This window comes from Flavobacterium agrisoli, assembly GCF_016522065.1.
In the GTDB taxonomy this organism is placed as follows: Bacteria; Bacteroidota; Bacteroidia; order Flavobacteriales; family Flavobacteriaceae; genus Flavobacterium; species Flavobacterium agrisoli.
On record NZ_JAEHFV010000003.1, the window covers coordinates 230,687 to 346,029 of the forward strand.

The window sequence follows — 115,343 nt, forward strand, 5'->3', positions numbered from 1 at the left end:
AAATCACGTTGAAATTATATATCAAAAAACAAGTTGTTATACTTGTAAGGATTCCAAATATAAGAAAAAATAATATGCATGCATAGTATTTTTACGTTTTTTTATGTTTTTTGAAAGAACCGTATTAAAGGTAAAAAAATGTAAAAAAAAACTCCTCTGATTAGAGGAGTTTAACTGTTATTTAACCGTATATTTTGGCATACAGGTCTTTATAGATTTCTTTAACGACTTTTCGTTTTAATTTCAGAGTAGGTGTAAGTTGCCCACCTTCGATAGACCAAACATCTGGTGTAAGTTCAAAACGTTTGATTTGCTCCCAATGTCCGAATTTTTGATTTAAAGAATCGATTTCTTCTTTAAAGCGTTTTTTTACCTCGGGATTTTCTATGATTTCTTCGTTACTTTTACCTAAACTGATTTTATGAATTTTAGCCCACTCTTTTACAAAATCAAAATTAGGTTGTATAAATGCAGCAGGCATTTTTTCTCCTTCGCCAATCACCATAATTTGCTCAATAAAACGCGATTGTTTCATCAGGTTTTCGATGCTTTGTGGTGCTATGTACTTTCCGCCCGATGTTTTGAACATTTCTTTTTTACGATCGGTAATTTTTAAGAAACCTTCGCTGTCAATTTCGCCGATATCTCCGGTGTGGAAATAGCCATCTTGTAAAGCCTCTGCTGTTTTTTCAGGTTCTTTGTAATACCCCATCATTACGTTGGGACCTTTGCATAAAATTTCGCCATCTTCGGCAATTTTCACCTCTAAATTAGGAATCAATTTTCCAACAGTTCCAATTTTAAAACCATGATTACGCAAATCGTTTACTGCAATTACAGGCGATGTTTCGGTTAATCCATATCCTTCAACAACCGGAATATTAGCTGCTGCAAAAATGCGTGTTAATCGGTTTTGCAAAGCGGCACTCCCCGAAACAATTAACTCCAAACGGTTGCCTAAAGCTTCTTGCCATTTACTAAATATGAGTTTTCGAGCTATTTTCAATTGCATTTCATACCAAAATCCATTGGCTCCGTAAGGTTCGTAACGCAAACCTAAGTCGATAGCCCAAAAGAAAAGTTTTTTCTTAATTCCGGTTAATTCGGTTCCTTTTGCGTAAATTTTATCGTAAACTTTTTCAAGAAGTCTTGGTACCGCAGTCATTACCGTTGGTTTAACTTCTTGTAAGTTTTCACTAATTTTATCGGTCGATTCTCCAAAATAGATAGAAACACCATAATATTGGTAAATGTACACCACCATTCGCTCAAAAATATGGCAAATAGGTAAAAAGCTTAAAGCCACGCTTTTGCCTTCTTCAAACGGAATGCGGCAAGCGCTATTCAATACATTCGATACAATATTTTCATGCGATAACATTACGCCTTTTGGTCTTCCTGTAGTTCCCGAAGTATAAATTAAAGTTGCTAAATCGCTTGCTTGAATGCTGTTTTTTAGGTTTTCAACTTCTTGTTGGTTACTTTCATCGGCGCCCAATTCGAGTAATTCCGACCAATTTTTACAAGAAGCAAGGTCATTAAACGAATAGATTTCTTTCAATGTAGGCACATTCGCCTTAATTTCATTTACTTTGGCTAGCACTTCTTCATCCGAAACAAAACAGTAAACACTTTCGCTATGATTTAATACATATTGGTAGTCTTCGGCCGATATAGTAGGGTAAATTGGAACGTTTTGCGCTCCAATTTGTAATATCCCAATATCCATAATATGCCATTCGGTACGGTTGTTTGAGGTAATTAAGGCAATTTTATCGTCTTTTTTAACTCCCATTCGCAATAAAGCGCGCGAAATAGAATTGGCTTTTGCAATATATTCGTCTATAGAAGTTTTTTCCCAAACACCATTTTGTTTGGTTACTAAAGCATCAGATTTGTTATATTTTTCTTTTTGATAGTAAGGTAAATCAAAAAGTCTAGTAATGGTAACCATGATTAAATAGTATTAAGTTCGTTGCAAATTAATTAAAATTACCGATAATTGTTATTTTTCTATAATTAAATAAGAAAAATTTAAGTTAATAGGCTTTAAAATTTTAAGTTGCTATTTTAGCTTGTCTTGACCATTGCTATTATTCGCATTTAATTCCTCTTCTGTGAAGGATTTTATGCGTTCTCCAAGAATAAACATTTTTAATTTATTAAAGTGAATAGAGAATTGCACTTCATTCCAGTTTTCTTCATTATCGTTTTTGTACCAAAGTGAATAAACAGCACTATTAAAACCTTCTTTAAATTTTGGTATTCCGATTTGCGAACATTCAAAACCCCAAGTCATATTACTTTTGGGCTTTTCATGTAATTGAAATATACCGCTTCCGTTTGGGTTTAATTGTACAATAGGTTCCGATTTACCTTCAAAAAGATAGGTTCCCGTTACCGGATAATTGATGATGGTTGTGATATAATGGGTGCGGTTGTTGGCTGTGATTTCGGTAACTTTAATTTGAGCAAACGAAAAAGAGGTAAAGGCTACGAAAAAATAGCACAAGAGTAATTTTGTTTTCATGTGTGTAGGTTAAGTGGTATTTAAAATGTTTTGAAACCGTTTTGAATTGGGCAATAAAAAGGTTTTCGGTGGCAAATCTACTAAAATAGGGAAGAAAAAAAATGTAATTAAAGTTTGGTTTTTAAGTTTTTTGAAAAACTTTGATTAAGAGTGTTTTGTAAAAAAAATACCCGAACTAGGTCGGGTATTAATTGTTTTATATAGAAAATATTATAAATTCTCAATCCATTTTCGGGCATTTACAAAAGCTTCCATCCAAGGAGTAACCTCGTCGTTTCTGTCTGTTGGGTAGTTGGCCCAGTTCCATTGAAAAATAGAACGTTCAATATGCGGCATCATGACCAAATGGCGTCCTGTGTTGTCGCACATCATGGCCGTATTGTAAGCTGAACCGTTTGGATTTGCAGGATAACCTTCGTAACCATATTTTGCTACAATATTATAATGCTCTTCGGACATTGGGAGGTTAAATTTACCTTCTCCATGCGAAACCCAAACACCTAGAGTGCTTCCTTCTAAAGTCGATAACATCACCGATTTGTTTTCTTGGATTGTTACCGAAGTAAAAATACTTTCGTGTTTGTGACTGTTATTGTGAAGCATTTTTCCATGCACTTCGTGTTCTGGATTTATTAATTCTAACTCCATTAACAATTGGCAACCGTTGCAAATTCCGACAGATAATGTATCTTTTCGATCAAAGAAATTTTTCAAAGCAGTATTGGCTTTTTCGTTGTATTTGAATGCACCCGCCCAACCTTTAGCCGAACCTAATACATCCGAATTAGAAAAACCACCCACGGCTCCGATAAACTGAATGTCTTCTAAGGTTTCGCGGCCCGAAATTAAATCGGTCATGTGTACATCTTTTACATCAAAACCAGCTAAATACATGGCGTTGGCCATTTCACGTTCTGAATTACTTCCTTTTTCGCGAATGATAGCGGCTTTTGGTCTAGGCGTTCCTTCGTTTACAACTGGTTTTTTTCCATTGAAATGACTTGGGAAATCGTAGTGTAACGGTTGGTTTTTATAATTGTCAAAACGTTCTTTAGCTGTTCCGTTTTTAGATTGTTTTTCATCTAATAAATAAGAAGTTTCAAACCAAATATCGCGGTACGCTTTGATGTCTAAAGTCGAAAATCCAAGGTCTAAAGTTTCAGTAGTTGTCGCTTTCCCTAATTTGAAAAATTCGATATTGTTTGCATTTAATTTACTTTCTAAAACGGTATCTTCTTTCGCTTGGAAAACCAATCCGATGTTTTCGGCAAACAAAACTTTAACTAGGTCTTTTTCGGTTAGAACAGATAAATCAATTTTTGCTCCTAAATTAACATCGGCAAAACACAATTCTAATAAAGTTGTTATTAATCCACCACTACCAATATCGTGTCCTGCTACAATTTGGCCTTCGTTAATTAAATCCTGAATGGTATTAAATGCATTTTTAAAGAAAACGGCATCTTTAATCGTAGAAGTTTCCGTTCCGATTGTATTTAAAACTTGTGCAAATGAGGAACCTCCTAATTTGAAATCATCTTGCGATAAATTCAGGTAATAAATAGATCCTGCATTTTTTTGAAGAACTGGTTCCACGACTTTTTTAATATCGGTGCAATTTCCAGCTGCCGAAATAATAACCGTTCCTGGTGCAATTACCTCGTCATTTGGATATTTTTGTTTCATGGAAAGTGAATCTTTCCCAGTTGGAATGTTAATTCCCAATTCAATTGCAAATTCTGAACAACCTTCAACTGCAGCGTACAAACGAGCATCTTCGCCTTCATTTTTACAAGCCCACATCCAGTTGGCGGATAAGGATATTCCTTTGATTCCGTCTTTAATCGGAGCCCAAACAATATTGGATAAGGATTCTGCAATGGCATTTCGGCTTCCTGCAACAGGGTCAATTAAAGCGGCAATTGGTGCATGTCCGATAGAAGTGGCAATTCCTTCTTTTCCATTAAAATCCAAAGCCATTACACCTACATTGTTTAAAGGCAATTGTAATGGACCAGCACATTGTTGTTTGGCCACACGACCACCCACACAACGGTCGACTTTATTTGTTAACCAATCTTTAGAGGCAACCGCTTCCAAACGTAAAACCGCTTGCAAATAGGTTTCAAAATGTTCAAAGTTATAATGGAGGGTTGTATATTTTCTATCAATTGTTTGATCGGTCATGATGGTTTTTGGCGAGCTACCGAAGAAATCTTCCAACGCATAATCCATTGGTTTTTTTCCTGTAGTTTTCGATTCAAACGTAAAACGATGGTCGCCCGTAACATCACCAACTTCATACATTGGAGCGCGCTCTCTTTCGGCAATTTTATGCAAAATATCGAGGTCTTTTTGCCCAATAACCAATCCCATTCTTTCTTGTGATTCGTTACCGATAATCTCTTTAGCCGAAAGCGTTGGATCTCCAACAGGTAATTTGTCTAAATCGATTAAACCACCTGTTTCTTCAACTAATTCCGAAAGACAGTTCAAGTGTCCGCCAGCTCCGTGATCGTGAATAGAAACAATTGGATTATGATCGCTTTCTACCAAACCGCGAATGGCATTGGCAGCACGTTTTTGCATTTCGGGATTCGAACGTTGAATAGCATTTAATTCGATTCCAGAACCAAAAGCACCGGTATCTGCGGAAGAAACAGCAGCACCACCCATTCCGATTCTATAATTTTCACCACCAAGGATAACAATTTTATCACCTTCTTGTGGTTTGTTTTTAATCGATTGGTCTAACTTCCCGTATCCAATTCCACCCGCTTGCATGATTACTTTATCGTAACCCAATTTACGGTTGTTTTCTTCGTGTTCAAAAGTTAAAACCGAACCAGTAATTAAGGGTTGTCCAAATTTATTTCCAAAATCCGAAGCTCCGTTAGAGGCTTTTATTAAAATATCCATTGGGGTTTGGTACAACCATTTGCGCTCTGCCATGGCATTTTCCCAATTTCTATCGTTAGTTAAACGCGAATAAGAGGTCATGTAAACCGCAGTTCCAGCTAATGGCAAAGACCCTTGGCCACCTGCTAAACGATCTCGAATTTCACCTCCAGATCCAGTTGCAGCACCATTAAAAGGTTCTACTGTGGTCGGGAAGTTATGTGTTTCTGCTTTTAAAGAAATTACCGAATCAAACTCTTTTACTTCATAAAAATCGGGTTTGTCTGCCGATTTTGGCGCAAATTGAGCTACTGTAGGTCCTTTTACAAAAGCAACGTTATCTTTATATGCCGAAACAATATCGTTCGGATTTTCTTGTGATGTTTTTTTGATTAATTTGAAAAGAGACGTTTCTTTTTCTACACCGTCAATAACAAAGGTTCCGTTGAAAATTTTATGACGACAGTGTTCTGAGTTGGCTTGCGAGAAGGCAAAAATTTCCGAATCGGTTAATTTTCGACCTAATTTAGTAGATAAATTGTTTAGGTAATCTACTTCTTCTGAGCTCAAAGCCAAACCTTCTTCTTTGTTGTAAGCTGCAATATCTTCAATTTCTAAAATATCTTCTGGTTCAATATGGATGGTGAAAATATCTTGTGTTAAAGCAGGGTATTTTTGCGATAACATAGGATCAAACTCGGTAAAATCCTCCGGCACATAATAAAATTCTTCAATTCGGATAATTCCATTAATACCCATGTTTTGCGTAATTTCAACCGCATTGGTACTCCATGGTGTAATCATGGTGGCTCGGGGACCAACAAAAAAATCCGTCAACACGGATTTCTCTATTTTATGTGCGTCGGCAAAAAGCCAGTTCAGTTTTGAAATATCTTGAGCCGAAATTTCGTTCTGCGTTTGTACTGCAAAAACAGTTTTGCTTTGGTTTTCAAAGAAATGAATCATCGTTGTGAAGTTTGTTGTATTTCGAATGCAAATTTAGGTTATTTTTTCAATCCCGCAAAGTGCATAAATGGCAATCTTTAACGAGTTTCAATAAAACAAGAAAAGGTTTTTTATAAAAAAAATGGATGTCATTTCTGAGTCAATTCGACTATTTTGATACTCTTTCAAAAACAAATTCGGGTTTGCTAAAATCAAACGGTACCGATTCATCAAAATAGGTAATTTGAAAAAGTGTATAAGTAAGTCCTTTTCCTAAAAGTAATTGGTTGTTTTTTTCTAAAAAGATAACGGGTTTTCGTTTCTTTTGCCCGCCTCCATAAGGAAAATATTCAAAATTACCTCTTAGCGTATCTTTTTTAATAATTCCAGAAACAGCACCCGAATCGATAAACGCTTGGCCGTTATAGTGAATTTCATATTGTCCGTAAAATTGGTTTTCAACGCGACTAATTGTTAAATATGCGGTGTCTTGTTGGTGAATGGCACGGTAATATTCGGTGTTGTTTTCAGTATGTTGCGCGCAACTTATAAGCAAACACAATCCCAAGGCGAAAAGCAGTTTCTGCATTTTTCAGTAAATTAAATTATTTTTTTTCGGGAAAATCTTGATTTTGATACGCACCTAAATCTGGTGGAGTAGTTCTATTATTTCCCAAAATATCAATTGGAATAAGATAGTTTGTGTTTCCTTTGGCTACAGCGCTCGAAGTTTTATCAATCGTAAGTTGGTTGTTTGCACTGTTGTAAAATTTTGGATTTTCGTTCAAAATAACGTTTTCAAAATGTTCCGAATCTGCCGCAATGTCTTTGTTGTTGGATTTGATTAAAACACTATCGAATTTGTAATTGAAAACAGTTTTTTCTTGTTTTATTAAGGTTAATTCGTTGCTGTAAGTTCCGTAAACAATGCAATTGTAAAAATTAGCATGATTTAAAGCGAGGTTAGTAGAAGGATTTTGAAAGTCAGTATTACTAAGTAAAACACTCGTTTGCGAAGCATTGTTCCAATTGTTATTGAAGGTGCAATGGGTAAAAGTATAGCTGCCACCATAACAGGCTAAATTGGCTTTTCCTGAATTGTTAATTACGATATTTTCAGCTTTGATATTGGAGTTAGATGCGAGTATGCCGTAATTGACGCAATTGTAAATTTGGGTATTTTGAATGGCATTTACATTTTGAGGTTGGTTTTCAATTTGCAAACCTTCTGTAGCGTTTTTTAAAGTTAAATGGTTTATATGGTGTGTTTTACTTTCAGTAGTAAGCCATATTTTGCCCCATTGCCCGGCAAGATCCGAATAATCGGGTTGCAAACGATCCCCTTGAAAAACAACTTCGTTTTCTAACGCCTTTGTACTCGAAATGGTACCGTTTATGTTTAGAGCAGCATTTTTGCCTACAATCAACCCCGAATTCGAATGAAAGTGAACTCGTGTTCCCGCTTGAAATTCGACTGTCTTATTTTCTGGAACTGCCGCATAACCATAAATAACATACGGTTTTTGGTTGTTGAAAATCAATTCGTTCCCGTTTTGTGCATCGTTTTCGTCTAAATAAAAACCTTCGATTTCTTGACCTTCCACTGTGATTTTTTCTTTAGAGCCATCACTGTTTTTTTGCGGATACAAAAACACAGCATCTTTTACCAATGTGACCAATTCGACTGTTTGTTGGTTTTCGCCCGAATCGAATACAATTTTATCGGTATATAAAAAATCATCTGTATTTGTATCCGTAACATCGGCTGTCACTTCAATAAAAATGTACAAACTGTCTTTTGCCAATAAGGTAATATTGTTAAAAAGTTTGCCGTTTGTACCGGTATTTCCGTCCACAGACATGCGGTATTTTGAATTCAATCCGTTTTCAAATTGAATATTTGGTATCGAAATATCTTTTTTACTTTGATTGTAGACTTTCAATTGGTAGGTGCTGGAGCTGATGTTCTTAAAAACAGTGTCCAAATAAACCGTGTCTTTAGAAAAAATCAAGTCGCCTGAACTCGCTACGGTTTCAAAATCGGTGCGGCAAGCACTCAATACGGTTAAAAAAGCAAGGATCAGCAAAGTATATAGGTGGCGCATTGAATAAGAATTTTTGTAAAAATAGGAAAAAACATTTCTTTTTGTCGAGTCCTGTTTTTGTTTTAAAAACTTTTACAAAAAGGGTTTCCATTTTATACAATTTGAAATTGTTTCCGACAGTATTATTTTCAAAAACTCTAGTTAAATTCTTGGTTCTCTTGCAATCTTTTATTAATTTTAGATGATTAGCAATTAAAAATGTAAAAATATCATTTATGAAGAACTTGAATTATGGAATCATAGGAAATTGTAGAAGTGCAGCATTAATTTCGGATACAGGCAACATTGAGTGGTGTTGTTTACCAGAGTTTGATTCTTCTTCGATATTTGCAAAATTGTTGGATGAAAAAATAGGCGGAAGTTTTGATATTATTTGTGACGAATCATATACCATTACTCAAAAATATTTAGAAAACACCAGCATATTGGTAACTACTTTCAGCAACGGAGTAGATGCTTTCGAAATCAATGATTTTATGCCGCGTTACTTTAAAGAAAACGGGCATTATATGATTCCGCCCGAAATAATTCGTTATTTCAAAAAAATTAGTGGGATTCCTAAATTTAAAATAAAATACGACCCACAATTGGAATATGCTTCGGGTACAACGCTTGATTTTGTGAAAGACGATCACATCATCAGTTTAAGTGATTCGGATAAATTCGATTCGCTTTTTCTGTATAGCAGTTTTAATCTGGATGCCATTAAACATAGCGAAACTATCGAATTGACTTCAGATGGTTATGTTTTATTGGCTTACAACGAAAAAATTTTAATTCCGACATTGGCTAAAATCAATTTAGAGTTTGAACGGACCAAATCGTATTGGTTGGGTTGGGCCGATAAAAATACCGAATACAAAAAATTTAATAAAGAGATTTTACGAAGTGCAATTACCTTAAAATTATTGAGTTACCAAAAAACCGGTGCTGTTTTGGCTGCCGCTACCACTTCGTTGCCCGAAACTATTGGAGAGGTTCGAAATTGGGATTACCGTTTTTGTTGGATTCGAGATGCGTCTATGGTGGTAAAAGTAATTACCGAATTAGGTCATAAAAAAATGGCTCGAAATTATTTGCAATTTATCGTTGACTTGGTGCCCGATAAAGACGAAAAACTTCAAATCATGTACGGTATTAATAAGGAAAAAAGATTAACCGAAGAAACCTTGGATCATTTAAGCGGGTACATGGGCAGTAAGCCAGTCCGAATAGGAAATGCAGCCTATTCGCAAAGACAAAATGATATTTATGGTATTTTAATGGATGTAATTCACCAACAATTGGATAAATTCTCTAACGATATTGAAAATGGTGAAGAACTTTGGAACATTACAAAAGGGATTGTTTGGGTGGTATCCAACCACTGGCAAGAACCTGATAAAGGAATTTGGGAATTTAGAACCGAAGACAGGCATTTTACTTTTTCTAAAATACTGTGTTGGACGGCTATTGATCGTGCCATAAAAGTGGCGAAAATTTTAGGTAAAAAGAATAATGTTGCCAAATGGGAACCGCTGGCACAGACGATAAAAGAAGATATTATTAACAACGCTTGGAACGAAAACGTGCAGGCTTTTACCCAATCGTATGGATCTAACGATTTGGATGCTTCGGTGCTTTTGATGGAGAGTTATGGCTTTATTGAGGCGCTTGATCCAAAATTTGTAGCAACGGTTAAAGCAATTGAACGCGATTTGAGCAACGATGGACTTTTGTATCGTTATAAAAATCAAGATGATTTTGGTTTGCCGTCTTCTTCATTTACTATTTGTACTTTTTGGTTTATCAATAGTTTGTATAAAATTGGTGAAACCAAAAAAGCCGAAAAACTCTTTAAAAAATTACTTTCGTACAGCAACCATTTAGGTTTATTTAGCGAAGATATTGATTTTGAAACCAAACGTTTGTTGGGTAATTTCCCACAAGCTTATTCGCATTTGGCCTTAATTGAAACCGCCATTAATTTATCAAATATTACCGAGGAAGAAGCAGTTATCGGAGCCATGAAAAATTAATTTAATACACAAGCAAATAGAGTCTACTGACTTTATTTGCTTGTAATAGTATTTAATAAATCCAAAACGGTTATTTGATCTTCGATATAATATTTAGCGACTGTTTTTACATTTCCAACTTTAATGCTGTAAGCGCTTTCCGGAAGTTCTTCAAACATAAATTCATCGGTCCAGTCGTCGCCAATAGCTAAAATAAAATCGTAATTGGCTTTGGTAATGATAGAAGCTGCGGCTCGACCTTTGTTAATGTTACTGTTTTTAACTTCTAAAACTTTGTTGCCATCTAAAACCGAAAGGTTGTTGTTAAAAAGCAATCCATTAAGTACATGTTTTAGTTCCATGGTTCGCAAAGCGGCCATTTCGGCATCTGCTTTTCGATAATGCCAGGCTAAAGAAAATTCTTTTTCTTCAATTAAGGCACCGGGCGTACTATCGGTAAAAGCTTCCATAACGGGGCGGATATTTTCCTTCCAATCCGATTTTAAGCGATCTAGAGCCTCCCATTCTGAATTGTTTTTTCGAAGCCAAGCACCATGATCGGTTACCAATGTATAATTTTTTGGTCCAAACCATTTTTCGAAAGTATTTCGATCGCGGCCGCTAATAATCGCAATTTCGGTATTTGGATCTTCATTAATGGTGTCTAGTAATGAATAGATTTCGTTAGTAGGAATAGCTTCTTCGGGATTCTTTTTAAATCCAGCGAGTGTGCCATCGTAATCTAAAAGTAAAAGTCGACGAGAGGACTTTTGGTAATGCGAGGCTATTTCCTGAATTTTATCAGACGATAATTTGGTTGCCGCTTGTGGTGGTTTATTGTTTTTGGCTGCTTCAAGCGATTTTAAAAATTCTGTAGCCCAACGTTCTACATCATAACGCGAAATTCTTTTTTGAAGGGCATCCAAACGTCTTTTTTGCTCTTCTTTTGGCATTTCAAGCGCTGCTTTGATGTTATCGGCTGTTTGGTCAAAATTATTCGGATTTACAATTAAAGCTTCGTGCATTTCTTTAGCCGCGCCAGCCATTTCACTCAAAATAAGAACTCCTGTATCTTTTGTTCGGGTGGCAATATATTCTTTGGCTACTAAATTCATACCATCTCTTATAGGCGTAACCATAGCAATGTCTGACGAAACATACAAATCAATCAATTCGTTAAAGGGCAAGGAACGGTAAAAATACCAAACGGGAGTCCAGCTTACGGTAGATAAATCGCCGTTAATTCGCCCGACTAATTCATCTGTTTCACGTTTTAAAAGTTGGTATTGCTCTACATTTTCTCTCGAAGGAACGGCCAACATAACCAGCCTTACTTTTCCTTTGAACTCAGGATATTTGTTTAAAAAATATTCAAAAGACTTAATTCGGTTCGGAATACCTTTTGTGTAATCCATTCGGTCAATACACAAAATCAATTTGCTTTCTTCGTTAGATTGGTTGTGTAAATCGATGTTTTTCATCAATTCACTTTTAGTATGTTCCGGATTAGTATCATGCTCCAAAGCCGCATTGTGATAGCGGTTGTAATCAATCCCCATTGGGAATGAATCGACTTTTATTATTCGGTTGTTATATGAAATTTGATTAAAATTGACTTCCACTTCTTTAATTCGCGAAGTCGAACTTAAAAAATGGCGCACATAATCATACGTATGAAATCCGATTAAGTCGGCACCTAACATTCCTTGAAGCAATTCGTATCGCCAGGGACAAGTTCGGAATAATTCGTATGAAGGGTAGGGTATATGCAGAAAAAAACCGATGGTAAGGGTTGGATTTTTTTTCCTTAAAAGTTCGGGCAACAGTAGCAATTGATAATCGTGAACCCAAATAGTATCGCCATCGTTGGCGTGTTGCAAAATTACCTCCGAAAATTTTTGGTTAACGGCTACGTAGGATTCCCAATGCTCTCGCTCAAATTCTGTATAAGCCTGAAAATAATGAAATAAAGGCCAAAGCGCCTTGTTGCTAAAACCATAATAATAATTGTCTATATCGTATTCTGTTAGCGGAACTTGAACGCATTTTTCTTGAGCTATAGCTTGGTCTACTTCGTTTTTTTGTTCCGAATTCATAGTGTCTTCAGCCAAGCCCGACCAACCAATCCAAATGCCATTTCCTTCTGAATGAACCGATTTCATTCCGGTTGCCAATCCGCCGGAACTAGATTTTACATGTAATTTGTTATCGATATATTTTAAATCTACGGGCAATCGGTTGGAAACGATGATAGTTTTGTGCATTGTTTTTTTCTTTTAATTTAATGAAAATTCTACGTCGTGAATGGAGTCTAAAATTGTGTTATAACAATCTTGAAAATAGACTTAACGGGTTGTATCACGAGGTTTTTAAAAGTAGTATAAGATAGTAAAAAAATCCTTATGCTTTTCTTTTAGGATTTTATAAAATTGTCATCTTTAAAAAATGCGAATAGTTTTTGAATTAATTAAGAATTGGGATGAACCTATTTTTAACCTGTTATTTTAAATGAAATAATAAAAAAATAGGCTGTACAAAATGCACAGCCTAAAAAAGTTATTTTAGAATTCTATTTTTTTAGAAGAATCGAGAATGGGTTTATAGTTTCGCATTACACTTTTTTAGTAAATTGAGCAATACGCTTTTTGTCGCCTACAATCCAGAGAATGTCGTTTTTTTCTAAAATTAAGTCTGATTCGGGATTTAGCAAACGTTTTCCGTTTCGCTCTAATCCTACCACTAAACCGTTTGTTTTGGAACGTAATTGGCTGATGCTTCGGCCTACAAATTCGACTTCATCCAACTCTAATTGTCGCAAAACAATTTCAGTTTCTTGTTTTTTTGGAGGGACTTCAATTTCATTTTTATCCAAGTAATTTTTAAATTCTTGCACTTGTTTATCGGTTCCAATAATACAAATTTCATCACCTGGAAAAACACGTTCGTTTTTGCTCGGAATCTGAATAGTAATATCTCCTCTTTTAATAAAGGCAATATTAATTCCTATTTGCTCTCTTATTTTTAATTCTTCTAACGTTTTTCCAGCCAAGTTGGATTCTTTTGCAATTTCAAAAGTTGACATGTGGCCATCCCAAGGGGTTAGATTAGCATAACGACGGTCAATTTTTGTGGTTTCTCTGTCGTTAAAATTCTTAAGAAAATGATGTTCAATACGATGATACAATTCGTTTAGTTTTTTTGGAAAAACCTGATACGCCACAATTGCCAATAATAAAGCCACAAAGGCCACTACGGGTGAAAAGAAAATATTTAAAAGAAAGCCGATGTAGAAAAGTGCTAATCCAATTCGGAACAAAAACATCATTGTAATTGGGCCTCGGTATTTGCGTTCTTGCCATAACAATTCGACTTCATTTTTGGCTACTCGTTGTAAAGAAAGTGCCCATAAAAATGGCGAAATAATAACAATAGTTATAATTGCAGCAATAGTGTTGGCAAAACGAATATTGGACACCAACGGAATGATATATTTAGAACTCAATAAAATAATGGCCATAATGATAATGGTGTGTAAAACAATCTGGATGAGGTAATTTCGAATTACAATTTGCCAAGTACTAACCGATTTTATGGCTTGACTATTGGTGCTATAACGACTTATATTTTTAACCCAGCGTCGCGGTAGTTTTTTTTCTAAATATTCCGAAAAAGGTTCGGCCGCTTTGACCATAAAGGGTGTAGTAAAAGTAGTTATGGCAGATACTGCTACCACAATCGGATATAAAAAGGAACTGGTAACATTCAATGTCATTCCTAAAGTCGCTATGATGAAAGAGAATTCACCAATTTGCGATAAACTCATTCCGGTTTGAACCGATTGTTTTAAAGGTTGTCCAGAAATTAAAGCACCGATAGTAGAGCTAAAAGATTGACCAACAATGGTTACAAAAGTTAAAATAAGCACCGGAAGCCAATGTGTTGCCAACATTTTAGGATCAATTAACATTCCTACCGATACAAAAAAGATAGCGCCAAATAAATCTTTAACTGGTTTTACCAAATGTTCAATGTGTTCTGCTTGAGTAGTTTCGGCAATGATAGAACCCATTATAAAAGCGCCCAATGCAGGCGAAAAGCCAACGTTTGCAGCCAAAGTAACCATAGTTAAACAAAGCGCTAACGAAATAATCAAGAGCATTTCATCGGTGAGTAAATGTTTTGTTTTTTTAAGCAGCGTAGGAATAAAAAAGATGCCACCAACAAACCAAACCGTAAGGAAAAAGATGAGTTTTAAAACCGAAAATAAAAGTTCGCCCCCCGAGAATTGTTGACTTACCGCGACTGTCGATAACAATACCATTAACAAGATGGCCACGATGTCCTGCACAATTAAGGAACCAATTACAATTCCGGCAAATTTTTGGGCTTTAACACCCAATTCATCAAATGTTTTCAGAATAATTGTGGTAGAGGATATGGATAAAATTACCCCTAAAAAAATACTATCCATAGACGACCAATCCATCCATTGTCCGACCAAATATCCAATTAAAATCATCGTGATAATTTGGGTAATGGCAGTAATCGAAGCTGTTCCGCCGACTTTCATTAATTTCTTGAAACTAAATTCGAGTCCTAAACTAAAAAGTAAAATGATGACACCTATTTCGGCCCAAACTTCTACACTTTTAATGTCAGAAACCGAAGGGAAAAAATCAAAATGATTTCCGGCTAAAAATCCGGCAATCAAATATCCTAAAACCAAGGGCTGTTTCATTATCTTAAAGATTAAAACGGCAATCCCTGCGGTCATTAAAATTAAACCTAAGTCGGTAATTAAAGGTTTTAAATGGTGTGTGGCTTCAGCCGCTGCGTATAATGTAATCATAAATATAGGGGTTGTAGGTAAAAAAAAAAGCTACCCGTTAAAGATAGCTTTTTTTCTGAAATATTTTTTAGACAAAACTAAATTCCCAAGTAATTACTAGGTGTTATTTGCAACAATTCGGCTTTAATTTCTTCAGAAACATCTAGTGTATTGATGAAATTGTGAATAGCATTTTTGTTAATAGCTTCATTTGTACGGGTTAATCCTTTTAAAGCTTCATACGGATTTGGGTAAGCTTCTCTTCTTAAGATAGTTTGAATTGCTTCGGCGACTACGGCCCAGTTTTTCTCTAAATCTTCTTCAAATTTAGCTTCGTTCAAAAGCAATTTATTTAAACCTTTTAAAGTAGCTTCAAAAGCAATAATAGTATGCCCCATCGGAACACCTACATTTCGTAAAACCGTACTGTCGGTTAAGTCACGTTGCAATCTTGAAATAGGCAATTTAGCTGATAAATGTTCGAAAATAGCATTCGCGATTCCTAAATTTCCTTCCGAATTTTCAAAATCAATTGGATTTACTTTATGTGGCATAGCCGATGAACCGATTTCTCCTGCTTTAATTTTTTGCTTGAAATAATCCATAGAAACATACGTCCAAATATCACGATCTAAATCAATAATGATGGTATTAATTCGTTTTAAAGCATCAAAAAAGGCAGCAAAATGGTCGTAATGCTCAATTTGAGTGGTTGGGAACGAATGGTGTAATCCCAACGTATTTTCAACAAAAGTAGTTCCAAATTGTTTCCAATCGATAGTTGGATACGCTACATGATGCGCATTATAATTTCCGGTAGCACCACCAAATTTGGCCGCAAACGGAATATTAAATAACAAACGCATTTGTTCTTCTAACCGCTCTACAAAAACCAAAATTTCTTTCCCTAAACGAGTAGGAGAGGCCGGTTGCCCGTGCGTGCGAGCCAACATCGGAATATTTTTCCATTCAACAGCTAATTCTTTTAATTTAGAAATCAAAGCAATTAACGAAGGCATATAAACTTGCTCAAAAGCTTCTTTAGTAGAAAGCGGAATCGAGGTGTTGTTGATGTCTTGAGAAGTTAGCCCAAAATGAATGAATTCACGGTGCGCCTCTAAACCCAATTGTTCAAAAGCTTTTTTTACAAAATACTCAACGGCTTTTACATCGTGGTTGGTTACTTTTTCGGTTTCTTTTATCCAAAGCGCATCTTCCGTCGAAAAATTTCTATAAATATCGCGTAAACTCTCAAAAACAGTCGGATTTACGTTTTGTAATTGTGGTAAAGGAACTTCGCATAAAGCAATGAAATATTCAATTTCAACTAATACTCGGTATTTAATTAGGGCTTCTTCTGAGAAAAAAGGAGCTAACGATTGCGTTTTGCTTCTGTATCTTCCGTCAATTGGCGATATAGCGTTTAATTCGTTTAAAGTTGTCATTGTTGCGTAGTTAATTAGAAAGTTGCAAATGTAAACTATTGTAGAAACTTATAAAAATTAGTACATCATAATTATAAAAAATTGCAAAACTTGTCTCATATTTACTTTTGGATGCGTTGTAGCCGAATTGCAAAAGGTTATTCAGATTAAAAAAATTACCTTATTACCCATTCATAAGTATTTCGAGTAGTTTTTCTTTAAATATAACCATTCCAGTTGAGGCTTTATCGGAAATAACAGTTAATGGATTTCGTAAATTAGGAATAGCAATGGGCTTTGGATCAATATAAAATACAGGCGTTTTGGGTTGTGTATATGAAATAAGTCCCGCAGCAGGGTACACTTGCAAGGAGGTGCCAATTACGGCAAAATAATCAGCTTTTTCGGTGAGGCTTATGGCTTCATCTAATGCCGGAACGGCCTCGCCAAACCAAACTATATGCGGACGCAATTGATGTCCTTTTGTACATAAATCACCTAAAAATAAATCCTCTTTCCAGTTTTGAATGTCATTCTCAAATCTTGTGCTTCGAACTTTTAACAACTCACCGTGTAAATGCAATACTTTTGAGCTTCCGGCTCGTTCGTGTAAATCGTCCACATTTTGTGTAATGATGTTTACATCAAAATCATTTTCCAAATCGGCTAAAATTTGATGACCCAAATTGGGGCTAACATCTTTCAATTGTGCTCTTCTTTTGTTGTAAAAATCAAGTACTAGTTCAGGATTTTTCCGAAAACCTTGGGGAGTAGCTACTTCCATAACGTCATGGCCTTCCCATAATCCGTCACTATCTCTAAAGGTTTTGATGCCACTTTCGGCACTAATTCCAGCCCCAGTTAAAACAACTAATTTCTTTTTCATCGAAATACACTATTAAATTTAATTTGAATTAATTTGCAATTAAATGTATTAAAAAGCCTTCAAAAGTGAGTCATTTCTTTTTTTCTTAATTTTGCCCGAAATTTTAGCATAATGATTGACTTGCACTACCTCCAATTTTTAGAAAATATTTTAACCGAAAATAGAAAAGAACGTTTTTTAGAAGTTTTACAAAACCGAACTAAACATTTTACCGTAGCGGTTGAAGATGTATTTCAATTGCACAATACCAGTGCCGTGATGCGCAGTTGCGAGGTTTTCGGCGTACAAGAATTGAATGTTATTGAACAGCGTTTTGGCAAAAGAATTGATAAGCAAATTGCAATGGGTGCTCAAAAATGGGTCGACATTATCCGGCATGATACGGTTTCGGGTTGTATTGCTACTTTACGTGAAAAAGGCTATCAAATTATTGCCACAACCCCACATGAAAAAGATTGTACGGTCGAAAAATTTGATATTTCTAAACCGAGCGCTTTGTTTTTTGGAACAGAAAAGGAAGGTTTGTCAGAAGAAGTGATGCAGCAAGCCGATGGATTTTTAAAAATTCCGATGGTGGGTTTTACTGAGAGTTTAAATATTTCGGTATCGGCTGCTATCATCATTCAGGATTTGACCAATAGATTGCGTCGTTCGGATATTAATTGGCAATTAACTGCCGATGAAATTTTGGAAAAACGATTGGATTGGGCACACAATTCCATTCGAGATATTAAACGGATAGAAGCGCGTTATTATCAAGAAAATCCAAAATAAATTAAATATTACATAATGACCTGCAACTGAAACATGGCTTGCCAACTCCCTACAATATCAGGTCGAACGGCATTGTAGAAAATTTGAGCAGCACCACAATAAAATAATTTTGATTGCCCAATTTTGAATGTTTTTCCTGCGCCACCACCAAGAGGCAATAGCATTTTTTGATCTTTTTCGGCTAGCCAATTATTCACAATCGTGGCATTGCTTTCTAAAAACCACCCTTTCGGTAAATTGTAATAACTCATATACTGTAAACTAAATGAATTAACTTTATTAGCCCCTTCACCTCCTAAAGACCAATAATTTTGTGCCACAAAACCTATTGAAAAAATATCACCTGCTCGATTAAACAAAACAGAAGGTCCCAAGCTTACCCGATTACTCCCTAAAATAGCATTTGTTCGAGTAGGTAATTGTATAGCCGGACCAGCTCCCCAACTTATTTTTCCTTTTTTCTCTATAGAAGAAAAATAACCATTAAATAAAATATTTCCTAAACCGCCAGAACAATCAGAATTGCTCGATTGAAGTGTTATAGGATGAACTGGAACCTGCCCCACATTATTGGTAATGGGCACCGATTGAAAAGGAATAATGGTATACGTAATTAATTTCAAATTTTTAGCAAGCCGAAACGGCCATACGGGTTGAATTGAAAATGATTGGGCGGTTCCGTCGGCCACAGGTAATAGGACTTCCTGTAAAAAAACACTTCGTAGTCCTGATACAGGATCTTGACGCTTTTTAGCCATTTCCTCGACCGTAAGACCTTCATTACTGTTTGTTTGGGCTATTATTACATCGGTTACAAAACAAAAACAAGTTATTATAAGAAATGTTACTTTTTTCATATTTACTAATTTAAAAATACGCTGACAAGTTTAATTGGCAGCGTATTGTTTTTGTGTTCAAAATTTTACATCAATTATTGAATAATTAACTTTCCATTGTTTTCTTTTAAATAAGTATCAATTGACTCTTTGCTTTCTGGAACATAAGCACGGAGTAAAGCAGTAAATGGAGCTGGAGTATCCAAATTATTTTGCTTACCAGGACTATTAAAATAAATAGTATAGGTACCATCAGCATTTGGTTTAGCCGTTGTATTCGAGATAGCAGCTTCATCTTTACCTAACCATCCATCTGCGGTATAAGTGGTAATAGACCAAAAACCACCTCTTTTCAAATCAATTTTTGGAGGCATAAAAGTAATGCTGGAAGGAACTGCTTTTCCATTTTCTACTTTCGAATGGTTTACCAAATCCAAGTAACGAGCATCTTCAAGAGGCAAACCACCCCAACCATAAGCCGTGGCATACAAATGACCTTGAGGATCCGTATCAAAAGGTGTTCCCATTATATTTGAAGTATTTTTTAAAAGGCTTTTTGATAAATCATCCAATAATGCCAAACGGATTGCTTCTGTTTGTTTTAAAGGAATAACAATATCCGGTGTTTTATAGGGATTGCTCGATTTTGCATTAATAGTTGACAATCGTTGTTTTTCTTGTAATTCTTTTAAACCAGCTTCGTCATTGGTTTTTTTACGAATTCTCATATTCAGATACACATGCGTACCGTAGGTTAAATGCGCTGGTGTAACAGTAAAGGTTTCACCTGGATATAATGTTTTTACGGTATAATTTTGCATGTCCAAAATTTGAATCACATGATAAAAATCGCCTTTTGGAACCGAAATAGTAGCCCCTTGACTGGCATCTACCACCGCACTAGAATACACCACATCTAGGTTTTCTCGAATAACCTGTTGTGTTTTTACATTACTGAGATCTGGTTTATGTGACCACTGGTTGACAGGAGCTGTTTTTAAACTTCTTAAAAAGTTAAAATCTCCTTCCGATACTTTATAAACATATTCGGCAGTATTAAAATCGGCTGGTGTATGCTGACCATTTTTTAAATGAGAGGGCGGTAAAGTATCATTTGCTGGTTTATCACTTGTAGTTTCAGTAGCAACGGTATCTGTTTTTTTCTGTTCACAACTCATAAAAGTAAGTGCTGCTAAACTCATTGCACAAAATTTTTTGTTTGCTAATTTCATAATCTTCCTTTGTTAAATTAATTCGTTTTTTTAATTAACGGCGGAGTCCAAGTGCCTTTGTAAATGGCTTCTTTAGGACCATAAGCTCTAATGTATAATGAGAATACACCACTTTTTGGAGAAGGCAGCCAGTTGTTTTTTAATTTTCCTTTTGGGGCATCTGGCTGTACATAAATAGTTAAACTGCCATCGGTATTATAAACCAAATCTTTGTTTTTGGTTCCTAATGAAAAACGATTAATCTCGTTCGGATAAAAGAAATGCTGTTCGTTATAAAGGGTTAACGACCAGAATCCGTTTACGGGTGGTGTTTCTCCTTTTTTGAAGGTTACTTCATAACTTTTTCCTCCAGTAAGTCGTCCTGTGCTGGAATCAAAATCGTTTCCGAAATACATAGTTTCGAAAGGAATGTTAGAGAACATATTTCCTTTGGCAGTTGCGGTGCGTTGGAAATAACCGTAACCGAATTCGGCAGCATTTTTTTGAGTGCGCCATCCGTTACCAGCCTCTACACCATTGTTTCTAAATTCGAACATCGGGTTGATGATTTCTTTTTCGGTTTCTACCGCAACATCTACTAAGGCTTTTTGCAATTCTGGATTGTCTTTTGTAGCATCCAAAATTTGTTTGATCCAAGCATACATGGCTTCTTCTCCCGGAAGTGCAGGAACTTCTTCCATTACAACAGGTAATTGTTCAAAGAATTTTTCTGGAACCACCCAAGCCGTTTCTCCTTTGCTTCCTGCATTTGGATCTGGAATGGTTTTGGCTTCTGTCCAGTTTATCGTTTGCATTTTACCTGTGAAATCGGTAGCAGGATATTGTACGATTTGATTGATTAGCTTTTGAATGTCTTTTTTATCTTGTGGGGTATCGTCCATAAACACACGAGGGAAAATAGCCCCAATATTGGTTGGCGATTTGTAAACAGCTTCCACACCAGCCGGTTTTTCACCTTTCCAATCGGGTCCTACAAACATATAAAAACCAGGTTTGGTATTGTACATGCTTCCTACCGTTGCAAAAGAATTAGAACGTTGGTCAACAATTTGATACACCCAAAAACGATTACCGAAATCTGGAATTTGAATAATAACTGCTGGGTCTTTTTTGAAGTTCAAGAAACCAAGTCCATACACCACATCTTGGTTCGGACTGGTAATAAAACGCTGTTCTGGTGCAAGGTAATCGTGCAACATGGTATTTTGATTACTTGGGGCAACAGGTAAAACGCCTCCCATATAACCACGGTAAGGAGCCATTCCTCCAATTTGTGCTTCACGATTGTGCATATTGACCAATGGCCATCCCCATATATAAGCCATTTTACCGACCGCTTGTACATATTCTTTAGACAGCGGCGCACCTGGAATTGGCGCTTGTACTTCTGAAGATTTTGTAGGTTGTAAAACTTGTCCTCCTTTTTGGGCATAACTGCCATAAGAGGCTGCCAGAATAGAGGCTGCTATTATTGATTTTCTCATTTTTATTGTATTTTTTTTGGAGATAATAATAGTTTTAAAAATCAGAAAGCTGTTTGTTACCACAGCTTTCTAATTTTTAGTTTATTGTTTAGGAGTAAAACTACCTGGTTCTTGCCTTGTAGGGAAATCTTTAAATGTAGCCATGAATTTTCCAACCACATTTTTCAGTGGTTCAAAAGCATACATACGTCTTACTACCCAATCGTCATAATATGAAGAATTGGTCATAGCTAATTCAAAAGGATCGGCATATAAATCAACTAATAGAGGAGCTTTATGCGCTGTTTGATTTTCTATCCAAGCGCCAAGTCCTTCGTGTTCTTGTGTAGAAAAATGAAATTTCCAACGTCCAATTCGAACAGCTCCCAAACTACCATCATCCACAAAAGCAAAAAATTCGTTTCTAGGACCTTTCTGTTCTTTACCAGTTAGGTAGGGTAAGAAGTTGTAACCATCAATGTGAACTTTAAAACCTTGGTAACCGTTTAATAATTTTCCTTTAACATCACTTTCTCCAGCTGCAGCTACTAAAGTCGGTAAACAATCTTCTAACGAAATAATTTCATTCGATACAGTTCCTGCCTCAATTTTACCAGGCCATCTAATAGTAAACGGAATTCGAACTCCTCCTTCCCAAGTAGTGGCTTTTTCTCCTCTAAAGGGACTAGTACCTCCATCTGGCCATGAGAATTTTTCAGCACCATTATCAGTCGTATAAATTACTATTGTATTTTCTGTTAAACCAAGTTCTTCCAATTTATCTAATAATTGTCCAATTTGTTGGTCGTGTTGAGTATATCCATCTGCGTTGATACCCAATCCTGTTTTACCATCGTATTCTTTTGGTAAATGAGTGAAAATGTGCATTCTAGTAGTGTTGAACCAGCAAAAAAATGGTTTTCCTGCTTTACTTTGTTTTTCTATGAAATTGATTGTGGCATCTAAAAATTCTTGGTCGATAGTTTCCATACGTTTTTTAGTCAAAGGTCCCGTATCTTCCACTTTTCCATCGGCAGTTGATTTAAGAACTCCTCTAGGTCCGTATTGTTTCTTAAAGTTTTCACCTTTAGGATAATCGGCATTTTCAGGTTCTTCTTCTGCATTTAAATGGTATAAGTTTCCAAAAAATTCGTCAAAGCCGTGATTAGTTGGTAAGAATTTATCCAAATCGCCCAAGTGATTTTTACCAAATTGACCAGAAACATAGCCATGGGGTTTTAACATTTCAGCAATAGTTGGATCTTCTTTTTGCAAACCGATAGGATCTCCAGGCATACCAATTTTTAATAAGCCCGTACGTTTAGGTGATTGCCCTGTAATAAAAGCAGCTCTTCCTGCCGTACAACTTTGTTGGCCATAAGCATCTGTAAAACGCATACCTTCTTTCGCAATTCGATCAATATTTGGTGTTTTATATCCCATCATACCATTGTTATAGGCACTAGTATTAAACCAACCTATATCATCGGCCATAATGATCAAAATATTTGGCTTCTTCTGGGCATGAAGGCTGGATGCCGTAAAAATACAAGCTATAAAAAATAGCAAATGTGAGATAATTCTTTTCATAATGCATTTATTTAAATTAGTAACCTTTATTTGTTTGGGAATTCTTAGCAATAAATTGATTTTAATAGATTGAAACCTCGAAGGATTTTTTACTATTTAAATTAATTGTCTTTATTTTAGAACTTCAATTTGGACATTATTTTTGTCTAAGTTTTCAAGATATTCAATTCCTTTTTCTGGGGTTTCAGGAACATACAGACGAATAACCATAGACCAATTGTCAACTGTTTCAATATTGTTTTTTTCTTTTGGACAGTTGAAATAAAAGGTGATTGATCCATCTGCATTTTTAACAGCATTTCGATCTCTCAAGGCATATTTTTTAGTTGCAATCCATCCTCTGGCATCGTAAACGGTTACCGACAAAAATCCGCCTTTATCATATTGCAATGGTGCTTTTGGAAGCGTTATTTTAGAACATACACTGCTTTTTTTAGCTTCTCCTTGTGGAACAATTTTTGGCCAATACACAGCATGCTCTTTTGGTAAACCAGCCCAACCTCCTGCAGATGCTATTACAAAATCTTCTGGTGCTACATCTTTTGGTGTTCCAAATGCTCTCCAAGAACGAACTTTAGGCGATTGTAATAACAACGAATCTCTCACTCGGTCTAAAGAGGTTTTGTCGAATCCTTTAGCTTGATAAGGTTTGTTTGATTTTGCTTTTATAATATAAGCATCTTGGTGTTTGTGAGCATCGGCATATCCAGCTTCGTTTTCTGGTCGCACTTCGGTACGGGTATTAAGCCAAACATAATTTCCTTTGGTTAGCATTTTTGGAGTAATGTGAATACTATCGCCTGGATATAAAACCGCAAAAGTATATTGATTTTCATCAAATATTTGTACTACCGAATATTTGTCCCATTTTGGGTTGATAATCGTAGCGCCTTCTGAGCAATCCACCACAGCATGACTGTACAAACAATCTTGGTTTTCACGAATTACGACTTGAGAATCAATATCCGAATATTTTCGGTGATGATTGTAGGTGTTTACAGGAACTTCTTTCATTAAATTGGCAAAATAATGATCGGTTTCTGCTTCAACAAAATTTTTTGCGGTTACTGGAGTCAGCGTATTTTCCGTTTGTGTCGGTGTTTCCTCGGTAGCTTCTTCTTTCTTGTTTTTATTACAGCTTACTGTAAGTAAAGAGGTGGTCAATAAAACCATCCCGATAGCAGTTCTTGATATTCGATTTTTCATATTTATAGTAATTTATTGTTTAAGATTTTATATATTATTGCGATGTTAATTATACTTTTAGTCAATTCGTGACGAAATTCTGTTTAAAATTAAGTAAAAAAACAGAAAAATCGTATGTATTTTATATAATTTCATTTTAATGTTTTATAATATGCAGATTAATCATTCTTTTAATTAGTATTATAATTCTTACTTTTTTGAATTTAAATAAAAAAAGGCCTTTCCAGCATAACACTGAAAAAACCTTTTTAAAAAGAAATAAATTCTTAGTGCGTATATTTTTTACGAAGTAATGCAATTTCGTTATTGCCAACGCCTAATTCTTTTTCCATAAAATTTTCGACACTGCCGTATTGTTGTTTGATTCCGCTGAAAAATACTTGTAAATATTCCGGTTTCAAGGCCATTTTTTGTTCAATTTCGCTTTCAGACAAACCTGATAGTTGAGCCAATCCCGACATCATTTTTTTATTCGATTTTTTCAAATAAACATTCGATGCAACATAGTCGGCTTCAATGGTTTCCATCGGAACTTGCAAGCTGTACAAAAATAAGGCAGTAGCCATTCCGGTTCTATCGCGCCCACCAGTACAGTGGTACATTAAAGCTTCATTTTGATCTAGAGTTAACAACTTTACAAATAACGAACGAAAACGATCACCCGAATGAGCCACAGCCGATTTACCGTAAAAGTCCAATAAAAAGTCGTTGTTAACGTTTTTCAACATGGCCGTCATTTGAGCCGCACTCGGTAAACTGTCACTGCCTGCGGGACACAAGGTATAACTTGCATTTTTAGGTAATTTATCTGGTGCAGCGGCTGCTTCTTGCTTTCCTCTAAAATCAATTACAGTATGAATTTTTTTCTTGTCTAATAACGAAATATCGGAATCAGTTAATTTATCCACAGCGGTGCTTCGGTAAATTTTTCCCCAAACAACTTCTTTCCCATCAGCGGTTTTGTACCCGCCAACGTCTCTAAAATTCATCCCGCCTTTTACAGGTACTAAACGTTTGATGCTATCGGTAACTTGCGCTGTTGCTAATATTGGAGCGATAAAGGCTAATGCAAAAACTATTTTTTTCATGATAAGTATGTATTGATTTATGTTATTAAAAAATTTCGTAACGAAGTCCCGCTTGACCACGGCTTCCGTACCATTCTTGTGAGGTTACACGTTTTTTGTTGTCTCCCATGTACATTTTTACAGGAGCATCGCTTAGGTTATTTAATTCAACAAAAACTTTTAATTTTTTGCTGATATTAACTGTTGCCGATGCATCGATGGTAAAGTTGGAATCGGACCAAATGTAAAACCCAGAACCTAATTGTTGGTTGATATTTTCTACAGAAGCTCCTCTGTAATTCCCCGCTAAACGAACCATTACGCCATTTCTTTCGTAAAATAAAATGGTATTGAATAAGTGTTTTGATTGATTCGGTAAACTAGTTTTGTCTACAATAGCAACTGAATTGGCCGCTGGATTTGTATTGGTTCCAAGACGTGGCACTTCGGTTTTAGAATTAATATACGTGTAGTTAACTTCGGCACCAAAGCCACTCCAGAATCCGTTTAAGAAATCAAAACGTTTGTTAATTCCGGCTTCAAAACCAACCAAAGTAGCATTGTTTAAGTTACGCGCTTGGGTAACCATATAATCGGTTCCGTTTATATTTTGCATGCTCACATCGGTAAAAACGACATCCGAAATGGATTTGTAAAAGGCACCTCCCGAAACAATTCCCACATTGTCAAAATAATATTCGCCCATAATATCAAAATTGTTACTGAATGTTGGACGCAAGTCAGGATTTCCTTGCGTAATAGTCATTGGCGATGTTGTGGTGTTTGTAGAACTTCCAGGAGTCATATCACCAAAATTCGGACGTACAAAAGTGCGGGTATATGCGGCTCTTAAATTCGATTTTTCGGTCAATTTGTATTTCAAAAGCAACATAGGTAACAATGCATTGTATTCGTTGTTAACCACCGACGGACTTAAAACGACTTGTCCGTTTTCGGTTGTTGCTTTTGTACCATTTAATTGCATATCGGTATATTCATTTCGAAGTCCACCAATCACTTTTAAACGTTCTGTAGCATCAATTTCGGCCATAGCATAGGTAGCAAAAACATCTTCGGTACCATTATATAAAGCGGTTGCATTGGTAGCTGAGGTAAAGTTTCTAAATCCGTTAGCTTCTTGAAATGGTTTTCCAAACATGTCAAATAACTGATTTTTTGTAATAGGATTGACAATGAATTGGTCAAAATTGCCATTCATGTTACCAAAAAAAGGAGCTCCTTTCGGAAAATTAGTCGTTTCTAAATCAGCCATCGGCACCAATGCAGGCGAATTCGGAATTCCTACTGCGGCTCCTGGTAAATAAACAAAGTTGGAACCATAGGTGCTCACTCGATCTTTATGACGGAATTTGCTACCGAATTTGATTTTTATTTTTTCTGAAGCATCAATTTTAAGGTTAATTTGCCCTACTTGATCACGTTCGCTGTTGTCTAACTGAGCAATTACGGTTTGACTCAATAGTAATTTATCGGGACTCATTACATCGGTTGCACTAGCTAATCCAGTTTCAAAATGATCTACAGTGCCTCCAACTCCGTTAGGAGAGTCAAAAATCCAATAACGTTTTCCATCGCTCGAAAGATTGTTGAAACCACCAGTAATTCGTTGGCGAAAAGTAGCAATAGGCAATCCTTTTTGATCAGTTGTAGATGGCGTATCTAAAAAATATTCCGATTTATGATTGCTGTAACTCCAATCTAATTTTATTTTTTCGTTTATATGATGTTCACCTCCCAATTCGCCACCATATAATTCTGTTTGGTAATGCGAGTAGCGGTAATTGTACTGAAAGCGAGTGCTGGTATAATCAATATACGATTCGTAAACCGGACGTACATCATCAAATTTATTGAACATTCCTCTAAAGAAAATTTTACTTCCTGGAGTCAATTTGTATTCGGTTCCAAGATTGATTCCTTTGGTTTCGCGTTCCCCCATATATCGTTTAAATAATACGGTGTTTAGAGAGTTTTTTTGAGCTACATCGGCAAGTCCCGTGTTGTACGTTGCAGCAAATTCATCCGATCCCCATTGTCTGCTCCAAATAGCTCCCGACACAATAATGCCCAGTTTGTCATTAAAAAAACGATCGCCATAAACCAACGATGCATTATAGGTTCCGTTTTCGCTAAAGTTGTTGTAACCACCTGCGGCGCTCATGCTCAAAGTACGTTTGGCAGGTGCAGTTCGGGTAATGAAATTAATAGAACCTCCGATTGCATCGCCTTCAATATCGGGCGTAATGGCTTTTGAAACTTGTACGTATTGAATCATTTCGGAAGGAACCACATCCAAAACGGAAGAACGGTTTCCCATAACATTCGAACTAGGCAAACGATTTCCGTTGAATAAAGTTGAAGTCCAAGCAAAAGGAGTTCCACGAACTGTCGCCTGATCGGCTTCACCATGATAACGGGCTACGGCCACACCTTGCATACGTTGAACCGCCTCGGCAGCATTACGGTCTGGTAATTTACCAATAGCATCCGAAGCAATTACATCCATGATTCCTAACGAATTCTTTTTAATACTATAGGCTTTTGCTTGCGATGGAGCCAAAGTTCCTTGAATCACGACTTCGTTTAAAGCACTCGATTCGTTGGCTTCTAGTTTTACTTGTCCTATGTCGTTAATACCGTTTTTTACATCTAGATTTAGCACTTTTTTAGCAAAACCAATATAGGAAATTTCGATGGTGGCTTGACCCGCTTGCGAGGCCGCTACGGTGAACGAACCATCAAAGTCGGAAACGGCTGTATTAGGAAAATTTACTCCCAAAACATTCGCTCCAGGCAAGGTGCCTACATCACTTGTAATAACTCCTTTAATAGTTTGTGCCGATACCGAAGTTTGGCAACCCACCGCAAATAGAGTCATAAATGTCAATTTTTTAAAAACTTGATTTTGGGCAAACCAAGTGGTTAAGTTTTGAATTTGTTTCATTTGTTAGATTAATTTTTTTGCAAATATTAGTCACAACAAAAACCTATACGACCGCATCAATTTAAAACTACTTTTTACACGTGTCAATCATTTGTAATTATGTTTAATTGCTTTTATTTCAATACGTTAATTTATGTTAACAAACAATTAAGGTTTAATACTTAACAAAAAGCAAACTTTTAGGTAACACGCAAAAGGAGCGATAAGCTTACATTTGAAAACCAATCAAAATCATTTTATGAAGTATATAATTGCTATCGGAATTTTTCAAGGGCTTTTGGCAGCATTGCTACTTTTTAGAAGTCGGATTAAAACCAATGCCGATTATTTATTGGTTTCGTTATCCACTTGCATTGCGTTGCATCTTTCAATAAAATTTTTTATTTACACTTTTGTTTACGATCCCGAAGTGTTGCACATGATGAATACTTTTATTGGGTTTTCGTACTTGCCGTTGTTGTATTTGTTTACTTTAAAAACCATCAACAAGCAGTTCATACCGGCCTCTAAATGGTATGTTTTTCTTCCTTTAATTTTGGGAGCTATTGGCTATTTTGCCACAGCAATAATATTACTCGAAAATTCACCTCATGCGCACCATTTTCTAAAAAAATACAATTCGTTTTCGGGTTACGGAATTACCTATCTGAATTTGTTTTTTTCTGTATTAATTGGGTATCAATTGAAAATATATAAAATTGATGCGGCTACTAAAAAACTGATTGTGCAATTGGTAGTTTTGTTTTCGATAATGCCTGTTATTGCTTTTGTTTTTCCTGTTTTTAATTGGACAAATTTTGAATTGGAAAACGAAATTTCTGTTGTTCGGGTAATGAGTTATTTGTTCTTAATTCTTATTTCGATTAGAATCATGTTATACCGAAACACTGTTTTGGAAGAAACGAAGGAAGCTGTTACTGTAAAATGGCCTTCAGAAGCAATATTAGAAAAGGATATGAAATCTATTGAAAATGAAGATAGTAGAATTTCTAAAGATGATTTTAAAACCGAAATAATTGCTAATAAAGAACCTGAAACCAAAGTTCCCGTTTTTGAAGAATCGTCGAGCGCAGAAGCAATAGCTGAGAAAAGACGAGAAATTTTAACTCAAAGTCAGATGTTTAAAATTTTGCTGAAGTTAGAAAATGGAATGGAAAAAGAGCGATATTACACTGATTGCGATTTGACTTTGGATAAATTATCCGAAATTACCCATTTGAATAAGTATCACATCAGCGAAACACTGAATCACTTTGTTCAGAAATCGTTTTATGCCTTTGTTAACGAATACCGTATTCAATTTGTAAAAGATAAACTGGAAAATCAATTGCAAATAGCTGCTAAAATTTCAATACTTGATTTGGCTTTCGAAGCTGGATTTAAATCAAAATCGTCGTTTAATCGTTATTTTAAAGAAATCACCGGAGCAACTCCTTCGGAATATTTAAAAACAATTACAACAGAATCAGGGTATATTTTAGAAATGAGCAAATAAGTTTACTGTAAGTTTTAAATAAAAAACCTCGATTTCAAATGGAAATCGAGGTTTTTTATTTAAAAATAGAGAGGTTGATTATTTAACTAAAACCCATTCACCTGAGGCAATCAAAATTTCAGCTTTTTTAAACTTCATGGATTCTACTTGTCCAGTTGCTACATTTTGAACGGTAACATTATCATTACGATTGATTTTCGGTTGATCGCGAACAATCGTTTCGGTAACCTGGCGCTCTTGCGTTTGCATGGCTTCGCGGTTGCTTGTTTCGGTATTCAAAACCTCATCTTTACTAGCGGTGTAGTTTTCTTGTTGTGGAATTTCGACAGCTTCCTGAATTTCAGGGTTGTTTTGCGCAGGCAAATCACCTTTAAATAAAAATGAAATCACTTCTTTATTCACATTGTCTAAAGTGGCTCTAAATAAATTGAAAGCTTCTAATTTATAAATCAACAAAGGATCTTTTTGCTCGTGTACGGCCAATTGAACCGATTGTTTCAATTCGTCCATTTTGCGCAAATGTTTTTTCCAAGCTTCATCCACAATAGAAAGGGTAATGTTTTTTTCAAAATCAGCAATTAATTGAGCTCCTTCGGTTTCGTAGGCTTTTTTCAAATCGGTTACCACATTCAAGGTTTTAATTCCGTCTGTAAAAGGAACTACAATACGCTCAAAACGATTGTTTGGCTCTTCAAAAACATTTTTGATAATAGGGAAGGCTTCTCTTGCACTGCGTTCTGTTTTCTCTGCATAAAAGGCCGAAGTAGCTTTGTAAATTTTACCCGTAATCTCCATTTCGGTACCTTTGATAAAATCAGCTTCTGAAATAGGAGAAGTGATAGAGAAGTAACGAATTAATTCAAATTCGAAATTCTTAAAATCGTTAGTTGCTTTATTTTCGGTAACAATTAATTCGCACGTATCGTACAACATATTGGCAATATCCAATTTTAAACGCTCACCAAACAAGGCATGACGACGACGTTTGTACACTACTTCACGTTGCGAGTTCATTACATCATCATACTCTAATAAACGTTTACGAACACCAAAGTTGTTTTCTTCTACTTTTTTCTGCGCACGTTCAATAGATTTGGTCATCATAGAATGCTGAATAACTTCGCCTTCTTGTAATCCCATTTTATCCATTACTTTGGCCACTCTTTCCGAACCAAATAAACGCATTAAGTTGTCTTCAAGAGAAACATAAAATTGAGAACTACCAGGGTCTCCTTGACGACCTGCACGACCACGTAACTGGCGGTCTACACGACGCGAATCGTGACGCTCGGTACCTACAATCGCTAAACCACCAGCGGCTTTTACTTCTGGCGATAATTTAATATCCGTACCACGACCCGCCATATTGGTAGCAATAGTTACTACACCAGGTTTACCTGCTTCTTCAACAATTTGTGCTTCTTGCTTGTGCATTTTAGCATTCAAAACGTTATGTGCAACGCCTCTCATTTTAAGCATACGGCTTAATAATTCTGAAATCTCTACTGAAGTTGTTCCGATAAGAACCGGTCTTCCTGCTTTAGATAATTCGGTTACGTCTTCAATTACCGCATTGAATTTTTCGCGAGTTGTTTTATAAATGTAATCTTCTTTGTCTTGTCTTGCAATTGGACGGTTGGTTGGAATTTCAACTACATCCAATTTGTAAATCTGCCATAACTCACCCGCTTCGGTAACAGCTGTTCCGGTCATACCACCGAGTTTGTTGTACATTCTGAAGTAGTTTTGTAACGTAATGGTAGCAAAAGTTTGAGTAGCCGCTTCAATTTTTACATTTTCTTTGGCTTCGATAGCTTGGTGTAATCCATCAGAATAACGACGACCATCCATGATACGACCCGTTTGCTCATCAACAATCATAATTTTGTTGTCCATGATCACGTATTCTACATCTTTTTCGAATAAGGCATACGCTTTTAAAAGTTGCGTTAAAGTGTGGATACGCTCGCTTTTTACACCAAAATCTTGAAACAAACGTTCTTTCGCTTCGGCTTCGGCATCTTTATCTAATTTTTGTTTTTCGATAGCCGCAATTTCGGTTCCAATGTCTGGCAATACGAAAAAGTCGGCATCGGTATCACCAGAAAGGAATTTGATTCCGTTATCGGTTAATTCTACCTGATTGTTTTTTTCTTCAATTACAAAATACAACGCTTCATCTACTTTTGGCATTTCGCGGTTGTTGTCTTGCATGTATTGATTTTCAGTTTTTTGCAATAATTGCTTGATTCCGTCCTCACTTAAAAACTTAATCAAGGCTTTGTTTTTAGGCAAGCTACGGTAAGCTCTTAATAAATAAAAACCACCTTCTTTGGTATTACCTTCTTTAATTAATTTTTTAGCCTCGGTTAAAAAACCAGTTGCCAACTGACGTTGTAAACCTACTAAATTTTCAATTTTTGGTTTCAACTCGTTAAATTCGTGACGGTCTCCTTGCGGAACAGGTCCAGAAATAATCAAGGGGGTACGAGCATCATCAATCAAAACCGAGTCAACCTCATCGACAATGGCGTAGTTGTGTTTTCTTTGAACTAAATCGTTTGGCGAATGTGCCATATTATCACGCAAATAATCAAAACCAAATTCGTTATTAGTTCCGTACGTAATATCGGCTTCGTATGCTTTTCTACGCGCATCGGTACTAGGTTGGTGGTTGTCGATACAATCAACGGTTAAACCGTGAAATTCGAATAAAGGCGCTTTCCAAGTGCTATCACGTTTGGCCAAGTAATCATTCACAGTTACCAAGTGAACGCCGTTTCCGGTTAAGGCATTCAGATACAACGGAAGTGTTGCTACCAATGTTTTTCCTTCACCAGTTTGCATTTCGGCCACTTTACCTTCGTGTAAAACCATTCCACCGATCAACTGCACATCGTAGTGTATCATGTCCCACGTAATTTGTTTACCAGCAGCATTCCATGTATTAGCCCAGATAGAGTGCTCACCATCGATGGTGATGTATGGTTTAGTTGCTGATAATTCGCGATCTTTTGGAGTAGCTGTTACGGCAATTTGCGTATTATCTTTAAATCTTCTAGCAGTTTCTTTCACAACAGCAAAAGCTTCCGGAAGAATTTCCAACAAGGTTTTTTCCGAAATTTCGTAAGCTTCTTTTTCTAAAGCATCAATAGCATCATAAATATCTTCGCGTTTGTCGATGTCGGTTATGGCTTCAACTTCTTCTTTTAACGAGGCAATTTTAGCATCTTTTTCAGCTCTTGCTTCTTTAATTTTTTCTTTAAAATAAGTAGTTCTAGCGCGCAACTCATCGTGTGAAAGTGCTTGAAGGCTAGTTTCAAAAGTTTTTATTTTATTTAAATAAGGTTGTAAAGCTTTGACGTCTTTTTGTGATTTATCACCTACAAAGATTTTTATTATACTGTTTATGAAGCTCATAATTTGTTGGTATTTATTTGTTTATGTAATACAAAAAAAAAGTCTCCGACTTGAGACTTTTTCTTTGATTATTTTTTAGTATTCATCCTCGTTCCAAAGATAATCTTCGTCTGTTGGATAATCCGGCCATATTTCTTCCATCGATTCGTATATCTCCCCTTCGTCTTCAATCGACTGTAGGTTTTCTACTACCTCTAATGGAGCTCCAGCTCTAATGGCGTAGTCGATAAGTTCATCTTTGTTAGCAGGCCACGGTGCATCACTTAAATAAGATGCTAATTCTAATGTCCAATACATCTGTTTGTCGATTTAGTTTGTGCAAAAATAATTTTTTTACTGAAAAAAACAAGTAAAAAAGGGTTTATTTTTATAAATAAAAAATTAAGAACGTTTTTGTTTTAAAAAGGCCGAATTTACCGAAGTTCTTATCAAAAAGTTTTAATTTTTTGTTATTTTTTTAGCTAATTCATAAGAATGTTATTTTCTTGGAATCCACTTTACTTCATCGGCATTGAGGTCAAAAGTCAACTTTCGTGCCAACACAAAAAGATAGTCAGAAAGTCGGTTTAAATACTGAATTACGATTTCTGGAACTGCTTCTATTTGACTTAAATGTACCGTTAAACGTTCGGCTCTGCGACAAACACAGCGTGTAATATGACAATATGACACCGTTTGATGACCACCGGGCAATACAAAATGCGTCATCGGACTCAAATTTTCTTCCATGCTGTCAATTTGCTTTTCCAGAAATTCAATATCCGAATTTAAGATTCCTAAACCTTGCAATCGTAATTGACCGTTTTTTAAGACTTCTTTCTCGGCTGGAGTAGCCAAAATAGCACCAATCGTAAACAAACGATCTTGAATTTCTATTAAAGCAGTTTTATATGAGGAATGAATTTCTTGATCACGAATCAAGCCTATATAGGAGTTAAGTTCGTCAATCGTGCCATAACTCTCAATACGAATATGATCTTTGCTTACCCGATCGCCTCCAAAAAGAGAAGTAGTGCCTTTGTCTCCGGTTTTGGTATATATTTTCATTTTTTTTTAGGATTAAAGAGTTCAGAGGTAGCTCAGCTTTAAAAAGAAAATTTCTTAAAATGGAAAACTTAATTAAACTCACACAACATTACTGTAAACTTGTAACTTATTTAATAGTATCACTTTCAATCACGCCATCTCGTAAACGGATAATGCGGTGTGCATGTTCGGCAATATCTTCTTCGTGGGTTACCAAAATAACAGTATTGCCTTGCGCATGAATTTCATCAAAAAGAGCCATAATTTCTACCGAAGTTTTCGAATCTAAATTTCCAGTAGGTTCATCAGCCAAAATGATAGAAGGTTTGTTAACCAAAGCTCGAGCTATAGCAACCCTCTGCCGCTGTCCCCCTGATAGTTGGTTGGGTTGGTGGTCCATTCGGTCGGCCAAATTCACTTGTTTGAGAACATCGATAGCACGTTCTTTTCGTTCCGATTTGGAATAACCGGCATAAATCATCGGCAATGCAACATTATCTAAAGCAGTAGTTCTGGGCAATAAATTAAAAGTTTGAAAAACAAATCCTATTTCTTTGTTGCGAATTTCAGCTAATTCGTCATCCCGCATTTTACTTACATCTTTGCCATTTAAAATGTAATTTCCCGAAGTGGGCGTATCCAAACAACCAAGCAAATTCATTAAAGTCGATTTTCCAGATCCCGAAGGTCCCATCAAAGCAACATACTCTCCTTTATTAATTTGTAAATCGATTCCTTTTAGTACATAGACTATTTCGTTACCTAAAGTAAAGTTTCTTTTTATGTCGGTAATTTTTATTAACGGATTTGCCATATTGGTATCGGAAAAATAAGTTTAGATTTTGTTTTTAAAAGTACAAAATGATTTTGTTTTGGCTCTATTGGTTGCTGTTTTTAAATATTTGTTACAATGCATCATTTTATTGGTATTAAAATAAAGTAAAAAAGAAAGAGTGTATTTTGGAGCAAAAAAGTTTTATATAATTATTTTTTTGTTTTGCATAATTACCATAAAAATGTTTTATTTTTTGATTTTTATTTTAAAAATTTATCAAAAAAGTATTAAAAATTCATTTTTTAATAAAAAAATACTATATTTGTTCAAGTAATATTAATCAGATATAATTATGAAAAACACGAAATTATTTTTAGGAATAGCGCTTGCAGGATTGGTTTTTACTTCTTGTAAAGATGAAAAAGAAGCGCAAGCACAAGCAAAAGTAGATCACTATGTAAGTTATGTAGATTCGGTGAAAAATGTTGCCGCAGCCGATTTGAAAGCAAATTGGGAATCGGTAGAGTCTAACTACGACATGAGAGTGAACGAGGCCGAAATGGCATTAGCTGATCTAAAAGATAAAACAGCCGCAGAGGAAAAAGTAAATGAGGCAAAGGCAAAATATGAAACCTTTAAATCGGAATTTGTGGCGCTTAATACCACTAGCAAAAAACAGGAAATGCGTGATGCATTGTTTGGCGCTGGTAATTTAGGTGAGGATATGAATTTTGATTGGGTAAATGCTAAAAACATTCACGAAGTATATCAAAATTTTGTTCATACGGTAGAGAACAATAAAGATGCTTATTCTCGTGAAGATTGGGATGAAATTAAATTGATGTATGAAGCTTTGGATAGCCGAAAAAATACAGTTGAAAAAGAAGGATTAACTTCGGAAGACAATCGTAAAATTGCAGGCTTGAAAGTGAAATTTTCTTCAATGTATACGGTTAACAGAACCACAGCAAAATCGGAAGAAAACGCTGATGCTAAAGAATAAAAAATAGGTTAGATTAGTTTAGGTTTGTAAAAAGGCAGTCGTAAAAGGCTGCCTTTTCACGTTCTTAATATAAAATGTTGCTTGGATTGTTCTCTTCTAAAAAAAACAAATCCCCACTGAAAACTATCAATCGTTACAGTAACTTTCGGATGATTTTTAATTTGTTCCCAAGCCGATTCCATTTCGGCCGACCAATGAATGTCATCGAAAATCCAAACTGAATCATTTGTTGCGGTGGAAAGTAATTTTTCAAAATATAACAAAGTCGCTTTTTCGGAATGGTTGCCATCAAAATAAATCATATCGATTTTTGAATCTAGCGGTAATTGATTTAAATAAGTTTCGAAAGCCGTGTTGTGCAACGAAATGTTTTGTAGTTGAAAAGTATCAAATAGGTTTTGCGCTATTTGGGAAGTTTCAGGGCATCCTTCCAAAGTGGTTACTTTACAGGAAGAATTGGCTAAAGCCATAGCTGAAGTTGCCAAGCCAAGGGAAGTACCAAGTTCCAAAATCGTTTTGGGTTGGTAAAAACGTACTATTCGAAATAACAATTGCGCTCTTTTAACAGAAATTCCAGCATTTTTGGCAATAGCAGCAACGGAGCGTGTATTGCTTTTAAAAACTTTAGAACCTGCTCCAAAATCCGTAATCGTAATGTGAGTTTTATTTTGCAAAACCGAATTTCGAATTTCTTGTAGAATTTGATATTCAGGTTTCGCCTTTTTGTCATACCAACATCGGGTTAATAGCAAAAAAACAAAAGGCGAATGCACACTATGCTCGTTTTTTGAATGCCATAAAAAATGTAAATACGCCCGAATTTGAAAAAACATTACCAATTATTTTTTTAATTTTTGAATAGTAATGTTTTTAAAATCAATAGGATATCCTTCGTATTGTAATAAAATTCGACCTTTATTTACCGAGGCATTCGATGCTTCATTGACAATTTCACCGTTTAAAATTTGTGTAATTTTTCCTTCTGAACAAGTTACAGTTAAAGTATTCCATTCGCCAGCAGGTTTTTCGTTATTTTTAAAGAATTTTGAAACAACACTTTTTCCAGGTGTATTTTGGACACCGTTGATTGTGGCGGTTACTTCTTGCAAAAAAACAAAATCACCTGTGGCATTTTCTTTTATTTGGTATTGAATACCTTTTGGCCATAATTCATCGGATGTATTTTCTGGAACCCAATACATCACACCACTGTTTTTTTTATCTGATTTTCGAACAAATTGAGTATCAGTATTCCAACGAAAATTAACCGAAAGAACAAAATTATCATAACTTTTATTACTCATTAAATAACCTGCATTGGCGCCATACATGCGAATCATTTTGTCGGAAACAGAAAAAACAGCATCGGCTTTTTCGTTTTTACCCGTTTCACTTTGGTAAGCATACCAACCTTTTAAGTTTTTCTGATTAAACAGACATGTTTTTTTTTGAGCCGCGACCAAAAGGGTTGCACTACAAGCTAGTGCTACATATAAAGATTTAAAATTCATGATTTAATGCGTTAAATTAAGAAAGTCTTCTCTAATCGGCGAAAATCCATCCACTAAAGTTACTTTTTCGGTTAGGGTTTGAATGGCGTGTTTTAAATTAGAAGCTACCTTAAAAACATCTCCTTTTTGAAGTAAATATTCTCTATCTTCAATAAATAATTTCAAAGAACCTTCCGCGATATACGAAATTTGCTCGTGAGGATGACTGTGAAATGGATCTGGATTTTTCATCGGTCCATCTGTTATCTCGATTACAGTTACCATCAATTGTTCTAAGTGTATGATTTTGCGTTGTAACGACATATTGCCATTAACGGCTTCAAAATTTTCGTTGTGTTTTATGACTTCCATAAGAATTTGATTGATTTATTTGTGTAAGGATTCAAGTTCGTTTCTTTAATTTTCACTCTACATAATCTTGTAAATAAGCAAAACGAGGTGTGAGTTTGCCATTTTCTGCAATTTTGGCACGTTCTAAAATACCATCTTTATCGTTATTAAAAAAAGCAGGAAAAACATGTTCTAAAATCTGTTCAGCAAAACCATTGCTGGCGTCAACGGGCAGACTACAAGGCAAATTATCGACTGCCATCACAACAATTGCCGCTGGATGAAAAATATCAACTTCAGAATTAGTCGCGGGCAAATAGCCATAGTACGGTTCTTTTATAGTTGAAATCCGTAAAGTACTTTCTAAACTGCCTTTTAAATCGCACGAAATATCGGCAATTACCCGAATGTTGCAATCATTTGATTTAAGCATTTCTTGCGTTAAAATTTTGGGAGCTTTTGGATGATGAAAATGAGCTGTAATGTAAATATCCGAAACTTTAGTATACGATTCAAAAGCAGATTCGTAAGCTTCTGGATGGTTATGGAAAGTAGTTTCTTCGGAATTTTGATTTTCTTTAATCGTATTATAATCTGAAGAACTAAGTTGAACAAACACTGGCTGCGCGTATTTTTTGGTCAAGAAATTTTCGGGTGTAACTTCTTTTACTTTAATAGCTTTTAAAAGTTCCTGAACGCCGCTTCCTACTCGTCCTTTCCCGGTTATGACAATTTTTATCGGTGGAAGCGTTATCCGTTTTAAAGCCGAAATTACATTATCTTTTGAATTTAGTGTTTCCGCTTTTGGTAATTTAAAAAGTTCAAATTTAATTCCGAAGGCTCTAATGGCATTATAAGCTCCTACTAATCCGGCATAATAACCAAAACCAATTAAGCGCTTGTTTTGAGCATCTACTACGGTTTCATAATCATACAATGTACATTTTTTAGTCAAAATAGCGCGCAATAAATCACGGTTATGGAGTTGTTTTTTTATGGTATGCGAAAACAAAAAATAAGCTGTATTAGGGAGTAAATAGTCAACAGGAATTTCTTTCACACCAAAAATGACATCACAATTTTGTAAATTTTCAACTACCGGAATAGAAATACTTTCATATTCGGCATCTGAGAAGGCTCGCTCATCCGAATGTTCCACAACAATTTCGACGTTGGGGTACATTTCTATTATTTTTTTAGCTGCATTAGGAGGTAAAACGACTCTTTTATCAGGTGGATTTTTTCGTTCTCTACAAATTCCGAATTTCATTTATAACTTATGAATTAAAATTTGTTACATTTATAACAAATTGAGTTAATTTTTTGTTGTTATTTTAAGAAAATAAAACAAGCAAATAGCACATGCGCTGATAGACAACAATATAGTAGACTTAGATTGTTAAAATCAGTCTTTTACACTACATTTTCTGCCGGTTCATCTTTATTCAATTTGATATATTTGCCATTATAAGCATGACAAAAATGAATTTTCTTAAAAGTACAAATATACCACATTTACTGTTCCTTCTTTTAGTTTTAGGATCTTGTGGTAAAGATAAAAGTAAAAAATCTGATGAAAAAGTTGTAGTTGAAGATACCCTTCCTAAAATGAAGCCTTTGCTACACGAAAAAAAACTTACTGCTAGTTATGTCAATTCGGTTAAACCCAGAATTGCACATTTTTACAATAAACTTTGGCCAAATAATACAATGAATGGCGGTTTTTTGGTAGCTAAAAATGGGCAAGTTATTTTCGAAAAATACAATGGTTATGCCAATAGAAGTAAAAAAACCGATATTACAAAAGATACTCCGTTGCACATTGCTTCGGTGAGTAAAGTCCTTACAGCAACTGCCGTGTTAAAATTGGTCGATGCTAATAAAATTCAATTGGATCAAAAAGTAAATACCATTTTAAAAACTTTTCCTTATCCAGAAGTTACGGTTAGAATGTTGTTAAATCACCGAAGTGGAATGCGACAATATTCATATTTTACGGATAGGAATAAAGAAATTTGGGACCGACATAACCAATTGACCAATGCCGATATTTTAAATATTATGGCTACTAAAGATATTGGTTTGGAGTACAAAACCGGAACACGTTTTATGTATTGCAATACCAATTATGCGATGTTAGCTTTAATTATCGAAAAAACTACAGGTTTAACTTATCCTGTTGCGATGAAAGAAATGATTTTTAAACCTTTGGGAATGAAAAACACCTATGTTTTTGATTTTGAAAAAGATAAAAAAACAGCTGTACCTTCTTATAAAGGTAATAATGTGCAAATAGGTTGGGATTATTTGGATTCTGTTTACGGTGATAAGAATATTTATTCTACTCCACGTGATTTATTGAAGTTTGATCGCGCACGTAATTCGCCTGAATTTTTAAATAAAAACTTACGCAAACAAATTTATGTAGGCTACAGTAATGAACATAAAGGAAGAAAAAATTACGGATTGGGCATTCGAATGATTAATTGGGAAACAGGTCAAAACTTTTATTTCCATAACGGTTGGTGGCATGGTAACACGTCGTCTTATATAACCTTGCAAAAAGAAAATGTAACCATAATTGCGCTTTCCAATAAATTTACGAGAACTACTTATGCGGTTCGGAAGTTAGTCCCTATTTTTGGAGATTATCCTTTTGGATTTCACGATGAGGAATAATTAAACTGGTATTATTTTTGCGCATTAATTCATGAAAATTTTGTAAGTTTGCACCCTTGCAAAAAAGGGGTCGACTGGTTTTGACAGCGAGTCGAATTGAACAGTAAGCACGTCGAGCATTGAGACCTTGCTCGTAAATATAAGATCTCAAACTTTTACACGGCGAAAATAATTACGCTTTAGCTGCATAATCCGAATTATAGTACGATTGCGCCACGTCTCTACAAGGTAGGGAAGCTGGATTCTCCTGGAAAGCCTTGGTTTGTGGCGTTCCATCAAGGGGAACCGTAAAAATAAACCTAGATGACCATGAGCTTCGGGTGGTTTTCGAAAATTAAGAAGATAAGTGTTGTGTGGCGGTTTCTGGCCTAGCTCAACATCGAAGAATCAATCAGGAACTAAACGTGTAGAAAGCTCTTTAGTTGCTTGTTTGGACCCGGGTTCGATTCCCGGCGACTCCACTTAAGGAGACAACTAGTTAATAGTTGTCTCTTTTTTTATGCCTATAAGTCCACATTTCTCAGGCTTTACAGACTTATGTGTTAGGTTCGATTTTTTCATGAGGAATCCTTAGTCTGTTTAAGATAAACAGTCTCGAAGCAGTTTTATTAGAGATATGATCGGGGCTGAATAATGGTTCGAAGTCCCGTTAAGGATATAGTATTTTCTTCTCTCTGGGTTTATCGTAATTTTTTGATACTAAATATAACAATTCCAATATCATTTTGGCTTCATCTTCGTTTATCTGAATGCCGTTCTTAGAAAGAATAGCAATTGCTTTTTCTACTGAAACATTCTTCTCAATAAAGTTCATCTTTTTTCAGTTTTTCGGTTATCTTTTTTTGATAGTATTTTTAAAAATGCTTGATTCAAATCTAAAGATAGATCTCCAGTTTTATAATCAACATTAGTGGGTGGGATAAGATTTACAAGATGTCTTTTGTCTGAGACCTCAAATTCAGAAAATCTTTGAAAGATTGCGACTAACGCTTTCTCTTCTATTTGACTTTTCTTATCAATAGCTTTTAATTTAATTAAAATATCACGTACTTCCTTTTTAAGATTTTTGGTGTTCACTTGATTCTCTTTTTTTAATTCGTTGTAGTCATCGAGTTTTAATATTCCGGAAATAAATAATTTTCTGCCTTGAGAGAGTGTTAAACTCTCGTCATTTATTTTTCTCTCTAATACTTTCTTTGCAGATAAATAACTTGCTTTCTGTGTCTTTATATTCTGGTCTTCCAAAATATTTTTAAATAATTCAATTGTATTATTTGAGAGCATCAATTGTTGAAGTTTCTTTTGATAGCAATCATTAAGAAAAATTGCATTTATTCTTGTTTTACAGCGATTGCGACAATGGTAATATGGATATTTTTTTAATCTCCCTGCTGAAAAACTTCCGAGAAGTTTTCGATCACAAACTGGACAGATTATAAACCCCTTAAGAAAAAACATTGATTGCAAATCATAATTTTTAGAAGTGATTTTTCTTTTAGTATTAATAACAGACTGGACCTGATTAAATAAAGCCTCAGATATCAATGGTTCATGTAATCCTTTTATCACTTGCTCTTCACCAGAGTCAAGTTTGACCGGTATAAGCCCGCAATAAACTGAATTATGCAAAATCCTGAAAAAGTGTGATCGTGAACATAACAATCCTTTATCTTTAGCTATTTTCATGATTTCAGATATTTTATGATCATTTTTCGCAACCTGCTTAAAAATCCATTTTATAATTTCTGCTTCAGGCTCCTTAGGAGCGATGCCTTTTTTGCCGTCTATTGATATCAAATTGATAAATCCTAAAGGTGCCTTACTAGGATATCTCCCCATTAGCTTTGCTCGACGAATACCGTTCGAAGTATTTTGCGCTCTCCTTGCATTTTCTGCTTCTGGTACAGCCAAATATACAGCCAACATAACTGTGCTTTCTGGCACAGAGAAATCAATTGGCTGGTCAATAGCTTTTGCAGTTGTCTTGTATTTCCGAAGCTTTCCAATCATTTCGTAAGCGTATTCAATATTACGGCTGAATCTATCCCATTTGATAAAAAGAATATTTTTATCTTCTCCTGATGATTTCTTTTTAATTTCTGAAAATAATCGATTCCATTCTGGTCTATTGAAATTCTTCGCAGAATAATCTTCGCGATAAATTCCTTTGACTTCGATATTATAGTATTTACAATATTTCAATAGTCTGTCTTCCTGCTCCGGCAAAGAGTAACCTTTTCTTTTTTGTTCGTCTGTACTTACACGAACGTATAAATAGGCTGATTTCATATTACTTAATGTATCTGATTTATTCATTAACGAATACTCTTAAGCAGATGAAATATTTAATTGAAAAAATATTTCAACTGTTATCAAATAGAACGTAATAAAGAATAAAAGATTTGAATATAATTGCCTAAAGTTAACATCAAATTCTTCCTTAGCTTGTATTAATACTATTGCTTATAGTGTTCTTTATAAGTTTAGTTAATATAAATTTGACAAAGAATAATCATTTAATCTTTAATATAAAACTTTAAAAATTAAAAAAATCTCCCTATTTTACCTCTATAATTTGTATTTTAGGATTGTTTTCATTTTTTATAAAACCTATAAATTCATTTCTCTACCTGAAATTCCAATAAGACTTTTATAAAAACCAATTCCAGATAAGAAACTTTTTGAATTTCAAATGGATTATGGAGAGTCACTTCAAAAAAGAAATTAAATGAGGTTATTGTCCGGTCGGTTTCAACGTTGAAGGAAGGAGTTTTTCTAATTGTTTCTGAATCTCCAAAGAGTAAGAATGATTCTAAAGGATTTGGGCTAAGATGAAGACCAAGCGGTTAAGGTTATATTTTAAATCGTTTTAGCAATGCAATTGATAGAAAATATTATTCTTTTAAGGGCCACAAAAAAGCCCCGAAGGTAGTCGAGGCACTAAATGTTTTCACAACGGAATAATCCTTATTGTGAATTGCTTTCAAAAATTGTAATACAATATTACTACTTTTTTTTATACCGTAATTACGGTTTTCCTCAAATGTTTCAAAAAATAAAATTGTATGTTTATATCAACTATCGAAAAGCAATTTAAATGATTACAATATTAGGATTAGATTTAGGTATAAGCAGTATCGGTTGGGCTTTAATAGAAGTTGATGAGTTTACTTATAAACCTGTAAGAATAATAAGAATGGGTTCTCGCATCATTCCTCTTTCTACAGACGATCGAACTCAATTCGAAAAGGGACAATCCATTACAAAAAATCAGGATAGAACTAAAACAAGAACTCAAAGAAAGGGTTACGATCGTAAACAACTTAAAAAAAGTGATGATTTTAAGTATAGCCTAAAAAAAGAATTAGAAAAATTTGATATATATCCTGATAAAGAATTACTAAATCTCCCAATGTTAGATTTGTGGAAATTGCGTAGTGATGCAACTTCAGAACCAATTGATGCTAAACAATTAGGAAGGATTTTATACATGCTCAATCAAAAACGAGGGTATAAATCTGCAAGAAGTGAAGCGAATGCTGATAAAAAAGATACAGATTATGTAGCAGAAGTTAAGGGTAGATATGCACAACTCAAAGATGCTAATCAAACTATTGGTCAACATTTTTACAAAGAACTTTCTACTGCATTTTCAAATAACTCTTATTACAGAGTTAAGGAGCAAGTTTATCCTAGAGAAGCTTATATTGAAGAATTTGAAACAATTATTAATACTCAAAAACAGCATCATACATTTTTGACAGATGAAGTAGTTGACAGATTAAAAAATGAAATTATCTATTATCAAAGAAAATTAAAATCTCAGAAAGGACTTGTAAGTGTATGTGAATTTGAAGGTTTTGATAAAGTAATACAAAATAAAACAACTGATAAGGAAAAAACAGTTTTTGTAGGTCCAAAAGTAGCTCCAAAAGCTTCTCCGATTTTTCAGTTATGTAAAATATGGGAGACGGTAAATAATATATCACTAAAGGTTAAAAATCCTGAGGGTAGTAAATTTAAATGGGGGGATAAGTTCCCAACTATTGAAGAAAAGAAGCAGATTGCAGACTATCTTTCAGTAAATGCACAGCTTTCTTTTACTGAATTAATCAAAATTCTAAACCTTAAAAAAGATGATGTTTATGCTAATAAGCAAATCTTAAAAGGCATCCAAGGAAATACTACTTTTCAGGAGATTCATAAAATAATAGGTGAAAGTGAGCTGTTAAGATTTAAAACTCAAATAATAGAACCTAATGAGCAAGCTCTTTTGGTAGATAAAAAAACCGGAGAAATTTTAGAAGAGCGCAATAGATTGATTGTTGCTTCTTCTTTTGAAAGTGAACCTTTATTTCAATTATGGCATACCATATATTCTATAAAGGATATGGATGAATGTAAAAGTGCCTTGATGAAACGTTTTTCATTTGATGAAGAAATTGCTGAAAAACTTTCCAGAATTGATTTTAACAAACAAGCCTTTGGGAATAAATCAACCAAAGCAATTCGTAAAATACTACCTTATTTGATGGAGGGGTTTGATTATTCTCAATCGTGCAGTTTGGCTGGTTACAATCATTCTAATAGTTTAACTAAACAAGAAAACTTAGAAAGGGAAGTTAAAGATAAACTCGAATTATTACCTAAGAATAGTCTTCGACAGCCAATAGTTGAGAAAATCATCAATCAAATGATTAATGTTGTTAATGCCATTATTGACGCTCACGGAAAACCTCACGAAATAAGATTAGAACTTGCCAGAGAATTAAAGCAAAGTAAAGATGAGCGTGATGCAGCAGATAAATCAAATATAAATAATAAAAAACAAAATGATTTAATAGCAACCCGATTGGAAGCAATGGGGCTACCTGCGACAAAAAAGTATATACATAAATATAAATTCATATTTCCTACGAAAGATAAAAAGTGGAAAGAAGCAGATGTCGTAAATCAATGTATCTATTGTGGAGAAACTTTTAATTTAACTGAAGCTTTAAGAGGAGATAATTTTGATATAGACCATATTGTACCAAAGGCATTATTGTTTGATGATTCTCAAACCAATAAAGTCTTAGTTCACCGAAATTGTAATTCTAATAAATTAGATAAAACAGCATATGATTACATCGCTCAAAAAGGCGATGTTAAACTAAACGAATATCTACAGCGGGTTGATGATTGGTTTGCAAGAGGAGTATTGTCTTATGGAAAGATGCAACGCTTAAAAGTTTCATTTATTGAATATCAAGAGCGTAAAAAACTTAAAAAAGAAACAGATGCTGATAAGAAACTTTGGGAAAGTTTTATCGATAGACAATTAAGAGAATCTCAATATATCGCTAGAAAATCAAAGCAAATTCTAGATGAGATTTGTCACAAAGTGACTGTTACAGAAGGTACAGTAACCGCTAGATTAAGAAAAGTTTGGGGGTGGGATGATGTTTTGATGAATCTTCAAATGTCAAAATATCGAAAACTCGGACAAACTGAAATGAAAGAATGGACTAGCGAACATGGAAAAAGAAAACATAGAAAAGAAGAGATTACCAATTGGACTAAGCGAGACGATCATAGACATCACGCTGTAGATGCATTGGTAATTGCTTGTACTCAGCAAGGATATATTCAAAGAATAAATACATTAAATGCAAGTTATGTTAGAAATGAAATGCTGAAAGAAGTTGAAGATGCAAAAACTCAATATAGCGAAAAGCTAACACTTCTTGACAAATATCTTATCAATCAAAAACCTTTCACGACTTCTGAAGTTGAAAAAGAGGCAGATAAAATTTTAATATCATTTAAAGCAGGAAAGAAAGTTGCAACAACATCAAAATTGAAGGCAAAAGGAATTAATAATGATAAAGGTGTAATTGTACCAAGGGGAGCTTTACATGAAGATTCTGTCTATGGTAAAATTAAAGTTGAGGATTTCGATAAACCTATTAAATATTTGTTTGAAAACCCTGAGAAAATTGTTCATCAAAAGATAAGGAAATTAATCAATGAAAGATTAATTCAAAATGATAATAATATAAAGAGAGCTCTGGCTTCTATAAAAAAAGATCCAATCTTTTTAGATGAAAGTAAAGAGGTGGTTTTAGAAAAAGCTTCTTGTTATAAAGATGTAACGGTTAAGAAATATGATTTACTGTCACTTTCTTCAAAACAAGTCGGAGATATTGTAGATGAAAAAGTAAAAGAATTAGTAAAAGAGCGACTAAAACAATTTGGAAATAAAGAAAAAGAGGCTTTTAAAGATATTTTGTGGTTTAATGAAAAAAAACAAATTCCCATTAAAACTGTTAGATTGTTTGCTCGTCCGGATGCTAATTCATTACAGCCAATTAAAAAAGACGAAAATGGAAAAGAGATAGGTTTCGTTGTACAAGGAAATAATCATCATATCGCAATTTATAGAAACAAAGAAGGCAAACAAATTCAACATTCTTGTACATTTTGGAATGCGGTAGAGAGAAAAAAGAATAACCTTCCTGTAATTGTTAAAAATACTACAGATTTATGGAATAATATTTCTGAAAGAGAATTACCTCAATCATTTTTAAGTTTGTTGCCTGAAGATGGCTTAACCTTAGAATTCAGTATGCAACAAAATGAGATGTTTATTCTTGGTTTAACTCAAGATGAATTTAATGATGCTATTAGAAATAATGATAAATCGACCTTAAGTAAACATCTGTATTTAGTTTGGAGTATTACTGATGGGGATTATTTCTTTAGACATCATTTGGAAACCAAAAATACAGAATTAAAGAAAACAGAAGGAGCAAAAGAGAGTAAGAGATATTTTAGATTAAGTTTAAAAGGATTAATGGATATGTATCCGGTGAAAGTCAAATTAAATCATTTAGGTGAAATGACAAAAATAGGAGAATTCTAACATATGATAACCCGCTCCATATACATCGGCAATCCCGCTTATCTCAAGCTCAAAGATGAACAAATGTACATAGTTGATGCTTCAACTAACGAAGTGAAAGGAAAAGTCCCTATTGAAGATTTAGGATTACTGATGTTGGATCATTTTCAGATTACTGTTTCCCATCAATTGCTCCAAAAGATGATGGGAAATAATGTGGTGATGATCAGTTGTGATGCGCATCATCTGCCACACGGTATTATGTTGCCATTATATGGTCATACTGAACATTCTGAAAGAGTAAAAGACCAATTGGAAGCCAGCGAACCCTTGAAAAAACAACTTTGGAAACAGACTGTTGAGTGCAAAATTGAGAATCAAAAAGAAGTCTTACTGCGATTAGGAAACTATTTTGATCCGATGCTGGAATATCAAAAAAATGTAAAAAGTGGCGATGTGACCAACATGGAAGGAATTGCAGCCCAACATTATTGGAAACACCTCATCAGCCTGGATTTTCTGAGGCAGCGTTATGGCGATTCTCCCAATCCGTTTTTTAATTTCGGTTATGCAGTACTCAGAAGTATTGTCGCACGAGCCATTGTAGAAACCGGACTGTTACCGGTACTTGGAATTTTTCATAAAAATAAATACAATCCATACTGCTTAGCCGATGATTTAATGGAACCTTATCGTCCATTTATTGATTTGCTTGTAATGCAATGGCTGGAAATGAATCCGAATACAGAAGAACTAACAAAAGAATTTAAAGCGCATATTTTACAAATTGCAACAAGGGATGTAAAAATTGATGATAAAACACGACCATTGTTGATAGCTGTAAAAATGACTGCTTCATCATTGTATAAATGCTACACTGGGGAAAAAAGACTCATCTCTTACCCGGAATTGATTTAGTGAAAACGTTTTTAAAATCTGAAACGTGAGTTCGAGTTTTTTTCTATAACGACTGGAAGGAAAATGCCCCGAGGCTTACGCCGAGTGGAGCGAAGCTAATCGAGAACTTTTTCGGTAAATCAAAAGCTTAAGAATTACATCATCAAAGACTTTTTTTAAAGTTTTGTATTACATGAATTAAAAATATTTCCATGGATGCCGAAAGGTTTAACGCTTATCGAATTATGTGGGTTTTAGTATTCTATGATCTTCCTACCGAGACCAAAACCAATATGCGTGATGCCAATAAATTTCGCAAAGGACTTTTGGATGATGGCTTTACGCTTTTTCAATTCTCCATGTATGTTCGCCATTGTCCTAGTCGTGAAAATGCAGAGGTACATATTAAAAGAGTAAAGCAAATGCTGCCCAAAGCTGGTAAAGTAGCCATAATGTGCATAACCGATAAACAGTTTGGGGACATTGAAATCTTTTTTGCTAGAAATAAAGAAGAACCACGACCAACCTCCCAACAGCTTGAATTATTTTAAATTTTACATTCCTAAAAACAAAAAGCAATCCCTTTAAATACAAGGGATTGCTTTTTGAGGTTGTGACGAATCACGAAAATAACAATTTTTGAAAGCAATTCACAACATAACTCTAATCCTTTATAAAAGTTCCGTTGTTGTGACGAATCACGAAAATAACAATTTTTGAAAGCAATTCACAACTGGCTAAAAATTGGGCTACTACCATTACCGGTTGTGACGAATCACGAAAATAACAATTTTTGAAAGCAATTCACAACTATTATTTGGTGATGTAGTTAATGAAGGAGGTTGTGACGAATCACGAAAATAACAATTTTTGAAAGCAATTCACAACTTCTGTATTAGCCGAAGCTAGCTCCTCTGCGTTGTGACGAATCACGAAAATAACAATTTTTGAAAGCAATTCACAACGAGGGCTTCAAGGCCTTACAAACCCGAAAAGTTGTGACGAATCACGAAAATAACAATTTTTGAAAGCAATTCACAACATAGTCGGGTATCGTTTCAATACCTTTAAAGTTGTGACGAATCACGAAAATAACAATTTTTGAAAGCAATTCACAACTTTATACTCTCTTTGTTGTTTTATTCAAATGTTGTGACGAATCACGAAAATAACAATTTTTGAAAGCAATTCACAACTCAAAAAAGCCTCTTTTATTGCGTCCAACGGTTGTGACGAATCACGAAAATAACAATTTTTGAAAGCAATTCACAACAAACACTTCGTGATGATGAAAACTTCAAATGTTGTGACGAATCACGAAAATAACAATTTTTGAAAGCAATTCACAACAGCAATTTACCATTTACAATATTTTTGGCTGTTGTGACGAATCACGAAAATAACAATTTTTGAAAGCAATTCACAACTGTAAATAGGATCTTTCAAATTCACAACAGGTTGTGACGAATCACGAAAATAACAATTTTTGAAAGCAATTCACAACAGGATAATTATTATGATAAAACGGAAGTAGGTTGTGACGAATCACGAAAATAACAATTTTTGAAAGCAATTCACAACGAATATCTTTTGATACTAAATTACCACTTCGTTGTGACGAATCACGAAAATAACAATTTTTGAAAGCAATTCACAACTGTGCGACGCTTGTACCCAAACCTTTGATAGTTGTGACGAATCACGAAAATAACAATTTTTGAAAGCAATTCACAACGTACTTTTTCTTATTTGATTTTGTTTATATGTTGTGACGAATCACGAAAATAACAATTTTTGAAAGCAATTCACAACCGTTCAGTACCTGTGTGTCCTAATTCTGTGGTTGTGACGAATCACGAAAATAACAATTTTTGAAAGCAATTCACAACTACCAGCATTACTTGCACGCTTTCGATCACGTTGTGACGAATCACGAAAATAACAATTTTTGAAAGCAATTCACAACAAGGAAAAATTTTGCACGATGGTAATCCGGGTTGTGACGAATCACGAAAATAACAATTTTTGAAAGCAATTCACAACTTAATGATCCTACGGCTACCGTTACGGTAGGTTGTGACGAATCACGAAAATAACAATTTTTGAAAGCAATTCACAACGCTTCTGGGTGAATAAAGGACTGCAATTCAGTTGTGACGAATCACGAAAATAACAATTTTTGAAAGCAATTCACAACATCGCCATCGATGAAGATAACGTCGTATTGTTGTGACGAATCACGAAAATAACAATTTTTAGAAGAATCATTTTAACGATAATTGAATTTGACTTGTGTTAATTTGTAGCTTGAGGGTTATTCAAATGACTAAAATGGGTAGTTAAAATATAATGCGTAACCGCTTTTAGAGGTTTGTCAAAAACAGGGTCAAATCCAGGTTTGTTGTAAAGTTCTATTTCTTTTCCAGATTTGCAGTACCATAAAATTGCTTTTCCATCTTTAAAAAAAGTGGTAGTATCACAGGGCCATATTCTTCTGAGGTCAATTTGTGATTGATCATAAGGTACTCGTACTAAACCATTGTTTTCTAATTGACAATCTACAATTTCATAATGATCTTCTTGCCATTCCATGCATCTTTTTTTTGGTAAATAGATAAATGCAAGGCTTACTATGATGAAAATAATGATACTAACCATTATAATTAATTTCAATTTCTTTTTGTCTTTTCCTGAGCTTTCTTTTTCGATTTTAATCTTCCTAGAAGTCTCTTTCCATTTTTTTAGAGTCTCTGGAATTTCTGCATTGTTGTCTATTATTGTATCAATTACTATGTTCTCCGGTTTTGTGAACACTTTTGGAGTCTTTGAAAATTTCAAATAAGGTCTAGGAGTAGAATCAACCAAGATAGCTGCCATATTTAAAGTGGTGATATCAGTCGGATCACTTTCTCCTTTTAGAAACTTTTCAATAGGACGGAACTTATCAGTTTCATCATTTAGTTTCTTTTTACAGTCTAGGGTGAAGGGGAAACCAAGGAAAGTTTCAAATATTTTGAGGTCATCGGTATTGGAGATGTTTTGAAAAAGTTCAAAGCAAAGTTTTCGCAATTTGGCTCTTGAAAGACTTAGAAACGTATCGGCATGACTGCCATTTTTCTCCAACTCAAATTTCTCTCGTATAGTTTTTTTGTAATCGTTAAGAGTATTGTTTATCATACGCACTTTTGATTTTCGGATTTTTTCGGATTTTTTCGGATTCCTTTGGAATAGCAGGAATTACCGGAATTCCGTATAAAAGTCTTGTGACAAAGGCTTTTACTTTGCCTCAGAATTAGTTCTTGTTCGATTTCGCGATACGGACAAATGTACAAAACTAGTTCTATAAAGTGTTGTCCAAAATCACTTTGGAAAATTGTTCGGGAAGTATAATTCTTCCTTGGTGGTTTAGGCAACATTACACTTCCCAATGTAAATGTATTGTCCTTTCTAAAATCCAGATATAGACTGGCAGGCAATACCTATGTCTAAATTTTAAATAAGAAAGTAAGATGAAAAAAAAAGTTTTAGCTGCCCTTATCGCAATATGTGGAATAGTTATGGTTTCTTGTTCAACAGATGAAATAGAACAAGGCGATGGAAGTTCAATTCAAGGTATGACTGTGGAACAACAAAATGCTCCATTGGATATAAAAGTTTCAGAAGGAGATGGTCCTGGAGATGATATTATTATTGTTCCACCACCACCAACAAAAAATTAATAAAAAATACGAGGTTAGTAAATTATTATTATTTTCGGGGAAAGTAGCTTTATGATACGTTCCCCGTTTTTGGTTTTATTATTGATTTTAATATTAATGTCATGTAATAGAGATTTTGAAAAAAAATCTCAATTGGCAGTCTATAAACAAAAGGCAAATATTTTAAGAGAGAAAGCTATTAGAAATTTTTCTAGTGGTCAGCATGGTAAAGCCTTTATTTATTTTAATAAAGCTAAGGAATTCTATACTATTTCTAAAGATACGGCTAATGTTGAATATTGTCTGTATCAAATGGCGGTATCCCAACAAACATCAGGAGATTATATTGGTAGCGAGGAGACGTTAACTGAACTTTTGGGTTTTGATAATATAAATTACCAATCACCGATAAATAATTTACTAGGTATAATTGCAAAAGAGCATGGGTATTATAATGATGCAATTAAGTATTATAAATTAACATTAAAAAATGCTAAAAATGAGGTAGACAGAATTTCTCCACTGAATAATATGGCAACGGTTTACATCGAAATGAACCGACCTTCTAAGGCAATTCAAATCTTAGAAAGTATTTTAAAATCAGAAGTTTTAAATGATAGTGTGCTTATATTAAAAAAAGCTAAAATTTTAGATAATTTGGGCTACGCCTATTTTAAAGCAGGAAACAGAAAAGAAGCTATTTTAAATCTTGATTTAGCCCTCGAAATCAGAAAAGAAAGTATACATTATGGATACGATTTGATAGAAAGTTACCTGCATTTAGCTAAATTTTATCAAGTAGAAAATCTTCAAAAGTCAAATGGCTGGGCTTTAAAAGCCTATAGTAATGCAACCGTTTATAAAAGTGTAGATGAAAGATTAGAATCGTTATCGATACTGATGGAAAATGGAACGCAATCAATTTATGTTAAGCAGTATTTGAATCTTAGTGATAGTATTCAAAAAGTACGCAATAGCGCAAAAAACCAATTTGCTAAAATCAGGTATGATTCTCAAAAAGAGAAGGAAGAAAATCAACAGCTAAAGTTAGAAAAGGCTTCAAATTTACTTAAATTAGAGCGTGCTAAAACGGAGCGATTAGGTTTTGCCATAGGTACTGTTTTATTTGGTTTAGGCTTATTTTATATCATAGTATATTTCAAACGTAGAAATCAAAAAGAAAAAGTAAAAGCTATCTATGAAACAGAAACACGAATATCAAAGCAATTGCATGATGAATTAGCAAATGATGTGTTTCAAACCATTTCCTATGTGCAACTTTCAGGAGAGATTAATCTACAAGAGGATAAGTTATTAAATAAGCTCGATCATATTTATAATAAGGCAAGAAACCTCTCTAGAGAAATGGCTGATATTGATACAGGTTCTAGCTTTAAAATGGAATTAAAACAGATGATTGGAGATTATGGAAATGAAAGTATAAATGTGGTTTTTAGGGACAATGATCAAATCAATTGGGACGGAGTTAATAAACGAAGTAAGATTACTATTTATCGTGTTTTGCAAGAATTAATGGTGAATATGAAAAAACATAGTAATGCAGAAATAGTGGTAGTAGGTTTTAAAGATAATGGAAAATTAATTGAGATCTTTTATTCTGATAATGGAAAAGGTATTGCAAATAAAGAACCCAAAAAAAATGGATTGAAGAATGTGGAAAACCGTATTCAAACTGTAAAAGGAACCTTTACTTTTGGCTCCAATGAAGGAAAAGGATTCCGTTTTAATTTTTCAATACCTAAATAAAAGCGTATGTATAAAAAAGCTTTAGTTGCAGATGATGTTGATTTGAATGATATAGCAGTAGTCCAAGTGATGAAAGAACTTGGAATTACAACAATTGAATATGCGAAATATTGTGATGATGCTATTTTAAAGATTAAAAAAGGAATACATGATGGTGAACCCTATGAGTTATTGATTACCGATTTGTCATTTAAAAGCGATTATAAAAACAGTGTTTTGGCTTCAGGGGAAGAACTTATAGCTGTTACAAAAAAGCTGAATACTTCGATAAAGATTATTGCATTTTCTATTGAAGATAAATCATTTCGTATAAAGGCTTTATTTGAGCGATATGCAGTGGATGGTTTTGTATTGAAAGGAAGACGTAGTATAGAGGAATTAAGAGTTGCAATTAAAAAAGTATATGATAATACTACTTTTATTTCTCCTGAGGTAGAGCATGTCTTAAAGGAAAATTCGCCCAATGTAATCGATGATTTTGATATTAAATTATTAGGTTATCTGTCCAATGGTATCGCCCAAGAAGCTATGGAAGCCACACTGAAGAGTGAAGGAATTACCCCCAATAGTAAAAGCACCGTTGAAAAAAGGATAGCGAAACTTAAAGATTGTCTTAAGGCTAATAACACCATTCATTTGGTTGCTATTGCAAAAGATTTAGGTATAATTTAAATAAATATAAACTTCAATTAAAAGCACTCGTAAATGAGTGCTTTTTTTACTGAAATAATTTTATTGCATTACGGCAAACCGTAAAATAGAATTGAGATAACCATTTAAATTTGAATTTTAGTGGTAAAGGTGTATTTATTAGTAATTAATGCAATTAACACCATAAAAATGTAATCCTTTCAATAAGACTCATTGTTATTAATTGAAAACAATATAAATTTTATAAAAATAATATGGAATGTAAAGTAGTACCGTTTGTGAAATCTATAAAAAGCAGTAAAAGGAATCTCAGCAGACGTTACCAATGCAATTAGTAGAACCAGCTTAAGCAACGCAAGGATGATGGGGAGATGTGAGACTGGAGAGCGTCTCAATCTATGTAGAACCAGAAAGTCGATGCTTTGGATTTAATGTCAAACCAAGATAAACACTACTGGAAAATGGTAGTATTTAAAAAAATACCTTTTTACCGACGAATTTTAGGTACTTCTTCCTTCTAAAAAAGTAATAAATACAAATGAAATAGCAGAACGATTATTAATTAAAAACTTGATTTATGAAATATTATGTTAACACAAAAAAGCAATCAAATGGAGATCATGAAGTTCATACAGAATACTGTACCTACTTGCCTAGTATTTTCAATAGAAAGTATTTAGGAGAGTTTTCGAATTGTAAAGATGCAGTGGTAGAAGCAAAGAAAACGTATTCTCAATCTAATGGTTGTAAGATATGTTCTAATAGTTGTCATACGAGCTAGTGATTATACATGGGATTTCGTGTGAGAAAAAGGGTTAATCTTGGAGGAGGACTAGGATTGAATATAAGTGGTTCTGGTATTTCTCCAAGTTTACGGACTAAAGTAGGAACAATAAGTAAAAAGGGGTACTCGGTGAAAACAGGAGTTTCTGGAGTTTCTTATAATAACAGGTTTAGCCGATCAAAAAATAGCGGGTGTATGGCGCTACTTGTTTTTATGGGAATTATAGTGATTATAATCAATAGTATAATATAAACATTTAACAAATGAGAAAGTATTTTGTTTTAGGGCTAGTTTTATGTAGTTCATTTGTTTTGGGACAGGAAACAGTTAAAGATGCACAATTGGTAAAAACAAAAATGGATGTTTTTACTTCAAAAACGGGTGTGTTAACCAAGTTCATTGACTATAATTTACCACAAATTAAGTCTGGATTCTCAACAGTGTCTGAAGCTCGTGTTAGGAAGCTTATTAGTGGAAATACCTCCCTTTACTTTTATCAAATTGAAAAACAGGGTAAATATACTAGTGTTACAGCTTCGATCGAGTATGTTGATTTAGTTGAAGTCATCAACGCCTTAAATAGTCTTAAAGGAGATCTGGATAAAGATATTCAAATGAATTCTGATTATTTAGAGAATAAATTTACTACGGTTGATGGTTTTCAGATAGGTTATTATGTGAGTAAAGGAAAGGCTTCATGGTATCTGAAATTGGAAAAGTATGGATCTGACAATACTTTATTTATAAATGATATAGAATCATTAGACAACTCTTTAAATGGTGCAAAGTCTAAAATAGAAGAATTAAAGGGATAGGTTTGCTCCCTAGATTTTTTTTATTTTATAAGTAATATAAGAAAAACAATATATTTAGAATCTAACTTAATACCATGAAATCAGTTTTACTCTCACTACTTTTTATTTTTTACATCCCCAATTATAGAGCTTCAGAGGTTTATATCTGTGGAGCGAAAGGAGCTAACAAGTACCACTACTCAGAGCGTTGTAGAGGCTTAAGTGCCTGTAGCCACGAAGTTAAAAAAGTGACCTTAAAAGAAGCACAAGGGTATGGTTTAACTCTTTATGGTTGGGAAGATTAATATGGTACAGTTTTGCTTTTTGAGAACTTTATTAGTGCTAAGTCTTTTGTTTAGTCGCGATTTAGTCTATTCCCAAGTTAAAATATGTAGTTGGAATATTGAGAATATAGGCGGGTCAAAATCAAAGGAGAATCTAGAATATATTGCTTCTATAATAAGAGATTTTGATGTTATAGCTATTCAGGAGGTAGTGCCGAGTGCTTCAGGAGTAGCAAGTATTGTCAACCTGACTGCTATTTTAAATAGTAATAAAGGTCATTGGAAGTATCTGGTTAGTCAACCAACTACAGGGAGTAGTTATAAAACAGAGCGTTATGCTTTTATATGGAATACATATACTGTAAATCATAAGGGTAAGGCTTGGTTGGAGCAAAAGTTTCAGCAGGAAATAGATAGGGAACCCTTTTATTGTACTTTTCTTTACAAAGGTAAAGATTTTACCCTGTCGAATTTTCATGCTATAACCAAAAACATGCAGCCCGAGACTGAAATCAAGTATTTTAAATTTTTACCCAATCAGTACCTAACGCATAATCTTATATTTTTGGGGGATTTCAATTGTCCTGAAACCCATACTGTGTTTATCCCATTAAAGAAAAGCGGTTATAGATCTGTTTTCCAAAAACAAAAGACTTCGTTGAAAAGGGAATGTAAAGATTCGGAATGTTTAGCGTCTGAATTTGATAATATTTTCTTTGATAGCTTAAAAGTGGAGGTTCAGAAATCTGGTGTAATTCATTTTTATAAAGATTTCCCCTCGATGAAGAAAACAAGGGAGATATCAGACCATATTCCCATTTGGGTAGAATTTAAACTAAAATAGCCTATGAATAAAACTTTACTTTTTTCATTATCATTTCTTTTTTTAAGCCTTCTTGCTTGTCAAGAAAAGAAGTCTTCTAATTCTTATCCTCGAGAAGATTCTCAACCTACGCAGGAAATACAATCTTTTGTTTCAACAAAAGCTGTAAAATATGATAATCCTGTAGATGATCCAACCTATCATGAGGATAAACAATATAAGTATGAATATCGCACCGGTACATCAGGTGAATATCAATACAATTATGATGTTATTGGTAAAAATAATAAAGATGAAGAGGTGACAGGTAATGTTAGTATGCAAGGTAAATATGGTATAGGTATCATTTTAACGCCAAATGGGACCGAATTTTCTGTTAAATTGGAATGGGTAGGTCAGGGAAGGTTACAAGCAGTTAACATAGAAGGTGATACTTTGAATTTAAGGGTACGGTAAATTAATAATGTCATTTTTTTATAAAGAGATTAAAAATCATTAACGAAAAGGAATTATTGAAAAGGTATTTAAATCGTTGTTAAAATAATGGTCAAAGAAAGAGTACATAGAATTAATAAACAGAAAATTAGAATTCCGCTAAAGTTCTACTGGATAAAGTTGTTACGAACCACTAAATTGTTTTTTAAAAAAGACCGTGCGCTTGTACAATTAGAAATTAACTACTATAAAAAGTGGCATTTTGACAATGCTTATTTCTTTCTCGAGTTAAATTTTAAAAATGCGATTTGGTATAAAATTGATAATACTAAAAGTTATCATTTCGCTAAACCAATAATTTTAAATTTAGAAGATACTCCATACCATCAAATCGAGATAGAAGTTTTTGGGTATTCTCAAAAGGAGACCATTACAATTAATTTGGATAAAGTTGGATCAATTAATTCATCCTTATTCAAAACTGAGTTTAAGGATCTTTCTTTTATTGAATTAATTCCGCCAGAGTTGTCCGTAAAACAAAAAAAAATTAAAGTTGTTCATAAGCAGCCTAGCTGTAATTTAACGGATATCACTATCAAAAGAGCATCAATTAATATAAATTTCGAACCATTTAAAAACCAAGATTTTCTATGAAACAAAGAGATTATTATGAAACACCTAAGGCGAGTCCTTTAATGCGTTTTCTTTGGAAATGTGCAGGTGGTGATAGGTATTTACTAGAGAGAGCTACCTATTCCGATCAAATTAAATACATGTGTCTAGGGGGTATAGTATTTGCTACCGGTGGATTAGCAGGGATCGCAGGAGGATATGCCTTTTATACCATTTTTGAACCTCGTGGTTCGGCAATTGATAATCCTGTTGATTTACAAACCCTTTTAATTTCATTGTTTTTTGGCGTGATCTGGGGGTTAATGATTTTCAATATAGATAGATTTATAGTTACCAGTACCGGTAAAGGAGATGGTACGGAAGCAATTACCATCGGTGAATTAAAAAGTGCTTTACCCCGTATCATAATGGGGGCGATTATTGCGATGACTATTTCAAAACCCGTTGAAATACGAATGTTTAAAACCGAAATTGATATTAAATTACGTGAAAAGCAGTTAGAACAACAGGCAGAATATCAGGCTAAAGTAGATAAAACTTATGCCGATCGTGAAAAATTATTAGTTGCCGATTTTGGTAAAATTGAAACCCAAAGGGCAGATTTATTAAATCGTATCAAAAATTACGAATTGCAATACCGTAAAGAAACCGCCGAAGGTTTAGGAGGTAGAGGACAAGGTGAAGGTCCAGTGGCGAGAGCTTTAAAAGCGCAACAAGAAAAATTAGAAGCCGAATTAGCTCGATTTGACCAAACCAATAAAGCCGAATTAGATGAACTTAATGCTAAGAAAAAGCAATTACGCTTAGAGAAGGATAATGAAAGAGGGAATAATGAGAAAATAGCAAATGGACTTGACGGTTTACTAGAACGTATTAAAATTGCTCATGAAGTAGCTGGATTCACCATTTCATTGTTCATTACCTTGTTGTTTATGGCTATCGAGTTAACTCCAATTTTCTTCAAGTTGATGCTTACAAAGACAACCTATGATTATTTAGCTGAAAATCGAGATGAATTAATAAAGGCAGATTATGGTATAGAAGTAAAATACGATTACTACAAAGACAAACAAGGTGTTGAAAAGCATTTAACGATTAACCATGAAGCTGAAAAGCTCATCTTTGAAAAGATTAAAGTTACCGAAATCCAAAAAGAGCTCACCGAGTATGCCGTAATGAAATACAAGGAGAGAGAAATGAAAAAAATTGATGAGAATCTAGATCATTATATTAATTCAGCTCAAGAAAATGTCCAAAACAACTAATGACATCAGACGCTTTCTTTTTACATGTTCCGGAGAAGATAATTACATCTTAAAAAAGTGCAGTACAAAAATTCAGGCTAGGTTTGCTTTGTTAGGATTTTTTGTAGTATGCATCTTTATAGGGTGTTTTCTAAGTGCGACATTTTTTACTAAATCATTATTTGATAGTGCCAAATGGGTAAGTTTACCGATGGGACTTATTTGGGGTGCCGTTATTGTAAATCTTTATCTTTTATTGTTACACACCATATCACCAACAATTATTCCGCTATCTTCAAAAAAGAAAAAGGGAATGGGAGAGAAAATTTCTAGTGAAAAAACGCAATTCTTAACGGTATCTATGTGCTTAAGATTAGCTTTTATGTCATTGTTGGCAGTAATAACAGCCCAGCCTTTAAATGTTGCTTTTCTTTCTTCCTCGGTTGAACTTGAATTAGAAAAACATAAAATTTTGGAAAGAGTTAAGTTATACACGCTTTCTAATGAAACGTTGATTCAACAGGAATTGCAAGGATTAAGCGAATTCAATCAAAGAATCATTCAAAAAGTAACTCCTGAGGATGCACCGAATATCCATAGGAACCTACTTTTTGTAAATAATAAAATTGTCGCTGACCAAGCTTTTATCGCATTTGTTTCAAATAGGATTAAGCAATTGGAGGTAATGGAAGAAAATTGGTATTTGAATGAAAAAGAATCACGGAAAAAGCAAAGACTTTTAAAAGATATTGAAAGTCAACTGAATCTGGAACTAGGTTCTGATCAGTATTTTATGCAGCAATTAACAGCCTTTCAAATTAATGGGAGTATTGGAGATGATTATAAAATATTCCAAGCCAATTTAGCCGACTTGGTACAAAAGAAACTCGATAATTACAATTCGCTTTCCCAATTGTTAGAAAAAAGTAATTTTTACATCAAAACAATTCAGCTACTCTTGATGCATAATCAAGCTTCTTGGATAATTAGTAGCTTGGTTTGTCTGTTGTTTTTATTACCAATTTATTTTAAGTACAAAGTACGTGACGTGTCCTCTGCAATATTTAAAAGGGAAAATAGTACAAATTCTGAAATTGTGAGGCTACGTGAAGAATTAATTAATACACGAGATTTTAATTGGCTAGAGCGAAAAATTAAAACAATTGCTATAAACAATATTAAAACATCAGATTATTACTTCCATCGAATGTTGATAGAGCACCGAATTATTCTAGAAGAATATGAGCAAACCAAAAGTAAGTTTTCAGAAATTTTAACGGATAAAAATTTTAACTACAATCAGGCTTCGTGGTCAAGATTGTATCTGTTTATTGAAAAAATGAGAGAGGTAGATGTAAATTTATGTAAAGAGTATGTATCGCAAATTAGTTCTGAATATAAAGACGAAACCATCGTAAAGTATGAGTATTGGTTAGATATGCCTTTTAGGACAAAGCGTATACAAACAATTAAGATTAAAAATACAGAAAGCGACTTACTCGATTTTATTTATAACCAAAACGGTAATTAAATAGTGTTCTAAATACCAAATGCAAAATCAGATAATTAATATTATTAAGCAAGAACCGTTCGTGGGGGAGGATGGGCAGTCGTACATTAAATGCACGAAAGAAATCTTAACTCCTAGAAAAACATACATCAAAGGTGTGGTTAGTGGTAAATATCGAGGGGATAAGATCCCGAGTGATTCGGATATTTCCTATTTGTATGAATTTGAAATTTATGAAGCTGAGGTTTTATGTAATTCAAAAGATGATTTTAGAAAAGACATTGCTTTTAGGTTTCCTAATGATTTTACCAATGTTCTAAGTAGTAATACAATTAAGGGAATTGTTTTTCCAAAACAAAAGCTACCACACACCTTACCCGTAAAAGTAAAAGCTGACAACCGAAACTTTGGAGTTAATATCCTAGAACCACAACTGTTTGAATTTGAAATTAATCGAAAATACCATCAAACTGAAGGTGAAGAAGTGTTTGGAACCTTCAACGCTTTCATTACAGGTTATGTGTTTGATTACGAACGAATCGAACAAATTGAATACATCCCTGCTGTAGAAGAAGTAGATAACATTGAGGAACCTAATGGAAAGAATCCTTTACTTTGTGTGCCTAGTAAGGTAAAAACAGGGAAGGTAGAAACCAAAGGAAATTATACCAGAGAAGAATACCTCTGTGCAAATCATCCCGATAAAGTTTGGGGGAATTGGAAGTACACAAGTACTTCGAACTCGATTTCTAATCCCTATACCGGTAGTGCTAAATACAACGATTCTTTTGACTATGGAGGATGTTTAGGTCAAGTTTTAGGAATTCTAGCAGTAGTTATAGCAGCCTTTTTCCTGATCAAACTATGGCCAATTTTACTCATACTTGTAGGTTATTATTTATTCATACTATTACTCGGAATACTACCTACTTTATTCAAATGGATTTTTAGAATACTTGGAGTGCTAATGATATTGGGTTTCATAGGCTTGTTGATCAATGACTTTTCAAGAAGTCGCCTACCCTATCAACCATCACCAGTAGTAGATTTACCTAGAGAAAGAAATGTCCCTGTTCCGGTGCTAGCACCCATTCCTGATCATATTGATGATAATGATAATACAAACAATAATATTCTTCATGATAGTCTTATTACGCGGTTCAGAAGCTGGAATGACTATGGTGGTAATACCTATGAAGGAAAGTATAGTATTAAGTTAAGTGATTTTAGAAGAGCACACTATCATAAAGACGGCTTAAAAGCTACACAAGGAACGAAGCAGGATTACGATGCAATTATTCACAATTTAAAGGAATACGATAAAAACAATATACCAAGTTTATACAGGCTTTTTGATAGTATCGGTGACGCAAATAAATTAGACAGGATTAAGTTTGCCGAAATGGTAGTTACTTTTATTCAAGATATTCCTTATGCTATTGTTTTGGAAAACGGATGCGACTCCAGGTTATATGAGGACTGGTTCACCAAACAATACCTGCAAAATAATAAAGGGGAGTGTGATGGATACCAGAAATTTGGGATCAATACACCAGTCGAATTTTTGACCAATTTAAAAGGTGACTGTGATACGCGAAGCCTATTGTTGTATACGATTTTCTCACATTACAACTATGATGTAGTCGTATTAAGCAGTGAGTTTTACAGCCATTCTATCATAGGAATTAATCTGCCGTTAAATGGAACAGTGTATGCCTACAATCAAAAGCGATATGTAATGTGGGAAACTACAACACCCAATGCGAAACCTGGAAGAATTCCAAATGAAATAGCTAATTTAAATAACTGGAGAATATCTCTTAAATCAAAATAATATTATGGACAAACAAAGTTTATTTTTTACATCAATTGTAGCAATTTGCGCTATTGTTTTACTATTTTACACCATCTCTTTTATTAGCCGTAAACGATTTGCACTAGTCAATAATGAGCCTAAAGTAAATACCTCGTATACGATTTGGTTAATGGCAATTCTTATTGCTTTTTTCATCTTCCTAAAACCTGCTTTAGAAGCTATTGAAAATACCATCGAAATACTTATTTATTCAAAAACTGTCGATAATACCTTTTGGGAAGTGATGCAGAAGATTATCGTATTTGTTGGATTTACCTTTTTATTTACATTTTCAACCTACTTCATATCCAACGGTATTCTTATTTCGGTTTTTGGTAAGCGTTTAGAAGCGGTAGAAATGACCAACGATAATTTTACCTATTTCTTAATAAAAGGAGTGGTTCTATTAGGATTAGCATTTTCTATACTAACTGTCTACCAACATTTATTGGATTGGTTTATTCCAGCTGTTCATGCACCATTTTATCATTAATTGCATTTTAGGAATTTCAAGGGAAATATAATTAAAAAAAATATCTGGGAACGTTTCAGTTAATACGGGGCGAGTTTTTTATCAGTGAAATTTCTTTGAATGACACAGGAATTATAATAAAAGAAATAAAAATAGTAAGACGTATTTTAAAAAGGAATAAAATATTTTTTGAAATTGTTACAGCAACATTTGAATATTAATGTGAATTAATAATAAAAATTTGGCTCAAAAGAGGGGAGTCCTTATTATTGAATATGTTCCGTTATGTAAGCACCAAAATCATAGAAGTTTCTTTTTACTATTCGTCAAAAAGTTGCCTTGTCATTATCCTATTGTTTATATATAGCGTGGCAAAAATGCCATTCCTCCCTACGGTCGCAAACGCATTTTTGCATGAAAGCGGTACAACCACTTTGCTATAATGTAGCACTCCATGAATTCCGTTGCTTCCATTGTAGCAAAAAGGTTTAAGGGGTTATATTGCTAGATATCTGATGATTGAAATAAATAACTAAAACAGTCGTAAGATAGATTCTATTCTAATATCTATTTAAATTGTAGCTTTTCCAATAGATCATTGAAATACTGCTCTGACCAGATTGCAAGCACGTTTTCGTTTTTGATAAAGGAAATAACGTCAGCTTTTATTTGATCAAAAGAGGCTGCTTTAAATTTTTCACGTAACAGTATAAGGATGTCTTCTTTGGCAAGTTCAGCTTCTGTCCAGTCTCCAGTATCTTTGGCTCGTTGCGTAAAATGATGCAGATCTAAGGGAATGCCTTTTTTTATGTACCATTCGAAATCATACCAGTCCCGACCTTTTACTCTATTTTTCCATTTTCGGAATAGGAGTGCATGCATTTTACCAGCAAATAAACTCGGCTTGTCAAAGCAGTTTACATAAAAGGAAAATGGGCGGGTCAAAAGTTTGTTTTCGGTTTCAAATCCTAGAGGAGGAAGGCGGTCTACTTCAATTTTAATTTTTATAGTTTTATTGGTTGTTTTTATTCCTTCTTGTTTGATGATACTTTTAAGCACTAGTTCCTTCCATTCAGTTTCGGATTTAAGAAAGGCGGAATCAACATTGGTTTTTTTTTGTCTTTTCTTTTTCCCGTATGCTTACCTGCATACCAGCGGCTTTAAATTCATTTATTATGAATTCAAAATAGGGCTCCAAAGAAAAATCCGGATCTTCCTTCAATAATGAAAAATCAAGGTCTTCTGAGAAACGATCCAGTCCATAAAATATACTGAGAGCAGTTCCGACATAAAAGGGTTCAAAATTGAAATATATAAAGGTTTTTTTGAAGTTATTCACTTCTTAATGAAGTGAATAACTTCAAAAAAACTAAGAATAAATATTATCCTAACAAATACAGGGCTGCTATTCCCGCGAATCTTTTATAAAAATCGCTCCCATATAAGAAACTTATTGAAAATCAAATGGATAATTGAATATCATTTCAAAAAAAGAAATTTTCTGAGTTAGTGACAATTTAACTTAAAAGATTTTTTAATGATTATATACAAATTGTGCATCTATTTTTTTGGTTTTCGGCTATACGTTTTGTTTTTTCTTCTACTAAATGTAATTTAAAACTATTATCCGAAATCGGATGTAGTTTGTACTTAATTTTGAACTTTACTGTGTTTTTAGGTTTTTTTAGATGTTAATAATATTTCATTTGTACGACGTCTAATAACAAAATAAGATTATAGCAGTTGATATAATATTCTAAACTTTGTTTGAAATATTCCAACTTTTTTGAAATTAAAATTTAATACTTTGCAGTACCCAATTAGAGTTAAAAGGTGGATGAAAATTGAGTTCGATTGTACTCCGAACCACTTTGTTAACTAGGAAAATAATTTTAAAAAACTAAAAATAAATTTATATAATAAGTAAAATTGTAAACTTAATATTTTTTGTAAATTAGCTTTCATTAAAAAATAGTATTACTCTTTTTTGGTTTTGTAAACAATTGAATATCAGTTATTTATTCTTGTTTTTTTAGCTTCTCTAAGAATGTTAAAATAGGAATAAGGTTTTCGATTGAAATCTCATCGACTCCACTTTTAAAAAGTTATTTCTTCTAAAATCCATTAAATCGTATGATTTGATGGATTTTTTTTTGACTTGTATTTATTAATGTTTTATAAGATAAAACAGTTAAAACCCTTATTATTATTATTGACTTTAGGGGTTTATTCAGTCTCGTTTATGTATAAAATCAAGAGATATAAGCCATTTTTTTGTAATTCAGATAAGAACCTTATTTCAGCATTTTTATTCAATAAATCGCAAATGTCAGGTGATAAATTCGGTTACCCAAACTAATTTCAAAATAGGGTCACCAGAATCTTTGTCAAAGCCTGTAAACACAAGGAGTACAGCAAATGGACATGTTGTTACTGAACCTGAAAAAGCGTAAATTAAGTAATAAAAAATTGATGGAAATATGAACACTAAAGTGAATATTCTTTTTTATGCAAAGAATCAAAAAAGTAATAAAAATGGGTTAGTGCCAATTTATACTAGAATTACCGTTGATGGAAAGCGAATAGAACTATCAACATCAAAATTTGTAGAATATAACAAATGGAATCCCAAAACGTCCAAAATGAGTGGAAATTCATTAGAAGTCCGAACACTAAATGAATTTACAAACTCAATAAGGTACTAATCCCATTTTTAAATTACCTTCTAACTCAATATTTTTTCAAAAACTGCAATACGGTTGCAGTAGTGAGAGCGCCAATCATATAGTAGCCCATGGTCCACACTTTTGTTGTCATTGATTTGGCAACGGGCGCATCATTCAATTCGAGTTTACTTGGTAAATTAATGGCTCCTAAGCCAGCTAATAAACCCGATGATACTGCTTTGGTCCATAATTCTTTTCCTTCGCCATTAATCAAACTGTAATAAGTGGCGTTGCTAATAATATCGCCAACTAAGGCGGTACCAATTAACGAATCGACATCATCTATTTCATACCCTAAATGGGTGGCTGCTTTTTGTATGGCTTGTTCTCCTACTAAATCAATTCGGGGCATATCCTCGTTGACTTTTTTAAGTGATTCATTTAATAATGTAAGTACTAATGCGCCGCCTAGACCTGCTAATAAATTATTTGTATTCATAATTTTTACGTTTATGGATTAAAAAATGAACCGAAACCCATTTTGTTACTGTGTGGCTGATCTCCTAAAAATGAAGACGTAGACTTTTAAATAAGCACGAACGGGTGGAAAGCGCTTACATCCTTACAGCTACTTCGGTAACCTGACAACCCGTGATCTTCGTTTAAATGGGTTCGGTACATTTACTATACTTTGTTGGTAAATAAGACAACTTCTAAATAACTTTTATACTATCTTGTTGTGTATGTTAAAATTAGCGAATAATAATAGCTGCTACTTATATAATTTTAGTAAAGCGTTCTATTATTTTAGGAAGTTGATTTGAACTCGCTAAAAAAATATAGGTTGTAGAAGAAGCTATTTTACAAAAAAAACAAAGCCCCGCAATTTCTGCAAGGCTTTGTTTCATTTTATAAAAGTTATATCCATTTAATTATGGTTAAACTGCAAAAGACTAAGGTTTTTGTAAATTCCATTTTCTAAATTCAGTAACTCGTGATGAGTACCTTTCTCCGTAATTTTGCCGTTATCCAAAACTAAAATTTGATCCGCATTTCGAATGGTTGCCAATCGATGCGCAATGATGATGCTGGTTCTACCTTCCATCAAAACTTCTAAAGCTTCTTGAACCAATTTTTCACTTTCGCTATCCAACGATGAAGTGGCTTCATCTAAAATTAAAATACTCGGGTTTTTCAGTAAAGCCCTTGCAATAGCAATGCGTTGTCGTTGTCCTCCAGAAAGTTTGATTCCGCGTTCGCCCACCAAGGTTTCCATTTTTTCGGGAAAACTTTCAATAAAATGAAGTGCATTGGCTTGTTGGGCAGCTTGTAAAATTTCGGCCTCCGTTGCATCAGGTTTACCATAAGCAATATTTTCTTTAATGGTTCCACCAAACAGAATAACATCTTGTGGTACAATGCTCATATTTCCTCTTAAGGTTTCTAAATCATAAGCATTAATGTTTTTATGGTCGATTATAATTTCGCCATTATCAATATTGTAAAAACGCAATAGGAGAGAGGCAATGGTAGATTTTCCGGCACCACTTGGTCCTACAATGGCTATTTTTTGTCCCGAAGTGGCAGTAAAAGTAACATCTTTTAAAACCTGAATTTCGTTTCGAGAGGGATAAGAAAAGGATACATTTTGAAAGGCAACATTACCTGAAATTTTTTCGACAACCACTGAAGAATTCGTGTTGATTTTCTCAGGTGTTTCATCTAATAATTCAAAAACTCGTTCAGTTGCACCAACAGCTTTCTGAATTTGCGCATACATTTCGGCAATTCCTCCAAAAGAAGCACCGATAAAAGTCGTATATAAAACAAACGAAATTAAGTCGCCAATACCTTCTACTTCCCCTTTTATGGTTAGCGTAATGCCGTACCAAACCACAGCAACCACGCATCCAAAAAGGCATAAAATAATAAATGAAGCAAAATAACCTCGGTATTTCCCACCTTTTATGGCAATTTTTACAATTTCTCTAATTTTGTTTTTATAACGTTCAATTTCGTACCATTCGTTAGCAAAAGCTTTTACATTGGTGATTCCTTGCAATGTTTCTTCTACAATTACTTGACTTTCGGCTACTTTATCTTGTGTTTTTTTTCCGTATTTACGAATAAAACGGCCAAAAATAACCGCCGCTATCGCAACCAAAGGCACAATTGCCAACATCATGAGGGTAAGTTTGGGACTAATGCTACCCAAAATAATAAATCCGCCAATGATTAAAATAAATTGGCGCAAGAATTCGGCAATGGTAGTAGTAAAAGTATCTTGCAATTGGGCAATATCAGCACTGATTCGACTATTTAATTCGCCAACTCTTTTTTGCGAATAAAAAGTCATGGGTAATTTTACTAAATTTTCGTATAAGGCAAAACGAATATTAGAAAGTGAATTTTCGGTAAAGTTGACAAATAAAGAAATTCGGAAAAAAGAAAAAATGGCTTGTAATACCAAAATTCCCATTAACATTAGGGCTATTTCGTTGGCTTTAGCAATGTCTTTTCCTGTGACACAATCGACTAACATTCCCATTAATTTTGGAAAAGCCAATGCGGTAGCGCTTGTAAGTAGCAAAAAAAGGAGGCCTAAAAAGAATTTCCATTTGTGATTTTGGGAGTAATTAAAGATTCTCAATGCTTTGTGAAGCGAACTCGAGTTTAATTTCGCTTTAGGTAGGTCGTTTTCTTTAAATCGTGCCATTATTTCAATTTTATAGTTGCAAAGGTATAACTATAGCAGTTCACTACAAAGAAAAAGTAGTTTTCGATTATCGAGTTAACTTTTTGATTTCTAGTTTAAAAATGAAATGGATTAAAAAAAGATTTTATTTTTTTGGTAAATAGTTTGCAATTCCCATTTCTAGCTGTATATTTGCACACCATTAAGAAAGGGCGATTAGCTCAGCTGGTTCAGAGCACCTCGTTTACACCGAGGGGGTCGGGGGTTCGAACCCCTCATCGCCCACAAAATTTTAAACTCCAAAGTCATTTGATTTTGGAGTTTTTTTGTTTTTTTTTCTTCCTGAAAAAATCTACTTTTCTAGGATCAATCCCAAAACCTGTGGAGTAGCAAAAATTACGCATAAATATTAGTTAGTCTAAAAAGGAAGAATTCGATATTTCTGACACCTCTAAATTGAGATTTAAAAGCTTAAATAATGAATTTTTTTATATGTTAGTTAAGACGAATAAAGGTTACTAATACCAAAAACAGAAAATTTTAGATCTCAAAAGTAAAAAAAAAGTTAAAATATTATGTTTAACGATTTAATTGTACTTTTCACCCGATATATGTGTAAAAAGTGATTATTTTATTGATTTTACCATAAATTTATGTTATAATTTTAAAATTTGATAAAATGAAGACTTTTAATAATACTTACTTGGTAAAGCAAATAGTTTTGTTTTTTATATTTTTTGTATCTATTGTACAATCTTCGCACTCACAAATAAATTTTAGTCAAAGTAATTTAAATTTCAGCCAAAATTTTAATGTTCCTGGTTTCATAACCGGAATGAGTTTTGGTCCAGATGGGCGACTGTATGTTATTGAAATTGATGGTTCTATAAAAATTTTAACTATCCAGCGAAATAGTGCTACAAATTACAATGTTACTAACATGGAGATAATTGAAGATATCTTTACCATACAAGATCATAATGATGACGGATCAATGTACAACAGAAGTGAAAGAGAAACTACAGGTATTGCTGTTGGAGGCACAGCTACAAGTCCAGTCTTTTATGTAAGTTCAAGTGATATAAGAATAGGCGCGGGAAATGCGGGAAATGGGGATTCAGGATTAGATACAGGGTTAGATACTAATTCGGGGGTTATTACAAGATATTCTTGGAACGGAATTACTTGGGATGCAGTTGACATTGTAAGAGGTCTTCCTCGTTCTGAAGAAAGTCATATGGTTAGTGGATTACAACTCGCTACTATAAAAGGTATTCATTATCTATTAGGTTGTAGTGGTGGCTTTACTAATGGTGGCGCACCCTCTACTAATTTTGTATATTCTTGTGAATTTGCACTTTCGGCAGCTGTTCTCGCTATAGATTTAGATAAGTTAAATCAACTTCCTATCTCAAATGATAATGGAAGAAATTATATTTATGATCTTCCCACATTAGATGATCCGACGCGTCCAAATAGTAATGGTATTGATGATCCAGATGACATTGGTTATAACGGTAAGGATATAAATGACCCCTTTGGAGGTAATGATGGTCTTAATATGGCTATAATAGTACCTGATGGTCCTGTGCAAATTTTGTCGCCAGGCTATCGAAATGCATATGGTGCAATTGTAACTGAAAGTGGTGCTTTATATGTTACCGACAATGGTGCTAACCCGGGCTGGGGAGGTTTTCCTGAAAATGAAGGGACAGGAAATGTTACCAACAATTACAATCCCGTGCAACCAGGTGATACATCAGCCTCTGGAGGTGAGTATATTAACAATCAAGATCATTTACAGTTAATTACTACCAATTTGGATACCTATCAATTTAATAGTTTTTATGGAGGTCATCCCAATCCCTTGAGAGCCAATCCTCAAGGAGCGGGTCTTTATACAGACAATTCAAGTGTATTGGGAGTTGCTGGCTCACCCATTTGGAGAACTAAAATTTATGACCCAGATGGTTCAAAACCCAATTCAACTACAAATCCCAATGAGGGGCTTCCTGCTAATTGGCCACCTGTGCAAGTTGCAAACCCAGTAGAAGGAGACTGGCGTGGCCCTGGTATTGACAACCCAGATGGACCAGATGACAACCCAGTAACTATTTGGGAAACAAATACCAATCCTATAGACGAATACACAGCTAGTAATTTTGGCGGAGTGTTAAAAGGCAACCTTTTAGCTGGTCACAGTGGTGGAAAAATTAAACGTGTTATAGTTTCCGAAGACGGTACTTCGAGCATCTTACAACCTAATTTTTTATCGGGTATTGGAGGTTATATTCTAGGCTTAGTTTGCAATGGAGATAACGAGATTTTCCCTGGAACAGTATGGGCAGGTACCACTGGAGGGCGGATTGTAGTATTGGAGCCTCAAGAAAATGGCTTGGTATGCCTACAGCCTGATCGTATTGATTATGATCCTGAAGCAGACTATGATAGTGATGGTTATACCAATCAAGATGAGATTGATAATGGAACTGATATTTGCAATGGAGGCTCTCAACCTAGTAACGATTTTGATAAAATTGTTGGTCCACCGTATATTTCAGATTATAATGATCCTGATGACGATGCAGATGGTATTCCTGACTCAGAAGATCCTTTTCAATTAGGAAATCCTCAACAACCGCTAAATCAAGCCTTCACAATTCCTGTTCTAAATGATTTATTTAACAATCCAAATTATCTAGGGGGAATTTTTGGATTAGGAATGACAGGCCTTATGAATAATGGAGATACAGGACTAAATTGGTTGAATTGGCTTGATCGAAGGGATGACCCTCACGATCCCAATCCCAATGATGTTTTGGGAGGAGCCCCTGGAATCATGACATCACATATGACATCAGGTACTGCTCTCGGACTTTCAAACAATCAAGAAAAAGGTTATCAATATGGAGTTCGGGTAGATTCAGACACAGATCCTTTTACGGTAATTGGAGGGATGAATGGTTTTAGTGGTGGTTCCTACAGGTTATACGGTAATACAGCAGCTAACAATGGAGAACTAGGGTTTTTTATTGGAGATGGTACACAGAGTAATTATATAAAATTTGTAGTTACTGTAAATGGTTTTACCGTTTTACAAGAAATTGAAGATATACCACAAACACCAATCAATGTTCCACTTGCAGTAGAAGACAGACCCTTAAATAACATCCGTTTTTATTTTGTTGTGAATCCGCAAACTGGCGAAGTCAAACTAGAATACCGTATAGATTCAAATCCGAGAATACCTATCACAACCGTTACAGCTCAAGGAGCAATTTTAAATGCAATTCAATCTAGTAATAAAGACTTAGCTGTAGGGTTTATAGGGACTTCAGGTGCAAGTGGAGTAGAATTAGAAGGATCTTGGGATTTTTTGAATGTTATAAGCCAAAAGCCTTCAATAATTTCAGAAATACCTGATGTTGACAAATTTACAGGAGCGGATCCTGAATCATTAGATCTTAGACCCTATTTTACGGATGACCAAGGATCTGAAGATTTGACATTTTCTATAGTACAGAATAGTAATAATTCAGTAGGAACAGTTATAACCAATAATGCATTAAATCTAACTTTTCCAGAAACAATTCCAGCCTCATCAAATATAACCATAAGAGCTACCGATGCAGACGATAATTTTATTGAGCAAAGTTTTACTGTAAATGTAAGTCCTACATCAAAATATTTTCTTCTACGTCTCAATGCAGGTGGTTCAGAGGTAACTCATGAAGGATTGCTGTTTGAAGCTGATAAAAACTTTACCGGAGGAAGGTCTTATGACAATAACTCAGCTTCGGTGCCTGATCTTTATAAAACAGAAAGAAGTTCCTTATCACAAGTTTTCGGCTACAATATACCTGTCCCCAATGGAGATTATACGATAATACTTCATTTTGCAGAGATTTATTGGGGGGTTCCTGGAAGAGGACCTGGTGGATTAGGCAGACGAATATTTGATGTTACTATGGAAGGACAATTAGTACTTGATAATTATGATATATTTGCAGAGGTTGGAGCTCAAACAGGTGTAACTAAAAGCTATACTGTGACGGTAACAGACGGAGTAGTGAATTTATCCTTTTCTACACTTGCAGCTGTAGGAGGGGTAAATCAACCTAAACTCTCTGCTTTGGAAATATTAGGAAGTGCATACACATCTGAAAACGGGACTCCCGTTGCTGTAATTAGTGCAACACCACTCAAGGGTAGCGCTCCTTTAACCGTTAATTTTTCAAGTGCCAATTCAACAGACGATGTTGGTATAACAAGCTATTTATGGGACTTTGGAGATGGAAGTATCAACGAAACAATGGCAAACCCAACCCACATTTATGATGATCCAGGAACTTATACGGCTGTTCTTACCGTTACCGATGCCGAAGGAATTCAGGATACAAAGAACATACTTATAGAGGTAACACCCTCTGTAAATAATTTTGTTTTGCGCCTCAATGCAGGAGGCTCTACAATAAACCATAACGGAATTTTATTTGAAGCCGATAAAAACTTTACAGGAGGAAGTACATATAACAACAATTCGGCATTGGTTCCCAATCTCTATAAAACAGAAAGAAGTGGCTTATCGAAAGTTTTTGGTTACAATTTACCTGTACCTAATGGAGATTATACCGTAATACTTCATTTTGCTGAACTTTATTGGGGGGTTCCTGGAAGAGGACCTGGTGGATCAGGCAGACGAATATTTGATGTTACAATAGAGGGGCAACTATTACTTGATAATTATGATATATTTGCAGAAGTTGGTGCCCAAACAATCGCAACTAAAAGTTTTGCTGTCACAGTTGTAGATGGAGTTTTAAACTTATCTTTTTCGGCACTTGCAGCCATAGGAGGTATAGACCAACCCAAAATATCAGCTTTAGAAATATTAGGAAGCGCATACACACCAGAAAACACACCCCCTGTTGCTGTAATTAGTGCAACATCACTCAACGGTAGTGCTCCTTTAACAGTTAATTTTTCAAGTGCCAATTCAACAGACGATGTTGGTATAACAAGCTATTTATGGGACTTTGGAGATGGAAGTATCAGTGAAACAACAGCAAACCCTACACACATCTATGATGATTCAGGAACTTATACAGCAGTTCTTACCGTTACGGATGCTGAAGGATTACAGGACACTAAGAGTATAATTATAGAGGTAACACCACCAGCAAAAGATTTTGTTTTACGCCTCAATGCAGGAGGTCCTACAATAACCCATAATGGTATTTTATATGAAGCTGATAAAAACTTTACAGGAGGAAGTACATATAACAACAATTCGGCATTGGTTCCGGATCTCTATAAAACCGAAAGAAGTGGCTTATCGAAAGTTTTTAGCTACAATTTACCTGTACCTAATGGAGATTATACCGTAATACTTCATTTTGCTGAACTTTATTGGGGGGTTCCTGGTAGAGGACCTGGTGGATCAGGCAGACGAATATTTGATGTTACAATGGAAGGAGTACTTGTACTTGATAACTATGATATATTTGCAGAAGTTGGTGCTCAGACAGTAGTAACCAAAAGTTACCCTGTGACGGTGGTAGATGGAGTATTGAACTTGTCTTTTTCTGCACTAGCGTCGGTAGGAGGAGTAGACCAAGCTAAACTTTCTGCTTTAGAAATAATTGGTTTGGCGTCAAATTCGATAGCTAATAAAACAGTAAATTCTTCCGAAACAAAATTTAATGGATCTATACAGAGTTCAGATAATCTAATTGATGATTTTAAAGTGAACACAACTAAGGGGATAAAATTATTTCCAAATCCAACTAATTCCGATGTTCATATTTTGTATGGAACAAATGATTTTGAAATTGACTCAATTGAATTATTTGATATAAATGGAAGGTTGATGACTAAGCATAAGGCAATAGATATTACTATAGGATCCGGGAGTCTTAAATTTAATATTACCGGTTTAGCTGAAGGAGTTTATTTAATAGTTTTCAAAACTAATTTAGGAAAAAGTTACTCTAAGAATTTGATAATAAGGGAATAAATCTTAGTGTTTGAATTTCGGTCGGTATCTCGAAAAGTGGGTAGGGAACAAAACTATCCTACTGGTTACGCTGTATTTTTATAGATATGATTTGATTGGTAAAATTCTCGATTAATTTTTGTAATTAGAAGTTTAAACTAATAATTGATTTTAATTCGAAATATTAGTTCAAACTTCTATACTCAATTGGTGTATATCCCGTATTTTTTTTAAACATGCGATTAAAATGCTGTGGATATTTAAAACCCAATTCAAATGCTATTTGACTAACGGATTTGTCTGTATCAAAAATTCGCTCTTTAGCAAAATCAATCAGTTTTAATTGAATGTGTTCTTGAGCCGTTTTCCCTGTTTCTTTCTTAATTAAATCACCAAAATAATTGGGAGAAAGATGCAATTGATCTGCAAAATATCCAACAGATGGCAATCCAATTTCTTTTGCAGTATTTGTAAAATAAGTATTTAACAGGTTCTCAAATTTTGATAAAATATCTGTATTAATATTTTCACGCGTTATAAATTGCCTGTCATAGAAACGAACACAGTAATTCAAAAGTAATTCGATATTATTGGTGATTATATTTTTACTATGCTTATCAATCGATTGATTGAGTTCATATTCTAATTTTTCGAATAAATCTTTGATTATTTGTTGCTCCTTCAATGACAAGTGAAGTGCTTCGTGTGAATCATAAGAGAAGAACGAATATTGACTCATTTGTTTTCCTAAAGTTCTTCCTTTAATTAAATCAGGATGAAAAAGAAGTGCCAATCCTGTTGGTTGGTAATCCTCGTCATTATTAATTTCTATGACTTGACCGGGAGCAATAAAAACAAGTGTTCCATCATCGTAATCGTATTTGTTTCTACCGTATTTTAATTCGCCACAATTCCCCCTTTTTAAATAAATGGCATAAAACCAAAATGTATTTTACAACGATTAGGTAATGATTTAGTGGTAGAATTGTTAAACACACTGATTAATGGATGTTTAGTTTCAATTCCGATTAAAGAATTATATTCAGAAACCTTTTCGAGTTTTATAAACTGTTCCATATTCTTTTCTTAAATTTATTTATACAAATATAATACTCAAATTATGAAGTAATTAGGTGTTTGGTTGAAATCAGTAATAATGGTACTAACAACAGTAATTTATATAACTGAAAGAGATTTTAAATGCAAGAAATTTGTAGTTGTGAATTTAGGTTTGATACAATTTTATCTCTCGAATTAAAAATATAAAAAATGAAAAAAAGTTCGTTCATAGAAAAAGGAAATCCAGTACCAGCAGATTATTTTGTTGGCGATGTTAATGTGAATATGTTGCTTGACGTAGCAGATTACAATACCATAATGGCAATCGTATCTTTTGATGCCGGAGCAAGAACTAATTGGCATACGCACACCAACGGACAAATATTGATTGTTTCAGAAGGAATTGGGTATTATCAAGAAAAAGGAAAAGAGATTCAAATTATTAAGGTCGGAGATGTTGTTCAAATTCCAGAAAATGTAGAACATTGGCACGGAGCTTCGCATAAGACTGCGATGCGACATTTTGCCATGATTCCAGATAGTGCAACCGATAAAACGGAATGGTTGGCTCCCGTAACCGAAAAGGAATACAATAGCGAAATTATAACAGATTAATAAAAATAAAAACATGGAAACTACAAGTACAAAAGCATTTGGAACAGAGGCTGCTGAGACACCTTTGAAAGGATTAAATATAGAGCGTAGAGTTGTAACCGAAAACGATATTGAAATAGAAATTCTGTATTGTGGTGTTTGTCACTCTGATTTGCACACGGCAAGAAATGATTGGGGAGGCACAATGTATCCGGCTGTTCCTGGTCACGAAATTGTGGGTAAAATCACTAAAACAGGAAGTAATGTAACCAAATTTAAAATAGGCGATTTAGCCGGAGTGGGCTGTTTGGTTGATTCTTGTAAGACTTGTGAAAGTTGTAAAAACGATTTAGAACAATATTGTTTGAATGGCTGGGTTGGAACTTATAATGGAGAAGATAAACACCTTGGCGGACAAACTTTTGGTGGCTATTCTGAAAAAATTGTAGTGAAGGAAGATTTTGTGTTAAAAGTTCCAGCAAATCTTGATTTGGCTGCAGTAGCTCCACTACTTTGTGCCGGAATCACTACTTGGTCACCACTTCGTCATTGGAAAGTTGGAAAAGGAAGTAAAGTTGCTGTGGTTGGTTTAGGAGGTTTGGGACACATGGCTGTAAAACTGGCTAAAGGTTTAGGCGCCGAAGTTACTTTGTTTTCAAGAACGCCAGATAAAATTCAAGATGCAAAAGATTTAGGAGCGCACAATGTTGTTATTTCTACTGATGAAAATCAGATGAATAAAGTTGGCGGAAAATTTGATTTAATTATCGATACAGTACCCAATATTCATGATATCAATCCGTATGTTACTACTTTAAACACTAGCGGAACACTTGTTTTAGTGGGTTATTTAGGACCGTTAGATCCATTTTTAAATAGCGCTCCAATGATTATGGGAAGAAAATCTGTAGCAGGTTCTTTGATTGGTGGCATTGCCGAAACACAGGAAATGTTAGATTTTTGTGGAGAACATAATATTGTTTCAGAAATTGAAATAATCAAAATGCAAGATATCAATGAGGCGTATGAAAGAATGCTAAAAAGTGATGTTAAATATCGTTTTGTTATTGATATGGCTACTTTAAAATAATCAATACAATTTCAAAAAAAAAGTTGCAAATCTTTAATTTAGAAATATTTGCAACTTTTTTATACATTGTTTTTAATTTTATTTTATCGGATTAATCCATTTTTTTTCCGCTATTTTATTTTTAGCATCATGAATTTTTTTCGTTTCCTCAAAATAGTTTTTTCGTGATTTTTTTAGTTCTTTTTTGAAAAGGGATGCATCAAAGGTGGACGTTTTCGCTACTTTAGTTTCAAACTGTTGTTCAAATAGGATAAATTGTTGTTGTAATTCTTCTGTACCATATTGCGCTACAAAAGCACTGAAATTTTCTATTTCTGGATTTAGCTTTCCAATCCAAATTTTGAGTTTTTGAAAAATAGTATACTCATTTTTTGAATTTACAGATTTTAAGGCTTTTCTGAATGCATATTTTTCCGATTGAATGAAATCAGTATATTTTTCTTTTATAATCGGAATGGTTTTTTGAGCTATTTTATAAACCACATATAGCACGATTACAACTAAAGCTACTAATTTTAAAAACTCTTCTACGGTCATTCCGAGTATTAAAAAAGGCTTTTCTTTTTCTTCAATACCGCTTTCAGCACTCAGCTGCTTTTTGAGTGTCGATAGCATTTTTAAATCAGGATTTGGCGCTACAGTAATTGTTACGGCATCAATATATCTTTTGTAAAATCGGCGGTTGGCATAATTCCAATACACAAATTCAATACGGGGTAGGGTTACTTTTCCTTCTTTTTCAAATAAATAATTGGCACTTTCTGTTCTACTTGCCGAAACGGCCAACTTACTTTTATTCGTATTGATGTACGGGCGTTTTGGATAAATACTAACTCCTGCCACCGAATCCCATTTCACAGCAGGAATAAATTCGCCTACGGTTCCCGCTGCACTTCTTGTTATTTTTCGGATAACGACATCACCAACTTTAATGCCTTGTAACGAACGACTCCATTGTTGATTAATGCTTAAGTTTCCTGCCGCTAACCAATTTGTAGGGTCGTAACCCAATGGTACGGGTTTTACAGTAATGGTTTTTGGACGTGTATATAGTATGTGTTTTATGCCTTTATAATCGCCGTCTTTTGGCGACTCAACATGGATACCAATTTTTGGAATAGTAATTTTTCCTTCTTTTGTTGGAAAAATATGAAAAATCAAATCGACACCTGCATAATGGGTACCGTTAATGTCTTTCGAATTAGAAACGGATCTAAAATACACGTTTAAAGCCCCTTCAATTTGAATATTTCCAACATCAACACCTGCTGTAAACCAGGTGCTCGTATAAGCAGAAACCGTCATTTCGATCGGTTGTCCCATATAGGCTTGCTGATGGTTTATGGTGACATAACTCATCATCTTTTGACCGTATCCAAAAGAGTGGCCGATCAAAAATAGAAAAAGTACTATTTTGAGTTTCTTTACCATGCTGTTGGCGTTTTTTCGACCTCTACTTGTCGTTTCTTAACTTGATAATTGAATTTTTTCTTTAAAAATAAGGCAGGATCATCGTCTACTTTTCGCATTAAAATATTTTTTGGAATTGAACCTTTTCCTGATTTAAAGTCATCCGGAAGCTCGTCTAATTCCTTGCCTTTTCTTTTTCCTGTAGCCACCTCTTCTTCTTGGCGCTTGGTTTGCATGTCTTTTTTGGTTGCTTTCTGCCCACCACCACCTAAATCTTCGTTAGAATCGTTTTGTTTATTTTTAACATTGGGTTTTACCTTTCCCACTTTCTTTTCATCAACCGACATTTTATCTACTTTTAACATTGCTTCTTGAATTTTTTGCAAATTCTGTTGGGCTTGTGTTATTGATGGATTTTCCGCTACTAAGGTTTTAAAAACACTTTCAGCTCGCTCCAAATCACCAAGTTTAGCATAGGTAAGTCCCAAATTGTATTGTCCTTCAGCAGTTGTATCTTTTCGAAATGCATTTCGAGCCTGAATAAGATTTCCGGCTTTATAATAGGCAACTCCTTTGTGCATCGGGTCTTTGAAGTTTTTGGCCGCTTTCAAATAATTTTTTTTGTCATATTCTTGTTGGGCTTGATATTCTTTGGTGTACCACAAATCGGCAAATTGAAAATTTTTAAACTTTGCTTTGGTTTTATCCTCAATACCATTACAAGAACTCAAGGAAACGAGCAATAAAACCGCCATTAAACTCCATCCTTTTCGGAAGCAAAAAAGAAACAATGCCATTAGCGGAATGAGTAACCAATAGCCGTTGTCTTGCCAATTTTCATCTTTCTTATCCGAATTTTTGTCAAACATAAGATGATCGCTAATGTCTGTAGCCATTTTTTTGACATCACTTTTATCTAAAGTGGGTTGCATTACGCTAACTTTTTCTATGGCTTCTAATTGTTTAACCTTATCCATTATCAAAGCGGAATGCACTATTTTTCCCCCACTTCGCAAAGCCACTTTGTGATTGCTGAAAGAAGGTACATTGGCACCGCTTTCACTAGCAAAAGGGTAAAAATTAATCTTACAGTTTTGATTTTCGAGAAAAGCAGTCACTTCTGGAATACTAACACCGTCTAAATCATCGGTAATTAATAATAAAGTACTAGGCACTTCCGTAGAGGTTAAAACACTTTGAACTTTTGAAAATAAGGCTTTAAAACCAGTTCCTCTTCTTGGCATCATGTGCGGCTGTAAGCCATCTAAATTATCGGTTATGATTTTATAATCGGTAGTAAAAGGCACAACGGTGTGTGATGAGGCCGAAAAAACAATCAAAGCGGTTTCTGCTCGCGGATTGGCTTTTAAAAAATCGGTTATTTTAAATTTTGCATATTCCAAACGATTTGGCGAGATATCGGTAGCCAACATACTTTGAGATAAATCCAAGGCGATGACCAATTTAGTAGCCACTTTTTTGGCTGGAGATTTTTCTTTATTCCATGTTGGACCCAAAAAAGCAACAAAACCAATCGCAAATAAAATCAAAAGTGAAAAATGAATGAATCGCGATTTCCAAGTCGTTCCTTTTTGAATAACGTAGGGCTGTAAATGTTTGGCAATCTTTTTTTTCCAAGGATTCGTTCTTCCATACAATAAAATTCCAAGTACAATAATTAGGAGCATAGGAATACCCATCCAAAGATATTCGGGACGTAAGAAATGAAATTCTTTCCAATCTATGTTTTTCCAAACCTCCATAAACTACCTATTTTTTAAACGTTTGATAAGTACAATTAAATTCGTTATTAAAACCGAAAAAATAGCCAGTGCTAATGCGATTCCTAACGGGATATAATACAAAAGTGTTTTGGGTGTAAACGAATCTTCTTCATATTCAATAGGTTCTAGCGTATCCAATTCCTTGTAAATATTTTGTAAAGCTTTGGTGTCTTTTGCTCTAAAATATTTACCATCGGTCATGCTGGCAATTTCTTGGAGAGTGCGTTCGTCCAAGTCGGAACCAGAACTATTTGGGTCCCCAATCCCTACAGTATAAATAACAATCGAATCATTTTTGGCTAAATTGGCAGCGTCGAGAGGTAAAATTTCGGTACCGCTATCGACACCATCGGTGAGTAATAAAATTACTTTTTGTTTAATGGTATCACGCTGAAACAAGTCCATTCCTTTAACGACAGCTTTCCCAATATTGGTCATTTGACCTGCCATTCCCACTTCGGTTTCATCCAATAAGGTTTCAACGGTTTTTAAATCGGAAGTAAAAGGCGCTTGGATATAAGCATTTGAACCAAAGAAAACCAATCCCATGCGATCACTTTTTCGTTCGGTTACAAAATCTTTCATAATATCCTTAACAGCATTCCATCTAGTGGTGCGTCTACCGTCGATAAACCAATCAGTATTGGCCATACTAAAAGAAATATCGGCAGCAATTAAGAAATTACGAGCCGTTTTTATTTTCTTTTCGGGTTTGCCAACCAATTGAGGAGAAGCCAAAGCTAATAAAAGTAACATCCAAATAGCGTACATGACAATCCAAGAGAACCAACTTCTTTTTTTGATAAAAGAGGCTTTTTTGGGTTTTTGTTTAGAAAGTGCCGCAGCTCTATCAAAATACGGAAAACGTAAGGCCGTATTTCTATTTTTTATAGCAGGTAACAGCCAATAAACCAACAAAGGTAATGGCAGTAGAAGGATTACTAACGGATAGGCAAATTGAAAATTATCTGGCATGTTGTTTAATCCAATTTATACTTTTATTACTAAATTCTTCTTTATTAAAAGTAACATTTGGCTGTATTTCATTTTTGTAAAGCACATCGAAAATAACATTCTCTTGGGCTTTGAAATTGGAATTTGCCACTTTAGCATCTAAGAAGCTCAGCCATTTTTCACCATGTAAAGCGGCTACTTCTTGTCTGCCAAATGTTTGAATGGCAGTATCTTTTAAAATAAATAAAATCCCTTCTATAAAGGTGACGGTTTCTAATTCTTTATTAGAAAGATTTTGCACAGCAGCAACCGCTTCCCGCAAATAACTTTTCTTTTTATAATTGATATAAATACGATAAATGATATAAGCGAAAAGAACAGCAATACAAAAAAATACCACTTTCCAACCGATGGTATCAAAAGAAAAGGGAATAGGAGTAGGCTCTATGATTTCTCCCAAAACCAAATCATCGTCCAAAGGCGTCTCTTGGATGAAAATGCTATTATATAAAGTTAAAAACATCATTTTATCTTGGTTTGTATTGGCTAAACCAATTAATTAATTGTTCTTCTATAGTATCTACTGTATTTATTTTAAAAAGCGTAATACCATATTTTTCTACTTCTTCGCGAAAACGTTCGTAATTACTTTTAAAATCATCTTTTAATTTTGTTGCAATAGGTGTGTTTTTTGTGCCCACAGTAATTTGTTTGTTACGGTTGGTTAATGAAATTTTTTCGTCAGGAATATGCTCTTCCATCGGGTCAAAAATTTTAATTAAAACAACATCATTATGTTGAGAAAGAAAACTTAAATATTGAAGTGTAGTAGGGTGGTAATTGTGAAAATCGCTTATGACAATAACTAAAAAATCGTGGGTAATCACGTTTTCTAGTTTAGCAATCATTTCTTTTAAAGAAGCACCATAATCAAAAGGTTTTTGGTTGTAAATTTCTTGGTTGGCATTTACAATTTTTTCAAAGAATTGCAGCATATTGCGTTGACCTCTTTTGGGTGTGATGATGTCATAAGTAGCACCGCTGGAAACCATACCTCCAATTCGGTCGCCACCTTTTAGAATTTTATAGGCCGCAATGGCAGCCAATTCGCCCGCAACTACCGCTTTTGTTTTAAGAACGGAACCAAATCCCATGGTTTCTGATTGGTCGACAAATATAAAAGCCGGTTTTTCTTTTTCTTCTGTAAAAACTTTGGTGTGCGTGCTACCGGTTTTGGCGGTTACTTTCCAATCAATATTTCGAATATCATCTCCAATAACGTATGGTCTAGCTTCTTCAAAGTCCAAACCTCTTCCGCGCAAGCGAGAAGCATAACGACCTGAAAAAACACTTTTTGATTTTTGTTGCCCCACATTAAAATTCAGCACCGTTTTGAGCCACTCAAATTTTAACAAGTGTTCCAATGTCAAAAAAATATTTTCTGATTTGTTGCTAGAATCCATAAGTCTTTTTTCTAAATTAAGCTACAACAGCTACTACTTCTAAAATTTTGTCAATGACTTGATTCACAGAAATTCCTTCGGCTCTCGCTTTATAAGTTAAGGCTATTCGGTGGCGCAACACATCTTTAATAATGGCATGAACATTATCTGGAGAAACAAAATCTTTTCCTTCCATCCAAGCATTTACACGACTACAACGATCTAAAGCAATCGTTCCACGAGGACTCGCTCCAAAGTCAATCCATTGAGCTAATTCTTTGTCAAAACGATCGGGATATCGGGTAGCGGATACCAAACTCACCATATATTTTTCAATTTCTTCGCTTACTTTTACTTGATTAATTTCTGCACGAGCATCAAAAACGGCTTGTTGCGGAATGGTTTCTGGAACCGATTTAGACTCTTTTAAAGTATTTTGTTGTTCTTTTTTATTCAAACGTAAAATGCTTAATTCGGCTTTATCGTCAGGATAATCAATAATTACATGCATCAGAAAACGGTCCATTTGTGCTTCGGGTAACGGATAAGTTCCCTCTTGTTCAATGGGGTTTTGGGTTGCCATGACCATGAATAAATTGTCCATTTTATACGTTTTTCCTGCAACCGTAACTTGGCGTTCTTCCATCGCTTCCAAAAGTGCTGATTGTACTTTGGCAGGAGCACGATTTATCTCATCCGCTAAAATTAGATTACTGAAAATTGGCCCTTGTTGAAAAATGAATTTTTCATTTTCCGAAGGTTGGTAAATTTCGGTACCAGTAATATCGGTTGGCAATAAATCGGGGGTAAATTGAATACGACTTAACTCACAATCCAAATGTTTTGATAATGTTTTAATAGCCCTTGTTTTGGCCAAACCAGGAAGACCTTCTAAAAGCATATTACCATCGGCAAGCAGTACTAAGATTAAGCGATTAACCAAATTTTCTTGGCCAATTATAGAAGCTGACATTGCGGATTGTAGCTTACTAATAGATTCATATGGTGTCATAACAATGCGTTTAATGATGGAAATTAGTAGTGAATTTTTTAGTTTTAAATAAAAAAAGCTGATAAAACGTCACCATTTTATCAGCTTTTCCTTATTGATGTATTATTTACTTACTGGAGTTGAAAGTTGGTCCATTACTTTATCTAAACTAAAGCTAGCCGCTTTCATTCTAGGAGGATAATCTTTAAAAGTACCTAAGAACTCACCCACAATGTCTTGTGCTGGTACTAATAAGAAGACATGATCTAATACCCAATCATAATAGGTATTTGAAGTTATACTCGCTTGTTCGTAAGGATCTCTTCTTAGATTAAAAATTAACGGAACTCTTAAAGGAGTAAATGGATTTGCCCATACACCTAAAGTACCTGCCATTCTTTGTTCCATAAAGATTAATTTCCAATCATCATAACGTAACGCGGTTAAATCTCCATCATCTGAGAAATAAAACAATTCATGTCTAGGTCCTTCTTTCGTTTCACCTGTTAAAAGCGGTAAAAAGTTATATCCGTCTAAATGTACTTTATAAGAACGTCCGTTAGCTGTTTTTCCTTTTAATAATTCGCTAGTTACATTTTTATTTCCAGCAGCCGCTACAAATGTTGGAAACCAATCCATCCCAGACATCATATCATTTACTATTAGTCCTGGTTTAATATGACCTGGCCATCTTAACATAGCAGGAACTCTCCATCCACCTTCCCAGTTGGTGTTTTTCTCTCCTCTAAAAGGGTTTACAGCTGCATCTGGCCATGAATTTTTATGAGGTCCGTTGTCAGTAGAATATTGTACAATGGTATTATCTGCTACACCAAGTTCATCTAACAAAGCTAGTAATTTACCTACATGCATATCGTGCTCCACCATACCGTCTCCGTATTCATTTTGTCCAGAAATTCCAGTAAGTTCTGCTTTTACATGCGTTCTAAAGTGCATACGAGTTCCGTTCCACCAAACAAAAAACGGTTTTCCAGATTTAACCGTAGCACGAATGAATTTTTCTGCAGCAGCCACACTTTCATCGTCAATGGTTTCCATTCTTTTTTTAGTTAATGGTCCTGTGTCTTCTATTTTACCATCTGAATAAGAATGAATTACACCTCTTGGTCCATATTTTTTTCGGAAATCAGGATATTTTTTTGGATCTGGATAATCACGCAATTCTGGTTCTTCTTCTGCATTTAAATGATACAGGTTACCAAAAAATTCATCAAAACCATGATTAGTTGGTAAATGTTCGTCACGATCACCTAAGTGATTTTTACCAAATTGTCCTGTTGCATAACCTAACGGCTTAAGCATTTCTGCAATAGTTGGATCCTTTTCGCTAATTCCTTCTTTTGCACCAGGCATTCCCACTTTACTGAGCCCCGATCTAAAAACACTTTGTCCTAAAATAAAAGAAGAACGACCAGCAGTACAACTTTGTTCTGCATAATAGTCAGTAAAAATAGCTCCTTCTTTGGCAATACGATCGATATTAGGCGTTTTGTAACCAACCATTCCCATCGTATATGCACTAATGTTAGATTGACCAATGTCATCCCCCCAAATAACTAAGATATTGGGTTTTTTCTGTGCAGTTACCATCACAGGAAGCAACAGGCACACATACAGTAATTTTGTGAATTTTTTTGTCATAATGCAGCTAATTAATTATAAATAAAGTAGAGTTTTTTTAACATTTACAATTAATACAAAGAAAGTTTTAAGATTTGTTTTATATTAATTGTAAAGATAATAGTACTAAGTTAATAGTAATTTTTAGAAGAATATTATTAAAATTTTAAAAATAGTTTAAGATTTTATTATTTAACATTTTCATGAGTTAGAGCGCAGTTACAATAAATTCGCTTCTTCTATTCATTTGATGTTCAGCTTCTGAACATTTTACGCCATCTGAACAACCATTGACCAATTCACTTTCGCCATACCCTTTTCCAGTTAAACGCGATTTGTTAATTCCGTTTTTCACCAACCATTTGATGGTAGATTCTGCTCTGCGTTCGGATAAATTTAAATTGTATTCTTTGGTGGCACGACTGTCGGTATGGGAGCGAATATCCAGTTTCATGTTTGGATTTTCATTTAAAACATCTAATATTTTTTCTAAATCCAATGCTGCAGCCTCCGTAATATTCGATTTGTCTAAATCAAAATAAATCATTTTAATGCCAAAACATTTTCCTAAATCGTCACCAACAACTACTTTGCATTTAGAAGATTCCAAAGCAATAGGTAAATTAGTTCGTCCTGTAAATTCGCCTACTGTGACCAATAATTCTTTAGTGTGATAATCTGTTTTTTCGGCTCGTACGTTATAGTCTTTTCCGCATTCAATTTCTAAGGAATAATTTCCAAGTGTGTCCGAAACAGTTGAGGTTATAAACTCAGCTTCACTATTAAAAAGAGAAACTTTGGTTTTTGGTAAAATAATTCCGGTTTCTTGATCGGTGATAACGCCGTAGAGTTCTTGCTTACAAAGTAATTTTTTGGTTTCAAGAAATTTATAAATATCATCATTTCCATTACCTCCTTCTTTGTTTGAACTGTAAAATCCATTTCGAGAAGGGGTATCAATAATATAGGCAAAATCATCCTTTGGGGAGTTTATATCTGCACCTACATTTTGTACGTCTTTTGGATTCCCGTTTTCATCAAGTTTAGCCACAAAAACATCCAGTCCGCCTAATCCAGGATGACCATCGGAGGCAAAATACAATTCATTTTCATTGGTTATGTAGGGGAAAGTTTCTTTTCCTTCGGTATTGATTTCTTTTCCTAAATTGATTGGTTTTCCAAAAGTACCATCATAGTTTAGAGCCACTTTATACAAATCTGATTGGCCTTTTCCGCCTGGCATATCCGATGCGAAATACAATGTTTTTTCATCTGCACTCAAGGTAGGATGAGCTGTGCTGTAACTATCGCTATTAAAAGGCAATTCGGTTACATCATTCCATTTGTTGTCTTTTAAAGTTGCTTTGTAAATTTTAACTAAAGTAGTGTTATTGGCATCTTTTCTTTTTTTTCCGTGATTGTAATTGTTTCTTGTAAAATATACTGTCGAGCCATCTTTTGTGAATACAGGAGTGGCTTCGTGGAATTTAGTGTTGATTTTTTTATCGAATTTTTTAACATTGGCTGGATTAAAATTTTCATCCAAATCGGCTGTGTATAAATTAGTAAAATACTCGCCCGTCCATTTGTGTTTGCGCTGCATAAAATTGCCTGTATCTCGTGCTGAAGTAAAAACAATTTTGTTTAGATAAAATGCGGTACCATAATCAGAATATTTGCTGTTGATATCGGTGTTGTTGATGTTGTATCTTCCTGAGTTGGCTTTAATCTGACTCAGATAATCACGGTCTTCGGTTAGAAGTTTGGCTCTAAGATCGCCGTGAGTTCGATGGTTGAATTCTTCTAAAATTTCGGTGGCTTTATCGGTGTTTCCGGTAGCTTTTAAGGATTGTGCATAACGGTAGAAATATTCGGGTTCTACGTTTTTCGTCATTGCAAAAAGTTGTTGGTACCATTTGGCAGCATCTTCATATTGCGAATTAAAGTAGTAGGCATTTCCTAGTTTTTTAAACACATCATCTGATTTATAACCTTTATTAGCAATTCTTTCATAAGTTTTGATTGCATCTACATAAGCATAGTTTCGGTATTGTTTGTCTGCGGTTGCAATTTGATTTTGCTGAGCGGTACAATGAAATGAAAAAACACTTATTAAGGCAAAATAAAAGAGTATAGAATTTTTCATAAAATTGAATTTTTAGAAGAAACGTGGAGTAGTCATTCTACTATTGTTTTTAATGAAATCATATCGCAAAAAGACTTCGTGTGAGCCATAACTGTAGCGATTTAAATCGGTCGTTTCGTTATCATAAGCATAGCCAATATATAATCCATCCGAAATTTGAAAACCAGCCATAGCACTAAAGGCAGCACTCCATCTGTAGGCCATCCCTAAAACAAATTTTTCATTAAACATAAAGTTTGCAGATACATCGACTTGCAAAGGTGCTCCAGCAACCATTTTGCTTAATACGGCCGGTTTAAACTTAATTTCCCGACTCAAATCAAACACATAACCTGAAATCAAATAAAAGTTCATTTTTTCGGTATAAATGGCAACATCGTTATCGCTGTAATGATCTGTTTGAATAAAATTTGGTACCGATAATCCCAAATAAAAACGATCAGAATGCCAATAAACTCCTGCCCCGATATTGGGTTTGAAATCGCTATCAAAATTTTGAAATTGAGGGTCATTTTGATCGGCTGGATTTAATTTATTAATATCTAAATTGAAAATATTAGCAGATGCTTTAATTCCGAATGATAATTTAAAAGTTTCAGAAGTGGGAACAGTATACGATAAATCTGCCGCAATATCGGTTTGGTTTGTTGGACCAATTTTATCGTTTATAATCGAAACACCTATTCCGAGTCTGTTGTTGTTTAACGGTGTATGAAGAGAAAAAGCACTTGTTTTAGGTGCTCCATCTAAACCAACCCATTGTGCACGGTACATTCCAAAAACACTCATTGCACCACGCGATCCTGCATAAGCGGGATTTATAGTTATGGTGTTGTACATGTATTGTGTAAATTGTGAATCTTGTTGTGCAAAACTGTATAAGGCGGTAAATATCAGCAATAGAGAAAATATTTTTGCTTTCATGTGAGATATCTATTATTAAATTAGTATTGAGGCTATTTTTTGGTCATCACATTTAAATAGTGAATGTAATCCCAAAAATAGGTTTTTTTTTATTAATTATAAGCCAAAAAATGAATTTTTAAGCCTTTTACCTGCTTGTATAAAAGTTCATTTATTTAGAAAGATATAAAAAGCCATCTTGTTTTTTTGGAATAAGTTTCCCATCAGAATCGGTTGTGGAATACTGAATGAGGTAGAAATAAGTACCTGTTGGCAAATCATCAGATTTGTTTATGGTTGACCTTCCTCGGGACTTTCCATCAAAATAATTAGTGGTATTATTGTAATTTGTTGTTTCAAAAACTAATATTCCCCAACGGTTAAAAATTTGAACGTTATTTTCTGGATAACAGCCTATTTCGTCAATATTATCAATAATAAACAAATCATTTTTATGGTCACCATTAGGTGAAATCGCATTATGAGGCACTAAATCAGCACAGATTGGTGGAGCAGGTAAAACTTTACAATCATCATTAATTTCCATATTGATAATATAGATTTGGTTATAATTTTCATTAGAAATTGTATACTCAAACACATACGTTCTTACACTTAAACCGAGAGATGAAAATAAGGATCCTTCTAAAGAATTAGAAGTGCTTTTATCCCTCCACGTACCATTAGTCGGTGTATTATTTGGAAGAAGCGTTAACAAATCCAATACGGTGCTATCGTCGTTACAAGCCTTTAGAGAAATTGTTTGGGTTTGATTGTCAATTACGGTGATAGTCACTGTTGCTTGGTCGCAGTTGCCATTATCGGATTTTTCGCAAATTTGATAGGTTATAATATAAATTCCCGGTGGAGTTTCTGGAGCTACATCAACAGTTCCATTTGGATTTACTTTAATACCGTTAATAGGTGCTGAAAGTACAGTTAAATCCACAGTCGTAGAAAGAACTAGTTGACCATTTAGCGTATCATTATTAAAAATATTACTAATATTTGTTCCTCCTAATAAACTGCTAACTGGCGAGGGTTTGTCGTTTACGGCATCAATTGCAAAAGTTGGACGAGCTGTACACATCGGATCGGATGGAGGATAATTAACTACTACTGTTTGTTCTGGATTTACCGAAAATACTAGGGTAGCAGTAGGTCGTAAACCTTCAAAACCATCTGCAGTTTGAACCCATTGATCATCTTGTTTAACCCATCCAGGCCAATCCATTCCTTTTCCGGTAGAATCAACTACCGCACCCGGCCACAATATGCGACCACTTAAAGAAAGGTTAGTCATAGTGCTAATGGTCTTATTAGATGCATCTTTCCAAGTAATTGTTACGCCTTCTGTTGAAGTAAAATTTGTTGGTGTTACAGTATATTCTAAATAAGGAACATCATTTACGCAAATTCCGTTGGCTATAACATCCATTTTAGGAGCTTCAATAGTTACGGTTACTGTAGCGGTAGCACAAATGGAGTTGTCATTTAAATCACAAATTTGATAAACCAAAGTCTGAATCCCTTTTGGTGCATTTGCTAAAATAGCGATACTTCCATCTGGATTTAATTGTAAAAAAGGATTTGGCGTTAGGGTTGTTAACGTAATATTGGATAAAGTAGCAGGTACATCGTTCCACTTGTCATTTGTCAATACGTTAATTACATTGGGAGTAATTTTATTGATCCCGACCCAAGTACCAGCATTATCATCGATGGCGATAACATCTGTAACGGTTTTACAACTTATACCAAAATCATTGTCTAAATGAACTAAATCTTGAGCCGATATCACAACATTATAGAAAGAGGTATTGGTGGAATTACATTCTGTATGATACGAAATTTTAGCCGATTTACCTGATATTGATTTAGTACTGCGTTTTGCAGTTGGAAGTACTTTAACCAATCCAGTAGCACCTAAAGCTTCGGAAACGCTATTGAGATTTGCATCTTGTTTTAATTCGATTTTATATGCTCCATACGGATTGGATTGTTCGGGTCTGTTTCGCCAAAATCCTTGAATTCCTACTATTACTTCATCATAATAATTATTTGGTCCTGTAATGATAATATTGACACTTTTTGCATTTCCAAAACCAGCAGCATTTAGTTCGCCAATATTTTGCGCGCCTGCATAACTTCCGTCACCATTGTAATCTATCCATTCCCAATTGCTGTAATCAATATAGCCGTTTTCATCAGGAATATTTTGAGTTACTTTCCCGTCATTGTTAGCATCATACCATTCGTCTTGAATTCCGTTGTTGTTTACATCATACCAAACAAAATCGCCTAACACTGGCAGTGCAGATTTTTCATATTCAAAATCGTGAATTTGAAAAGCACATTCTTCTAATTTAGTAAAATACAAACTGGAGTTTGCAGGATAGAGCCCTTGCGCATTATTTAAATTAGCATCTTGAACTTGCACTAAATAATCACCAGGCAGTACATTCGTAAATTGATAATTACCGTTCTGATCTGTTATTTTTAAAAGAATGTTACCTTGAGTATTTCCTTGCGGAATGAGCGTTACGGGTACATTTGCAAGTGGTAAATTGGTAGTAATATTTATTACTTTTCCAGCTATTCCTACTTTACTTAAAGGTTGAGTGATGACTACTGTTTCTGAGACGCTACAAGTCTTATTTGTATTGCCTACACTAGAAGTTGCGGTTAAAGTATACGTTCCTGCTGGTAAATTGGTGTTAGAAACTCTATCTCCTTTTTCGTTAGTAATCGCGACTGTTGTATTTTCACTTTTTGAAATAGCAATTGCACCGTCATTACCATTAAAGCAGCTTACAGGACTAGCAATTCCTTGAACAAATAATTTGTTTTCAACCGTAAAAGTTTGTTTTAATTCGGTTTTATTTCCCGAACAGTCACTTAAAGTATAAGTTCTAGTCAAAATATACGGATTGCCCAAACAACCGCTACCACCATTATTTTGGTCTGCAATTTCAATATTCACATTTCCATCACAATTGTCGGTTGCATCAGTAATCGCATGTACACATGGAGTTGGAATTTGATTTATACTTGTCAAATTTGCAATGCTTTCTGGAGCAGTTCCAGTTGGAGCAGTAGTATCTTTTACTAGTATTGTTTGGGTAAAACAAGAGGTATTTCCTGAGCAATCTGATGCCTTCCAAGTGCGCGTTAAAGTATAATTACTGCTACAACTATTATCCACAAGAGTTTTCATTTCTTTAAAATCTACCGTTACATTCGTATTACAATCGTCTTTTGCCAATACATTCGCGGGACTAGGAATAGCATCGCAGGAAACGATAATGTCCGTTGGCAATGAATCGGTATCAAATTTTGGTGCAGTAGTATCTTCGATGGTTATAATTTGAGTGAAAACTTCCGAAGTTTTTCCGCATGCATCGATTGCTATCCAAGTATTGGTGATGGTTCCTGAATTGGCGCAATTTGTTGCTGTTATAAATTTGCCACATGTTTTTTGAATGGTAATAGCATTTTCTGAACAATCATCAACAGCCTTTGGAGCTACATCTTGTGCTTCAGTTAATGCATTTGTATCGCAACATTTGATGGTTTTATCTAAAGAATGAAGAGTGGTTGACCAAATTGGCGCTGTAGTATCTTCCACATGAATGGTTTGACAAACAGGTAATGATTCATTTCCACAATTATCTATAGCAGTCCATGTTCGGGTTATGGAATACGAGTTGGCGCAATTAGCTGGTATGGTTTTTTCAACATAATTTAAGGAAACGATAGTGCCCTTTTCATCAGTTGCAGTGGCTGTTGTAAAATGGGGTACATCCTTACAAGAAATAGTGATCGGAGCTGGTAAAGGCGAAATAACAGGCTTAGTATTATCTCCATCTAGAATAATGATTTCTTGTTTAATATTGCAAGCATTTTCATCGGTAATGGTTACGGTATAGGTTCCAGATTTTAGATTGCTAGCGGTACAAGCCGATCCGCCTGAAGGAAACCAATTGTAAGTATAATGTCCTGTTCCACCTTTAGGAGCAACAGTTGCTGAGCCATCGCTACCGTTAAAACAACTCACATTCTGCTGCGTAAAAGTTGTGGTAAGCGGTTCGCTTGGCTGGCATATCATAAACGATTTTGTGCTACAACAACCTTTACTGTCTGTAACCCTTACTTCATAATTTCCAGCTGCTAAATTTGAAATATCTTGTGCGCTGGCATTAAATGGTAAATTGTCTTTCGTCCAACTATACGTGTAAGGAGCTGTTCCGCTGCATACTTCAATATCAATATTACCTGTATTACTGCTATGGCAAAGTAGGTCGTTTTTTTTAATCAATTCGATAGTGGGAGCCGAATTGACTAGTACTTTGATTGGTACTTTTGATCCTAAAAAAGCACTCGATGGCCCTTCGGCAACATAATAGGTTTTTTCTCCTACTTCATTCGTTTGTGGTGTAATGCTAGTTTGTGGAACTCCGTTTAAAGAATCAAAGTAAAATAATTTCGAATTGTTTGAGACATTTGAAAGCGAGGCCGATAAGGGAGACGCTACTTCATTTAAACAATACTCCATATTGCAAGCGGTAGGTTTAGCATCTGCTCTGTAACCAAACCATACCTTTTTATTGGGTTCGGTTGCAGTTGGCATAATATTAAGATTTCCTAAATCCCAATACAATTGATAGTTTTTATTGTTATAACTATAGGTTGGATCTGGAATTACTTGGTAAGTCTGATTGATATTTAACGCGGTTGAATTAGTATAAGTAAAGTAAAAACTGTTTCCCGGAATTAATTTTACCGCATTTTCTTGAGAAACCACTGTGCCGGCACTATTTATTGGTTCGCCGTTTTGGTTAACGGTATAATAAATTATTTCGATGGAACCTTTACCGCCACTTACTTTAGGAATGGTAAAATCATCGGGAGTTTGTTGGCGCGCATGTGTATTTCCGTTAACATCAGTATAATCCATGTAGGTTTGTTCGTTCGCATCGTATAAAACGGTAGGATTCACATTTGGAGACATGGTAACTGGATAGTACATTTTATCGCCTAATTCGGAAACCGTACCAATATGCCATGTAATTTTCCATTTAACCAAATTGCTATTGCCGCTAGTTGGGTCTTTGGGATCATTTAAAACGAAACCGTTTGGTGTAAAAGTTACACTTCCTTTTGAAATCACAACATTGCCGCTGGTATCAGGTAAAACGGAATACGAAGGAGTAGAACCGCTTTCTAAAACAATGTAAGTACTCATCGGATCTGTAAAAACTGCATTAGTTGCCGCATACGCAATATTAGATCGAATTTGCGAATAAACACTTTCGATATTGGTTTCAGTCGCAGGAAAATAGCCTTTATTTTGGGATCCTTTTAATATTTTTTCGGCATTTTCTCCAGCGGCAACCTGGAAACCAATTGTATACACGCCAACGCCTTCATTTTGTAAAAGATTTGCTTCGTATTGGGTAGGAATTCCATGGTTTCCCGCTACAAAAGTTTTATTACCGTTACAATTCAAAGTTTTTGAAAATAAAGTATGATTATAATCATTTGCATTTCCTACAACTTGGCTATAATCACTTTGGGTTATTTGTAAATGAATATTTTCAAAATCACTTTTTAATATATTAAAACCGCTTTTATTTCCGCAATTTAAATCAAAGTCAGTTTTAACAGTTGATGCGTAACTATATGTAGGGTCACCATCAGATAGTAAGATAGCGGTTTTGTTTGTTGCATTACTACTTTGCAATAAAATGCGAGCAGCATGAAAACCACCTTGTAAATTTGTTCCTCCACGAGCCAAAATACCATCAATAGCACTATGTAAAGAATTAGAATTAGTGGTAAAATTTTGAATTAAATCAGGAGAGCCTGCTGTGAGTTTAGAGTTTATGGTAACAATTGCTACTCGAATTTCAGATGAATTATTCAGAAGTTGGGTTACAAAGGTTTTTGCGGCATTTTTTGTACTTTCTATCTTGGTTCCCGACATACTACCCGAATTATCAATGATTAAAACTACATCAGTTGTTTTCGGGATATTTTTTCCTTGTACTAAAATATTAATTTTCCATTTGTCTAAATCAGATGTAGCTTCGGCCGTTTTTTCAATATGAACAGCACCTGGATTCGGCCATTCCAAATTTGTATTTTGTGTTTTAGCAGTAATCGAATTAGTCATAGTGCTTGCCATTTTTGAAGTAGCTGTAGTAATGCTAAACGGAATTACTTTTCCAATTTCAACAGTTCCACCAACACGATCGGGGTCATTTTGAGCAAAAAGACTTCCAAAACAAACAAAGAAAACAAGTAAATGAAGGGTAGTTTTTGAAAGCATACGCATAACTTTTTTAATTATTGAGGTATTTTAAATTGTAATTGTATTGTTTGGAGCTATTTTTTTAAGTTGTTTTTAATTTTAATAACCTAAAAAAGGACAGTATAGATCCAAAATTTGTCACAAAGGAGTAGGTGGCTTTCATTAAACTTATTTTGGGGAAATAAGGAAGTTGTTAATGAAATTTATTTCAATTGAAAGACATTCAAATGTATAGGGAGAATTTTAAAATTGCCGATTTTGTTCTACAACTAACCTGAAAAATCGTTAAAATGCTATTTTTATGTTAAAATTCATCATTCAAGGAGATTAATTTGTTTGATTTTGATGCATTGTTCTTAAAAAAATGAATTAACAATAACCCATTTTTAAAATTGATTTGTTTTTTTAAATATTTGATATTCAAATTGTTAAAATGTAAATTATTCAAATATTATAGCTTTCGACCAAGTGCAAAAATCTTAGATAAACTACATTATTGTTTTTAAATATCATCTTCATACGTTATAAAATTCAATTTTAAAAATGGCCGTTTTTTACAGTAACTGGATTTTAAAAAAGCATTTTTCATCTCAATTTTGTCTTAAAAAAAATGTTTCTAAACTTTTCTTTTGTAAATTAGACTATAACAATTTTTGTATTAATAATCTTTAGATAATGTAGTTTCCTATGAAAAATTTAATTTTAATACGTCATGCTAAATCCAGTTGGGAAGCTCCTTTGCAGGATTTTGATAGACCCTTACAAATGAAAGGAATAGTTAATGCTCATATGGTTTCTGCCGCTGTAAGCGAATTTTTACCAAAAACATACATTATTTGGAGTAGTCCCGCAGCTAGGGCAAAAGAAACAGCTTTTATTTTCGCTCAAAATATGTCCTATCCGCTCGAAAGCATTGTTTTTAAAAATGAATTGTACACTTTTGATCGTAAGGAATTGGAAAATGTAATCAAATCGTGTGATAATGATTTTGATAGTGTTATTCTTTTCGGACATAACGAGGCTATTACGAATTTTGTTAATAAATTTGGAGATGTTTTCATAGAAAATGTTCCGACTTCGGGTTTTGTTTCCTTACAATTTGAAGCCTCAAGTTGGGATGAAATTAAAAAAGGAAAAACCCATAAAGTACTGTTTCCTAAAGATTTAAAAAAAGTATAGTGTACGAACAAAGATATATAGATAGAGAAAAAAGCTGGTTGTCGTTTAATGCAAGAGTTTTGCAAGAAGCAGCAGATGAATCGGTTCCTTTACTCGAAAGATTGCGTTTTTTAGGAATTTTTTCCAATAATTTAGATGAATTTTTCAGAGTACGTTTTGCCGCAATTCGCAGGTTGAGTTTGTCTGGAATTTCGGGAGAAAAATATTTAGGGGGCATTTCGGCTACCGATTTAATCAAAGAAATTACCGAAATTGTAATCCAACAACAATCGGAAAGTTTACGAATATTAAGTAACATCGAAAATGAACTCGAAAAGCAAAACATTTTTATTATCAATGAAAATGACATTACTAACGAACAAGAAGATTTTTTAAAAGACTTTTTTATTCAAAAATTAAGTCCCGAATTGGTGACGATAATTTTGAATGATTTGGCCGAATTTCCCGTGCTTAAAGATACAGTGGGATATTTAGCTGTTCGTTTGCAAATAAAAGATTCCGATCAAGTTCGGTATGCGGTTATCGAAATTCCGATGACCATCAACCGTTTTGTGGTTTTGCCTTCCAATAACGAAAAACAGTATGTAATTTTAATTGATGATGTTATCCGTCATAATTTGGGCGGTATCTTCAATATTTTTGATTACGAAAATGTATCGGCGCACATGATCAAAATTACACGAGATGCCCAATTGGAAATCGATAGTGATTTGAGTAAAAGTATGCTCGAAAAAATTTCAACGAGTGTTAAAGACAGACGAATTGGAGAACCAGTACGTTTTATTTACGATCAGTTAATAGAAGAAGATACGCTACAGTTTTTCTTAGAAAAAATGAAAATTGTATCTTCCGATAGTATAATTCCGGGTGGAAGATATCACAACAGAAGGGATTATATGAATTTCCCAAATTTAGGAAGATTCGATTTGCTTTATAAAACCAACGTGCCTTTACCTATTCCAGGTTTGAGTTTAGAAGGAAGTATCTTAGAACGAATCGGTAAAAGGGATTATTTGCTTAATGCACCGTATCAATCTTTTTCGTATTTAACCAAATTTTTAAGAGAAGCTGCACTCGATCCAAAAGTAATTTCAATAAAAATCACATTGTACCGTTTGGCTAAGAATTCGCAGATTATTTCTTCGTTAATTAATGCAGCTAAAAACGGTAAAAAAGTAACCGTTCAAATAGAGTTACAAGCCCGTTTTGATGAAGCCTCTAATATCATGTATGCCGAACAAATGCAGACCGAAGGTATAAATTTGATTTTTGGAATTAAAGGACTAAAAGTGCACAGTAAAATTTGTGTGATCGAACGTTTGGAGGATCAAAAAATAAAAAGATACGGTTTTATTTCAACAGGAAATTTTAACGAATCTACGGCTAAAGTCTATACCGATGTGACTCTTTTTACCAGTCATCAGCAAATTTTAAAGGATATTGCTAAGATTTTTGAGTTTTTTGATATCAACTATCGTGTACATCGTTACAAACATTTGATTGTTTCACCGCATTATACCCGCTCAAAATTCATCAAACTTATAGATCGTGAAATTTTACACGCTTTGGCTGGAAGGAAAACACATATAAAACTGAAAATGAATAGTTTGTCTGATTTTAAAATGATAGATAAATTATACGAAGCCAGTAATGCAGGTGTTAAAATTCAGTTGCAAGTGCGCGGAATTTGTTCATTAATTCCTGGTATTCCTGGTATGAGCGAAAATATTCAAGCTATTAGTATTGTTGATAATTATTTGGAGCATTCTAGAGTTTATATTTTTGGAAATGCCGGATTAACTGAGGTTTACATTTCTTCAGCCGATTTCATGACCCGAAATTTAGATGGTAGAGTAGAAGTAACCTGCCCGATTTACGATCAATCCATCAAAAACGAATTGATTGATAATTTTGATATTGCTTGGAAAGGAAACGTAAAAGTGCGTTATCATTCGTATAAACTAGATAATAAATACAAAGTTCGTAACCATCATCCTATTTTTAGAGCCCAATTAGAAACGTACAAATACTACCAAAACAAAGTTGAGGTAATTGAGGAAATTCTTTAATTTAATTTCTTCATAAAACTCTTTTACATCATATATGAGCATGATTAAAATGAAAAAATATGCAGCAATTGATATTGGCTCGAATGCCATGCGATTGCTCATTACCAATATTGTGGAACAAGAAGGAAAAGATCCTCAATTTAATAAAAGTTCCCTTGTGCGTGTTCCCATTCGTTTGGGTCAAGATGCTTTTACGGTTGGTGAAATTTCTCCCGAGAATATCGATAGGATGACCGACGCCATGAAAGCATTTAATTTACTGATGAAGGTTCATAAAGTAGAACGGTATATGGCCTTTGCCACTTCGGCAATGCGAGAAGCTTATAATGGGAAAGAAGTTGTAGCACATATTAAGAAAAAAGCTGATGTAAAAATTGAAATAATTGATGGTAAAAAAGAAGCCGCCATTATTGCTTCAACCGATTTACATCACCTGCTAAAAACAGATCAAACTTATCTTTTTGTAGATGTTGGAGGAGGAAGTACCGAATTTACGTTATTTTCAAACGGTAGAATGATTAATTCCAGATCTTTTAAAGCAGGTACGGTTCGTTTGTTGAACAATATGGTTTGTGATGTTGTGTGGAGCGAAATTGAAAAATGGATTAAAACCAATACCGAAGATTATGAAGAAGTAACCTTGATTGGTTCGGGTGGAAATATCAATAAATTATTCAAAATGTCGGGTAAACCTCAGGAAAAACCGCTTTCGTATATTTATATTAATTCGCAATATGCGTTTTTGAATTCTTTGACATACGAACAACGAATTTCGGAATTGAGCCTGAATCCCGATCGTGCCGATGTAATTATCCCTGCAACCCGAATTTACTTAAATGCTATGAAGTGGAGTGGTGCCCGTCAAATTTATGTTCCGAAAATTGGACTTTCGGACGGAATTGTAAAAGCGATGTATTTTGGTAAAATCTAAAACTGTTTGACTTTTTAAGAATGTAAATCCAATCCAAATGTAGCACGTAACAGTTCTATGTTTGGATTTATTTCTAATAAACGATTGTAACGGTCTTGGTCATTAAAACTGCGTTTGGCCTCAAAACTTTCGTTAACAATGATTTCAATAGTGATATCGTGATTGTGCAAATGCCCTCTTAAATGTCCTAATAATCCATGTAATTGACTTTCAAAATCGATTTTAGAACCTTCGTTTGGTAGTTCTAAAGTAATCTTCGTACCATCTAACTTTGGATCATTTATTAAAAGTAATGATTCCATTATTTTTTGCCCTTTTTCTCCCAAACGTTGTGCATATTTATTCCACTGCAATAACATTTCGGTTTCGGTAAAGGCTTCTGTGGGCAATACCGTTGTGGGCTTGCTATAGTTTTTGCTGCTTTCTTCTAATACTTTTTTAGCTCGAATACTAGAAAGCGATAAGGCCGAAATTTTAGGAGCGTTATCTTCTTTTTGAGGACTTTCTGGTTTTTGAGGATTGACTTTGCTGGACTCTTCGGATTCAGAAACTATTGTTTTTGGTTCCAAATCTGGAGCTTGCGTTTTTTTATCCTCTATTATAGAATAAGCTGTATTACGGTAATATGTAGGTGGAATTATAAAGGACTCAGCTTTTTTTTTTCTCCATCGAAAGTGATGGAGGCTAACTGCATAAGCGCTAATTCAACTAACAAACGTTGATTTTGACTTAATTTGTATTTTAAATCGCAATCATTGGCAATTTCAATTCCTTTTAAAAGGAAATCTTGTGTGCATTTTTGCGCTTGCAATCCGTACATTTTTTGCGCCTGTTCGCCTGTTTCTAAAAGCGACAATGTTATTGGGTTTTGGCAAACCAATAAATCTCTAAAATGCGAAGCCAATCCAGCTATAAAATGGTGTCCATCAAACCCTTTTGCTAAAATATCGTTATAAGCCAATAGCAAATCGGGTATTTTATTTTCTAAAATTAAATCGGTTACGGCAATGTAAGTTTCGTAGTCCAAGACGTTTAAGTTCTCCGTAACAGCTTGTCGCGTTAAATTTGTTCCACAATACGAAACAACCCTATCAAAAATAGATAGAGCATCGCGCATGGCACCATCAGCTTTTTGGGCAATAATGTGTAAAGCATCGTCTTCAAAAGCGATTCCTTGACTTTGGGCTACTTCTGCCAAATGTTCTTTAGCATCTTTTACCGTGATTCGTTTAAAATCAAAAATTTGGCAACGTGATAAAATGGTCGGGATGATTTTGTGCTTTTCGGTAGTAGCTAAAATAAAAATAGCGTGCTTAGGCGGTTCTTCTAATGTTTTCAAAAAAGCATTAAAAGCAGCCGAAGAAAGCATGTGCACCTCATCAATAATATAGACTTTATATTGTCCGGTTTGCGGAGGGATACGAACCTGATCGATTAAATTTCGAATGTCGTCGACCGAGTTGTTTGAAGCAGCATCTAATTCAAAAACATTAAAGGCAAAATCTTCGCTGGGGTCGTCGTATCCGGGTTGGTTTATTTTTCGGGCTAAAATACGAGCACAAGTGGTTTTTCCTACTCCTCTTGGTCCTGTAAACAAAAGTGCTGAGGCCAAATGGTTGTTTTCTATGGCATTTAGTAAGGTGTTGGTTATGGCCTTTTGCCCCACAACATCTTTAAATGTTTGCGGACGGTATTTGCGAGCCGACACGATAAATTGTTCCATAGATTTTTTTTAAGCGAGTAGCAAAGATAGTTTTTTATTTAAAAGATAAAAAAGTTTGACTTCGGAAAAATCAAGAATTTGCTAAGCCTTATATGCGACCTTTAATGCTTAAATCGATTAAGATTTTAGCGGCTTCGGTTTGGCTATTTGCAGCAAATCCATCCACAAAAACACCTTTTTTTCCTGAACTAGATTTGATTCCATACACAATAGCCTCATCACCTGGATCCGAATTTCCTTCGTACCTGTAAATGTGCACAATTTCAAATTTGGCAGGATTTTTTATAATAGATTCTTCGTTGAGATTGAAATCGTAAGTAAACCCTTTTTCATGCAATTGATCGAGTGCTTTAGCAATGGTGCTGTAGTGATACATTTTGGCCATAATAGTAAAGTTTAAGTTGAATCTTAAATGTAACTAATTTAAAATGATTTGCTTGTAAAAGGATTGTTAAAGTAACGGGGCAAATTTCGATTTGGCAATTTAAAAGTAGTAAATTTGCCTCGCAGACCGCCTTATCGCCGTTTCTTCTGATTGCTATCAGAAAGAGAGGGAGGAAAGTCCGGACACCACAGAGAAGCATAGCGGGTAACACCCGTCGGTCTCATATCGATTGGGATTAGGACAAGTGCAACAGAAAGTATGTACAGGTAATGCTGTAGTGAAACCAGGTAAACTCTATGCGGTGAAATATCAAGTATATCAGCATTTAAGGATTTCTCGTTCGTTGCTGAAGGGTAGATAGATGGATCCCGTTAGTAATATCGGGACTAGATAAATGATAAGGTATTTTTGAATGTTGAAAAGCAATTCAAAAAGAACAGAATCCGGCTTACAGGTCTGCTATTTTTTCAAATAAAAACACTACGATTCGTCTTTGGTAGTTCGCACCAATCCTATTCCTGATATAAAAAATACCATTCCTAATATTCCAAAAATAATTAGTGATTTGATGTCTTTCGTTTCGCCAGTAGTATCTGCAAAAACAAAAGCTGCATAAATTAGTCCGGCAATTCCTAATGTGGTAAGCAATGTGCCAAAAATACGTTTCAGGTTCATGATAATTTGTTTTATATTTAAATCAAATTTAATGGGAAGAGTTTCATTTCGCCTTATATAATTTTGATTTCGTTTTATAGGATTGTAGCGCAGAAAAATGCTTTTTTAACCTTTAAATAAACGAAGGAAACCATAATCATTGTCGGTTTTTTAATACATTTACATTAAAATATTAGAATTATAATGATGAAAAAAATTGTATTTACAGCATTGTTTTTGGGAATGGTTTCGTTCTCACAAGCACAAAATTTAGGAGATTTAAGTAAATCGGCTAGCGCATCTGCTAGCAAAGCGGCTTCTTCGGCAACCAGTTCATTTGATGTTGCCGGAATTTCCAATCAAATCATGGGCGTTTTGAATCCGAAATTAAAATTAACCGAGGCACAAAAACCGATGGTGAATTCGTTGGTAAATGATTTGTTGAACAAAAAGAAAAGTATTTTACCTAAAGCGGTTACTGATAAAGCAGGTTATGCTGCCGGTATGAAAGGAATCAATGATACGTTTACTTCAAAAATGAAAGGTTTGGTAAATGCTTCTCAGTATACCAGTTTATTGGGAATTTTGCCAAAATCAGCAAGTTCTGTTTCGCCTTTAGCTAAAATGTTATTTTAATAAAATCAATAAATTATTTAAAAGAGAAAACGGCTTTATAGAGCGGTTTTCTCTTTTTTTTATGTATAAAGAGATTAAGTTTTGGTTTTAAATGAGGAAGTCTATCCAAAAGTGTTTTAGCTCATTTCGATTTAATTTTAAAAGCGTATATTTATACTATTCTCTTTCAGTAAAATAAATGAATTCCTTTTGTATTTAAAAAGAAGTTAACAATGCGTTTTTTTTTAATTTTTGAGTTGGGTTTTTATCTGTTCTGCATTGGCACTGTTCAATCGCAGGAATTGACTATTTATACCATGCCTGCCCCCAAAAAGATGGATTGGGAATCGCCTAAAAAATTAATTAAAAGTTGTTTGTTAAATAAGATTGTTAAATCGCCTTATGGAGAAAACAGACATCCGATTGGGCACATGGTGATTGAATTGAAAGATAGCACCCGCTACGAAATGGTTGGAATGGCGCCCGAAACGAGTTTGCTGCCCATGAATAAAATCACTAAAGAAGGTTATGGTTTAGGCGTTTTATTTGCTGTTATTGATGGTAAATTAGAGCGCAAAGAAATTAATGTGCCTCAAGTAGAAGAGCGTGTTAAAAATGGAGATATTGCATTTGTAAATTATAAGATTAATCAAGCTGTTTTTGATCGGTTGTGGTTGTATTTGGTTGATTACCAATATAAAGGTTATGATCAATTTTACAACGGAGGCAATCGTCCTAGAGAAGGTGCTGGTTGCGGTTGTTCTGCCTTTGCTATTAGCTTTTTAGAAGTGGCTGGTATAGAGGATTTGTTACCTATTGAGGAGTGGAAAGTAAATGTTTTGGTTCCAGATGAATTTATTGGAGGACCGTATTGTGATAATAAAAAAGTGCCTTTTTACAAGTTGTTTTTTGCTCAAAAATGGGCCGATGAAAGCACAAATACCGAATCCTACGAATCTCTTTCGTTGTACGAACCCACTAAAATCTACAATTGGATTTTAAAAAAACATTATAGCCCTGTTAGTTTACCCAATGTCTTTAAAGCGGTTAGTGGCAATGCTAAAGGATTAGTTGTAGATGCCCGTACACAAGCATTTCCAACAGAACCTATTTGGTATGTGCAAAATGACAAGAAGTAACTAAACAATGGTTTTTACAATTGTTTTTGTTCAATTAAAGCTTTAATCTTCATCATCTTCTACCAATCGTAAAGTAGCATTTTCTTCTGTAAGTTCTTCATCTTCATCCGTCGAATTGAATTCGAAAAAAGAGAAAAATGAACCACCATAATTTTTTTGAAACGAAAAATTACTCAAATGCTCTAATTTGGTATATTTAGAATGTTCGATAATCATCATTCCGTCTTCGTGAAGTAATTCTTTATCAAAAACAGTTAAAATAATTTTTTCGAAAGTTGCCTGATCCAATCCGTAAGGCGGATCGGCAAAAATAATATCAAAGGATGATTTGCAATTTTCTAAATATTTAAAAACATCACTTTTGGTAGCGGCAATATCAAAATCAAATTCGGCCGCTATTTGTTTAATGTATTTTACACATCCAAAATCGGCATCAACTGCTGTTACAGGTTTACTTCCTCTCGAAGCAAATTCGTAACTGATGTTGCCAGTTCCTGCAAATAAATCAAGCACTTTTAACTGATCAAAATTGAAAGTATTATTTAAAATATTAAACAATGCTTCTTTGCTCATATCGGTTGTTGGTCTTACCGGGAGATTTTTCGGTGGGCTAAGGCGTCTACCTTTGTATTTACCAGATATAATTCTCATGATTGAAATAAGATAAAATGTTGTTGATTCTGAGCTTTTGAGTAGTAGTTTTTAGATTGTAAATCGGTAGTATCAAACAAACTTACATTGCGAATGTATTTGTATGCTAGTTTAAAATAAGCATCGTTTTCTGAAATGGTTCCTAACAATTCTAATTTAAAAAATTCAGGATTAAGTTGCAACTGTTCGGCTGTAAAAAGCAAGTAATAAATAAAATCTTCGGGCGTTTGGTATTCAAATGAATTGAATAAAAGCAATTGTTGGTTTTGCACCACTACAATTTCAAAATGGCCTGGGTTAAAATGCACCACCATTTTTTTCTCGTCGTTATTTTTGGATGCATCTAATAATTTTTCGACCAAAATACTCGAAGCGTGTTTGTAATCAAAACTGCCAAATTGATCGATAAAGAAATTATTAATATTTACATAAGGAATGTAAACCGAGTTCATGTGGTAATTTTGAATTTCATCAAACGCAAAAAAATCAGTTTGAAAAACTTTGGTATTGTATTGCAAATAACTGCCTAAATAATTTTCATCAAACAAAGCCGTCGGTACAAATGTAGACAAGTTGTTGTTGTGTACAATTATAATGTCATCATAGTGGTCTTTTAATTCGGGATAGCGACTAAAAGCATCGGCAAATAAATCTTCAATTGGAGTGGTTTTGTGTATGTTTTCGAAATGAATTTCATTCAGCGAACTAATTTTGTTGTTTAAAGTATCAAAACAACAAAAAGAGAGTCCGTTTAACGAAACTTGAAGTGCTAATTTTTTGTATTGTTTGCTGATGATATTGGTATGAGATGCTGACATAGTTGAATTTACAATGCGTTACTTGTTTTGGGGCAAGTGCATAGAATGCGTACACAAACTTACAAAATCAATTTTAATAACTCAGACAAAATTAAAGTCCATGCAAAAGCTTGGTTTTTTTATTCTTTTAAAAAGTTCAATCTACTATTTTTTACTATTTTGTATGTTAGTTCATTTTTAATAACAGGTTAATTATGAGTAAATAAAAGGTTTTGTATTGTGATAGTTTTTAAATTTTAAGGAAGTAATCCGTTTAACTTCTTTTAAAAAGCCCTTACTTTGCAAGCAAATTATCACCTATGAGCTCCTCCTTATTTTATAGTTTATTGAACAAAAAATTTCCATACGCTCCCACAATGAAGCAGGATATTTTTTTTCAGAAAATAGCTATTTTTTTAACGGAAAACTCGAATGAATCGCTTTTTGTTTTAAAGGGATATGCCGGAACGGGAAAAACCTCGGTTATTTCGACGATTGTGAATAATTTATCCGAAATTAATAAAAAATATGTTTTGCTAGCTCCAACCGGAAGGGCTGCAAAAGTAATTGCTAATTATGCCGAAAAACCAGCTTTTACGATTCACAAGAAAATTTATTTTCCTAAAAAAGCATCGGGTGGCGGAGTGGCTTTTACTTTACAACCCAATAAGCATAAAAATACCATTTTTATTGTTGATGAAGCTTCGATGATTTCGGATACCAATTCCGATTCAAAATTATACGAAAATGGTTCTTTGTTAGATGATCTGATTAGTTATGTGTATTCGGGGATCAATTGCAAATTGATTTTTTTAGGTGATACCGCTCAGTTACCACCTGTAAATTTAGATATTAGTCCGGCTTTGGATACGCAATCTTTGGCGCTACATTATAACAAAGAAATCGAATCAATTGAATTGGATGAGGTAATGCGTCAAGAGGAAAATTCGGGGATTTTGTTTAATGCAACCGAATTACGCGAGTTACTTCAAGATCATTTTATAACCGAATTTAAATTTCAACTCAAACCTTTTGCAGATATAGTACGGTTGCAGGATGGGTATGATATTCAAGATGCAATCAATCAATCTTACAGTAATTATAGTATTGAGGATACTGCTTTCATTGTAAGATCCAACAAACGGGCCAATTTGTACAATGAACAAATTCGAACTAAAATTTTGGATAAGGAAAGTGAGCTTTCTGCCGGAGATTTTTTGATGGTGGTAAAGAACAATTACTTTTGGTTAAAAGATTCGAATGAAGTTGGATTTATTGCAAATGGTGATATAATTGAGGTTTTAGAAATTTTTTCGATACAAGAGTTATACAGTTTCAAATTTGCTAAAGTAAAAATTCGACTTATTGATTATCCGAATCAAAAGCCGTTTGAAACTATTTTACTTTTGGATACGATAAAAAGCGAATCAGCTTCTTTAACTTTTGAAGAATCCAACCGATTATACGAAGAAGTTATGAAGGATTATGAAGAGGAAACTACCAAATATAGGAAACTTCAAAAAGTCAAATCCAACGAATTTTTTAATGCCTTACAGGTGAAATTTTCATACGCCATGACTTGTCATAAATCACAAGGTGGGCAGTGGAATACCGTTTTTATAGAGCAACCTTATTTGCCAAATGGCATCGATCAAGATTATGTAAGATGGTTGTATACCGCCATTACCCGAGCTAAAAACAAATTGTATTTGATTGGTTTTAAAGATGAATTTTTTAAAGAAATTTAATTAAAAAGTTCAGTTTATAAAACATAAAATAAAAAAAATCTCGGCTAGTAGATTTTGCACTAGCCGAGATAGATTTGGATTAAAAGGGGTTTTTGGATTATTTTTTAATAATCTTTTTGATTATTTCTTTTTTACCATTTAAGATTCTCACAAAATAGATTCCATTACTTTGTTGTGTTAAATCTACTATTTGATCTCCTTTAGCTTGTTCTTTTGAGAAAATCAATTGTCCTGAAGTGTTATAAACGGCAATGTTTGTCGTAGTGTTTTCAGGAGTTTGAACTGTTACATAATCAGTAGTTGGATTTGGATAAACTGAAATTTCAACATTTTTTATTTCTTCAGTTATAATCTCGGCTACCATTTTACTGGTAGTTCCCGATTTTTTAATTTCAATCCAATCGATATCAGCGCTTTCTCCAGTAGCATTTGATCGTAAAATAATGGTGTTATTTCCGCTAACCAAATTGGCGTTTATAGCTGAAGTAGTAAATTCACCACTAGCTGTTTCGCTCAAGGATAAAGTTTGAGAAACGCCATTAATCAAAATAATGGCACTTGGATTCATGCTGGCTTTACGGGTATATCTAAAAGATACTTGGTAACTTCCTGCTGTGTTGGCATTATAATTCCATACAATTTCTTTTCCACTATCATTTGATAAATTGATCGTGATGCCATTATCTGCATTTGGATATGATTTTAAAGCGCCATCATAAGAAATGGTTCCAGCATCCGAGTTTTCAATTCGAGTAGGAGTACTAGGTGTTGTGCTGCCTGCTGGAGTAGCCGAAGCAGCATTCGAATTGATAGAAGCATTGGCTTTTATCCAATAATAATAAGTGGTTCCGTTAACTGCAGTAGCATCGGTATAACTAGTTGTTGAAGTAGAAACAGCGGTTAATTTAGTTCTTCCTGCTGGATCAGCGTCGGTATCACGATACACTTCTAAACCTGTAATAGTAAGGTTGTTTATCGTCCAATTTAAAGCAACAGATGCATTTCCGGCAGTAGCAGTCAAGTTAATCGTTCCCGACACTGGTGCTTGTGGCGTAGCCGAAGCAGCATTTGAGTTAATTGAACCATTCGCTTTAATCCAATAGTAATAAGTAGTTCCATTTACAGCGGTAGCATCAGTATAACTTGTGGTTGAGGTAGAAATGGCAGTTAATTTAGTTCTTCCAGCAGGATCAGCATCCGTATCACGATATACTTCGAAACTAGTAGCAGTTAAGTTTGTGGTTGTCCAATTTAAATTTACTGAAGCATTACCTGCTGTTGCTGATAAAGTTACAGTTCCTACTACTGCTGCTTGAGGAGTAGCCGAAGCCGAATTAGAGTCGATAACTCCATTTGCTTTAATCCAATAGTAATAAGTAGTTCCGTTTAAAGCGGTAGCATCAGTATAGTTATTAGCTGTAGCGGTTAAATTAGCTAATTTTACTCTTCCGCTTGGGTCAGCATCGGTATCACGATAGACTTCAAAGCTCGTAGCTGTTAGGTCTGCAATAGTCCAGTTTAAAGTAACAATTGCATCTCCAGCTGTTGCAGTTAAAGTAACAGTTCCAGTTGGCACTACAACCGTAGATCCGTATTCAATAGCTCCTAAATCTGGTTTGCTTCCGTTGTAGGTAATACCTGTACTGGTAACACCTGCATCAATCAAACTACTTCCTGCTTTTAGTTTTAAAAATCCGTTAGCGGTTGGCGTTGCATTTGGACCAGGAGTTAAGGTTTCAAAATCAGAACTGCTTACTGAAAAACCACCATTAGCGCCTATAAAGGAATTTGGAGCTGTTTTGGTACCGATGATTCTGTCATTGGTTGAATTACCAAAAGATAAATTGTTTTTCCAAACGTGTGTAGCACCATCACGAGTGTGAATATTATATTCGGCATTATTATACGAAGTGTTGTTTGTAAATTCAATCGAACCGATATTTCCGTTATCGGTAAATCCATGTTTTCCATTGTTGTACGCTATACAACGACGTACAATGTGGTTTACTTTATCCGATGAAGAACCTAATTTAAATCCGTTTTTATCACCACTACCAGTAGTTCCTCCAGTGGTTAAAATTCCGTTATCATGGGCAATACAATCTTCAAATAAAATAGCTCCAATTGGTCCCGTATCGCTTTTGGTATATAAATCCCAACCGTCATCAATATTATGGTGAGAAACACATCCGCGGAAAATGTTACCGGTTCCACAAGTTAATTTCGCTGCAAAACCATCGGCGTTTTCGTTGGTCGAATCATGATTGTCGTATGCTTCACAGTTTAAAATTAAATTGTTTGAAGGCCATTGGCTAATGCTGGTAGCAGAAGTGTTGTAGCGACTCAATTGTAAACCAGTATCTTTATTTTTTCTGAAAATACAGTTTTCAATTTTGTTATTATTTCCTGATAGTAACATACCATTATCACCTGCATTTTCTATGATGATTCCTTTAAAATGCCAGTAATCTCCATCCAAAACAATTCCTCGGTTAGAAGTGCTTTCTACCATTGCCGAGAAATTTAAAATTGGCGTACCATCATAAGCAAAGACTTTGTTTAAAGCTGATGAACCATTTGCTGTAATTAAGATTGTAGAAGAAAAGTTATAAGTTCCTCCTTTTACAAAGATAGTTCCTCCTGCAGTCACGGTAGTTAATGCTTTTTCAAAAGTAGTTGGCAAAGCTTGTGTGCCTGGATTGTTGGCAGATCCATTTGTTGCTACATAAATTGTAGCGCCGTTTCCTGGTGTAGTACTACCTGCAGGTGTAGCTGTTACGCTATTAGAGTCTAAGTTTGTATTGGCTTTAATCCAATAATAATAAGTAGTGCCATTGCTAACGGTTGTATCAGCATAAGTGGTTGCGTTAGTGGCTAAAGTAGCCAATTTAGTTCTTCCTGCTGGGTCAGCATCGGTATCTCGGTACACTTCTAATGCTGTAACAGTTAAGTTAGAAGTTGTCCAACTCAAATTAACTGTAGCATTTCCTGCTGTAGCGTTTAATGTAATAGTTCCATTTGAAGTTGCAGCAGTTGGAGTTGCAGCCATAGCATTCGAATCTACTGAACCATTTGCTTTAATCCAATAGTAATAGGTAGTTCCTCCGACAGCAGTAGCATCGTTATAGGTTGTTGTAGAAGCTGATACATTCGAAAGTTTAACTCGCCCACTTGGGTCGGAGTCGGTATCACGATATACTTCGTAACCAGTGGCAGTAAGGTTGCTAACAGTCCAATTTAAAGTTACCGAATTTTGACCAGCTGTTGTAGTAAGATTTACTACAGGATCTGGTGTTGGTACCACAACTTGTCCTTCTCCTTGAATGTACACCAATTTGGTTTTGTAACTGGTAAGGGCACTTTTTAGAGGGACATTTAAATCGTATGAAGCATCGTCAACCGAATTGTTAAAAGTCCATTTAAAGTCACCGCCATTTTGTCTTCCTGCATATTGTTTTACATTTGCCATGGCCACTTCGGGACTATCGGCAGTATAACTGTACATAATGCTAGAATTAGTGTCAAAATTATTGTGTGTATTTCCACCAGACGAAGATTTGATGTTGCTTGCCATAGTTTGATTTCTGCTAGTTGCAACAAAGGCATCAAAATCGACCGTAGAATTTGGATAGCCACTTGCACCATAGGGTACAAATCGTTTTTGTCCAATCATATAGTTATTAAAGGCTTTAATAGATCCACCAGCTTCTTTAGAAAAAGTGGCCATTTCTCCTGCATTATTGCTTTGTGAACTTTCGTCAAAAATATCCGAACCTTGCATTGAAGTTAAAATAGGATATTTACAATTTCTGAAATAATTTCCCTCTACTAATAAAGAAGAGCCTAAGGTAGAACCTACACCGTATTTCGAATTTCCATCGTAATAATTGTTATAGATGTGTGCCGAATAATAACGAACACGTGGATGACGCGAATCGGAGTGATCATACCAGTTATGGTGATAGGTTACGTACAATCCAGACGTAGTTCCTTCACTTAAACCTAATAAATTTGATTTTCCAGTATCCCAAAAGTGATTATAGGCAAATGTTACATAAGTCGATTTTTTACAATCTAAGGCGCCATCACCTTTTGCCTGATCGGCATCACTTCCTGCATCGCCATAAAATAAATCTACATTGTGAACCCAAACATAATCATTACCTTGTTGTAAGCCTACATTATCGCCTTCACCACTATTACAGTTCATGGTTGCAATATTGCGGATTTCAATATTGGAAGCATTTTTAATTCGAACACCCCATCCATCAGCTACTGCATCTTCACCAACACCCTCAAGTGTAATAAAACTTGCGGCATTATTGGAGTTTTCAATAACAATATCACCCGCCATCATGTATGACAAATCGGTAATTTGTCCTACCATTCGGATAATTAAAGGGCGTGTGTCTTTTCCTTTTTTAAAGGCATCCAAAATGGTTTGCAAGCCTACGCAAGGATTTGCCGATGCTCCTGTAACATCCAACGAAATGGTGTTTTTGGTTTTTTCGGTTACATACAAGATAACGGCTCCCGATTTTGGAGTTCCGTCTGCATTATATGCACCAGGAACACGACCATTTGCAAATGCAAATCCAGAACGATCGTGTGCTTTAACGGTTAAATTTCCTGTTGTTGCTGCCGTGCCTTCGGTTCCAGAAATAACAGGGGCAACTTTTAGAGTGTATGTACCGGCTTTAAGGCCTAATACATCGGCTCTGAAGTACGAGCCGTAACTCCGAATTAATGGGTCGTCAATTTTTTTATTGGTGACACCATTTCCACTATAATACACATTATAGCTTTGAGCACCCGAAACGGGTTGCCATTTAACATAAGCAGATTCAAGCCAACCTGCCGATTCGTTAATAGTAACTGTTTGTCCAATTGAGTAATGACTTGTCATCAAAACAGTTACCAAAATCATTAGTTTTTTTAACATTTGATTTGGGGTTATTAGTTAATAAAATGATTTTTAATCGATTAGAGATGTAATCGATTGCACAAATGTAAGTAAATTACTCTTTAAAAAAATTTAATATTATCAAATTGTTATTAAAACTCACAAAAAAAATGAAAACAATATTTTTTTATAACATAAAATGTAAAAATTACAATTATGAAATTCGTAGTAAAGTATTGTTTTCGTTGGGTTTTTAAAAAAAGGAGTATTTTAGGAAGAAGTAAATTTTTATAAGGAATTTTTAAAATAAAATCCCAAAAAGCAATTTTAAGTCTTTATTAAACGAAAGTTCTCGGGTAATATTGTAGTAGTAAGATTATTGCAAAAAAAAGTTTGACTCGAAGCCAAACTTTTTTCTGAATTTTATGTTATAAAATGTTATTCCGATTCTTGCATGGTATGATAAACATTCATTACATCATCGTCTTCTTCAATTTTTTCGATTAATTTTTCAACATCAGCAATTTGCTCTGCGGTCAATTCTTTTGTTATTTGAGGAATACGTTCAAATCCAGAAGATAAAATTTCTAAACCTCTCGATTCTAATTCTTTTTGAATAGCACCAAAACTACCAAAAGGCGCATAAATTAAAATACCATCTTCGTCTTCAAAAATTTCTTCGGCGCCAAAATCAATTAATTCTAATTCTAATTCTTCGGCGTCTATTCCTTCTTTCGGAATTCTAAAATTACAAGTATGGTCAAACATAAATTCAACCGAACCTTGTGTTCCTAATGTTCCATTGCATTTGTTAAAATAACTACGAATATTGGCAACCGTACGATTGTTGTTATCAGATGCTGTTTCAATTAAAATGGCAATTCCGTGTGGGGCATAGCCTTCAAAAAGTATTTCTTTGTAATTGGCAGTATCTTTATTGGTTGCATTTTTAATAGCACGCTCCACATTGTCTTTGGGCATATTGGCTGCTTTCGCATTCTGGATAACCGCTCTCAATCTTGAATTGGATTCAGGGTTTGGTCCGCCTTCTTTAACGGCCATTACAATATCTTTACCAATTCGAGTAAATGTTTTGGCCATTGCAGCCCAACGTTTCATTTTTCTACCTTTTCTAAATTCAAACGCTCTTCCCATTTCTATTGTATTAAATTGAGTTGCAAAAATACAGTTATTAGTTATTTATCCAAAAACAAAATTTATTCTTTTTAATTTAAAAAAAGGGAATCGAATATATTACTTATAATGATTAAAATCGTTGATAATAGTAACGGCTTCACTTAAATAGGGATTGTTTTTTAAGTTGTCAATTTGGTATTGATTGATGGTTTTTTCATTAGGATAAATTCCAAGTAAAAATTGATTTAAAGTCGAATTGTAAACATCTAAAGGATTACTTGTTGCATCGTATTTGGTGATTTTTTCCCATAAATCTTGTGAAACTTCATTCAGTTTGATAACCGAATCTAACGTCATCGGAACTTCGGTTTTGGATTGCTCTACCAATTCATTTATGCTTTTATTAACGGTTTTCATGTTGTTGAAATACTCGTTTTGTGCAATTCGCTTTTTGCTATTTTCTGCTAGTTTATTAATTAAATCTCTTTTTACAAAAGGTTTGAATTTTACCGAGGGTACAATACTATCGTTTTTGATAGCTGTTGGAAAATCACGCTCTTTTTGAAACATGTTCTCGTAAAATTCGGGTAAAACCACATCGGGAGTTACGCCAATATATTGGTGACTTTTTCCAGTTATACGGTAAAATTTATTAATGGTTAGTTTAACAAAATCGGTAGCACTAGTTTCATCCAAAGGTAAAATGGTTTGCATGGTTGCCTTTCCTAAAGTTGTATTTCCTAAGAGTAAGGCCCGGTTGTAATCCTGCATAATGGCCGAAAAAAATTCGCTAGCCGATGCCGTATTGCCATTTACTAAAATTACAATTGGTCCTTTGTACAACATGCCTTTATAAGGATCATCAATTAACATTTGTGTGTGGGTTTTATCTATCACAATCGAAATAGCTCCAGTGTTAATGAACATTCCGGCTAATTTAATGGCTTCTTCCATCGAACCACCGCCATTGTCTATCAGGTCGATAACCAATCCTTTAATGTGGTCTTTATCTAATTTGTAAATTTCTTTTGCCACATCTTCGGCACAACCTGCGCCGCCTTTTCCTTCTAAGTCGGCATAAAAACTCGGAATTTTAATATAACCTACCTTACTTTCTTTACCGATTATAAAACTGAATACCGAATTTTCTTCATCTTTCATCACTTTTTTTTCGATATAAACATCAAAGTTTTTTTTCGAATTTCGTTGTAAAGTCAAGGTAATGTTTTTATTGGTTTCGGACGAAATTAAATTTGAAATCGCTTCTAACGACGCGCAGGAAACCTCTAGCTTTTCTTTTTGATTGGAGACCGCTACAATTTGATCGCCTTTTTTTATTTGTCCGGTTTGAAAAGCGGGACCATTCGGATCAATTTCGGCAACAATAATTTCGTTTTTTTCGTTTAAACTTACCGTTAATCCCATTGATAAGTGCTCTTTGGATAACGAAGCTTCGAAAGTTGATTTGGAATCGTCGCTAAAATAGGCGGTATGTGGATCAAAATAGGTACAGAAATAATTGTATAATAATTCTTCAGGTTTTGCATCGGTGCTAAGTAAGGTATTAACATGGCAAATTTCGTTTGCAATAGTTTTCTCTTTAATAGAAGGTTCTATTGTTTCGAAATGGGTTTTTAGCGAGTCGGTATTTTTACTCAAAACAGCAATTTCGTCTAGTATTTCAAACCGAATTTTTTTGCGCCATACTTTTTCCACTTCATCTGCTTTCATATAAACCGGAAAAGATTTTTTAAAAAAACGAATGGTATCGGGTTTTGAATAATCAATTGGTGTTAGTTTAATTTTTTCTAAAACAGCTTTTTTGCGTTCTAAACCCGTTTTATGAACGGCATACATTTCTGTTAAAAAAGAACAGTCATTTTTTAAAATATAATCGTCCAAATGCAAGCGGTACTTTTGAGCCAATACATCGTATTCGGATTTGAGGAAAATGTTTCGGGAAGGATCAAGTGCATCAAATAAATTATCAAAAACATATACCGATAAACTATCG

81 protein-coding genes, 1 tRNA gene, 2 other RNA genes and 1 CRISPR repeat array (1 of these 85 cut by a window edge) are annotated in these 115,343 nt (G+C 34.4%); of the genes, 33 read left to right on the forward strand and 51 right to left on the reverse strand.

The window, feature by feature from the left end; all coding sequences use genetic code 11:
- Window positions 1–181: 181 nt before the first annotated feature.
- The 5 genes from I5M07_RS09325 to I5M07_RS09345 all read right to left on the reverse strand — a co-directional run bounded on the left by I5M07_RS09325 (window position 182) and on the right by I5M07_RS09345 (window position 8,478).
- Window positions 182–1,954, reverse strand: coding sequence for an AMP-dependent synthetase/ligase (locus tag I5M07_RS09325; protein ID WP_200106152.1), 1,773 nt, complete (start codon window positions 1,952–1,954; stop codon window positions 182–184).
- A 111-nt stretch (window positions 1,955–2,065) separates the two neighbouring features.
- On the reverse strand, window positions 2,066–2,530 hold the full coding sequence (locus tag I5M07_RS09330; protein WP_200106154.1) for a hypothetical protein: 465 nt from the start codon (window positions 2,528–2,530) through the stop codon (window positions 2,066–2,068).
- A 210-nt stretch (window positions 2,531–2,740) separates the two neighbouring features.
- Window positions 2,741–6,394, reverse strand: a complete 3,654-nt coding sequence (purL, locus tag I5M07_RS09335; protein WP_200106156.1) for a phosphoribosylformylglycinamidine synthase — start codon at window positions 6,392–6,394, stop codon at window positions 2,741–2,743.
- A gap of 148 nt (window positions 6,395–6,542) precedes the next feature.
- Entirely contained in the window at window positions 6,543–6,962 is a 420-nt protein-coding gene (locus tag I5M07_RS09340; RefSeq protein WP_200106157.1) for a hypothetical protein, read from the reverse strand.
- 16 nt (window positions 6,963–6,978) lie between these two features.
- Window positions 6,979–8,478 carry a hypothetical protein gene (locus tag I5M07_RS09345; protein ID WP_200106158.1) on the reverse strand — a complete coding sequence of 500 codons (1,500 nt, stop codon included), beginning with the start codon at window positions 8,476–8,478 and terminating at the stop codon, window positions 6,979–6,981.
- A 215-nt stretch (window positions 8,479–8,693) separates the two neighbouring features.
- Here I5M07_RS09345 and I5M07_RS09350 point away from each other — a divergent pair, with 215 nt between their 5' ends.
- On the forward strand, window positions 8,694–10,496 hold the full coding sequence (locus I5M07_RS09350; protein WP_200106159.1) for a glycoside hydrolase family 15 protein: 1,803 nt from the start codon (window positions 8,694–8,696) through the stop codon (window positions 10,494–10,496).
- A gap of 32 nt (window positions 10,497–10,528) precedes the next feature.
- Here I5M07_RS09350 and I5M07_RS09355 read toward each other — a convergent pair whose 3' ends face one another.
- The 4 genes from I5M07_RS09355 to I5M07_RS09370 all read right to left on the reverse strand — a co-directional run bounded on the left by I5M07_RS09355 (window position 10,529) and on the right by I5M07_RS09370 (window position 17,613).
- Window positions 10,529–12,739 (reverse strand): bifunctional alpha,alpha-trehalose-phosphate synthase (UDP-forming)/trehalose-phosphatase, encoded by a 2,211-nt coding sequence (locus I5M07_RS09355; RefSeq protein ID WP_200106160.1) that lies wholly within the window; start codon window positions 12,737–12,739, stop codon window positions 10,529–10,531.
- A 347-nt stretch (window positions 12,740–13,086) separates the two neighbouring features.
- Window positions 13,087–15,324 (reverse strand): cation:proton antiporter domain-containing protein, encoded by a 2,238-nt coding sequence (locus I5M07_RS09360; protein WP_200106162.1) that lies wholly within the window; start codon window positions 15,322–15,324, stop codon window positions 13,087–13,089.
- Between the two features lie 77 nt (window positions 15,325–15,401).
- The gene (purB, locus tag I5M07_RS09365; RefSeq protein WP_200106164.1) at window positions 15,402–16,748 is read right to left on the reverse strand and encodes an adenylosuccinate lyase; all 1,347 of its coding nucleotides are present in this window, start codon (window positions 16,746–16,748) and stop codon (window positions 15,402–15,404) included.
- 163 nt (window positions 16,749–16,911) lie between these two features.
- Entirely contained in the window at window positions 16,912–17,613 is a 702-nt protein-coding gene (locus tag I5M07_RS09370) for an SIR2 family NAD-dependent protein deacylase (RefSeq protein WP_200106166.1), read from the reverse strand.
- 111 nt (window positions 17,614–17,724) lie between these two features.
- Here I5M07_RS09370 and I5M07_RS09375 point away from each other — a divergent pair, with 111 nt between their 5' ends.
- Complete coding sequence (locus I5M07_RS09375; protein WP_200106168.1) at window positions 17,725–18,387, forward strand: TrmH family RNA methyltransferase; 663 nt, start codon at window positions 17,725–17,727, stop codon at window positions 18,385–18,387.
- A gap of 8 nt (window positions 18,388–18,395) precedes the next feature.
- Here I5M07_RS09375 and I5M07_RS09380 read toward each other — a convergent pair whose 3' ends face one another.
- The 7 genes from I5M07_RS09380 to I5M07_RS09410 form a co-directional block, all read right to left on the reverse strand.
- A complete protein-coding gene (locus tag I5M07_RS09380; RefSeq protein ID WP_200106169.1) occupies window positions 18,396–19,244 on the reverse strand; it encodes a hypothetical protein in 849 nt (282 codons plus the stop codon).
- Between the two features lie 74 nt (window positions 19,245–19,318).
- On the reverse strand, window positions 19,319–20,425 hold the full coding sequence (locus I5M07_RS09385; RefSeq protein WP_200106171.1) for a DUF1254 domain-containing protein: 1,107 nt from the start codon (window positions 20,423–20,425) through the stop codon (window positions 19,319–19,321).
- A gap of 47 nt (window positions 20,426–20,472) precedes the next feature.
- A complete protein-coding gene (locus tag I5M07_RS09390; protein WP_200106173.1) occupies window positions 20,473–21,939 on the reverse strand; it encodes a DUF1254 domain-containing protein in 1,467 nt (488 codons plus the stop codon).
- 81 nt (window positions 21,940–22,020) lie between these two features.
- A complete protein-coding gene (locus I5M07_RS09395; RefSeq protein WP_200106177.1) occupies window positions 22,021–23,508 on the reverse strand; it encodes an arylsulfatase in 1,488 nt (495 codons plus the stop codon).
- A 111-nt stretch (window positions 23,509–23,619) separates the two neighbouring features.
- On the reverse strand, window positions 23,620–24,714 hold the full coding sequence (locus I5M07_RS09400; RefSeq protein WP_200106179.1) for a DUF1254 domain-containing protein: 1,095 nt from the start codon (window positions 24,712–24,714) through the stop codon (window positions 23,620–23,622).
- Between the two features lie 266 nt (window positions 24,715–24,980).
- Window positions 24,981–25,802: a tyrosine-protein phosphatase gene (locus tag I5M07_RS09405; protein WP_200106180.1), complete on the reverse strand. Its 822-nt coding sequence runs from the start codon at window positions 25,800–25,802 to the stop codon at window positions 24,981–24,983.
- A gap of 25 nt (window positions 25,803–25,827) precedes the next feature.
- Entirely contained in the window at window positions 25,828–28,746 is a 2,919-nt protein-coding gene (locus I5M07_RS09410) for a TonB-dependent receptor (RefSeq protein WP_233622005.1), read from the reverse strand.
- Between the two features lie 238 nt (window positions 28,747–28,984).
- On the opposite strand from I5M07_RS09410, the gene I5M07_RS09415 reads away from it, so the two are divergent.
- A complete protein-coding gene (locus tag I5M07_RS09415) occupies window positions 28,985–30,241 on the forward strand; it encodes a helix-turn-helix domain-containing protein (RefSeq protein ID WP_200106182.1) in 1,257 nt (418 codons plus the stop codon).
- Between the two features lie 78 nt (window positions 30,242–30,319).
- Here the strand turns inward: I5M07_RS09415 and secA are convergent, their stop codons facing one another.
- The 4 genes from secA to I5M07_RS09435 form a co-directional block, all read right to left on the reverse strand.
- On the reverse strand, window positions 30,320–33,661 hold the full coding sequence (gene secA, locus I5M07_RS09420; RefSeq protein WP_200106184.1) for a preprotein translocase subunit SecA: 3,342 nt from the start codon (window positions 33,659–33,661) through the stop codon (window positions 30,320–30,322).
- Window positions 33,662–33,736: 75 nt separating this feature from the next.
- A complete protein-coding gene (locus I5M07_RS09425; RefSeq protein WP_007138072.1) occupies window positions 33,737–33,958 on the reverse strand; it encodes a DUF2795 domain-containing protein in 222 nt (73 codons plus the stop codon).
- A gap of 180 nt (window positions 33,959–34,138) precedes the next feature.
- Window positions 34,139–34,708 carry a cob(I)yrinic acid a,c-diamide adenosyltransferase gene (locus I5M07_RS09430; RefSeq protein ID WP_200106187.1) on the reverse strand — a complete coding sequence of 190 codons (570 nt, stop codon included), beginning with the start codon at window positions 34,706–34,708 and terminating at the stop codon, window positions 34,139–34,141.
- Window positions 34,709–34,814: 106 nt separating this feature from the next.
- Window positions 34,815–35,501 carry an ABC transporter ATP-binding protein gene (locus I5M07_RS09435; protein ID WP_200106189.1) on the reverse strand — a complete coding sequence of 229 codons (687 nt, stop codon included), beginning with the start codon at window positions 35,499–35,501 and terminating at the stop codon, window positions 34,815–34,817.
- A 313-nt stretch (window positions 35,502–35,814) separates the two neighbouring features.
- Here I5M07_RS09435 and I5M07_RS09440 point away from each other — a divergent pair, with 313 nt between their 5' ends.
- The gene (locus I5M07_RS09440) at window positions 35,815–36,465 is read left to right on the forward strand and encodes a DUF6565 domain-containing protein (RefSeq protein ID WP_200106191.1); all 651 of its coding nucleotides are present in this window, start codon (window positions 35,815–35,817) and stop codon (window positions 36,463–36,465) included.
- A gap of 56 nt (window positions 36,466–36,521) precedes the next feature.
- Here I5M07_RS09440 and I5M07_RS09445 read toward each other — a convergent pair whose 3' ends face one another.
- Genes I5M07_RS09445 through I5M07_RS09460 form a run of 4 tightly spaced genes read right to left on the reverse strand, consistent with a single transcriptional unit; the run spans window position 36,522 to window position 39,576 of the window.
- On the reverse strand, window positions 36,522–37,298 hold the full coding sequence (locus I5M07_RS09445) for an O-methyltransferase (RefSeq protein ID WP_200106193.1): 777 nt from the start codon (window positions 37,296–37,298) through the stop codon (window positions 36,522–36,524).
- Between the two features lie 6 nt (window positions 37,299–37,304).
- Window positions 37,305–37,976 carry a 3-keto-disaccharide hydrolase gene (locus tag I5M07_RS09450; RefSeq protein ID WP_200106195.1) on the reverse strand — a complete coding sequence of 224 codons (672 nt, stop codon included), beginning with the start codon at window positions 37,974–37,976 and terminating at the stop codon, window positions 37,305–37,307.
- Between the two features lie 3 nt (window positions 37,977–37,979).
- Window positions 37,980–38,327, reverse strand: a complete 348-nt coding sequence (locus I5M07_RS09455) for a cupin domain-containing protein (RefSeq protein ID WP_200106197.1) — start codon at window positions 38,325–38,327, stop codon at window positions 37,980–37,982.
- Between the two features lie 52 nt (window positions 38,328–38,379).
- Window positions 38,380–39,576 carry an NAD(P)-dependent oxidoreductase gene (locus I5M07_RS09460; protein ID WP_200106199.1) on the reverse strand — a complete coding sequence of 399 codons (1,197 nt, stop codon included), beginning with the start codon at window positions 39,574–39,576 and terminating at the stop codon, window positions 38,380–38,382.
- A 212-nt stretch (window positions 39,577–39,788) separates the two neighbouring features.
- On the opposite strand from I5M07_RS09460, the gene I5M07_RS09465 reads away from it, so the two are divergent.
- Window positions 39,789–40,985: a serine hydrolase domain-containing protein gene (locus I5M07_RS09465; protein WP_200106200.1), complete on the forward strand. Its 1,197-nt coding sequence runs from the start codon at window positions 39,789–39,791 to the stop codon at window positions 40,983–40,985.
- Between the two features lie 66 nt (window positions 40,986–41,051).
- Window positions 41,052–41,449: a transfer-messenger RNA gene (ssrA, locus tag I5M07_RS09470) on the forward strand.
- A 346-nt stretch (window positions 41,450–41,795) separates the two neighbouring features.
- Here the strand turns inward: ssrA and I5M07_RS09475 are convergent.
- Window positions 41,796–43,301 (reverse strand): recombinase family protein, encoded by a 1,506-nt coding sequence (locus tag I5M07_RS09475; protein WP_233622007.1) that lies wholly within the window; start codon window positions 43,299–43,301, stop codon window positions 41,796–41,798.
- Window positions 43,302–44,082: 781 nt separating this feature from the next.
- Here I5M07_RS09475 and cas9 point away from each other — a divergent pair.
- The 3 genes from cas9 to cas2 all read left to right on the forward strand — a co-directional run bounded on the left by cas9 (window position 44,083) and on the right by cas2 (window position 49,316).
- Window positions 44,083–47,889 carry a type II CRISPR RNA-guided endonuclease Cas9 gene (cas9, locus tag I5M07_RS09480; protein WP_200106201.1) on the forward strand — a complete coding sequence of 1,269 codons (3,807 nt, stop codon included), beginning with the start codon at window positions 44,083–44,085 and terminating at the stop codon, window positions 47,887–47,889.
- A gap of 3 nt (window positions 47,890–47,892) precedes the next feature.
- Window positions 47,893–48,786: a type II CRISPR-associated endonuclease Cas1 gene (gene cas1, locus I5M07_RS09485; RefSeq protein ID WP_200106202.1), complete on the forward strand. Its 894-nt coding sequence runs from the start codon at window positions 47,893–47,895 to the stop codon at window positions 48,784–48,786.
- A 191-nt stretch (window positions 48,787–48,977) separates the two neighbouring features.
- Window positions 48,978–49,316: a CRISPR-associated endonuclease Cas2 gene (gene cas2, locus I5M07_RS09490; protein ID WP_200106203.1), complete on the forward strand. Its 339-nt coding sequence runs from the start codon at window positions 48,978–48,980 to the stop codon at window positions 49,314–49,316.
- A gap of 59 nt (window positions 49,317–49,375) precedes the next feature.
- A CRISPR array of direct repeats spans window positions 49,376–50,962; the repeat unit is 47 nt; unit sequence GTTGTGACGAATCACGAAAATAACAATTTTTGAAAGCAATTCACAAC.
- A 98-nt stretch (window positions 50,963–51,060) separates the two neighbouring features.
- Here cas2 and I5M07_RS09495 read toward each other — a convergent pair.
- Entirely contained in the window at window positions 51,061–51,942 is an 882-nt protein-coding gene (locus I5M07_RS09495) for a hypothetical protein (RefSeq protein WP_200106204.1), read from the reverse strand.
- A gap of 332 nt (window positions 51,943–52,274) precedes the next feature.
- On the opposite strand from I5M07_RS09495, the gene I5M07_RS09500 reads away from it, so the two are divergent.
- From I5M07_RS09500 to I5M07_RS09555, 12 genes are all read left to right on the forward strand, one after another.
- Window positions 52,275–52,484, forward strand: coding sequence for a hypothetical protein (locus tag I5M07_RS09500; protein ID WP_200106205.1), 210 nt, complete (start codon window positions 52,275–52,277; stop codon window positions 52,482–52,484).
- A gap of 96 nt (window positions 52,485–52,580) precedes the next feature.
- Window positions 52,581–54,230: a tetratricopeptide repeat-containing sensor histidine kinase gene (locus tag I5M07_RS09505; protein WP_200106206.1), complete on the forward strand. Its 1,650-nt coding sequence runs from the start codon at window positions 52,581–52,583 to the stop codon at window positions 54,228–54,230.
- Between the two features lie 6 nt (window positions 54,231–54,236).
- Window positions 54,237–54,902 (forward strand): response regulator transcription factor, encoded by a 666-nt coding sequence (locus tag I5M07_RS09510; protein ID WP_200106207.1) that lies wholly within the window; start codon window positions 54,237–54,239, stop codon window positions 54,900–54,902.
- Window positions 54,903–55,928: 1,026 nt separating this feature from the next.
- Window positions 55,929–56,480 (forward strand): hypothetical protein, encoded by a 552-nt coding sequence (locus I5M07_RS09515; protein ID WP_200106208.1) that lies wholly within the window; start codon window positions 55,929–55,931, stop codon window positions 56,478–56,480.
- 74 nt (window positions 56,481–56,554) lie between these two features.
- Complete coding sequence (locus I5M07_RS09520) at window positions 56,555–56,764, forward strand: hypothetical protein (RefSeq protein ID WP_200106209.1); 210 nt, start codon at window positions 56,555–56,557, stop codon at window positions 56,762–56,764.
- 19 nt (window positions 56,765–56,783) lie between these two features.
- Window positions 56,784–57,587 carry an endonuclease/exonuclease/phosphatase family protein gene (locus I5M07_RS09525; RefSeq protein WP_233622008.1) on the forward strand — a complete coding sequence of 268 codons (804 nt, stop codon included), beginning with the start codon at window positions 56,784–56,786 and terminating at the stop codon, window positions 57,585–57,587.
- A gap of 3 nt (window positions 57,588–57,590) precedes the next feature.
- Window positions 57,591–58,022, forward strand: coding sequence for a hypothetical protein (locus I5M07_RS09530; protein ID WP_200106210.1), 432 nt, complete (start codon window positions 57,591–57,593; stop codon window positions 58,020–58,022).
- An 87-nt stretch (window positions 58,023–58,109) separates the two neighbouring features.
- Complete coding sequence (locus I5M07_RS09535; protein WP_200106211.1) at window positions 58,110–58,655, forward strand: hypothetical protein; 546 nt, start codon at window positions 58,110–58,112, stop codon at window positions 58,653–58,655.
- Window positions 58,652–59,899 carry a DUF4407 domain-containing protein gene (locus I5M07_RS09540; protein ID WP_233622009.1) on the forward strand — a complete coding sequence of 416 codons (1,248 nt, stop codon included), beginning with the start codon at window positions 58,652–58,654 and terminating at the stop codon, window positions 59,897–59,899. Before I5M07_RS09535 ends, I5M07_RS09540 begins: the two co-directional genes overlap by 4 nt.
- On the forward strand, window positions 59,883–61,409 hold the full coding sequence (locus tag I5M07_RS09545; RefSeq protein WP_200106212.1) for a DUF4407 domain-containing protein: 1,527 nt from the start codon (window positions 59,883–59,885) through the stop codon (window positions 61,407–61,409). The genes I5M07_RS09540 and I5M07_RS09545 overlap by 17 nt, the downstream gene beginning before the upstream one ends.
- 19 nt (window positions 61,410–61,428) lie before the next feature.
- Window positions 61,429–63,222, forward strand: coding sequence for an energy-coupling factor transporter transmembrane component T (locus tag I5M07_RS09550; protein WP_200106213.1), 1,794 nt, complete (start codon window positions 61,429–61,431; stop codon window positions 63,220–63,222).
- 4 nt (window positions 63,223–63,226) lie between these two features.
- Complete coding sequence (locus tag I5M07_RS09555) at window positions 63,227–63,736, forward strand: hypothetical protein (RefSeq protein WP_200106214.1); 510 nt, start codon at window positions 63,227–63,229, stop codon at window positions 63,734–63,736.
- A gap of 546 nt (window positions 63,737–64,282) precedes the next feature.
- Here the strand turns inward: I5M07_RS09555 and I5M07_RS16050 are convergent.
- The gene (locus tag I5M07_RS16050; RefSeq protein WP_200106215.1) at window positions 64,283–64,774 is read right to left on the reverse strand and encodes a nucleotidyl transferase AbiEii/AbiGii toxin family protein; all 492 of its coding nucleotides are present in this window, start codon (window positions 64,772–64,774) and stop codon (window positions 64,283–64,285) included.
- Window positions 64,775–64,814: 40 nt separating this feature from the next.
- Window positions 64,815–65,054 (reverse strand): nucleotidyl transferase AbiEii/AbiGii toxin family protein, encoded by a 240-nt coding sequence (locus I5M07_RS16100; protein ID WP_200106216.1) that lies wholly within the window; start codon window positions 65,052–65,054, stop codon window positions 64,815–64,817.
- Window positions 65,055–66,195: 1,141 nt separating this feature from the next.
- Here I5M07_RS16100 and I5M07_RS16105 point away from each other — a divergent pair.
- Window positions 66,196–66,420, forward strand: coding sequence for an Arm DNA-binding domain-containing protein (locus I5M07_RS16105; protein WP_200106217.1), 225 nt, complete (start codon window positions 66,196–66,198; stop codon window positions 66,418–66,420).
- A gap of 25 nt (window positions 66,421–66,445) precedes the next feature.
- Here the strand turns inward: I5M07_RS16105 and I5M07_RS09575 are convergent, their stop codons facing one another.
- Window positions 66,446–66,880, reverse strand: coding sequence for a hypothetical protein (locus I5M07_RS09575; RefSeq protein ID WP_200106218.1), 435 nt, complete (start codon window positions 66,878–66,880; stop codon window positions 66,446–66,448).
- Between the two features lie 429 nt (window positions 66,881–67,309).
- Window positions 67,310–69,097 (reverse strand): ABC transporter ATP-binding protein, encoded by a 1,788-nt coding sequence (locus I5M07_RS09580; RefSeq protein ID WP_200106219.1) that lies wholly within the window; start codon window positions 69,095–69,097, stop codon window positions 67,310–67,312.
- 189 nt (window positions 69,098–69,286) lie between these two features.
- Between I5M07_RS09580 and I5M07_RS09585 the strand changes: the two genes are divergently transcribed.
- Both I5M07_RS09585 and I5M07_RS09590 read left to right on the forward strand, forming a co-directional pair.
- A tRNA-Val gene (locus tag I5M07_RS09585) sits at window positions 69,287–69,361 on the forward strand.
- Between the two features lie 418 nt (window positions 69,362–69,779).
- On the forward strand, window positions 69,780–75,092 hold the full coding sequence (locus tag I5M07_RS09590; protein ID WP_200106220.1) for a malectin domain-containing carbohydrate-binding protein: 5,313 nt from the start codon (window positions 69,780–69,782) through the stop codon (window positions 75,090–75,092).
- Window positions 75,093–75,255: 163 nt separating this feature from the next.
- On the opposite strand, the gene I5M07_RS09595 is transcribed toward I5M07_RS09590, so the two are convergent.
- Together I5M07_RS09595 and I5M07_RS16060 are read right to left on the reverse strand one after the other, a co-directional pair.
- Window positions 75,256–75,864 carry a helix-turn-helix domain-containing protein gene (locus tag I5M07_RS09595; RefSeq protein ID WP_317191319.1) on the reverse strand — a complete coding sequence of 203 codons (609 nt, stop codon included), beginning with the start codon at window positions 75,862–75,864 and terminating at the stop codon, window positions 75,256–75,258.
- Between the two features lie 128 nt (window positions 75,865–75,992).
- Window positions 75,993–76,148 (reverse strand): hypothetical protein, encoded by a 156-nt coding sequence (locus I5M07_RS16060; RefSeq protein WP_317191320.1) that lies wholly within the window; start codon window positions 76,146–76,148, stop codon window positions 75,993–75,995.
- A gap of 192 nt (window positions 76,149–76,340) precedes the next feature.
- Between I5M07_RS16060 and I5M07_RS09600 the strand changes: the two genes are divergently transcribed.
- Complete coding sequence (locus I5M07_RS09600; protein ID WP_200106221.1) at window positions 76,341–76,745, forward strand: cupin domain-containing protein; 405 nt, start codon at window positions 76,341–76,343, stop codon at window positions 76,743–76,745.
- Window positions 76,746–76,758: 13 nt separating this feature from the next.
- Window positions 76,759–77,814: an NAD(P)-dependent alcohol dehydrogenase gene (locus I5M07_RS09605; protein WP_200106222.1), complete on the forward strand. Its 1,056-nt coding sequence runs from the start codon at window positions 76,759–76,761 to the stop codon at window positions 77,812–77,814.
- 78 nt (window positions 77,815–77,892) lie between these two features.
- Here I5M07_RS09605 and I5M07_RS09610 read toward each other — a convergent pair whose 3' ends face one another.
- The 10 genes from I5M07_RS09610 to I5M07_RS09655 all read right to left on the reverse strand — a co-directional run bounded on the left by I5M07_RS09610 (window position 77,893) and on the right by I5M07_RS09655 (window position 95,416).
- Window positions 77,893–79,245, reverse strand: coding sequence for a BatD family protein (locus tag I5M07_RS09610; RefSeq protein ID WP_200106223.1), 1,353 nt, complete (start codon window positions 79,243–79,245; stop codon window positions 77,893–77,895).
- The gene (locus I5M07_RS09615; RefSeq protein WP_200106224.1) at window positions 79,239–80,987 is read right to left on the reverse strand and encodes a VWA domain-containing protein; all 1,749 of its coding nucleotides are present in this window, start codon (window positions 80,985–80,987) and stop codon (window positions 79,239–79,241) included. The genes I5M07_RS09610 and I5M07_RS09615 overlap by 7 nt, the downstream gene beginning before the upstream one ends.
- A 3-nt stretch (window positions 80,988–80,990) precedes the next feature.
- Complete coding sequence (locus tag I5M07_RS09620; RefSeq protein WP_200106225.1) at window positions 80,991–81,983, reverse strand: VWA domain-containing protein; 993 nt, start codon at window positions 81,981–81,983, stop codon at window positions 80,991–80,993.
- Window positions 81,973–82,488: a DUF4381 domain-containing protein gene (locus I5M07_RS09625; protein ID WP_200106226.1), complete on the reverse strand. Its 516-nt coding sequence runs from the start codon at window positions 82,486–82,488 to the stop codon at window positions 81,973–81,975. Before I5M07_RS09625 ends, I5M07_RS09620 begins: the two co-directional genes overlap by 11 nt.
- Before the next feature lies 1 nt (window position 82,489).
- A complete protein-coding gene (locus I5M07_RS09630) occupies window positions 82,490–83,425 on the reverse strand; it encodes a DUF58 domain-containing protein (protein ID WP_200106227.1) in 936 nt (311 codons plus the stop codon).
- A gap of 16 nt (window positions 83,426–83,441) precedes the next feature.
- A complete protein-coding gene (locus I5M07_RS09635; RefSeq protein WP_200106228.1) occupies window positions 83,442–84,416 on the reverse strand; it encodes an AAA family ATPase in 975 nt (324 codons plus the stop codon).
- Between the two features lie 102 nt (window positions 84,417–84,518).
- A complete protein-coding gene (locus I5M07_RS09640) occupies window positions 84,519–86,057 on the reverse strand; it encodes an arylsulfatase (protein ID WP_200106229.1) in 1,539 nt (512 codons plus the stop codon).
- 187 nt (window positions 86,058–86,244) lie between these two features.
- A complete protein-coding gene (locus I5M07_RS09645) occupies window positions 86,245–88,182 on the reverse strand; it encodes an OmpA family protein (RefSeq protein ID WP_200106230.1) in 1,938 nt (645 codons plus the stop codon).
- Between the two features lie 12 nt (window positions 88,183–88,194).
- Entirely contained in the window at window positions 88,195–89,106 is a 912-nt protein-coding gene (locus I5M07_RS09650) for a PorP/SprF family type IX secretion system membrane protein (protein WP_200106231.1), read from the reverse strand.
- A gap of 151 nt (window positions 89,107–89,257) precedes the next feature.
- The gene (locus I5M07_RS09655) at window positions 89,258–95,416 is read right to left on the reverse strand and encodes a T9SS type B sorting domain-containing protein (RefSeq protein WP_200106232.1); all 6,159 of its coding nucleotides are present in this window, start codon (window positions 95,414–95,416) and stop codon (window positions 89,258–89,260) included.
- 669 nt (window positions 95,417–96,085) lie between these two features.
- Here I5M07_RS09655 and I5M07_RS09660 point away from each other — a divergent pair.
- Genes I5M07_RS09660 through I5M07_RS09670 form a run of 3 tightly spaced genes read left to right on the forward strand, consistent with a single transcriptional unit; the run spans window position 96,086 to window position 99,577 of the window.
- Window positions 96,086–96,577: a SixA phosphatase family protein gene (locus I5M07_RS09660; protein ID WP_200106233.1), complete on the forward strand. Its 492-nt coding sequence runs from the start codon at window positions 96,086–96,088 to the stop codon at window positions 96,575–96,577.
- Complete coding sequence (gene ppk1 / locus I5M07_RS09665; protein WP_200106234.1) at window positions 96,577–98,646, forward strand: polyphosphate kinase 1; 2,070 nt, start codon at window positions 96,577–96,579, stop codon at window positions 98,644–98,646. Before I5M07_RS09660 ends, ppk1 begins: the two co-directional genes overlap by 1 nt.
- Before the next feature lie 40 nt (window positions 98,647–98,686).
- Window positions 98,687–99,577, forward strand: coding sequence for a Ppx/GppA phosphatase family protein (locus I5M07_RS09670; RefSeq protein WP_200106378.1), 891 nt, complete (start codon window positions 98,687–98,689; stop codon window positions 99,575–99,577).
- Window positions 99,578–99,591: 14 nt separating this feature from the next.
- Here I5M07_RS09670 and I5M07_RS15990 read toward each other — a convergent pair whose 3' ends face one another.
- The 3 genes from I5M07_RS15990 to I5M07_RS09685 form a co-directional block, all read right to left on the reverse strand.
- Window positions 99,592–100,146, reverse strand: coding sequence for a DNA polymerase III subunit gamma/tau (locus I5M07_RS15990; protein WP_233622011.1), 555 nt, complete (start codon window positions 100,144–100,146; stop codon window positions 99,592–99,594).
- A 68-nt stretch (window positions 100,147–100,214) separates the two neighbouring features.
- Window positions 100,215–101,300 carry a DNA polymerase III subunit gamma/tau gene (gene dnaX, locus I5M07_RS09680; RefSeq protein ID WP_200106235.1) on the reverse strand — a complete coding sequence of 362 codons (1,086 nt, stop codon included), beginning with the start codon at window positions 101,298–101,300 and terminating at the stop codon, window positions 100,215–100,217.
- 88 nt (window positions 101,301–101,388) lie between these two features.
- On the reverse strand, window positions 101,389–101,685 hold the full coding sequence (locus tag I5M07_RS09685; protein ID WP_200106236.1) for an SH3 domain-containing protein: 297 nt from the start codon (window positions 101,683–101,685) through the stop codon (window positions 101,389–101,391).
- Between the two features lie 118 nt (window positions 101,686–101,803).
- Between I5M07_RS09685 and rnpB the strand changes: the two genes are divergently transcribed.
- Window positions 101,804–102,152, forward strand: an RNA gene (gene rnpB, locus I5M07_RS09690) — RNase P RNA component class A.
- 13 nt (window positions 102,153–102,165) lie between these two features.
- On the opposite strand, the gene I5M07_RS09695 is transcribed toward rnpB, so the two are convergent.
- On the reverse strand, window positions 102,166–102,360 hold the full coding sequence (locus tag I5M07_RS09695) for a hypothetical protein (protein WP_200106237.1): 195 nt from the start codon (window positions 102,358–102,360) through the stop codon (window positions 102,166–102,168).
- A 183-nt stretch (window positions 102,361–102,543) separates the two neighbouring features.
- Between I5M07_RS09695 and I5M07_RS09700 the strand changes: the two genes are divergently transcribed.
- Together I5M07_RS09700 and I5M07_RS09705 are read left to right on the forward strand one after the other, a co-directional pair.
- The gene (locus I5M07_RS09700; protein ID WP_200106238.1) at window positions 102,544–102,975 is read left to right on the forward strand and encodes a hypothetical protein; all 432 of its coding nucleotides are present in this window, start codon (window positions 102,544–102,546) and stop codon (window positions 102,973–102,975) included.
- A gap of 212 nt (window positions 102,976–103,187) precedes the next feature.
- A complete protein-coding gene (locus tag I5M07_RS09705) occupies window positions 103,188–104,093 on the forward strand; it encodes a hypothetical protein (RefSeq protein WP_200106239.1) in 906 nt (301 codons plus the stop codon).
- Window positions 104,094–104,135: 42 nt separating this feature from the next.
- Here the strand turns inward: I5M07_RS09705 and I5M07_RS09710 are convergent, their stop codons facing one another.
- On the reverse strand, window positions 104,136–104,744 hold the full coding sequence (locus I5M07_RS09710; protein ID WP_200106240.1) for an RsmD family RNA methyltransferase: 609 nt from the start codon (window positions 104,742–104,744) through the stop codon (window positions 104,136–104,138).
- Window positions 104,741–105,562, reverse strand: coding sequence for a DUF3822 family protein (locus I5M07_RS09715; protein ID WP_200106241.1), 822 nt, complete (start codon window positions 105,560–105,562; stop codon window positions 104,741–104,743). The genes I5M07_RS09710 and I5M07_RS09715 overlap by 4 nt, the downstream gene beginning before the upstream one ends.
- A 299-nt stretch (window positions 105,563–105,861) precedes the next feature.
- Between I5M07_RS09715 and I5M07_RS09720 the strand changes: the two genes are divergently transcribed.
- Window positions 105,862–107,289: an ATP-dependent DNA helicase gene (locus tag I5M07_RS09720; protein WP_200106242.1), complete on the forward strand. Its 1,428-nt coding sequence runs from the start codon at window positions 105,862–105,864 to the stop codon at window positions 107,287–107,289.
- 97 nt (window positions 107,290–107,386) lie between these two features.
- Here I5M07_RS09720 and I5M07_RS09725 read toward each other — a convergent pair whose 3' ends face one another.
- From I5M07_RS09725 to I5M07_RS09735, 3 genes are all read right to left on the reverse strand, one after another.
- Window positions 107,387–112,231 (reverse strand): pectate lyase family protein, encoded by a 4,845-nt coding sequence (locus tag I5M07_RS09725; protein WP_200106243.1) that lies wholly within the window; start codon window positions 112,229–112,231, stop codon window positions 107,387–107,389.
- A gap of 399 nt (window positions 112,232–112,630) precedes the next feature.
- Window positions 112,631–113,347, reverse strand: coding sequence for a YebC/PmpR family DNA-binding transcriptional regulator (locus tag I5M07_RS09730; protein ID WP_200106244.1), 717 nt, complete (start codon window positions 113,345–113,347; stop codon window positions 112,631–112,633).
- Window positions 113,348–113,446: 99 nt separating this feature from the next.
- On the reverse strand, window positions 113,447–115,343 hold the 3' portion of the coding sequence (locus tag I5M07_RS09735; protein ID WP_200106245.1) for a carboxy terminal-processing peptidase. The gene runs 134 nt beyond the window's last position; the window shows 1,897 of its 2,031 coding nt (coding positions 135–2,031); the start codon falls outside the window, past its right edge — the gene reads right to left on this strand; it ends in the stop codon at window positions 113,447–113,449.

Bases quoted from the DNA above. Each gene is read 5' to 3' on its own strand.
- I5M07_RS09325 (WP_200106152.1), bottom strand. From the start codon at position 1,954: ATGGTTACCATTACTAGACTTTTTGATTTACCTTACTATCAAAAAGAA.
- I5M07_RS09330 (WP_200106154.1), bottom strand. From the start codon at position 2,530: ATGAAAACAAAATTACTCTTGTGCTATTTTTTCGTAGCCTTTACCTCT.
- purL (WP_200106156.1), bottom strand. From the start codon at position 6,394: ATGATTCATTTCTTTGAAAACCAAAGCAAAACTGTTTTTGCAGTACAA.
- I5M07_RS09340 (WP_200106157.1), bottom strand. From the start codon at position 6,962: ATGCAGAAACTGCTTTTCGCCTTGGGATTGTGTTTGCTTATAAGTTGC.
- I5M07_RS09345 (WP_200106158.1), bottom strand. From the start codon at position 8,478: ATGCGCCACCTATATACTTTGCTGATCCTTGCTTTTTTAACCGTATTG.
- I5M07_RS09350 (WP_200106159.1), top strand. From the start codon at position 8,694: ATGAAGAACTTGAATTATGGAATCATAGGAAATTGTAGAAGTGCAGCA.
- I5M07_RS09355 (WP_200106160.1), bottom strand. From the start codon at position 12,739: ATGCACAAAACTATCATCGTTTCCAACCGATTGCCCGTAGATTTAAAA.
- I5M07_RS09360 (WP_200106162.1), bottom strand. From the start codon at position 15,324: ATGATTACATTATACGCAGCGGCTGAAGCCACACACCATTTAAAACCT.
- purB (WP_200106164.1), bottom strand. From the start codon at position 16,748: ATGACAACTTTAAACGAATTAAACGCTATATCGCCAATTGACGGAAGA.
- I5M07_RS09370 (WP_200106166.1), bottom strand. From the start codon at position 17,613: ATGAAAAAGAAATTAGTTGTTTTAACTGGGGCTGGAATTAGTGCCGAA.
- I5M07_RS09375 (WP_200106168.1), top strand. From the start codon at position 17,725: ATGATTGACTTGCACTACCTCCAATTTTTAGAAAATATTTTAACCGAA.
- I5M07_RS09380 (WP_200106169.1), bottom strand. From the start codon at position 19,244: ATGAAAAAAGTAACATTTCTTATAATAACTTGTTTTTGTTTTGTAACC.
- I5M07_RS09385 (WP_200106171.1), bottom strand. From the start codon at position 20,425: ATGAGTTTAGCAGCACTTACTTTTATGAGTTGTGAACAGAAAAAAACA.
- I5M07_RS09390 (WP_200106173.1), bottom strand. From the start codon at position 21,939: ATGAGAAAATCAATAATAGCAGCCTCTATTCTGGCAGCCTCTTATGGC.
- I5M07_RS09395 (WP_200106177.1), bottom strand. From the start codon at position 23,508: ATGAAAAGAATTATCTCACATTTGCTATTTTTTATAGCTTGTATTTTT.
- I5M07_RS09400 (WP_200106179.1), bottom strand. From the start codon at position 24,714: ATGAAAAATCGAATATCAAGAACTGCTATCGGGATGGTTTTATTGACC.
- I5M07_RS09405 (WP_200106180.1), bottom strand. From the start codon at position 25,802: ATGAAAAAAATAGTTTTTGCATTAGCCTTTATCGCTCCAATATTAGCA.
- I5M07_RS09410 (WP_233622005.1), bottom strand. From the start codon at position 28,746: ATGAAACAAATTCAAAACTTAACCACTTGGTTTGCCCAAAATCAAGTT.
- I5M07_RS09415 (WP_200106182.1), top strand. From the start codon at position 28,985: ATGAAGTATATAATTGCTATCGGAATTTTTCAAGGGCTTTTGGCAGCA.
- secA (WP_200106184.1), bottom strand. From the start codon at position 33,661: ATGAGCTTCATAAACAGTATAATAAAAATCTTTGTAGGTGATAAATCA.
- I5M07_RS09425 (WP_007138072.1), bottom strand. From the start codon at position 33,958: ATGTATTGGACATTAGAATTAGCATCTTATTTAAGTGATGCACCGTGG.
- I5M07_RS09430 (WP_200106187.1), bottom strand. From the start codon at position 34,708: ATGAAAATATATACCAAAACCGGAGACAAAGGCACTACTTCTCTTTTT.
- I5M07_RS09435 (WP_200106189.1), bottom strand. From the start codon at position 35,501: ATGGCAAATCCGTTAATAAAAATTACCGACATAAAAAGAAACTTTACT.
- I5M07_RS09440 (WP_200106191.1), top strand. From the start codon at position 35,815: ATGAAAAACACGAAATTATTTTTAGGAATAGCGCTTGCAGGATTGGTT.
- I5M07_RS09445 (WP_200106193.1), bottom strand. From the start codon at position 37,298: ATGTTTTTTCAAATTCGGGCGTATTTACATTTTTTATGGCATTCAAAA.
- I5M07_RS09450 (WP_200106195.1), bottom strand. From the start codon at position 37,976: ATGAATTTTAAATCTTTATATGTAGCACTAGCTTGTAGTGCAACCCTT.
- I5M07_RS09455 (WP_200106197.1), bottom strand. From the start codon at position 38,327: ATGGAAGTCATAAAACACAACGAAAATTTTGAAGCCGTTAATGGCAAT.
- I5M07_RS09460 (WP_200106199.1), bottom strand. From the start codon at position 39,576: ATGAAATTCGGAATTTGTAGAGAACGAAAAAATCCACCTGATAAAAGA.
- I5M07_RS09465 (WP_200106200.1), top strand. From the start codon at position 39,789: ATGAATTTTCTTAAAAGTACAAATATACCACATTTACTGTTCCTTCTT.
- I5M07_RS09475 (WP_233622007.1), bottom strand. From the start codon at position 43,301: ATGAATAAATCAGATACATTAAGTAATATGAAATCAGCCTATTTATAC.
- cas9 (WP_200106201.1), top strand. From the start codon at position 44,083: ATGATTACAATATTAGGATTAGATTTAGGTATAAGCAGTATCGGTTGG.
- cas1 (WP_200106202.1), top strand. From the start codon at position 47,893: ATGATAACCCGCTCCATATACATCGGCAATCCCGCTTATCTCAAGCTC.
- cas2 (WP_200106203.1), top strand. From the start codon at position 48,978: ATGGATGCCGAAAGGTTTAACGCTTATCGAATTATGTGGGTTTTAGTA.
- I5M07_RS09495 (WP_200106204.1), bottom strand. From the start codon at position 51,942: ATGATAAACAATACTCTTAACGATTACAAAAAAACTATACGAGAGAAA.
- I5M07_RS09500 (WP_200106205.1), top strand. From the start codon at position 52,275: ATGAAAAAAAAAGTTTTAGCTGCCCTTATCGCAATATGTGGAATAGTT.
- I5M07_RS09505 (WP_200106206.1), top strand. From the start codon at position 52,581: ATGTCATGTAATAGAGATTTTGAAAAAAAATCTCAATTGGCAGTCTAT.
- I5M07_RS09510 (WP_200106207.1), top strand. From the start codon at position 54,237: ATGTATAAAAAAGCTTTAGTTGCAGATGATGTTGATTTGAATGATATA.
- I5M07_RS09515 (WP_200106208.1), top strand. From the start codon at position 55,929: ATGAGAAAGTATTTTGTTTTAGGGCTAGTTTTATGTAGTTCATTTGTT.
- I5M07_RS09520 (WP_200106209.1), top strand. From the start codon at position 56,555: ATGAAATCAGTTTTACTCTCACTACTTTTTATTTTTTACATCCCCAAT.
- I5M07_RS09530 (WP_200106210.1), top strand. From the start codon at position 57,591: ATGAATAAAACTTTACTTTTTTCATTATCATTTCTTTTTTTAAGCCTT.
- I5M07_RS09535 (WP_200106211.1), top strand. From the start codon at position 58,110: ATGGTCAAAGAAAGAGTACATAGAATTAATAAACAGAAAATTAGAATT.
- I5M07_RS09540 (WP_233622009.1), top strand. From the start codon at position 58,652: ATGAAACAAAGAGATTATTATGAAACACCTAAGGCGAGTCCTTTAATG.
- I5M07_RS09545 (WP_200106212.1), top strand. From the start codon at position 59,883: ATGTCCAAAACAACTAATGACATCAGACGCTTTCTTTTTACATGTTCC.
- I5M07_RS09550 (WP_200106213.1), top strand. From the start codon at position 61,429: ATGCAAAATCAGATAATTAATATTATTAAGCAAGAACCGTTCGTGGGG.
- I5M07_RS09555 (WP_200106214.1), top strand. From the start codon at position 63,227: ATGGACAAACAAAGTTTATTTTTTACATCAATTGTAGCAATTTGCGCT.
- I5M07_RS16105 (WP_200106217.1), top strand. From the start codon at position 66,196: ATGAACACTAAAGTGAATATTCTTTTTTATGCAAAGAATCAAAAAAGT.
- I5M07_RS09575 (WP_200106218.1), bottom strand. From the start codon at position 66,880: ATGAATACAAATAATTTATTAGCAGGTCTAGGCGGCGCATTAGTACTT.
- I5M07_RS09580 (WP_200106219.1), bottom strand. From the start codon at position 69,097: ATGGCACGATTTAAAGAAAACGACCTACCTAAAGCGAAATTAAACTCG.
- I5M07_RS16060 (WP_317191320.1), bottom strand. From the start codon at position 76,148: ATGGAACAGTTTATAAAACTCGAAAAGGTTTCTGAATATAATTCTTTA.
- I5M07_RS09600 (WP_200106221.1), top strand. From the start codon at position 76,341: ATGAAAAAAAGTTCGTTCATAGAAAAAGGAAATCCAGTACCAGCAGAT.
- I5M07_RS09605 (WP_200106222.1), top strand. From the start codon at position 76,759: ATGGAAACTACAAGTACAAAAGCATTTGGAACAGAGGCTGCTGAGACA.
- I5M07_RS09610 (WP_200106223.1), bottom strand. From the start codon at position 79,245: ATGGTAAAGAAACTCAAAATAGTACTTTTTCTATTTTTGATCGGCCAC.
- I5M07_RS09615 (WP_200106224.1), bottom strand. From the start codon at position 80,987: ATGGAGGTTTGGAAAAACATAGATTGGAAAGAATTTCATTTCTTACGT.
- I5M07_RS09620 (WP_200106225.1), bottom strand. From the start codon at position 81,983: ATGCCAGATAATTTTCAATTTGCCTATCCGTTAGTAATCCTTCTACTG.
- I5M07_RS09625 (WP_200106226.1), bottom strand. From the start codon at position 82,488: ATGATGTTTTTAACTTTATATAATAGCATTTTCATCCAAGAGACGCCT.
- I5M07_RS09630 (WP_200106227.1), bottom strand. From the start codon at position 83,425: ATGGATTCTAGCAACAAATCAGAAAATATTTTTTTGACATTGGAACAC.
- I5M07_RS09635 (WP_200106228.1), bottom strand. From the start codon at position 84,416: ATGACACCATATGAATCTATTAGTAAGCTACAATCCGCAATGTCAGCT.
- I5M07_RS09640 (WP_200106229.1), bottom strand. From the start codon at position 86,057: ATGACAAAAAAATTCACAAAATTACTGTATGTGTGCCTGTTGCTTCCT.
- I5M07_RS09645 (WP_200106230.1), bottom strand. From the start codon at position 88,182: ATGAAAAATTCTATACTCTTTTATTTTGCCTTAATAAGTGTTTTTTCA.
- I5M07_RS09650 (WP_200106231.1), bottom strand. From the start codon at position 89,106: ATGAAAGCAAAAATATTTTCTCTATTGCTGATATTTACCGCCTTATAC.
- I5M07_RS09655 (WP_200106232.1), bottom strand. From the start codon at position 95,416: ATGCTTTCAAAAACTACCCTTCATTTACTTGTTTTCTTTGTTTGTTTT.
- I5M07_RS09660 (WP_200106233.1), top strand. From the start codon at position 96,086: ATGAAAAATTTAATTTTAATACGTCATGCTAAATCCAGTTGGGAAGCT.
- I5M07_RS09670 (WP_200106378.1), top strand. From the start codon at position 98,687: ATGATTAAAATGAAAAAATATGCAGCAATTGATATTGGCTCGAATGCC.
- dnaX (WP_200106235.1), bottom strand. From the start codon at position 101,300: ATGGAACAATTTATCGTGTCGGCTCGCAAATACCGTCCGCAAACATTT.
- I5M07_RS09685 (WP_200106236.1), bottom strand. From the start codon at position 101,685: ATGGCCAAAATGTATCACTACAGCACCATTGCTAAAGCACTCGATCAA.
- I5M07_RS09695 (WP_200106237.1), bottom strand. From the start codon at position 102,360: ATGAACCTGAAACGTATTTTTGGCACATTGCTTACCACATTAGGAATT.
- I5M07_RS09700 (WP_200106238.1), top strand. From the start codon at position 102,544: ATGATGAAAAAAATTGTATTTACAGCATTGTTTTTGGGAATGGTTTCG.
- I5M07_RS09705 (WP_200106239.1), top strand. From the start codon at position 103,188: ATGCGTTTTTTTTTAATTTTTGAGTTGGGTTTTTATCTGTTCTGCATT.
- I5M07_RS09710 (WP_200106240.1), bottom strand. From the start codon at position 104,744: ATGAGAATTATATCTGGTAAATACAAAGGTAGACGCCTTAGCCCACCG.
- I5M07_RS09715 (WP_200106241.1), bottom strand. From the start codon at position 105,562: ATGTCAGCATCTCATACCAATATCATCAGCAAACAATACAAAAAATTA.
- I5M07_RS09720 (WP_200106242.1), top strand. From the start codon at position 105,862: ATGAGCTCCTCCTTATTTTATAGTTTATTGAACAAAAAATTTCCATAC.
- I5M07_RS09725 (WP_200106243.1), bottom strand. From the start codon at position 112,231: ATGTTAAAAAAACTAATGATTTTGGTAACTGTTTTGATGACAAGTCAT.
- I5M07_RS09730 (WP_200106244.1), bottom strand. From the start codon at position 113,347: ATGGGAAGAGCGTTTGAATTTAGAAAAGGTAGAAAAATGAAACGTTGG.